The 115,343-nt window shown below is 66.0% G+C and carries 66 protein-coding genes and 5 pseudogenes (2 of these 71 only partly in view); 29 read left to right on the top strand and 42 right to left on the bottom strand.

All coding sequences use genetic code 11. The features are described from left to right. The 5 genes and pseudogenes from FDZ84_RS39235 to FDZ84_RS24190 all read right to left on the bottom strand — a co-directional run. A pseudogene (locus FDZ84_RS39235) lies at window positions 1-12,257 on the bottom strand (type I polyketide synthase); its annotated part reaches 2,482 nt to the left of the window's first position; the annotation flags it as partial. Between the two features lie 80 nt (window positions 12,258-12,337). Further along, window positions 12,338-21,889, bottom strand: a complete 9,552-nt coding sequence (locus FDZ84_RS24205) for a type I polyketide synthase (protein ID WP_371812665.1) — start codon at window positions 21,887-21,889, stop codon at window positions 12,338-12,340. After that, window positions 21,889-28,344: pseudogene (locus FDZ84_RS24200) on the bottom strand (SDR family NAD(P)-dependent oxidoreductase); the annotation flags it as partial. The pseudogene FDZ84_RS24200 and the gene FDZ84_RS24205, both read right to left, overlap by 1 nt. Before the next feature lie 26 nt (window positions 28,345-28,370). Continuing rightward, on the bottom strand, window positions 28,371-41,414 hold the full coding sequence (locus FDZ84_RS24195) for a type I polyketide synthase (RefSeq protein ID WP_168587765.1): 13,044 nt from the start codon (window positions 41,412-41,414) through the stop codon (window positions 28,371-28,373). Between the two features lie 115 nt (window positions 41,415-41,529). Next, entirely contained in the window at window positions 41,530-42,342 is an 813-nt protein-coding gene (locus FDZ84_RS24190) for a cyclopropane-fatty-acyl-phospholipid synthase family protein (RefSeq protein WP_168587764.1), read from the bottom strand. A 467-nt stretch (window positions 42,343-42,809) separates the two neighbouring features. Between FDZ84_RS24190 and FDZ84_RS24185 the strand changes: the two genes are divergently transcribed. Next, a complete protein-coding gene (locus tag FDZ84_RS24185; RefSeq protein ID WP_168587763.1) occupies window positions 42,810-43,982 on the top strand; it encodes a nucleotide disphospho-sugar-binding domain-containing protein in 1,173 nt (390 codons plus the stop codon). A 39-nt stretch (window positions 43,983-44,021) separates the two neighbouring features. Then, window positions 44,022-44,774 carry a TylF/MycF family methyltransferase gene (locus FDZ84_RS24180; RefSeq protein WP_168587762.1) on the top strand — a complete coding sequence of 251 codons (753 nt, stop codon included), beginning with the start codon at window positions 44,022-44,024 and terminating at the stop codon, window positions 44,772-44,774. A gap of 5 nt (window positions 44,775-44,779) precedes the next feature. On the opposite strand, the gene FDZ84_RS24175 is transcribed toward FDZ84_RS24180, so the two are convergent. Next, window positions 44,780-45,967, bottom strand: coding sequence for a class I SAM-dependent methyltransferase (locus FDZ84_RS24175; protein ID WP_168587761.1), 1,188 nt, complete (start codon window positions 45,965-45,967; stop codon window positions 44,780-44,782). Window positions 45,968-46,155: 188 nt separating this feature from the next. Here FDZ84_RS24175 and FDZ84_RS24170 point away from each other — a divergent pair, with 188 nt between their 5' ends. From FDZ84_RS24170 to FDZ84_RS24155, 4 genes are read left to right on the top strand one after another with little or no spacing between them, the layout of a single operon-like run. Further along, complete coding sequence (locus FDZ84_RS24170; RefSeq protein WP_246868384.1) at window positions 46,156-47,724, top strand: FAD-binding oxidoreductase; 1,569 nt, start codon at window positions 46,156-46,158, stop codon at window positions 47,722-47,724. A gap of 13 nt (window positions 47,725-47,737) precedes the next feature. Continuing rightward, on the top strand, window positions 47,738-48,931 hold the full coding sequence (locus FDZ84_RS24165; RefSeq protein WP_168587760.1) for a class I SAM-dependent methyltransferase: 1,194 nt from the start codon (window positions 47,738-47,740) through the stop codon (window positions 48,929-48,931). Next, the gene (locus FDZ84_RS24160) at window positions 48,928-49,827 is read left to right on the top strand and encodes a cyclopropane-fatty-acyl-phospholipid synthase family protein (RefSeq protein WP_168587759.1); all 900 of its coding nucleotides are present in this window, start codon (window positions 48,928-48,930) and stop codon (window positions 49,825-49,827) included. The genes FDZ84_RS24165 and FDZ84_RS24160 overlap by 4 nt, the downstream gene beginning before the upstream one ends. Further along, the gene (locus FDZ84_RS24155) at window positions 49,827-50,984 is read left to right on the top strand and encodes a lipase family protein (RefSeq protein WP_168587758.1); all 1,158 of its coding nucleotides are present in this window, start codon (window positions 49,827-49,829) and stop codon (window positions 50,982-50,984) included. The genes FDZ84_RS24160 and FDZ84_RS24155 overlap by 1 nt, the downstream gene beginning before the upstream one ends. Before the next feature lie 22 nt (window positions 50,985-51,006). On the opposite strand, the gene FDZ84_RS24150 is transcribed toward FDZ84_RS24155, so the two are convergent. From FDZ84_RS24150 to FDZ84_RS24135, 4 genes are all read right to left on the bottom strand, one after another. After that, window positions 51,007-52,017 carry a Gfo/Idh/MocA family protein gene (locus FDZ84_RS24150; protein WP_246868383.1) on the bottom strand — a complete coding sequence of 337 codons (1,011 nt, stop codon included), beginning with the start codon at window positions 52,015-52,017 and terminating at the stop codon, window positions 51,007-51,009. Continuing rightward, window positions 52,014-53,474, bottom strand: a complete 1,461-nt coding sequence (locus tag FDZ84_RS24145) for an NDP-hexose 2,3-dehydratase family protein (RefSeq protein WP_168590308.1) — start codon at window positions 53,472-53,474, stop codon at window positions 52,014-52,016. The genes FDZ84_RS24150 and FDZ84_RS24145 overlap by 4 nt, the downstream gene beginning before the upstream one ends. Window positions 53,475-53,553: 79 nt before the next feature. After that, window positions 53,554-54,216 (bottom strand): thioesterase II family protein, encoded by a 663-nt coding sequence (locus FDZ84_RS24140; protein WP_246868382.1) that lies wholly within the window; start codon window positions 54,214-54,216, stop codon window positions 53,554-53,556. 436 nt (window positions 54,217-54,652) lie between these two features. After that, window positions 54,653-55,942: an activator-dependent family glycosyltransferase gene (locus tag FDZ84_RS24135; protein WP_168587756.1), complete on the bottom strand. Its 1,290-nt coding sequence runs from the start codon at window positions 55,940-55,942 to the stop codon at window positions 54,653-54,655. Window positions 55,943-56,454: 512 nt separating this feature from the next. Here FDZ84_RS24135 and rfbH point away from each other — a divergent pair. Genes rfbH through FDZ84_RS24120 form a run of 3 tightly spaced genes read left to right on the top strand, consistent with a single transcriptional unit; the run spans window position 56,455 to window position 59,693 of the window. Continuing rightward, on the top strand, window positions 56,455-57,753 hold the full coding sequence (gene rfbH, locus FDZ84_RS24130; RefSeq protein ID WP_168587755.1) for a lipopolysaccharide biosynthesis protein RfbH: 1,299 nt from the start codon (window positions 56,455-56,457) through the stop codon (window positions 57,751-57,753). Window positions 57,754-57,783: 30 nt separating this feature from the next. Next, a complete protein-coding gene (locus FDZ84_RS24125; protein WP_168587754.1) occupies window positions 57,784-58,941 on the top strand; it encodes a DegT/DnrJ/EryC1/StrS family aminotransferase in 1,158 nt (385 codons plus the stop codon). Between the two features lie 11 nt (window positions 58,942-58,952). After that, window positions 58,953-59,693: a class I SAM-dependent methyltransferase gene (locus FDZ84_RS24120; RefSeq protein WP_210435079.1), complete on the top strand. Its 741-nt coding sequence runs from the start codon at window positions 58,953-58,955 to the stop codon at window positions 59,691-59,693. Between the two features lie 633 nt (window positions 59,694-60,326). Here the strand turns inward: FDZ84_RS24120 and FDZ84_RS24115 are convergent. The 8 genes from FDZ84_RS24115 to FDZ84_RS24080 form a co-directional block, all read right to left on the bottom strand. Next, a complete protein-coding gene (locus FDZ84_RS24115; RefSeq protein WP_256413770.1) occupies window positions 60,327-61,427 on the bottom strand; it encodes a tyrosine-type recombinase/integrase in 1,101 nt (366 codons plus the stop codon). A 320-nt stretch (window positions 61,428-61,747) separates the two neighbouring features. Beyond that, window positions 61,748-61,885, bottom strand: coding sequence for a hypothetical protein (locus FDZ84_RS24110; RefSeq protein ID WP_168587752.1), 138 nt, complete (start codon window positions 61,883-61,885; stop codon window positions 61,748-61,750). Further along, the gene (locus FDZ84_RS24105) at window positions 61,882-62,178 is read right to left on the bottom strand and encodes a transposase (RefSeq protein ID WP_168587751.1); all 297 of its coding nucleotides are present in this window, start codon (window positions 62,176-62,178) and stop codon (window positions 61,882-61,884) included. Before FDZ84_RS24105 ends, FDZ84_RS24110 begins: the two co-directional genes overlap by 4 nt. 595 nt (window positions 62,179-62,773) lie before the next feature. Further along, window positions 62,774-63,538 carry an SDR family NAD(P)-dependent oxidoreductase gene (locus tag FDZ84_RS24100; protein WP_168587750.1) on the bottom strand — a complete coding sequence of 255 codons (765 nt, stop codon included), beginning with the start codon at window positions 63,536-63,538 and terminating at the stop codon, window positions 62,774-62,776. Between the two features lie 47 nt (window positions 63,539-63,585). Then, window positions 63,586-65,130, bottom strand: coding sequence for an AMP-binding protein (locus FDZ84_RS24095; RefSeq protein WP_168587749.1), 1,545 nt, complete (start codon window positions 65,128-65,130; stop codon window positions 63,586-63,588). Between the two features lie 35 nt (window positions 65,131-65,165). After that, on the bottom strand, window positions 65,166-66,017 hold the full coding sequence (locus FDZ84_RS24090) for an enoyl-CoA hydratase (RefSeq protein WP_168587748.1): 852 nt from the start codon (window positions 66,015-66,017) through the stop codon (window positions 65,166-65,168). Further along, entirely contained in the window at window positions 66,014-67,555 is a 1,542-nt protein-coding gene (locus tag FDZ84_RS24085; protein ID WP_168587747.1) for an AMP-binding protein, read from the bottom strand. The genes FDZ84_RS24090 and FDZ84_RS24085 overlap by 4 nt, the downstream gene beginning before the upstream one ends. 13 nt (window positions 67,556-67,568) lie before the next feature. Continuing rightward, window positions 67,569-68,546 (bottom strand): polysaccharide deacetylase family protein, encoded by a 978-nt coding sequence (locus tag FDZ84_RS24080; protein ID WP_168587746.1) that lies wholly within the window; start codon window positions 68,544-68,546, stop codon window positions 67,569-67,571. Between the two features lie 158 nt (window positions 68,547-68,704). Between FDZ84_RS24080 and FDZ84_RS24075 the strand changes: the two genes are divergently transcribed. The 6 genes from FDZ84_RS24075 to FDZ84_RS24050 all read left to right on the top strand — a co-directional run bounded on the left by FDZ84_RS24075 (window position 68,705) and on the right by FDZ84_RS24050 (window position 74,627). Beyond that, window positions 68,705-69,907, top strand: a complete 1,203-nt coding sequence (locus FDZ84_RS24075) for a CdaR family transcriptional regulator (protein ID WP_168587745.1) — start codon at window positions 68,705-68,707, stop codon at window positions 69,905-69,907. Between the two features lie 192 nt (window positions 69,908-70,099). After that, window positions 70,100-70,975 carry a colicin D domain-containing protein gene (locus tag FDZ84_RS24070; RefSeq protein ID WP_168587744.1) on the top strand — a complete coding sequence of 292 codons (876 nt, stop codon included), beginning with the start codon at window positions 70,100-70,102 and terminating at the stop codon, window positions 70,973-70,975. Between the two features lie 49 nt (window positions 70,976-71,024). After that, window positions 71,025-71,306, top strand: coding sequence for a colicin immunity domain-containing protein (locus FDZ84_RS24065; protein ID WP_168587743.1), 282 nt, complete (start codon window positions 71,025-71,027; stop codon window positions 71,304-71,306). A gap of 245 nt (window positions 71,307-71,551) precedes the next feature. Next, window positions 71,552-71,974 (top strand): hypothetical protein, encoded by a 423-nt coding sequence (locus FDZ84_RS24060; RefSeq protein WP_168587742.1) that lies wholly within the window; start codon window positions 71,552-71,554, stop codon window positions 71,972-71,974. 792 nt (window positions 71,975-72,766) lie between these two features. Beyond that, entirely contained in the window at window positions 72,767-73,849 is a 1,083-nt protein-coding gene (locus tag FDZ84_RS24055; RefSeq protein WP_246869219.1) for a polyprenyl synthetase family protein, read from the top strand. A gap of 49 nt (window positions 73,850-73,898) precedes the next feature. Next, a complete protein-coding gene (locus tag FDZ84_RS24050; protein WP_168587740.1) occupies window positions 73,899-74,627 on the top strand; it encodes an HAD family phosphatase in 729 nt (242 codons plus the stop codon). Between the two features lie 161 nt (window positions 74,628-74,788). Here FDZ84_RS24050 and FDZ84_RS40905 read toward each other — a convergent pair. Next, a pseudogene (locus tag FDZ84_RS40905) lies at window positions 74,789-75,262 on the bottom strand (reverse transcriptase/maturase family protein); the annotation flags it as partial. Between the two features lie 576 nt (window positions 75,263-75,838). Here FDZ84_RS40905 and FDZ84_RS24035 point away from each other — a divergent pair. Further along, complete coding sequence (locus FDZ84_RS24035; RefSeq protein ID WP_371812664.1) at window positions 75,839-77,017, top strand: ISAs1 family transposase; 1,179 nt, start codon at window positions 75,839-75,841, stop codon at window positions 77,015-77,017. A 39-nt stretch (window positions 77,018-77,056) separates the two neighbouring features. Here FDZ84_RS24035 and FDZ84_RS37930 read toward each other — a convergent pair whose 3' ends face one another. Next, a complete protein-coding gene (locus FDZ84_RS37930) occupies window positions 77,057-77,929 on the bottom strand; it encodes a transposase (RefSeq protein WP_371812916.1) in 873 nt (290 codons plus the stop codon). A 249-nt stretch (window positions 77,930-78,178) separates the two neighbouring features. Then, on the bottom strand, window positions 78,179-79,348 hold the full coding sequence (locus FDZ84_RS24025; RefSeq protein WP_168587739.1) for a polyprenyl synthetase family protein: 1,170 nt from the start codon (window positions 79,346-79,348) through the stop codon (window positions 78,179-78,181). 514 nt (window positions 79,349-79,862) lie between these two features. Between FDZ84_RS24025 and crtI the strand changes: the two genes are divergently transcribed. From crtI to FDZ84_RS23990, 7 genes are read left to right on the top strand one after another with little or no spacing between them, the layout of a single operon-like run. Further along, window positions 79,863-81,380, top strand: a complete 1,518-nt coding sequence (gene crtI, locus FDZ84_RS24020; RefSeq protein WP_168587738.1) for a phytoene desaturase family protein — start codon at window positions 79,863-79,865, stop codon at window positions 81,378-81,380. Further along, a complete protein-coding gene (locus FDZ84_RS24015; protein WP_168587737.1) occupies window positions 81,377-82,348 on the top strand; it encodes a phytoene/squalene synthase family protein in 972 nt (323 codons plus the stop codon). Before crtI ends, FDZ84_RS24015 begins: the two co-directional genes overlap by 4 nt. Next, complete coding sequence (locus FDZ84_RS24010; RefSeq protein WP_168587736.1) at window positions 82,348-82,683, top strand: lycopene cyclase domain-containing protein; 336 nt, start codon at window positions 82,348-82,350, stop codon at window positions 82,681-82,683. Before FDZ84_RS24015 ends, FDZ84_RS24010 begins: the two co-directional genes overlap by 1 nt. Further along, complete coding sequence (locus FDZ84_RS24005; protein WP_168587735.1) at window positions 82,680-83,003, top strand: lycopene cyclase domain-containing protein; 324 nt, start codon at window positions 82,680-82,682, stop codon at window positions 83,001-83,003. Before FDZ84_RS24010 ends, FDZ84_RS24005 begins: the two co-directional genes overlap by 4 nt. After that, the gene (locus tag FDZ84_RS24000; protein ID WP_168587734.1) at window positions 83,000-83,737 is read left to right on the top strand and encodes a class I SAM-dependent methyltransferase; all 738 of its coding nucleotides are present in this window, start codon (window positions 83,000-83,002) and stop codon (window positions 83,735-83,737) included. The genes FDZ84_RS24005 and FDZ84_RS24000 overlap by 4 nt, the downstream gene beginning before the upstream one ends. Then, window positions 83,734-85,290, top strand: coding sequence for an FAD-dependent oxidoreductase (locus tag FDZ84_RS23995; protein ID WP_168587733.1), 1,557 nt, complete (start codon window positions 83,734-83,736; stop codon window positions 85,288-85,290). The genes FDZ84_RS24000 and FDZ84_RS23995 overlap by 4 nt, the downstream gene beginning before the upstream one ends. 4 nt (window positions 85,291-85,294) lie before the next feature. After that, a complete protein-coding gene (locus FDZ84_RS23990; RefSeq protein ID WP_168587732.1) occupies window positions 85,295-86,305 on the top strand; it encodes a DUF5914 domain-containing protein in 1,011 nt (336 codons plus the stop codon). A gap of 55 nt (window positions 86,306-86,360) precedes the next feature. Here the strand turns inward: FDZ84_RS23990 and FDZ84_RS39220 are convergent, their stop codons facing one another. Together FDZ84_RS39220 and FDZ84_RS39215 are read right to left on the bottom strand one after the other, a co-directional pair. Further along, a complete protein-coding gene (locus tag FDZ84_RS39220) occupies window positions 86,361-87,191 on the bottom strand; it encodes a phosphotransferase family protein (RefSeq protein ID WP_246868378.1) in 831 nt (276 codons plus the stop codon). Next, window positions 87,188-87,427 carry a phosphotransferase family protein gene (locus FDZ84_RS39215; protein WP_246868377.1) on the bottom strand — a complete coding sequence of 80 codons (240 nt, stop codon included), beginning with the start codon at window positions 87,425-87,427 and terminating at the stop codon, window positions 87,188-87,190. Before FDZ84_RS39215 ends, FDZ84_RS39220 begins: the two co-directional genes overlap by 4 nt. Window positions 87,428-87,489: 62 nt before the next feature. Here FDZ84_RS39215 and FDZ84_RS23980 point away from each other — a divergent pair, with 62 nt between their 5' ends. Together FDZ84_RS23980 and FDZ84_RS23975 are read left to right on the top strand one after the other, a co-directional pair. Continuing rightward, complete coding sequence (locus FDZ84_RS23980; protein ID WP_168587731.1) at window positions 87,490-87,726, top strand: hypothetical protein; 237 nt, start codon at window positions 87,490-87,492, stop codon at window positions 87,724-87,726. Window positions 87,727-87,807: 81 nt separating this feature from the next. Then, the gene (locus FDZ84_RS23975; protein WP_168590306.1) at window positions 87,808-90,114 is read left to right on the top strand and encodes a LuxR C-terminal-related transcriptional regulator; all 2,307 of its coding nucleotides are present in this window, start codon (window positions 87,808-87,810) and stop codon (window positions 90,112-90,114) included. Window positions 90,115-90,205: 91 nt separating this feature from the next. On the opposite strand, the gene FDZ84_RS23970 is transcribed toward FDZ84_RS23975, so the two are convergent. Next, window positions 90,206-90,397: a hypothetical protein gene (locus FDZ84_RS23970; RefSeq protein ID WP_210435076.1), complete on the bottom strand. Its 192-nt coding sequence runs from the start codon at window positions 90,395-90,397 to the stop codon at window positions 90,206-90,208. Window positions 90,398-90,742: 345 nt separating this feature from the next. Between FDZ84_RS23970 and FDZ84_RS23960 the strand changes: the two are divergent. After that, a pseudogene (locus FDZ84_RS23960) lies at window positions 90,743-91,683 on the top strand (IS66 family transposase); the annotation flags it as partial. Between the two features lie 189 nt (window positions 91,684-91,872). On the opposite strand, the gene FDZ84_RS23955 reads toward FDZ84_RS23960, so the two are convergent. From FDZ84_RS23955 to FDZ84_RS23915, 10 genes and pseudogenes are all read right to left on the bottom strand, one after another. Next, the gene (locus tag FDZ84_RS23955; RefSeq protein WP_210435075.1) at window positions 91,873-92,133 is read right to left on the bottom strand and encodes a hypothetical protein; all 261 of its coding nucleotides are present in this window, start codon (window positions 92,131-92,133) and stop codon (window positions 91,873-91,875) included. 417 nt (window positions 92,134-92,550) lie between these two features. Continuing rightward, the gene (locus FDZ84_RS23950; RefSeq protein ID WP_168587728.1) at window positions 92,551-93,132 is read right to left on the bottom strand and encodes an aldehyde dehydrogenase family protein; all 582 of its coding nucleotides are present in this window, start codon (window positions 93,130-93,132) and stop codon (window positions 92,551-92,553) included. After that, window positions 93,129-93,791: an SRPBCC family protein gene (locus FDZ84_RS23945; RefSeq protein ID WP_168587727.1), complete on the bottom strand. Its 663-nt coding sequence runs from the start codon at window positions 93,789-93,791 to the stop codon at window positions 93,129-93,131. The genes FDZ84_RS23950 and FDZ84_RS23945 overlap by 4 nt, the downstream gene beginning before the upstream one ends. Further along, window positions 93,788-96,157, bottom strand: coding sequence for a xanthine dehydrogenase family protein molybdopterin-binding subunit (locus FDZ84_RS23940; protein WP_168587726.1), 2,370 nt, complete (start codon window positions 96,155-96,157; stop codon window positions 93,788-93,790). The genes FDZ84_RS23945 and FDZ84_RS23940 overlap by 4 nt, the downstream gene beginning before the upstream one ends. Next, on the bottom strand, window positions 96,154-96,420 hold the full coding sequence (locus tag FDZ84_RS39210) for a 2Fe-2S iron-sulfur cluster-binding protein (RefSeq protein ID WP_246869218.1): 267 nt from the start codon (window positions 96,418-96,420) through the stop codon (window positions 96,154-96,156). The genes FDZ84_RS23940 and FDZ84_RS39210 overlap by 4 nt, the downstream gene beginning before the upstream one ends. Window positions 96,421-96,465: 45 nt before the next feature. Continuing rightward, window positions 96,466-96,630: pseudogene (locus FDZ84_RS39205) on the bottom strand ((2Fe-2S)-binding protein); the annotation flags it as partial. A gap of 22 nt (window positions 96,631-96,652) precedes the next feature. Continuing rightward, window positions 96,653-98,341, bottom strand: a complete 1,689-nt coding sequence (locus FDZ84_RS23930) for a thiamine pyrophosphate-binding protein (RefSeq protein ID WP_168587724.1) — start codon at window positions 98,339-98,341, stop codon at window positions 96,653-96,655. A 19-nt stretch (window positions 98,342-98,360) separates the two neighbouring features. Then, window positions 98,361-99,242 (bottom strand): carbon-nitrogen hydrolase family protein, encoded by an 882-nt coding sequence (locus FDZ84_RS23925; RefSeq protein ID WP_168587723.1) that lies wholly within the window; start codon window positions 99,240-99,242, stop codon window positions 98,361-98,363. Then, window positions 99,235-100,632: a dihydropyrimidinase gene (gene hydA, locus FDZ84_RS23920; protein ID WP_168587722.1), complete on the bottom strand. Its 1,398-nt coding sequence runs from the start codon at window positions 100,630-100,632 to the stop codon at window positions 99,235-99,237. Before hydA ends, FDZ84_RS23925 begins: the two co-directional genes overlap by 8 nt. Further along, complete coding sequence (locus FDZ84_RS23915) at window positions 100,629-101,654, bottom strand: ABC transporter permease (RefSeq protein ID WP_168587721.1); 1,026 nt, start codon at window positions 101,652-101,654, stop codon at window positions 100,629-100,631. Before FDZ84_RS23915 ends, hydA begins: the two co-directional genes overlap by 4 nt. 182 nt (window positions 101,655-101,836) lie before the next feature. On the opposite strand from FDZ84_RS23915, the gene FDZ84_RS23910 reads away from it, so the two are divergent. Then, window positions 101,837-102,688: a xanthine dehydrogenase family protein subunit M gene (locus tag FDZ84_RS23910; protein ID WP_168587720.1), complete on the top strand. Its 852-nt coding sequence runs from the start codon at window positions 101,837-101,839 to the stop codon at window positions 102,686-102,688. A gap of 457 nt (window positions 102,689-103,145) precedes the next feature. On the opposite strand, the gene FDZ84_RS23905 is transcribed toward FDZ84_RS23910, so the two are convergent. From FDZ84_RS23905 to FDZ84_RS23895, 3 genes are all read right to left on the bottom strand, one after another. After that, a complete protein-coding gene (locus tag FDZ84_RS23905; protein ID WP_256413556.1) occupies window positions 103,146-103,844 on the bottom strand; it encodes a FadR/GntR family transcriptional regulator in 699 nt (232 codons plus the stop codon). Window positions 103,845-103,960: 116 nt separating this feature from the next. Further along, on the bottom strand, window positions 103,961-105,478 hold the full coding sequence (locus tag FDZ84_RS23900; protein ID WP_168587718.1) for a sugar ABC transporter ATP-binding protein: 1,518 nt from the start codon (window positions 105,476-105,478) through the stop codon (window positions 103,961-103,963). 60 nt (window positions 105,479-105,538) lie between these two features. Further along, window positions 105,539-106,570, bottom strand: a complete 1,032-nt coding sequence (locus tag FDZ84_RS23895; RefSeq protein ID WP_168587717.1) for a sugar ABC transporter substrate-binding protein — start codon at window positions 106,568-106,570, stop codon at window positions 105,539-105,541. Between the two features lie 1,000 nt (window positions 106,571-107,570). Here FDZ84_RS23895 and FDZ84_RS23890 point away from each other — a divergent pair. Beyond that, on the top strand, window positions 107,571-109,958 hold the full coding sequence (locus FDZ84_RS23890; RefSeq protein WP_246868376.1) for a LuxR C-terminal-related transcriptional regulator: 2,388 nt from the start codon (window positions 107,571-107,573) through the stop codon (window positions 109,956-109,958). 540 nt (window positions 109,959-110,498) lie between these two features. Here FDZ84_RS23890 and FDZ84_RS23885 read toward each other — a convergent pair. The 3 genes from FDZ84_RS23885 to FDZ84_RS23875 form a co-directional block, all read right to left on the bottom strand. Next, window positions 110,499-111,542: an AAA family ATPase gene (locus tag FDZ84_RS23885; protein ID WP_168587716.1), complete on the bottom strand. Its 1,044-nt coding sequence runs from the start codon at window positions 111,540-111,542 to the stop codon at window positions 110,499-110,501. After that, window positions 111,539-111,928 carry a hypothetical protein gene (locus tag FDZ84_RS23880; RefSeq protein WP_168587715.1) on the bottom strand — a complete coding sequence of 130 codons (390 nt, stop codon included), beginning with the start codon at window positions 111,926-111,928 and terminating at the stop codon, window positions 111,539-111,541. The genes FDZ84_RS23885 and FDZ84_RS23880 overlap by 4 nt, the downstream gene beginning before the upstream one ends. A gap of 610 nt (window positions 111,929-112,538) precedes the next feature. Next, window positions 112,539-112,682, bottom strand: coding sequence for a hypothetical protein (locus FDZ84_RS23875; RefSeq protein WP_371812915.1), 144 nt, complete (start codon window positions 112,680-112,682; stop codon window positions 112,539-112,541). Window positions 112,683-112,872: 190 nt separating this feature from the next. Between FDZ84_RS23875 and FDZ84_RS23870 the strand changes: the two genes are divergently transcribed. Beyond that, window positions 112,873-113,793: a hypothetical protein gene (locus FDZ84_RS23870; protein WP_168587714.1), complete on the top strand. Its 921-nt coding sequence runs from the start codon at window positions 112,873-112,875 to the stop codon at window positions 113,791-113,793. Between the two features lie 81 nt (window positions 113,794-113,874). Here the strand turns inward: FDZ84_RS23870 and FDZ84_RS23865 are convergent, their stop codons facing one another. After that, window positions 113,875-114,861: a DUF1996 domain-containing protein gene (locus FDZ84_RS23865; RefSeq protein ID WP_168587713.1), complete on the bottom strand. Its 987-nt coding sequence runs from the start codon at window positions 114,859-114,861 to the stop codon at window positions 113,875-113,877. A gap of 91 nt (window positions 114,862-114,952) precedes the next feature. Beyond that, window positions 114,953-115,343: the 3' portion of an anti-sigma factor gene (locus FDZ84_RS23860; RefSeq protein ID WP_168587712.1), read on the bottom strand. It continues 314 nt past the right edge of the window; 391 of the gene's 705 nt are visible here — the last part of the coding sequence; its start codon lies beyond the right edge, outside the window; it ends in the stop codon at window positions 114,953-114,955.

Here is a 115,343-nt window from a genome sequence, read left to right as displayed (position 1 = left end):
CGCACCCAGTAGTCGGGTGCGCACATCAGTCCGGTGGTGTCCAGCGCACCGGTCGCGGCGGAGACGATCGGCACCACCGGTTCACCGAACTTAACGCACCCGGCGGTTTCGGCGTACTCGTCCAGAATCGGTTCCATCCGGTGCGAGTGGAAAGCGTGGGAGACCCGCAACCATTTGGTCCGGATCCCTCGGGCGTCGAGTTCGCCGGCGAGCTCGACGAGCACGTCGCGGTCGCCGGAGAGCACTACCGATTCCGGGCCGTTAATCGAAGCGATGCTGACCCGATCGCACATCCCGGCAAGCACCGGTTCGACCGCCGCCTCGCTGTTGGCGACCGCGAGCATTGCGCCGCCGGTGGGCAATGCCTGCATCAAGCGGGCCCGGGCCGCCACCAACCGTGCCGCGTCCGGCAAGGACAACACACCAGCCGCGTGCGCCGCAGCCAACTCGCCGACCGAGTGCCCCAGCACCGCGTCTGGCCGCACGCCCCACGACCTCAGCAATCCCAGGAGGCCGACCTGAACCGCGAAGATCCCCGACTGCGCCCACAACGTCCGGTCGAGCAACTGCTCATCAGCACCGAACAGCACGCCCCGGACGTCCGCGCCCAAGTGTGCACCCAGCTCGTCGCAGGCTTCCTCGAAGGCGTCTGCGAACGCCGGGAAAGCCGCGCACAATGCCTTTCCCATCCCCAGCCACTGACTGCCCTGACCGGAGAATACGAATCCGATGCGGCCACCGGCATTCGCGGAGCCGGTAACCACCCCCGGTGCCGTCCGGCCATCGGCCAGCGCGGCCAGCCTGGACACCAGGGTCTCCCGATCGGCACCCCACACGACGGCACGCTCGTCCAGCGCGGAACGAGTGGTCGCGAGTGAATACCCCACATCCAGCGGAGAAGCGCCGGGCACCCCGTCCAGCCGGCCGTGCAGCGCAGCCGCTTGGGCCTGCAGCGCTGTGCGACTCTTGGCCGACAACATCCACGGGATCACCGCTGGCTGCGCGGTGACCCGCCGATTCGATCGGTCGGTCTCCGCTGGTCCCGACGGCGGTTGTTCGAGGATGAGGTGTGCGTTGGTGCCGCTGATCCCGAACGACGACACCCCCGCTCGACGAGGACGGCCGGTCTCGGGCCAGGGCGTGTTCCCGGTGAGGAGCCGAACGGCCCCGGCAGACCAGTCCACCTGCGGAGTGGGTTTGTCGACGTGCAACGTCGCAGGCAACTCCCCATGCCGCATGGCCTGCACCATCTTGATGACCCCAGCCACACCGGCCGCTGCCTGCGTGTGGCCGATGTTGGACTTGATCGACCCCAACCACAGGGCCCGTTCAGGATCCCGCCCCTGCCCATACGCCGCGATCAGAGCCTGCGCCTCGATCGGATCCCCGAGCCCGGTGCCGGTCCCGTGCGCCTCCACGACATCCACATCGGACGCCGACAGTCCCGCGTTCGCGAGGGCCTGCCGGATCACCCGCTGCTGCGATGGACCATTCGGCGCCGTCAAGCCATTTGACGCACCATCCTGATTCACTGCTGACCCGCGTATCACGGCCAACACCCGGTGACCATTCCGGCGAGCATCCGACATCCGTTCCAGCAGCACCAGGCCGGCACCCTCACCCCATCCAGTGCCGTCTGCGGCAGCGGCAAAGGACTTACACCGGCCATCGGGCGCCAGACCACGCTGTCGAGAGAATTCGAGGAACGCCAGGGGTGTCGACATCACCGTCACACCACCCGCCAACGCCATATCACACTCACCCGAACGCAGCGACTGGCACGCCAAATGCATCGCTACCAACGACGACGAACACGCGGTATCCACCGCCACCGCGGGACCCTCGAGGCCGAACGTGTAGGAAAGCCGGCCGGCCATGACACTCGCGGCGTTTCCGGTCAGGAGGTGACCCGCCGCCTCCGGCGCGGCAGCCACTTTCGCACCGTGGTCCTGTCCATTGGTGCCCGCGAACACACCGGTCCTGCTGCCCCGCAACGACATCGCAGGGATCCCCGCTCGTTCGAAAACCTCCCACGCCACCTCGAGCAACAACCTCTGCTGCGGATCCATTGCCCGCGCCTCGCGTGGGCTGATGCCGAAGAACCCCGCATCGAACCGATCAGCACCGGTCAGGAAGGCACCTTCTCGCACGTAGGTACTGTCTGCCCGATCCGGATCCGGGTCGAACAACGCGTTGCAGTCCCAACCCCGATCGGTGGGGAACGTCGAAACCGCATCACGTCCCGTGGCGATCAGCTGCCACAGCTCCTCGGGCGAGCAGACATCGCCCGGATACCGGCATCCCATCGCGACCACGACAACCGGATCATCCACTGGATCGGCCCCGGCCACGACGGTGGTCCCGGGCCGCGCTCCCACCAGCTCGCCGACCAGCTGTGCTGCCAGAGCGGATGGGCTCGGATAATCGAAGATCAACGTGGCCGGCAGACTCAATCCTGTTGCCTCGCCCAGCCTGTTGCGCAGTTCGACGGCCATCAGCGAATCGAATCCGAGTTCCTGGAAAGCCCGGTCGGGACTCACTGCGTCAGATCCGTTGTGCCCCAGCACAATCGAGGTCTCCGCCAGCACCAGTTCCATCATCGCCCGGCGGCGTTCGGCGGCTGCCATGCCCACGAGCCGCTGCATCGGGCCTGCCGGGTCCGCCGCACCTGTGGTGTTCTCCGCATCCGCCAACGCCTGCTGTGCTTCGGGCAGCTCGTCGAGCAGCGGACGCCGACGGGACACGGCGAACACCGGGGCGAACCTCTCCCATGCCATATCGGCGACGACCAGGGATGTCTCGTCACGATCCAAGGCACCCTGAAGTGCCAGCAACGCCCGATCCGCAGGCATCGGCACCAGGCCGGTCCGGCGCAGCTGTGCACCGCCTTCGCCTGCGGCCATGCCGTCACCGGCCCACGGCCCCCACGCAACCGCGGTCCCTACCAGCCCCCGCGCCCGACGCTGCTGCGCCAACGCATCCAAGTAGGCATTCGCCGCCGCATAAGCACCTTGCCCCCCAGCACCCCACACACCCGATACCGAGGAGAACAGCACGAAGGCATCCAGCTCTACATCGGCGAGCAGCTCATCGAGGTTCGCCGCACCACCCACCTTCGCCGACAGCACCCCAATGAAGTCGGTCAGACGCATCGACGCCACGTCGCCGACTTCAACGACCCCCGCCGCATGCATCACCGCGGTCAGCGGGCAATCATCCGGAATGGTCGCCAACACTTCGGCCAAAGCATCACGATCCGCCACATCGCAGGACCTGATCGACACCCGAGCGCCCAGCGCCTCCAGCTCCGCCTGCAAATCTCCAGCGCCCGGAGCCTCCGCGCCACGACGGCTGGTCAACACCACATGCTCAGCCCCGGCACCCGCCAACCACCGAGCAACATGCGCCCCCAAACCGCCCGTACCACCCGTCACCAACACCGTGCCCCGAGGACGCCACGCAGACCTCACATCCGGCACATCAGCGCGTCCCAACCGCCGCACGAACACACCATCGGGACGCACCGCGATCTCGTCCTCGCCAAGACCTGCCAACACGACCGACAAGCGTTCTTGAGCGTCCTCATCGAGCAAGCCCGGCACGTCGACCAGGCCGCCCCACCAGTCCGGATGTTCCAGACCGACGACGCGGCCCAGTCCCCACACCAGCGCCTGCCCCGGGTTCACCGGCACATCCCCCACCGCCACGCCACCACACGTCGCCAACCACAATGGCGCCGACACATCCGCGGTCCGCAGAGCTCGCAGCAGCACCAGCGAATTCAGCGCACCATTCGGCAAAGCAGCGTTCGGCGAGGACGGCGATTCATCCAGCGCTAGCAAGGACAACACGCCGCTTATTCGTGATCCGACAGGCAACGTGCGGAATCGTTGCGCCAGGGCTTCCTCGTCGTGCCCGGCGAGCTCGAACAAAACCGCCGCGCAACCCCGTTCCTCGAACATTTCGCGGAAACGCTGAACTTGCTGACTCGTAGACCAACCCTCCGGCACGACGACGAGCCACGTCCCCGACAACGACCGGTCTGGCAAGGCTGCCCGCTCATGCCAGGAAATGCGGTACCGCCACTGGTGCACCAGGGATTCGTTGCGGATCCGGCGATGCCAGGAGGAGAGGGCCGGAACCACCGATTCCAGGGATGCCTGCACGTCGTGATCGCCGGTTATATTCAGAGCAGCGCTAAGCGCGCTGACATCTTCCTGCTCGACGAGTTCCCAGAAGTCCGACTGGGGCGCGAAATCGGCGGATTGCCCGACCGGTTCGGATGGCGAGTCAAGCCAGTACCGCTGTCTTTGGAAGGCATACGTGGGCAGCTCGACCTGCTTCGCCCCGGTACCAGCAAAAAACGACCGCCAGTCCACCGCGGCGCCACGCACATGGACCTGCGCCAAGGCCGTCATCACCTTTTGCGCCTCGTCGCAATTGCTGCGCATGAGTGGAACCGCGGCCACCCGTCCGCCCTGATCGGATCCGGCCACACACTCCTGCACCAGCGCCGACAACACCCCGTCCGGACCGACCTCGACGATGCTGCTCACACCGTGAGCCGCGAGAGCAGCAACGCCGTCGGCGAAGCGGACGGGTTCTCGCACCTGACGCACCCAATACTCCGGCGTAGCCATCATGCCGACCTCATCGAGCTCACCCGTCAACGTCGACACAGCCGGCAGCCCTGGCGACCGGTAGTCCACGCTCCGTGCGATTTCGGCGAACTCCTCCAGCATCGGATCCATCCGATGCGAATGAAACGCATGCGAAACCCGCAACCACCTCGAACGGACCCCTTGCCCGTCCAGCCGGCCGGCGATGTCATCGAGCACATCCCGATCACCGGAGAGCACCACCGACTCGGGAGCGTTGACCGCGGCGATCCCCACTCGATCACCGCAGTCGGCCAACAGCGGGCGCAGCTCCTTCTCTCCAGCAGCCGCCGCGAGCATGGCACCGCCAGGTGGCAGGGCCTGCATCAACCGGGCACGGCCTGCCACCAACCGAGCCGCATCCGGCAACGGCAACACTCCAGCCGCAAACGCCGCCGCCAGCTCACCGACCGAATGGCCCAGCACCACACCGGGTCGGACACCCCACGAACCCAACAACTCCCAGAGCCCGACTTGCAACGCAAACAGGCCCGACTGCGCCCACAAAGTCTGATCCAGAAGTTGCGTATCCGAACCGAGTATCACGTCTCGAACCCGTGCTTTCTGCCCGAGATGCGCGTCCAGCTCGCCGCAGGCTTCATCAAACGCGTCGGCGAACACCGGAAACGCCGAGTAGAGTCCGCTTCCCATCCCGGGCCACTGGCCACCTTGACCGGAGAACACGAATCCGACCGGCCCAGCGGCACGAGTGCCTGTTAACACCTCAGCGGCGTCATGACTGGCAGCCAGCGCTTTCAACCCCGACAGCAGCGCTTCACGATCCGCACCCAGCACGACAGCACGGTGGTCCAACGCCGAGCGGGTCACCGCAAGCGAATACCCGACATCTCGTGGGGAAACATCGACGCATTTGTCCAAGGAGGACATCAGTGCAGCTGCCTGGGCGGATAGTGCTTCGGGCGTTTTGCCCGACACCATCCACGGCACCACCGGAACATCGCGGACAGAACTCGAATCCGGCTCTGTTGAGCGATGCGTCTCTCGCGGAGGTTGTTCAAGGATCAGGTGCGCGTTGGTGCCGCTGATACCGAACGATGACACGCCAGCCCGACGAACACGACCGCTGTCGGGCCAGGGCGTGTTCTCCGTGAGGAGTTGGACCGTGCCCGCAGACCAGTCCACCTGCGCGGAGGGCTCGTCCAGGTGCAAAGTGCGCGGCAGCTCCCCCTGCCGGATCGCCATCACCATCTTGATCACGCCAGCCACACCCGCTGCCGCCTGGGTATGACCAATATTTGATTTCACCGACCCCAACCACAACGGCCGACCGGGATCACGATCTCGGCCATACGTCGCGATCAACGCCTGCGCCTCGATCGGATCACCAAGCCGCGTGCCCGTCCCATGCGCCTCCACAGCATCCACATCGGACACGGACAGCCCGGCACTCGTGAGTGCCTGGGTGATCACCCTTTGCTGTGACGGGCCATTTGGCGCAGTCAAACCATTTGATGCGCCGTCCTGGTTCACCGCGCTACCACGAACCACCGCCAGAACCTTGTGCCCGTTGCGCCGGGCATCCGACAACCTCTCCAGCAACACCAGGCCCGCGCCTTCTCCCCATCCGGTGCCATCCGCGGCCGCCGCGAACGACTTGCACCGCCCATCCGGCGCCAGACCCCGTTGGCGGGAGAACTCCACGAATGTCGTCGGCGTGGCCATCACCGTGACGCCACCGGCAAGGGCGAGGTCGCACTCACCAGCCCGCAATGCTTGACCCGCCAGATGCAATGCCACCAACGACGACGAACACGCCGTATCCACCGTCACCGCAGGCCCCTCGAAACCGAACGAATACGCAACCCGACCCGACAGCACACTCCCGGCGTTACCCGTCCCGAGGTGCCCTTCGAAGCCCTCCGGTGCCTTGGTGATGAATCGGGCCCCATAGTCGTGGTACATCAGGCCCGCGAACACACCGGTCCGGCTGCCGCGCAACGAGAACGGATCGATCCCAGCCCGCTCCAGAGTTTCCCAAGCGATCTCCAGCAGCAACCGCTGCTGCGGATCCATCGCCAACGCCTCGCGCGGGCTGACGCCGAACATGTCGGCATCGAACTCCGCCGCATCCCGCAGAAACCCGCCCTCACATACATACGAAGTCCCGAGACGATCGGGATCCGGATCGAACAACCGCGCCAGATCCCAACCACGATCATCAGGGAACCCAGCCACCGCATCCACGCCCCCGGCCACCAACCGCCAAAGCTCCTCCGGCGACGACACCCCACCCGGAAAACGACACCCCATCCCGACAATCGCAACAAGATCCTCTTCGACACTCGCGGCCCTGGTCGTCACCGGCACCGACGTCGTCCCGATCTCGCCTACCAGTTCCTGGTGCAGGAACCGAGCCAACCCCCGCGGCGTCGGATAATCGAACACCACAGTCGCCGGCAACCGCACCCCCAGCACCCCGGCAAGGCGATTGCGCAACTCCACACCAGACAACGAATCAAAACCCAAATCCCGGAAAGCACGGTCGCCCCCGACCTCGACCGCACCCGAATAACCCAGCACAGCCGAAACATGCTCCCGCACCAAACCCAACAGCGCGTCCTCATCCACGGCCTGCGAGTTGGCTGCTCCCCTCGCCACACCGCCACGAGCAGGAACCAACGCGGTCAGCAGCGCTGGCACCGCGTTCAACCGTCCTTTCTCGACAAGCAGCGCCCTGTCCAATCGAGCGGGAACGACGCAAGCCGTGTCCGTCGCAATCGCGGCATCGAACAGGCGGAGCCCATCCTCTGTGGAAAGTTCTGCTATGCCCGTCCGTGACAACCGCTCTACCGACGCCGCGTCCAAAGCACTCGTCATACCGCTGCGTTGCGTCCACAGTCCCCACGCCAACGACACCCCGGGTAGTCCACGCGCCCGGCGATACCGTGCCAATGCATCCAGGAACGTGTTCGCCGCCGCGTAGTTGGCCTGCCCCGCGGCACCCGCAATCCCGGAGAACGACGAGAACAGCACGAAGAACGACAGATCCAGATCGCGGGTCAACTCGTGCAGGTGCCATGCCCCCGCTACCTTCGGGGCGAACACCGTGCCCACATCCGCCGCCGACAACGACCCGATCACTCCATCGGCCAACACCCCAGCGGCATGCACGATCCCCCGCAGCGGGCAGTCGACCGGAATGGCGGCCAGCGCCTGCTCCAGATCCCTCCGGTTACCCACATCGCAAGCCACCACGTCGACCACGGCGCCCGAGCGCGCCAGCTCATCCACCAACTCGGGGACCCCAGGCGCGTTCCAGCCACGCCGGCCTGCCAACACCAAACGCCGAATCCCGTGCTCCTCCACCAGGTGACGGGCAACCACTCCACCCAACGCACCAGTGCCACCGGTGATGAGGACTGTCCCGTCCGTGTCTAGTCGCGGGGAGGAGCCCTCCCCGTGCGCCTTGAGTCGCGCCAACCGAGGCACCAGCGCCACGCCGCGCCGAAGGGCCAGCTGCGGTTCGCCCGCTCGCACGGCGGTCGGCAACGCCTGCCACGACTCGGGTGTGCCGTCCACGTCCACCAGTACGAAGCGACCCGGGTTCTCCGACTGTGCCGAACGCAACAACCCCCACGACGACGCACTCACCAGGTCGGCGACGTCCGCATCCGAGTCGGCTGGCATAGCTGCCCGTGTCACAACCACCAGCCGGGATTCGGCGAGCTGCTCATCGGCAAGCCACAACTGCACGAGAGCCAGCAGCTCGGAGGTCGACTCTTCGGCACGCGACGGCAGTGAGCCACCTTCGACCTCTTCAGCCGAGATTGCTGCGACCAACACCGAATCCGGGACGGCAACGCCCGAGCCCACCGCCGAACGGAGCTCATCCAGGGTCGCGAACCGTCCGGTTGTGCGCACCGATTCCGGCCAACTGGCACCGTCACCGACGATGGCAAGGTCGTCACCGGCGGTTGTGTCCGACAATGCCCTCCGGTGCCACTCCACCTCGAACAGGCAATCACCGATCGCGCCAGAACTCACCTGCTGCCGGGAGATCGGGCGTGTCACCAGCGAATCAACCGAGGCCACAAATCGGCCAGTCGGGTCCACTGCGACTAACGACAGCTCGTCATCCGCGGTCAACGAGATGCGTGCCCGCACCACCGCGGTTTCGGTAGCGCGAAGTTCCACCCCACGCCACGAGAACGGCACCCGCGCTCCGCTCTGGACCACCGACGTCTCGGCCGCGGCGGCATGCAGCACCGCGTCCAGCAACGCGGGGTGAACGCCGAATCGATCCCCCACCTGCATGTCGTCCGGCAACGCGACTTCGGCGAACACCTCCCCGCCTCGTCGCCAGGCACCGCGCAGACATCTAAAGGCCGGTCCGTACGCGAAACCTTGCCCTTCAAGGAATTCGTAGACCTCGTCGGCATCGATTTCAGTCGCATCGTCTGGGGGCCAGGCAGGCAGCTCATGGTTCTCGGCGGCCACGGGTGGCAGCAGCACGCCCGTCGCGTGCTTCCGCCACTCGGATTCGGTCGCATCTCCAGGGCGGGAGTAGAGCGCCATCGACCGGGCTCCGGATTCCCCGGGCGGTCCCACCAGCACCTGAACCTGGACCGCTCCATCATCCGGCAGGATCAGGGGCGATTCCAAAGCCAGTTCTTCCACCCGGCCACAACCGAGGCGCTCGCCGACATGCCACGCCAGCTCGACGATCGCGGTGCCGGGGACGACGATTTCTCCCAGCAACCGGTGATCGGACAACCACGGATGCGAACCCGCTGTCAGCCGACCGGTCAGCACCACACCTTCGCCGTCGGCCAACGCAACCACCGCACCGAGCAACGGATGGTCCGCCTCGGCCAATCCCGCGGCGGTCACGTCACCCGCACCGCCGGTGGATGCCAGCCAGTAGCGCTGCCGCTGGAAGGCGTAGGTGGGCAACTCGACTTGCTTCGCCCCGCTACCGGCGAAAAACGACCGCCAGTCCACCTCACCACCACGGGTGTGGATCTGCGCCAATGCGGCCAGCACGGTTCGGGTCTCGTCGCGGTCCTTGCGCATCAAGGGGATCCCGGCCACTTGCCCGGATTCCGCCACACACTCCTCGACCAACGTCGACAACGCCCCGTCCGGACCGAATTCGACAATCGTGTCGACACCCTGACCGACAAGCGCCTGGACACCATCGGCGAAACGGACGGGCTCACGCACCTGACGGACCCAGTACTCGGGAGTGCCCATCACTCGACCACCGTCCAGCTCACCGGTCAGGGTCGAGATCATTGGCAGTTCGGGTGCGTGATACTCACGGCTTCGGGCGATCTGGGCGAACTCTTCCAGCATCGGGTCCATTTGGGGTGAGTGGAAAGCGTGCGACACCCGCAACCACCGCGTCCGACACCCCTGATCGTGCAACCGACCAGCAACGTCGGCAAGCAGCTCACGGTCACCAGAGAGCACAACCGATCCCGGACCGTTGATCGCCGCGATCTCGACCCGGTCCCGCACCCCATCCAGCAGAGGTTCGACCTGGGCCTCACTCGCGGCCACCGCCAACATGGCACCACCAGAAGGCAACGCCTGCATCAACCGGGCACGACCCGCCACCAACCGCGCTGCCTCCGGCAACGACAACACACCAGCTGCATGCGCCGCAGCCAGCTCACCCACCGAATGCCCCAACACCACATCCGGCCGAACACCCCACGAACCCAGCAGCCTCAGCAAACCAACCTGCAACGCGAACAAACCCGACTGCGCCCACAAGGTCCGATCCAGCAAAGACTCCCCTGAACCGAACACCACATCCCGAACCCGCACCTCCTGGCCCAGGTGTGTATCCAACTCCGTGCAAGCCTCGTCAAACGCATCGGCGAACACCGGAAACACCGAGTAGAGCCCCCGGCCCATCCCCAGCCACTGGCCGCCCTGGCCGGCGAACACAAACCCGACACGGCCACCGTTCCCTGCAGATCCCGAGACCACCTCGGGCACCTCGCGGCCGTCGGCGAATGCCCTCAACCCGGTCAGGAGCGTGTCACGGTCCGAGCCCAACACCACTGCGCGTTCGTCCAGTGCCGCGCGCGTCACACCTAGCGAATACGCCACATCCGCCGGCGACAGCTCCGGCCGGTCCTCGACATGCGAAAGAACCCGTTCGGCCTGGGCCCGCGCCGCCTCCGGTGTTTTACCCGACACCACCCACGGCACCACGGGGATGGCTGCCTCGGGTTCCCGCTCGCCTTCGACCGGCCCGGTCGGTTCGCCCTGCCCGACCGGAGATTGTTCGAGAATGACATGTGCGTTGGTGCCGCTGATCCCGAACGACGACACCCCCACCCGACAAGGGCGACCACTGTCCGGCCAGGGCGTGTTCTCCGTGAGAAGCCGGACCGAACCCGCCGACCAGTCCACCGCCGACGTGGGATCATCCACATGCAACGTCGCGGGCAGCTGCCCGTGCCGCATCGCCAAGACCATCTTGATGACACCGGCAACGCCAGCGGCCGCCTGCGTGTGACCGATGTTGGACTTGACCGACCCCAACCACAACGGCCGATCCTTGTCCCGGCCCTGCCCGTACGTGGCGATCAGGGCCTGTGCCTCGATCGGATCACCAAGCCGCGTGCCCGTCCCATGCGCCTCGACCGCATCCACATCGGACACCGACAACCCTGCATTCGCCAACGCCTGGGTGATCACCCGCTGCTGCGACGGACCATTCGGCGCAGTCAAACCATTCGACGCGCCGTCCTGGTTCACCGCGCTACCACGGACCACCGCCAGAACCTCATGCCCATTTTGCCGGGCATCCGACAACCGCTCCAACAACACCAGACCGGCACCCTCACCCCACCCGGTGCCATCCGCAGCAGCCGCGAACGACTTGCACCGCCCATCCGGAGCCAAACCACGCTGACGGGAGAACTCCACGAACGTCGCCGGCGTGGCCATCACCGTCACACCGCCGGCCAGCGCGAGATCGCATTCGCCGGAACGCAACGACTGACACGCCAAATGCAGGGCCACCAACGACGACGAACACGCCGTATCCACCGTAACCGCAGGACCCTCAAAACCAAACGAATACGCAACCCGTCCCGACGCCACACTCACCATCCGCCCGGTGAGTCCAAAACCGCCAGCGCTTCGGCTCATCTCCCGCAAGGGCGGACCGTACTCCTGGGGCGTGACACCGCCGAAGACACCGGTCTTGCTGCCGCGCAGGGATGTCGGGTCTATCCCCGCCCGTTCGAGGGCCTCCCAGGACAGCTCCAGCAACAGCCGTTGCTGTGGGTCCATCGCCAACGCCTCACGCGGCGAAATCCCGAACATGCCGGGGTCGAAATCGGCCGCATTCGCGAGGAAACCGCCGGCCCGCGTGTACGAGGTTCCCTGGTGGTCCGGGTCAGGATCGTACAACCGTTCGAGGTCCCAACCCCGGTCGGCCGGGAATTCCGAGATGGCGTCGGTGCCAGTGCGCACGAGTTGCCAAAGCGCTTCGGGAGAGTCGACGCCGCCGGGCAGTCGGCAGCTCGCCGAGACGATCGCGATCGGCTCCTGACTCCGGCTCTCGGCTGCGAGCAGGCGCTGCCGGGTCTGATGCAGGTCGGCAGTTACCTTCTTCAGATAGCCGAAGAGCTTTTCTTCACTGGCCATTGTGATTTCCACCCGGTTTCGGCGACTGGACGTTCCGCAGGAGCTGGTCAGGACAGGTCGAGCTCGTTGTCGATGAACTCGAAGATCTCGTCGTGCGTTGCCGAATCGAGTGTGCCCAGGACATCGGCACCGGCCGGTACCTCAGATGCACTGTTCCACTTCGCGTTGAGGGCTCGCAGTCGTGTCGCGATTCGGTCCCGTGCCCGCGCTTCCTCGGTGAACATCGAGAGCTGCTGCTCAATTCGATCGAGCTCGGCAAGGGCGGAGTCCACAGTTGTCTCCGTTGGGAAAAGCCCGGCGCAGAGGTGACGCGACAGCGACTCGGCATTGGGGTAGTCGAAGATCGTGCTGGCGGGCAGCTGGATCCCGGTGGCGGTGTTCAGCCGGTTGCGTAGCTCCACCGCCATCAAGGAGTCGAATCCGAGTTCCTGGAACGGCCGCGACGGCGCCAGGGCCGTGGCATCGTCGCGGCCCAGCACAGCTGCCGTTTCCGCCCGCACCAGATCCAATACCGCATCGTCACGTTCCTTCCGTGACAACCCGGCCAGGCGATGCTTGAGCTCAACGGGTTTGCCTGTGCCCGCTTTTTCGCTGGTGGTTTCCAATGCGGCTCGGGCCTCGTCGATGGTGTCCAGCAGCGGGCGCCGACGTGCCGAGGTGAAGGCTGGGGCGAACCGTGCCCAGTCGACATCGGCCACGACGAGGGAGGTCTCATCGCGGTCCAATGCGCCCTGAAGTGCCAGCAGTGCCGCGCTCGGTTCCATCGACACCAGGCCCATGCGATGCAGCTGTGCGCCGGTTTCTCCCGCGGCCATGCCGTCACCGGCCCAAGGTCCCCACGCAACCGCGGTCCCGGCCAACCCACTCGCCCGACGCTGCTCGGCCAACGCATCCAAGTAGGCGTTCGCAGCCGCATACGCACCCTGTCGCCCGGCACCCCACACACCCGACACCGAAGAGAACAACACAAACGCATCCAACTCCGAGTCGGCCAGCAACTCATCCAGATTCGCCGCACCCCGCACCTTCGCCGACAACACCTCTGCAAAGTCCGCCAAGGCCATCTCCACCACGCCGCCCGCCTCGCCGACCCCAGCGGCGTGCATCACCGCAGTCAGCGGACACTCCCCGCCGATCCCTGCCAACACTCCAGCCACGGCGTCACGATCAGCCACATCGCAGGGCACAATCGACACCCGAGCACCCAGCGCCTCCAGCTCCGCTCGCAATTCCCCAGCGCCCGGAGCCTCCTCGCCACGACGGCTGGTCAACACCACATGCTCAGCCCCGGCACCCGCCAACCACCGAGCAACATGCGCCCCCAAACCGCCCGTACCACCCGTCACCAACACCGTCCCCCGAGGACGCCACACCGACCCGGCACCCGACGTACCGGCGCGTTCCAACCGCCGCACGAACACACCACCACGACGAATGGCAACTTGATCCTCGCCACCATCCGCCAACACACCCACCAACCGCGCACCCAATCGGTCGTCCCAATCCGACGGCAGGTCGATCAAGCCACCCCAGAACTCCGGGTGCTCCAGGCCCGCAACACGCAGCAGCCCCCAAATCAAGGCCTGCTCAGGAGACACACTTACGTCTTCCAACGAGACGCCGCCGCGCGTCACCGCCCACAAAGGCGCCTCGAGCTCGGCATTGCGCAAGGCCCACACCAGCTGCACAGTCAACGCGAGACCCCTTGTCAAGCAGGAGAATTCTCCAACAACCGAGTCATCGAGCCCCAACAGCGACAGCACGCCACCGAGTCGACTGACATCCGTCAGCGCATTGGCCAGCCGCTGTGCGACGTCCTCGCGGTGCAGGTCCTCTTCGGACAGGTCGATCCGGACGACCTCGGCGCCACCTTCGACCAGTGAACTCGTCAAAGCCGTGGCCAAGCCGTCATCCGCATCGCCGGGCACGACCAACAGCCAGGTACCGGAAATCTTCGGGGCCGGTGCTTCCCGGGAGGAATGCCAATTGATTCGGTACCGGCAGGAATCGACGAGCGAACGGTTGCGGAGTCCGCTTCGCCAGGATGACAGCGTCGGCAGTACATCGCTCAAAGATGCGCATGTGTCGTCGTCCGCCCCAAGCTCCAGTGCGGAGACCAATGCTTCCAGATCGCCTTGTTCAACCGCGGTCCAGAACTGTTCAGCCACCTCGCCGATGTCTGCGCGGTCGCGTGCTGTCCGCGCACTGGATTCGATCCAGTAGTGCCGTCGTTGGAAGGCATACGTGGGCAACTCGACCTGCCTGGCCCCGGTGCCGGCGAAAAACGCCTGCCAGTCCAACTCACCGCCACGGGTGTGAAGATGCGCCAGGGCTGTCATCACCGAACGGGTCTCGTCCCGCTCCCTGCGAATCAATGGTATTGACGAAATCCGCCCGACCCGATCAAACCCGGTGGCACACTCCTGAACCAGTGCGGACAGCGCTCCGTCCGGGCCGAGCTCAACAACCGTGTCTACGCCCTGCGCTGCCAGGGCCTGGACACCGTCGGCGAAACGGACGGGTTCACGCACCTGACGCACCCAATACCCTGGCGTGCTCATTTCCCCGGCTCTGTCGAGCTCACCCGTCAACGTCGACACAAGCGGTGTCGTTGGCCTACCGAACTCCGCAGACTCCGCAATCTGGGCGAACTCGCCCAACATCGGGTCCATCCGGTGCGAATGAAAAGCATGGGAGACCCGCAACCGTCTCGTCCGGACTCGGAGCTCGTTCAGCCGGCCGGCGATGTCGGCCAGCACATCCCGATCACCCGACAACACCACCGAACCGGGGGCATTGAGCGCGGCGACGTTCACGGATGCCTCCCGACCAGCCAGCAATGGCCGAATCAGGTCTTCACCAGCGGCCACCGCGAGCATCGTGCCGTCAGAGGGCAGGGCTTGCATCAACCGGGCGCGTGCGGCCACCAACCGAGCCGCATCCCGCAACGACAACACTCCAGCCGCAAACGCGGCGGCCAACTCCCCGACCGAATGCCCCATCACCACATCCGGCCGGACGCCCCACGAACCCAGCAGCCCCAAGAGACCGACTTGCAGCGCGAACAGTCCCGACTGCGCCCACAGCGTCTGATCCAGCAGCTGCGCATCGGAACCGAAGACCACATCTCGGACCCGGAGGTCTTCACTCAGATGTGCGTCCAACTCGGCGCAAGCCTCATCAAACGCAGCAGCGAACACCGGAAACTTCGAGTAGAGCTCCCGGCCCATCCCCGACCACTGACCACCCTGCCCGGAGAACACGAACCCGAACCGAGCAGAAGCACGAGTTCCGGTGATCACCCCGGAAGCCTCATGACCGGCGGCCAACGCCACCAGTCCAGCTACCAGCTCATTCCGGTCCGCACCCAGCACGACAGCGCGTTCATCCAGCGTGGCTCGGCCAGAAGCAAGCGAGTAGGCCACATCCAGCGGACGCTGCTCCGGCCGGGACTCAACCTGAGACAAGACTCGTTCAGCCTGTCCCCGCAGGGAATCCGATGTCTGTCCCGACACCAACCAGGGAACAACCGGAATATCCACGGTAGATCCGGATCCTGATTTGTCCGTGGCCGCGGGACTATCTGGCGCATTCGTAGATTGTTCGAGGATCACGTGTGCGTTGGTGCCGCTGATCCCGAACGACGACACTCCTACGCGACGTACCCGATCAGACTCCGGCCAAGCTACCTGTTCGGTAAGGAGCTGGACCGCGCCCGCCGACCAATCCACCTCCGACGTGGGCTCATCTACATGCAACGTGGCGGGCAGCTCCCCGTGCCGCATGGCCATCACCATCTTGATCACACCGGCAACACCCGCCGCCGCCTGCGTATGACCGATGTTCGACTTGACCGACCCCAACCACAACGGCTGATCCCGCTCCCGGTCCTGCCCATACGTTGCGATCAAGGCCTGCGCCTCGATCGGATCACCCAGCCTGGTCCCGGTCCCATGGGCCTCCACGGCGTCCACATCGGACGCCGAAAGGCCCGCATTCGCGAGTGCCTGGTTGATCACCCGCTGCTGCGACGGACCATTCGGCGCCGCCAGTCCGTTCGATGCGCCGTCCTGATTCACCGCAGACCCACGAACCACCGCCAACACCCGATGCCCATTCCGGTGGGCTTCCGACAACCGCTCCAGCAACAACAGGCCCGCGCCTTCGCCCCAGCCGGTGCCGTCCGCGCTCTCCGCGAACGACTTGCACCGGCCATCCGGCGCCAAACCACGCTGACGGGAGAACTCCACGAACATCTCCGGCGTCGACATCACGGTCACACCACCGGCCAACGCCAGATCACACTCACCCGAACGCAACGACTGACACGCCAAATGCAACGCCACCAACGACGACGAACAAGCCGTGTCCACCGTCACCGCAGGACCCTCGAAACCAAACGAGTACGCGACCCGACCCGACAGCACACTGGCGGAGGTACCCGTCACGAGGTAGCCCTCCGCCTCCTCGGGAAACTCCCGCACATCCGTCGCGTACCCGCGGCTTCCAGCACCGATGTACGTGCCGACCCCACTGCCCTTCAAGGACAACGGATCGATTCCGGCCCGTTCGAGGGCTTCCCAGGCGATTTCGAGCACCAACCGCTGCTGTGGGTCCATCGCCAACGCCTCGCGTGGGCTGATGCCGAACAGGCCGGCATCGAACTCACCGGCGTCGTAGAGGAATCCCGCCATCCGCGCATACGTGGTTCCAGGCCTGGAAGCGTCCGGATCGTAGAGGCTTTCCGCATCCCAACCCCGGTCGGAGGGGAACTCGCCGATCACCTCCGCGCCGGAGGCGACCAACCGCCACAGGTCTTCCGGCGAGTGCGCGCCGCCCGGAAACCGGCAGCTCATCGCGACGATCGCGACCGGTTCGTCAGTTGCCGGCTCGCTGGCAGTGGTCACCGCGGCCGAAGCGACATCACCCACCAGCTCCTCGAGCAGGTGAGCGGCCAATGCGGCCGGATTCGGGTAGTCGAAGACAGTTGTGGTCGGCAGGCGCAACCCGGTGGCGGTGGTCAAACGATTGCGCAGGTCCACCGCCATGAGGGAGTCGAACCCGAGCGCGCGGAACGCCCGCTCTGACTGCACCTCCTCGCGACTGCCGTGCCCGAGCACGGCTGCCACCTGGGCGCAGACCAGATCCACCAGTTCGTGGCGTCTTTGGGCTTCCGGCAGCTCCGCGAGATTGCGGGCGAACGGCGAGCCGCCTGGTTCGGCCGGCCCGTTCGCGGAGATCGCCTTTCTCGCCGCGGGCAGTTCGTCCAGCAACCGGGTGGCGCGCGTCGCGGCGAACGTGGGCACGAATCGGTCCCAGTCCACATCAGCGATCGACACGCACGTCTCATCCTGGTCGAGTACTTCCTGCAGAGCCAGGATGGCCGACGCCGCCGGCATCGGACGTATCCCGCGTCGCCGCAGGAGCTCGCCCGCTGGGCCGTCGGCCATGCCGCCGTCGGCCCAGCTGCCCCAGGAGATCGAGGTTGCCGACAGACCGCGTGCTCGGCGTTGTTCGGCGAGGGTGTCCAAGAATGCGTTCGCCGCGCCATAAGCGCCCTGACCGCCACCGCCCCAGACCCCGGCACCCGAGGAGAACAGGACGAACGCATCGAGATCGGTGCTGTCGCACAGCTCGTCCAACACCTGAGCGCCGTGAACCTTGGCCGCGCATATTTCGGCCAAGTCGTTATGTTCGGTATCCGCCAGCGGCAGCAGCCGGCCGACTCCGGCCGCGTGGAACACCGAGGTGACGTCGAACTCGGCCAGCAGTGCGGACATCTCGGCACGATCGGTCACGTCACAAGCCACGACGGACACCTGCGCTCCAAGGGCCCGGAGCCCGGCTTCCAGCTCTGCGGCGCCCGGCGCTTCTTTGCCCCGTCGACTGGTGAGCACGATTCGCTCGGCTCCGCTTTCAGCCAACCACCTCGCCACCTGTGCGCCCACCGCGCCGAGCCCGCCCGTGATCAGCGCGCTACCTCGGGGTCGCCACTTACGTCCAGCGGGCTGATTCGCCGGGGCCGGTACCAGTCGTCGGGCCAGCACGCCCGACTGGCGAATCGCCAGTTGGTCCTCCGCCAAGCCGTTGATGAGCGCTTCGCCCAACCTCGTGAGGACGTCGCCGTCCAGCGATTCCGGGAGGTCGATCAGCCCACCCCAGCGCTCGGGGTGTTCGAGTGCCGCTACTCGCCCCAGACCCCATGCTTGAGCCTGCATCGGGCGCAGCAGCCGATCTGCGGGGTCTGCCTTGACCGCACCACGCGTGATCGTCCACAGAGGAATTCTTAGATCGGCTTCGCCGAGCGCCTTGACCAGGTTCAACAGCAAGGCAATCCCGCTCGGGACGGCCTTGCGTTCGGGGTGGGTTCGCTCGTCCAACGCAGTGAGCGACAGGATTCCCTGCACCGGGTCACCGCCAGCTGCGGCGCGGAGTCCGGTTGCGAGTTCCCCACTGGTCGCCGCCGGTGGCACGTCGAGGCGCAGGGTGCTGATACCTCGCGTGTTCAACGCATCCGTCAACCGTTCGACCAGCGCTTCCTCTATGCCGCCCGCGGGAACGACCAGGAGCCAGGTTTCCCGTGTTCCCCGGATCGGCTGCGGGGTCACCGGTACCCAGTCGACTCGGTACCGCCAACCGTCCACCAAGACCTTTTCTCGTTCCTGACGGTGCCAGACGGACAGGGCCGGAAGTGTTGCGCTCAGCGGTGCGTCGGCGTCGAGATCGAGGGCGTCGGCCACGCCTTTCAGGTCTTGGCGCTCCACGGCTTGCCAGAACCAGTCCGCCGCCGGGTCCGAAAACGCACGAGCCTCCTCGGAGGCAGCTCCCCTGTCCAGCCAGTACCGCCGGCGCTGGAACGGGTAGGTCGGCAGGTCCAGCCGTCGACCCACGCCCCCGAACGCCACGGGCCAGTCCACGGTGGCGCCGCGCACGTACGCCTCGGCCAGCGACTGCAACAACCTCCGGCGGCCGCCCGAGTCACGTCGCAAGGTACCTACGGCGGCCACGGCGGGCTCCGACTCCGCACCGGTTTCCTCGACCGCCATGGTCAGCACCGGATGCGCACTCATTTCTATGAACAGGCCGAATCCCCGCTCAGCGAGGCCCTGCACGGCGTGTTCGAATCGGACCGGCTGCCGGAGGTTCCGGTACCAGTACTCGCCGTCCAGCCCGGCCGGATCCACCCAGTCGCCGATCACCGTCGACCACCACGGCACGTGGCCGTCCCGGTGCCGCACGCCGGCCGCAGCCGCCAGCACCTGGCTCCGAACCACCTCCACGTGTGCCGAATGCGAGGCGTAGTCGACGGGGATACGGCGGGCACGCACGTCCTTTTCGGCGCACTTGGCCAGCAGTTCTTCCACCGCTTCCAGATCGCCGGACACCACGACCGATCGCGGGCCGTTGATCGCCGCGACTTCCAGTCGGCCGCCCGATCCCGCGAACAACGCCGCGGCCTCATCCGCAGAGCAGGCCAGCGACGCCATGCCGCCTCGCCCCGAAAGCGCCTTCAACGCTCTGCTACGCAAGGCGACAAGCCTGGCCGCATCCTCCAGTAGGAGCACCCCGGCCGCGCAGGCCGCGGCGATTTCGCCTTGACTGTGGCCGACGACGGCCGTCGGCCGCACCCCGTAGGAACGCCACACCTCGGCGAGCGACACCATCACCGCGAAGGACGCCGGCTGTAGGACGTCCACCCGGTCCAGCGGTGGGGCGTTCTCCGCTCCGCGCAGCACGTCGACCAACGACCAGTCCACGTACCTCCGCAACGCGGTGGCGCACTCATCCATGTGCCGCGCGAACGTCGGCGAAGCGTCCAGCAAGTCGACTGCCATACCGGCCCATTGCCAACCCTGACCAGGGAAGACGAAGGCGACCTCGCCGTCCAGGACGCTCCCCTGAACGACATCGACTGCTGGTTCACCGCTGGAGACAGCGCCAAGTCCGGAACGCAATGTAGCGCTATCACCACCAAGCACCACCGCTCGATGCTCCCAGGCCGTGCGCGTGGTGGCCAGTGAGAAACCGACGTCGACCGGGTCGGGATCGGTCTGCTCGCACAGCTCGCTCAGCCGTTCGGCCTGGGCTCGCAGCGCCGTCGACGACCGCGCGGACAACGCCCAAGGCACTATCCCAGGTGCTGGGGACAGCGCTGCTTCCTCGTTCTCGGTCACGGCGAGCGGGTCGTGTTCGAGGATGACGTGTGCGTTGGTACCACTTACCCCGAACGACGACACGCCAACCCGGCGCGTACCCGTCCCTGGCCACCGGATGTTCTCGGTGAGGAGCCGGACCGCACCAGCCGACCAGTCCACGTGCGAATTCGGCTCGTCCACGTGCAACGTGCGCGGCAGCTCCCCGTGCCGCATCGCCATGACCATCTTGATCACACCGGCAACACCCGCCGCTGCCTGCGTATGACCGATGTTGGACTTGACCGATCCCAACCACAACGGCCGATCCCCGTCCCGATCCTGTCCATAGGTGGCGATCAGAGCCTGCGCCTCGATCGGATCACCAAGCCGCGTACCCGTCCCATGCGCCTCCACGACGTCCACATCGGACGCCGACAATCCCGCACTCGTGAGCGCCTGCTGAATGACCCGCTCCTGGGCCAGTCCGTTCGGGGCCGTCAAACCGTTCGACGCACCGTCCTGATTCACCGCGCTACCACGAACGACCGCCAGTACCCGATGCCCGTTCCGCCGGGCGTCTGACAGCCGCTCCAGCAACACCAGACCGGCGCCCTCACCCCAACCGGTTCCATCCGCGGCAGCCGCGAACGACTTGCACCGCCCGTCCGGTGCGAGACCACGCTGACGGGAGAACTCCACGAACGTCGCCGGCGTTGCCATCACCGTCACACCACCGGCCACCGCCAGATCGCACTCACCCTGCCGCAACGACTGACACGCCAAATGCAGGGCCACCAACGACGACGAACACGCCGTATCCACCGTCACCGCAGGACCCTCGAACCCGAACGAATACGCAACCCGACCAGAGGCGACGCTCCCCGCATTGCCGGTTCCGAGGTAGCCTTCGACACCTTCCGGGTGGGCGCCGGTGTCATAGCCCTCGTACATCAATCCCGCGAACACCCCGGTGCGGCTCCCCCGCAAGGACCTCGGGTCCATCCCGGCGGATTCGATGGTCTCCCAGGAGATTTCCAGCAGCAGTCGCTGCTGCGGATCCATGGCGAGCGCCTCGCGGGGGCTGATGTCGAAGAACCCCGCGTCGAACTCGCCGGCCTCGTGGAGGAAGCCGCCGTGCCGGGTGTAGCAGGTTCCGGGCTGATCCGGGTCGGGATGGTAGAGCTCGTCTAGGTCCCAACCACGGTCAGCGGGAAATTCACCGATGGCGTCGCCACCAGAGGCGACCAGTTTCCACAGCCCTTCCGGGTCGTGCACCCCGCCCGGGTACCGGCAGCCCATCGCCACGATCGCGATGGGTTCCTGCTCCCCCGACTCCGCCTCGTGAAGCCGCTCGCGCGCCTGGTGCAGATCCACGAGCGCACGCCGCAAGTACTCCCGGAGCTTCTCTTCATTCGACATGTGGCGTTTCCCTCCAGGAAGCTGCGAAGGCACCGGCTGAGGCATCAGGGAAGTTCGAGATCGTTGTCGAGTAGTTGGAAAAGCTCTTCGTCCGTGGCCGCTCTGAGCCGGTCCGGCACGGAGCCGCCGCCGGTTCCGCCGGACACGTCCGCCAGGCTCTGCAAGATCGCCTGCAGCCGGATGGTGATCTGCGCCCGCGTGGCCTCATCCCTGGCCAGCGCGGGCAGGTTCGCCGCCCACCTGTCGAGTTCCTCGAATGTCCCGGCAAGGCGGTCTGCGGAAAGCGCGGTGACGAGGTGTGTGGCGAGCGCATCCGGCGTCGGGTAGTTGAACACCAGGGTCGCGGGCAGTCGCAGCCCGGTTGCCCCGTTGATCCGGTTGCGCAACTCGACCACGGTCAACGAGTCGAAGCCCAGCGCCTTGAACGTGCCGTCCGCGGTGATCTCCTGGGGACCGGCGAATCCGAGCACCGCCGCCACGTGCGTGCGGACGAGGTCCAGCAGAATCCGATGTTGTTCTGCGTCCGGCGAGCGTCCCAACCGTTTCCGGAGGCTCTCGGCATCATCCGCGGTCGCCTTGTTGACGCGATGCGGCCCGACCAAGCCTCGCAGGACGGAAAACTTGATCGCGTCCCCATCGGACGAACGGCTGAATCGCACCGGAGCCACCACGGTATGCGCGCCGCCGCACGCGGCGTCGAACTGGGACAACCCCTCCTCGGTCGAGACCGGCAGCAGCCCAGATCGCGCCAATCGATCCTGCTCGGCTTCGCGCAACGTGCTTGCCATGCCGCGCTCCGCCCAGGGACCCCAGGCCAGCGATCTCGTCGGCAGGCCGCGCGACTGCCGTTGCTGCGCCAATGCGTCGAGGAAGGAGTTGGCCGCCGCGTAGTTACCCTGCCCACCGCTGCCGAGCACGCCCGACACCGACGAGAACAGCACGAGGGCCACGTCCGGCGCGATCAGCTCGTGCAGATTCCGCGCACCATCGACCTTCGGGCGCAGAACCTGGTCCAGCCGTTGCGCTGTGAGCGATTCGGCCACTCCGTCGTCGAGAACACCAGCCGCGTGCACCACGGCGGTCAACGGATGCTCGTCCGGGATGCCGGCAAGCACCTTCCCCAAGGACTCACGATCGGCGACATCGCAAGCCCGCAGGGAAACCTCGGCACCGTGCGCCGTCAGTTGCGCCACGAGCTCAGCCGCGCCACCGGACGCGGGACCGCGTCTGCTGACGAGCACCAGATTGCGTACCCCGTGCTCGATCACGAGGTGCCGGGCGACCGCCGCTCCGATTGCTCCCGTTCCGCCGGTAACCAGAACCGTGCCGGCGGTGTCCCACGCCGGAGGCATGGTGAGCACCAGCTTGCCCACATGCCGCGCTTGGCTCAGGTGTCGTAGCGCCTCGGGCGCCTGCCGAACGTCCCAAGCCGTGACAGGCAGGGGCTCCAGCACGCCTCCCTCGAACAGCTCCACCAGCTCGTGAAGCATCTCGCCGATTCGCTGTGGTCCGGCTTCTACGGTGTCGAAAGCCTGGTACGACACGCCCGGATGCGCATCGGCGACCTCGACGGGGTCACGAACATCCGTCTTCCCCAACTCCAGGAAATGGCCACCACGCGGCAGCATTCGCAGGGACGCATCGGCGAAGTCCCCGGCGAGGGAGTTGAGCACGACGTCGACGCCGCGTCCGCCGGTCGCCGCGAGGAACCGCTTCTCGAAATCGCACGTCCGCGACGAAGCGAGGCGTTCCCGGCTCAGCTCCACGGCTTTCCACTTGTCCTCGCTAGCGGTGGCGTACACCTCTGCGCCGAGGTGCCTGGCGAGTTGGATCGCGGCCATGCCCACCCCACCGGCGGCCGAATGAACCAGCAGCGACTGCCCTGGTCTCAACCCGGCGAGATCAACCAGCGCGTAGTAGGCGGTGAGAAAGACGATCGGCACGGAAGCGGCCTGTGCGAAGCTCCAACCAGCGGGAATCCTCGTCACCATGCGATGGTCGGCGACTGCGAGCGGCCCGAACGCCTTCGGGATCATGCCCATCACCCGGTCGCCGGGTGCCAGGCCGGTGACGCCGGGGCCGGTCTCCACCACGACCCCGGCCCCCTCACCGCCCATCGAAGCCGCACCGGGATACATGCCGAGCGCGATGAGCGCATCCCGGAAGTTCACCCCGGCAGCGCGCATCGCGATCCTGACCTGCCCCTCACCCAGCGGTGCCGTGGCCGTCGCTTCGTCCAGCAATGCCAAGCCATCTAGAGTTCCTGGGTCCGTGGCCTCCAATCGCCACCCCATGCTGTCCGGCACGGGCAGGACGCCATCGCTGCCCAGTCCCGCCAGCCTGGACGCATATGCGCCGCCACGTCGCAGTGCGAGCTGAGGCTCGCCGCAGGCCAGCGCCGCCGGCAGGGCGGGGAGGAGTTGGGCGGGCTCAGCCACATCGACGAGGACGAAGCGATCTGGGTGTTCGGTCTGCGTCGACCGCACCAGTCCCCAGAGCGCGGCCTGCGCCAGATCCGTCACGGGTTCGCCGGGCTCCACCGCCACTGCTCCCTGTGTCACCAGGAGCAATCGGGAATCGTTGAGTCGCTGATCGGCAAGCCAGCCTTGTACCAAGTCGAGTGCATACCGAGTCACCGCCCGGACGTCCGCTGCTCGTCCACCGCCGGGGGGCGTGGGTGCAATGACAACGCCGGGTGATTCGGCGCCAGCATCCAACGCAGCCGTCAACGATCGGAGGTCCGGATACGCCTGCATGTCAGAGGACACTTCTGCGGTGCCGAGAAGCACGCAGGACGGTGGCTGAGCGGATGTAGGCGGTTGAACCGTGTGCCAGCTCAACCGGTACAACCGAGCTCGATGGGCCTGTCGGCGCGCACCGGTCCGCCGGGCCGCAGCCGACCGAAACACGAGCCGGTCCACCGAGATCACCGGTCGACCGGTGCCATCGCACACCAGCAGGGACTTGGCATCGTCACCAGCCGGAACCACGCGGACCCGCAAAGCCGACGAGGCCTTGGCGTGCAGGCGCACTCCTTCCCACTGGAACGGCAACCAGGCGCCGTCCATGTCCCGGGCGGCCGTTGCATGCAGAGCCGCGTCCAGCAATGCCGGATGCACCCCGAAACGGGAATCTTCTGTTCCTGGCAGCACGGCTTCGGCGTACACCTCGTCCCCGTGCCGCCAGGCCGCCTTGAGCCCTTGGAAGATCGGGCCGTACTCCAGGCCGTGCTCAGCGAGGTCCCGATAGAACTCGTCGAGGTCGACCGGCAGCGCACCCGGAGCCGGCCAGTCGGCCAGGTCTCCGGCCACCTCCCCGCCGCCTGGCGCCAACAGGCCCGTGGCGTGCCGTGTCCAGTCATGGTCCGCCGCCCCTTCGGGGCGAGAGTAGAGCACCATCGGCCTGCGTCCGGAATTCTCGGGCGTCCCCACTCGCAGCTGAACCTGGATCGCCCCGCGCTCCGGCAGGACCAGCGGTGCTTCCAGGGTTAGTTCTTCCACCCGTTCACAACCAAGACGCTCCCCCGCATGCAAGGCGATCTCCAGCAACGCGGTGCCCGGGACGATCACTTCGCCCAGCACCCGGTGTTCGGCCAGCCACGGATGGGTCCCCACCGAAATCCTGCCGGTCAGCAGCACCTCATCACCGCCTGCGACCGGCACCACGGCGCCCAGCAGCGGATGCTCCGCCCCGGCCAGACCGGCACCTGTCACATCACCGGAATCCGATGAGTCCAGCCAGTACCGCTGCCGCTGGAAGGCGTAGGTGGGCAGCTCGACTTGCTTCGCCCCCGTACCGGCGAAAAACGACCGCCAGTCGACCTGACCACCACGCACATGGACCTGCGCCAGGGCTGTTGTCACGTTCTGTGCCTCGTCCTGGTTCCTGCGCATCGCCGGAACCGCGGCCATCCTTCTGGCCTGATCGGATGCGACTACACATTCCTGGACCAGCGCCGACAACGCCCCGTCCGGGCCGAGTTCGACGATGGTGCTCACGCCCTGAGCGGCAAGAGCATCAACACCGTCGGCGAAGCGGACGGGCTCCCGCACCTGACGCACCCAGTAATCGGGACCGCTCATCCTGCCGGCGTCATCGAGGTTTCCGGTCAAGGTCGACACGATCGGCAGCTCAGAACGCCGGTAGTCCACGGCTCGTGCGATTTCGGCGAACTCGTCCAGCATCGGATCCATCCGATGTGAATGAAACGCATGCGAAACCCGCAACCACCTCGACCGAACACCCAGCCCGTCCAAGCGACCGGCAATGTCATCGAGCACATCCCGATCGCCGGCGAGCACCACCGACTCCGCAGCGTTGACCGCAGCGATCGCCACCTGATCATCGCGGTCGGCCAACAACGGCCGCAGCTGCTCCTCACCCGCAGCGACCGCCAACATGCCACCGCCAGACGGCAACGCCTGCATCAACCGGGCACGACCCGCCACCAACCGAGCCGCATCCAACAGCGACAACGCACCAGCGGCAAACGTCGCCGCCAACTCACCGACCGAATGCCCCAACACCACACTCGGCCGAACACCCCACGAATCCAACAACTTCAGCAAACCAACCTGCAACGCGAACAAACCCGACTGCGCCCACAACGTCTGATCGAGCAACTGCGCATCGGAACCGAACACCACGTCCCGTACCCGCAGTTCCTGCTCCAGATGCGCATCGAGCTCGGCACAAGCTTCATCAAAGGCATCAGCGAACACCGGAAAGGCTCCATAAAGCCCTCGGCCCATCCCAAGCCACTGACCGCCCTGGCCGGAAAACACAAACCCGATGCGGCCACCAGAACCCACAGATCCCGTAACCACCCCAGAAGCGTCATGACCGGCGGCCAGTGCTTTCAACCCGGACAACAACGTTTCGCGGTCCGGCCCCAGCACTACCGCCCGCTCATCCAGCACCGAACGTGTCATCGCCAGCGAATACCCAATATCCAGCGAGGAGACATCAGATCGATCGTCTAGATAGGACATCAATGTGTCCGCCTGGGCGCCGAGCGCTTCCCGTGTTTTGCCCGACACCATCCACGGAACCACCGGAACATCCACAGTGGATCCGGAATCTGACTCGCCCTTCCCGGCAAGCTCATCTGGTGTATTCGGAGATTGTTCGAGGATGACGTGTGCGTTGGTGCCGCTGATCCCGAACGACGACACCCCCACCCGACGAACACGACCGGTGTCGGGCCACGGCGTGTTCTCCGTAAGGAGTTGGACCGTCCCTGCCGACCAATCCACCTCCGGCGACGGCGCATCCACGTGCAACGTGCGCGGCAGCTGCCCGTTCCGCATCGCCATGACCATCTTGATCACACCGGCAACGCCCGCCGCCGCCTGCGTATGACCGATGTTGGACTTGACCGACCCCAACCACAACGGCCGATCCCTGTCCCGATCACGCCCATACGTGGCGATCAGAGCCTGCGCCTCAATCGGATCACCAAGCCGCGTACCTGTCCCATGCGCCTCCAACGCGTCCACATCGGACACCGACAATCCCGCACTCGCCAACGCCTGGGTGATCACCCGCGCCTGGGAAGAACCGTTCGGTGCGGTCAGCCCATTGGAGGCACCGTCCTGGTTCACCGCGCTACCTCGCACCACTGCCAACACCTGGTGCCCGTTTCGACGAGCGTCCGACAGCCGCTCCAGCAACAACAGTCCGGCACCCTCACCCCACCCAGTACCATCCGCGGCCGCCGCGAACGACTTGCACCGCCCGTCAGCCGCGAGACCACGTTGGCGGGAGAACTCCAGGAACGCCTTCGGCGTCGACATCACCGTTACGCCACCGGCAAGCGCGAGGTCGCACTCACCAGCGCGCAGTGCTTGACCCGCCAGGTGTAACGCCACCAACGACGACGAACACGCCGTATCCACCGTCACCGCTGGACCCTCGAAACCGAACGAATACGCAACCCGACCCGAAAGCATCGCTGCCGCGCCGCCCGTCAGCACATGACCGGCCACCTCACGCGGCGGCTTCCGCAACCACGACGCGTAGTCCTGGCCATTGGTACCGACGAACACGCCAACGCGAGAACCACGTGTCGACCGTTGCTCCAGCCCAGCCCTCTCGAAGACCTCCCACGCGACTTCCAGCAGCAACCGCTGCTGCGGGTCCATCGCCAACGCCTCACGCGGAGAAATCCCGAAGAAGCCCGCGTCGAACTCCGACACGCCCTGAAGGAAACCGCCCGCACAGGCATACGATGTGCCAGGACGATCGGAGTCCGGATCGAACACGCCGGCTAGGTCCCAACCGCGATCCCCCGGGACTTCGGAGATCGCGTCCACACCGCCGGCGGCCAGTTGCCACAGGTCCTCCGGCGAGGAGACCTGACCGGGGTAACGGCAACTCATCGCCACGATCGCGATGGGATCGCCCTTCTCCGCGGCGAATCGATCCCTGCCGCGCCGGAGGCGTTCGTTCTCCTTGAGCGATGCTCGCAGTGCCTCGACAACTTCTTCGTAACTGGTGGTCACCGTGATCTCCCAGGTCTGCGGTCTCAGGACTCGCGTTCGCCCAGCGCTGCTTCGACGAGGTCGGCTACATCCATCGCATCGATCGAGGTCGCGACCGCATCGTCCGGGGAGCTGCCGGAGTCGACTGGGTGTCCGGCAAGTGCGAGAAGGGGATCCACCAAGCCTGCCTCACGCAAGGCCGCGAACGAGATCGACGTCAGTGCCGCTCTGATTCGCGCCTCGTCCTGCTCGGGAATGTCTGCTCCCGCGGACTCGGGAAGAAGCCTCGCCCGCAGCTCCGCAGCCAGTTCCGCAGGCGTGGGATGGCTGAAGATAATTGTCGATGGCAACTGGAGGCCGGTAGCTCGATTGAGCCGAACGCGGAGTTCGACCGCGGCCTGCGAGTCGAATCCGCTGTCCTTGAAAGCTCGTTCCGATGCGACGGCCTCTGGTCCGGAATGTCCCAGTACCAGAGCTGTTTCGTTGCGTACCAGCTCCAGGATCAGCTGTTCCTGTGCCGGCCTCGGTGCCGCGGCCAATCGCTGCCGCCATTTCACCGACGCGTCGGCAAGGACTCCCGCCTCGGACTGAGCATCGGCGAGGAGTTCCTTGACCTCGGCCAGTTCGTTCAGCAGAGGCCGCGGCCTAGCCGCCAGGAATCCCGCGCCGAAACGTGCCCAATCGACGTCGGCCACTACCAGGGAGGTTTCGTCCTGTTCCAGTGCCCGCCGAATTCCGGCGATGGCGTACTGCGGAGCCATTGGGGAAAGGCCGTATCGGCGCAGCTGGTCTCCTGTTTCGCCGGCGGCCATACCCTCGCCGGCCCACGGCCCCCACGCCACCGCAGTCGCGACCAGCCCTCGCGACCGACGCTCTTCCGCCAGCGCATCCAGGTAAGCATTCGCCGCTGCGTAAGCCCCCTGTCCCCCAGCGCCCCAAACTCCTGACACCGACGAAAACAAGACGAACGCGTCCAATTCCACATCGGCCAGCAAGGCATCCAAGTTCGCGGCACCAGCCACCTTTGCGGACAACACGTCATCAAAATCAGCCAAGCTCATTGACGCCGCATCACCAGTCTCGATCACGCCTGCCGTATGCACTACCGCGGTCAATGGGTATTCAGCCGGAAGGGCTTTCAGCACTTCGGCCAGTGCCTCGCGATCGGTCACATCGCATGACGGGATCGACACCCGAGTACCCAGACCCTCCAGTTCCGTCCGCAACTTCTCCGCACTCGGTGCCTGCTCTCCGCGTCGACTCACCATCACCACATGTTCAGCTCCGGCGTCGGCCAACCAGCGAGCAGCGTGCGCCCCCAAACCACCCGTGCCGCCCGTCACCAGTACCGATCCACTAGGGCGCCACGCCTTCTTCACACCAGCTGAGACACCATGGCGTACCAACCGACGTGCGAACACGCCGTCAGAACGGATCGCGACCTCGTCCTCACCAAGACCTGCCAGCACAATCGACAAGCGCGCTTGAGCGTCTTCATCGAACAAGACCGGCAGATCGATCAAGCCGCCCCACCAGTCCGGATGCTCCAACCCCACAACACGCCCCAACCCCCATACCAATGCCTGCTCGGGACGAACCGGTACATCCCCCACCGACACGCCACCACACGTCAGCAACCACAACCGGGCATCCGCACCAGCGGCCGCCAAAGCCCGCACCAACTCCACGGTCAACGCGAAACCCCGTGACACCGTAGAAAACCCCGGAAGGATCGATTCTTCCAAGCACAGCATTGACAACACGCCAACAAGATCCGGCCGATCCGAACACAAGGTCCCTACCCGGTCGCCGAAGGAGATCGGGTCGGAGTCGTCAGCCTCCACCAACACCACCGAGCCGCCGCGTGCCCGCAATGCGGCAACGCAGTTCACCACCTCCGGTTTGCTGGACCAGCCATGGGGGGCGAAGACCAGCCAAGTACCGAAGACGGTTCCTCTTGGCGGGAGTCCAGCTACTTGTCTCCAGTCGATGCGGTAACACTGCTGATCCATAATGGACTCGGTATTGCGTGTTCTCTGCCAGCCGCCCAACACCGGAAGGGCATTTCGCAAGGAATCCACGGCAGCGCCGTCGTCCACGATACCCAATACGTTTGCAAGCGATGTCACATCTTCGTGCTCAACAGCGCTCCAGAACTCCGTTTCAATATGCCGACCCATGTCGTCGGCAGAAGATTCATGCACCGCATTCAGCCAGTACCGCTGCCGCTGGAAGGCATACGTCGGCAACTCGACCCGCTTCGCCCCGGTACCGGCGAAAAACGACCGCCAGTCGACTGGAACACCACGCACGTAGACCTGTGCCAGGGCCGTCATCACGTTCTGCGCTTCGTCCCGGTTCCGGCGCATCGCCGGGACCGCGGCCACTCTTCCGGACTGATCGAATTCGGCTGCACATTCCGGGATCAGCGCTGACAACGCCCCGTCCGGGCCGAGCTCGACAACAGTGGCCACATCGTGCTCAACGAGCGCCTGGACACCATCGGCGAAGCGAACGGGCTCACGCACCTGACGCACCCAATACTCCGGCGTAGCCATCACGCCGACGTCATCGAGCGCACCAGTCAGCGTCGACACGACCGGCAGATCGGAACCCCGGAAGTCCACGGTTCGTGCGATCTCCGCGAACTCGTCCAGCATCGGTTCCATCTGGGGCGAATGGAAAGCATGCGACACCCGCAACCACCGCGTCCGGTACCCTTGATCGTGCAGCTGATCAGCGACTTCGGTGAGTAGTTCGCCGTCACCGGAGAGCACAATCGATTCCGGAGCGTTGATCGCCGCGATCCCGATCCGGTCCCGCACTCCATCCAGCAGAGATTCGACCTGGTTCTCACTTGCAACCACCGCGAGCATGCCGCCGCCCTGCGGCAACGCCTGCATCAACCGGGCACGACCCGCCACCAACCGCGCCGCCTCCGGCAACGACAACACACCCGCCGCGTGCGCCGCCGCCAACTCACCCACCGAATGCCCCAGCACCACATCCGGCCTAACACCCCACGAACCCAGCAGCCTCAGCAAACCAACCTGCAACGCGAACAAACCCGACTGCGCCCACAACGTCCGCTCCAGCAACTGCGCATCCGAACCGAACACCACATCCCGAACCCCCACCTCCTGCCCCAGATGCTCATCCAGCTGGGCGCAAGCTTCATCAAACGCGTCAGCGAATGCCGGAAACACCGAGTGCAACCGGCGGCCCATCCCCGGCCACTGGCCGCCCTGACCGGAAAACACAAATCCAATGCGGCCACCATTTCCCGCGAATCCTGAGACCACTTCGGGCACGTCACGGCCGCTGGCCAGTGCCCTCAACCCGGTCAGGAGCGCGTCACGGTCCGACCCGAGCACTACCGCCCGCTCGTCCAGCGCCGCTCGGCCAGCGGCCAGCGAATACGCCACATCGAGCGAGGAAGCATCGGGGCAATTGTCCAAATCGGACATTAGCGTAGCCGCTTGGGCGGATAGTGCTTCGGGTGTTTTGCCCGACACCACCCATGGCACCACCGGAACATCAACGACAGAACTCGAATCCGGTTCCGCTGACTGACTCGTCTCCTCTGTGGGTTGTTCGAGGATGACGTGTGCGTTGGTGCCGCTGATCCCGAACGACGACACTCCCGCCCGACGGACACGACCGCTGTCGGGCCAGGGTGTGTTCTCCGTGAGAAGTTGGACCGTGCCTGCCGACCAGTCCACCTCCGACGTGGGCTCGTCCACGTGCAATGTGCGCGGAAGTTGCCCGTGCCGCATCGCCATGACCATCTTGATCACACCAGCGACACCCGCCGCTGCCTGTGTGTGACCGATGTTGGACTTCATCGATCCCAGCCACAACGGCCGGCCACGTTCACGATCACGCCCATAGGTGGCGATCAGGGCCTGTGCCTCGATCGGATCACCAAGCCTGGTTCCGGTCCCATGCGCTTCCACGGCATCCACATCGGACACGCCCAAATCCGCATTCGCCAGCGCCTGCTGGATGACCCTTTGCTGCGACGGACCATTCGGTGCCGTCAAACCATTCGACGCACCATCCTGATTCACCGCCGACCCACGAACCACCGCCAACACCCGATGCCCATTCCGCCGGGCATCCGACAACCGCTCCAACAACACCAACCCAGCGCCCTCACCCCAGCCGGTACCGTCCGCGCCCTCCGCGAACGACTTGCACCGCCCATCCGGTGCCAGACCCCGCTGACGGGAGAACTCCACAAACGTCGCCGGCGTGGCCATCACCGTCACACCACCGGCCAACGCCAGATCACACTCACCGGAACGCAGTGACTGACCCGCCAAATGCAGGGCCACCAGCGACGACGAACACGCCGTATCGACCGTCACCGCAGGACCCTCGAAACCGAACGAATACGCGACCCGGCCCGACGCCACACTGCCCGCGCTGCCATTACCGAGATAGCCTTCGAAGCCTTCCGGGGCTCGGCTAGCGAACCGTCCCGCGTAGTCGTGATACATCAGCCCCGCGAACACACCGGTCCGACTCCCGCGCAGCGACCCCGGATCAATCCCGGCCCGTTCGACGGTTTCCCAGGACAGCTCCAGCAGCAACCGTTGCTGCGGGTCCATCGCCAACGCCTCACGCGGAGAAATCCCGAAGAAACCCGCATCGAACTCCGCCGCGTCCCGCAGGAAACCGCCCTCACGCACATACGAAGTCCCGAGATGATCGGGGTCTGGATCGAACAAACGCTCCAGATCCCAGCCGCGATCGTCCGGGAAGTCCGCGACCGCATCCACGCCCCCGGTCACCAAACGCCAAAGCTCCTCCGGTGAGGACACCCCACCCGGATAACGACACCCCATCCCGACTATCGCAATAAGATCGGCTTCGACACTCGCGGTCGCGGTCGTGGTTGTCACTGGCCCTGGCGTCGTCCCGGTCTTGCCTGCGAGTTCCTGGTGCAGGAACCGGGCCAGCGCCCGCGGCGTCGGGTAGTCGAATACGGCGGTTGCCGGTAGCCGCGCCCCCAGCACCCCGGCCAGGCGGTTACGAAGATCGACACCGGATAGAGAGTCGAAGCCCAGATCCCGGAAAGCACGCTCGACACCGACCTCGGCCGCACCCGAATACCCCAGGACCCTCGCGGCGTGCTCCCGCACCACCGTGAGCAAGGCGTCCTCGTCCGCGAGGTCGGTGCCAGCACTCCGCCTGATAGAGGTGATGGCAGGTACCAATGCCGTCAGCATTGCGGGTAGCGTTCCCGATCGCGCCTGCTCAGCCAGGAAGGTCCTGTCCAGCCTCGCCGGAACCACCGCTGCCCGATCCAGCGCCAGCCCGGCATCGAACAGCCGCAACCCATCCTTGGTGGACAACGGCGGGTTGGAACGGGCGATCCTGCTCCGGTCGACATCGCTGAGCCTCTCCGTCATCCCGCTCGGCTGCTCCCACAGGCCCCAGGCCAGCGACACCGCAGGCAAACCCTGTGCCCGCCGGTCATACGCCAACGCGTCCAGGAACGCGTTCGCCGCCGCATAATTTCCCTGACCCGCGGCGCCGGTCACCCCGGACAGCGAGGAGAACAACGCGAAAAACGACAAGTCCATATCCCGAGTCAGCTCATGCAGATACCACGCCCCCGCCGCCTTCGGGCCGAACACCGCCGCCACGTCCTCCGGCGACAACGACTCGATCACCCCGTCAGCCAGCACACCCGCGGCATGCACCACGCCACACAGCGGAAATTCCGCCGGGACCGCCGCCAGCAACCGCTCCAGATCACCACGATCCGCAACATCGCAGGCCACCACATCGACCACCGCACCGAAGCCCTCCAGCTCACCCACCAACTCGGTGATTCCAGGAGCATCCCAGCCACGACGGCCCGCCAACACCACACGGCGAACACCGCGCTCGGCCACCAGGTGGCGGGCCACCAGCCCACCCAACAGACCCGTGCCACCGGAAATCAGCACCGTCCGGTCGGGACCGGCCACCACCGCGGGCACCTCGACCGGCGGCGGAACCGACGCCACACGCGGCGCTCGCACCGCACCCTTGCGCAGGGCCACCTGCGGTTCCCTCGCCCCCAACGCAGTCGGCAGCGCGCGCCACGACTCGGCGGTGCCGTCCACATCGACCAGCACAAACCGGCCCGGGTTCTCCGACTGCGCCGAACGCAACAACCCCCACAACGGCGCATGCGCCAGACCGGACGCACCATCACCCGCACCCGTCGTCACCGCTGCACGCGTCACCACCACCAGACGTGCCCCGGCCAACCGCGGCTCAGCCAACCATGACTGGAGCAGAGCCAGCGTCTCCTGGGTCTCCGCGAGTGCCGCTGCGCCGGCGTCGGGATCCGCCTGTTCTCCGGCGCAATAGACCACGACATCAGGAACCAGCGCACTGGAATCAAGTTGCCCGGCGAGCTCAGCCAGACCCGCACACCGGTCGGCGGAACCTGGTGCGAGCTCGATGAGACCGGCCCTGCCGCAGGCGACATCACCGAGCAAGGCCCAGCGACCCGACACCGTCGACCGCGTCGCCACCGGCTCCCAAGTCACCTCGAACAGCGCGTCACCGACAGCGTCCCGGTACGCCGGCTGTTTCGACGACACCGGCCGCAACCGGAGAGAATCGATCGAGGCGAGCAACCGCCCACCCTCATCCATCACGGCCACCGATATCGCGTCGGGTCGGCTGGTCTGCAGCCGCACCCTGCTGACCGTCCCGCCCGGAACCGAAAGCTCCACGCCGGTGAACGAGAACGGCAGCCACGCGCCGCCCTCCGCCGGGCGGTCGCTGAGCGCGGACGCCTGCAGGGCGGCATCCAGCAACGCCGGGTCGATCAGGAATCCCGACGCCATCGCACCAGCCGCCGCCGGCAGGGCGACCTCGGCAAGAACCTCACCGCCACGACGCCACGCCGCCCGAAGCCCCTGGAACAACGGCCCGTACTCGAACCCGTTCCCAGCCATAGCCACATAAAACTCACCGAGAGCAATCGACTCGGCACCCTCAATCGACCAATCAGCGACCGCCCCACCACCCGTGCCGACAGTGAGCTCGCCCGTGGCGTGCCGCGTCCAACCCCCACCACCGGACACCCCGGCCGGGCGGGAATACAGGGACGTGGATCGCCGACCGTCTTCGTCGGGCGCGTTCACCAGCAGCTGGACTTCGATACCATCGCGTTCGGGCACCACCAGCGGAGCTTCCAGGGTGAGCTCCTCCACCCGGCCACAACCAACACGCGCCCCCGCGTGCAAGGCCATCTCCAGGATGGCGGTGCCGGGGACGACGACCTCGCCCAGCACGCGATGCTCGGCCAGCCACGGATGCGTCCCCACCGACAACCGACCGGTCAGCACCATCCCATCACCGTCGGCCAACACAACCACAGCCCCCAGCAACGGATGCTCCGCACCAGCCAGACCCACACCCCTCACATCACCGGAAACCGATGACTCCAGCCAATACCGCTGCCGCTGGAAGGCATACGTCGGCAACTCGACCCGCTTCGCCCCACTGCCAGCGAAAAACGCCGACCAATCGACCGGAACACCACGCACATGAACCTGTGCCAGGGCGGTTGTCACGTTCTGCGCTTCGTCCCGGTTCCGGCGCATCGCCGGAACCGCGGCCACCCTTCCGACCTGATCGAATTCGGCTGCACATTCCTGGATCAGCGCTGACAACGCCCCGTCCGGGCCGAGCTCGACAACAGTGGCCACATCGTGCTCGACGAGCGCCCGAACCCCTTCGGCGAAGCGAACGGGCTCTCTCACCTGACGCACCCAATACTCTGGCGTAGCCAGCATGCCAGCGTCATCGAGCTCACCCGTCAACGTAGACACGACCGGCAGGTCGCAACGCCGGTAGTTCACCGTTCGTGAGATTTCGGCGAACTCATCCAGCATCGGGTCCATCCGATACGAATGAAACGCATGCGACACCCGCAACCACCGCCACCGAACCCCTTGCTCATCCAGCCCGCCGGCAATGTCCTCAAGCACCTCCCGATCACCGGAGAGCACGACCGATTCCGGAGCGTTGACCGCAGCGATCCCCACACGATCACCCCGATCGGCCAACAACGGCCGCAGCTGCTCCTCACCAGCAGCCACCGCGAGCATGGCACCGCCATCCGGCAACGCCTGCATCAACCGGGCACGACCCGCCACCAACCGCGCCGCCTCCGGCAACGACAACACACCCGCCGCGTGCGCCGCCGCCAACTCACCCACCGAATGCCCCAGCACCACATCCGGCCTAACACCCCACGAACCCAGCAGCCTCAGCAAACCAACCTGCAACGCGAACAAGCCCGACTGCGCCCACAACGTCCGCTCCAGCAACTGCGCATCCGAACCGAACACCACATCCCGAACCCCCACCTCCTGACCCAGATGCGCATCCAGCTGGGCGCAAGCTTCGTCGAACGCGTCGGCGAATGCCGGAAACATCGAGTAGAGCCCTCTTCCCATCCCCAGCCACTGACCACCCTGACCGGAGAACACAAACCCGATGCGGCCAGAGATCACGGATCCCGATACCACCCCGGAGGCCTCGCGACCGGCAGCCGGCGCTTCCAACCCGGACATCAACGCCTCACGGTCCGACCCCAGCACCACCGCCCGCTCATCCAGTGCGGCTCGTTCAGAAGCCAGCGAATATGCCACATCCAGCGCGGAAACATCAGAGTGATCGTCCAGATAGGACAACAACGCTTCGGTTTGAGCATTGAGCGCTTCCGGTGTTTTTCCCGATACCACCCACGGAACCACCGGAACATCCACAGTAGAGTCCGAATCAGGACCGCTGTGCTCCACAAACTCACTCGACGCTGTCGGAGACTGTTCGAGGATGACGTGTGCGTTGGTGCCGCTGATCCCGAACGACGACACCCCCGCCCGACGAGGACGGCCGTTCTCGGGCCACGACATATGCTCAGTGAGAAGCCGAACCACACCGGCCGACCAGTCCACCTGAGAAGTCGGCTCATCCACGTGCAACGTCGCGGGTAACTGCTCGTGCCGCATCGCCATCACCATCTTGATGACGCCGGCTATCCCCGCAGCTGCCTGCGCATGACCGATATTCGACTTCATCGAACCCAACCACAACGGCCGTTCCGGACCCCGTCCCTGCCCGTAAGTAGCGATCAACGCCTGCGCCTCGATCGGATCACCAAGCCGGGTGCCGGTCCCGTGCGCCTCCACTGCGTCCACATCGGACACTGACAACTTCGCGTTGGCGAGTGCCTGGATGATCACCCGCCGCTGCGACGGACCATTCGGCGCAGTCAAACCATTCGACGCACCGTCCTGGTTCACCGCGCTGCCACGAACCACCGCCAAAACCTCATGCCCATTCCGCCGGGCATCCGACAACCGCTCCAGTAGAACCAGGCCGGCACCCTCGGACCAGCCGGTGCCGTCCGCGGCCTCCGCGAACGACTTGCACCGACCGTCGGGTGCCAAACCCCGCTGACGCGAAAACTCCACGAACATCCCCGGCGTGGCCATCACGGTCACACCACCGGCCAACGCCGAATCACACTCACCCGAACGCAACGACTGACACGCCAGATGCAACGCCACCAACGACGATGAACACGCCGTATCCACCGTCACCGCAGGACCCTCAAACCCGAACGAATACGCAACCCGACCCGACGCCACACTCGTGGTGCTGCCAGTGAGCACGTAGCCGGCCGCCTCGTCGGTCGCTTCGTGCAGGCGTGGCCCGTAATCCAGGGAGGTTGCGCCGACGAAGACGCCGGTTTGACTTCCGTGCAGGGTCTGCGGGTTGATCCCGCCTCGTTCGATCGCCTCCCAGGCGATTTCCAGCAGCAATCGCTGCTGCGGATCCATCACCAACGCCTCGCGCGGGGAAATCCCGAAGAACCCGGGATCGAAATCCGTGGCGCCATGCAGGAACCCGCCGGCGCGCACCTGCGAAGTCCCCGCACGCTCCAGGTCCCAGCCTCGGTCTGCCGGGAACTCGGACACGACGTCCCGCCCAGCAGCGACCAACTGCCACAACTCCTCGGGCGAGGACACCCCACCCGGAAACCGGCAGCCCATCCCGATCACGGCGATAGGCTCGTCCGCTTCGGACTCCGGTCGGGGCGAGGTCATGGGGGCCGGCTCGTCCAACAACAACATCCGTACCTGGCGGGCAAGCTGGTACGGCGTCGGACAGTCGAAAACCACGCTCGGCGCGAGACGCAGTCCCGTGGCCGCGTTGAGGCGGTCGCACAGCTCAACCACCGTCGAGGAATCGAAGCCCAGGTCCTTGAACGTCCGATCCGGGTCCACCCCTTTCGGATCGGAGTGGCCGAGGACCGCGGCTGCCTGTGCCCGGATCATCGTGAGGGTCGTCGAGTCCGCGTCCGCCGTCGGCGAAGACCGCAGTTTCTCCCGCAATGCTGTCGACACGTCGCGCTCGGGCGTGGCGACGTCGGGAAGTTTCGTGTCCAGCCAGTAGCGCTGTCGTTGAAAGGCGTACGTCGGCAGGTCGATCCGCTGCGCCCCGGTGCCGGCGAAGACCGCGTGCCAGTCCGCGGCCACTCCGTGGACGTGTGCTTTGGCCAGCGACGTCAGCGCCTGCCGCAGGCCACCTTCGTCACGGCGGAGTGTCCCGAGCGCCACTACCTCCCGACTGGCTCGCGCGGCGATTTCCTGGATGCTCGCAGTCAGCACCGGGTGCGGGCTGATCTCGATGAATGCGTTGTGCCCCCGCGTCAACAGGGCCTCGACCGCCGCTTCGAACAGCACCGGTTGACGAAGGTTGCGGTACCAGTAGTCGGCGTCCACCGGCCGGTCCAGCAGTTCCCCGGTCGTCGTCGAATAGATCGGGATGCTCGCGGTCCTGGGTTCGATCGGCGCCAACAGCGCCAGCAGCTCGTCGCGGACATCCTCGATGTGCGGCGAATGGGAGGCGTATTCAACGGGAATCCGGCGCATCCGGAGCTCCCGGCGCGCGCACTCGGCCAGCAGGTCCGCCATCGCCTCCCGGTCTCCCGACACCAGGGTCGACGCCGGTCCGTTCACCCCAGCCACGCCAATCCGATCGCGCCACGGCAACAGGATTTGTCGCACCTCTTCAACGGGATGCTGAAACGAGGCCATCGCGCCTCTGCCGGCCAGCGCCGTCAGAAGCCTGCTGCGCACCGCCACTACCCTTGCGGCATCGCGGACGGACAGGGCCCCGGCGACGCAGGCCGCCGCGATCTCCCCCTGCGAGTGCCCGACGACCGCCTCCGGACGCACGCCCCACGAACGCCAGAGCTCTGCCAGCGAGACCATGACGGCGAACAGTGCCGGCTGGACGACATCGTCGCGATCAAGCTGCGGAGCGCCGGCCGCGTCACGCAGCACATCCAGCAGAGACCAATCCAGGTGCGGCGCCAATGCCTCCGCGCAGGCGTCAATGGACGCCGCGAAAACCTCGGAGGTTCCGAGCAGCTGCCTACCCATCCCGATCCACTGGCTGCCCTGCCCGGGAAATACGAAGACTGCCGCCCGCTCGCCGAAAGTCGTGCCCGTACACAGCGCGGGCGCGTCGTCGCCGTCAGCGAGGGCCTTCAACCCGGCGAGCAGTTTCGGCTCGTCGTCCGCGACCAGCGCGGCGCGGTGCGGCAGTGCGGATCGAGTGGTCGCCAGTGAGTAGGCGACGTCCAATGGACTTTGACCGGCAGTATTGAGGTGCGTGTGCAAGCGCGCCGCCTGCGCCCGCAATGCGACCGGTGTTCTGGCCGACAAGACCCAAGGCATGGTCGCCTCAGCGGGTCCACTGCGCCTTGGCTCCACCTGGGACGAGTCGGAGAGCACCAGGTGGCAGTTCGTGCCTCCCATTCCGAAGGCACTGACGCCGGCCAGCAGCGGGCCCTCGCTCTCCGGCCACGGCCGCAGATCACGCTGGACGCGTAGATTCAGTTCGTCCAGCGGGATTTCCGGGTTGGGGGCGGTGAAGTGAAGACTCGGCGGCAGTTCTCGGTGCCAGATGCTGAGTGCGGTCTTCAGCAGTCCGGTGACGCCCGCCGCTGCTTCCAGATGGCCGACGTTGGTCTTCGCCGACCCCACACGGAGCTTGTCGCCGGGTCGTCTTGCCGCCCCCAGGACAGCTCCGAGAGCTGCTGCTTCGACGGGGTCCCCGACCCTGGTCGCGCTGCCGTGGAGCTCGACATACTGCACTGCGGCCGGGTCGACACCCGCGTTCCGGTATGCCTGGCGCAGCAACTCCGCCTGGGCGTCTGCCGCCGGAACCGTGAGCCCAGCACCGCCCCCGTCGTTGTTGACCGCGCTGCCGCGGATGAGGCAGTAGATCCGGTCGCCATCGGCGCGAGCCTGATCGGCCTTCTTCAGCACGACGAGGCCGCCGCCCTCGCCACGGACGTAACCGTTGGCCCGAGCATCGAAGGTGAAGCAGCGACCATCCGGGGAGAGCGCACCGAAGTCCAGCAGAGCCCTGTTGCTCTCGGCAGCCAGGTTGAGGTTCACGCCGCCGGCGAGAGCGATCGCGCACTCGCCCCGTCGCAGGCTCTCGCTGGCGAGATGCACGCCGACCAGGGACGAGGACTGACCGGAATCCACCGTCAGGCTTGGCCCGCGCAGCCCGAGCACGTAGGACACGCGGTTGGCGATCAGACTTCGATGGGTGCCGGTGAAACGGTACTGCGCAGCCACTTCCGACGGGATCTTGCGAAGCAGGGCGGCGTAGTCGTCTGAGATCGCCCCCATGAACACACCCGCGGCAGTTCCGCGCAGCTCGCCGGCGGGGACACCGGCGTCTTCGAGAGCCTCCCAGGCGAGCTCCAGAGCCAGCCTCTGCTGGGGGTCCATGGCGGCCGCTTCTCGCGGCGAGATCCCGAAGAACTCGGGATCGAAGCAGTCGACATCAGCCAGGAAGCCGCCCCATTCTGGGCCCTTGGGCGCATCCCGACCGGGCAACGGGTCGCCCCACCGCCCTTCCGGGACGGTGGTGATGGCGTCCGTTCCGGTGCGCAGCAACCGCCAGAAGGAAGCCGGGTCAGGTGCCTGGGGCAGGCGACAGGAGAGGCCGACGACGGCGATCAGGTTCCCGGCTTCGCTCATTCGGTACTGCCCCTCCGATTCCTGGACACACGATCAGCAAGTTCGGCGTCTTCCGGCGCCTCCACCGGCGATTCCCCGACGGAGCGCCTGAATATCATCGAGTTGCGGCACACCTTCAGCCGACCGGCTTCCGCGCCGTCAAAATCGCATAGCCCATGTCGTCGGCGTATTTCTCGTAATCGCAGACCGCGGCGGCCCAGTCGGCGACAGCCGGCCCGTACCTTTCCGCGATCCCGTGCTGGTGCGCGGCGAGCGCTTCGGCGAACTGCGGCATGAAGTACCGGGTCCGCGACGACACGTCCTCACAAGCGAGGATTTCGAAACCCGCTACGCACAGCGATTCCAGAAGTTGCTCAGCCAAGCAGATCCGAAGGCCGGTCGGCCACATGTCCCCGGACACCGGCATCCCGCTGCCCGCTTCTCGTTTGACGACCTCGGTGACTCCGAGGATGCCACCAGGTTTGAGCACTCGAAGGATTTCCCGGATGGCAAGATCCGGTTCGGACATCTCCAACAGCGACTGCATGGCCCAGGCAGCGTCGAAAGCATTGTCCGGGTACGGCAGGGACATGGCATCGACGCACGAGAAGTCCACCCGGTGGCTTAGTCCGCGTTCGCGTGCGCAATCAGCGGCGATGGCCGCTTGCACCTGGCTGACCGTGATGCCGGTGATCCGGATCGCGTTGTCGCGCGCGACGCGCAGCGCTGGTTGTCCGGTACCGCACCCCACATCCAGCAGTCGATTGCCGCCATCGAGCGCGGTCCGCTCGGCGACAAGGTCGGTGAGCCGGTCGGCGGCCTGCTGCCAGAAAGTCCGCCCGTCGTTCTCCCAGTAGCCGTGGTGGATGGCGCAGGGGCCGCCCGCGACCGAATTCAGCAACGGGGTGACCAGGTCATACATCTGCCCGACCTGCTGCGATGTTGGCACGCCACCTGGCAACACCGGTATGCCTGATCCCTGCAACGTTCACCTTCTCGAAATTTTCTTCACCGAGCAGAAACACACAGAGAGAAAAGAAGGCAAACTAGCCGTCAGTTAATTCGTGGTTACCGCCGCATGCGGCGGTAACCACGAATAACCATCCGGCCAGGAGGCGAACAGCCAGCGCAAATTTTCCCCATGAATCCCCTCAGAGCCAACGGTGATCAGCGTATAGGTCGGGCCCACCCTGATCGAGCGAAGATCAAGCATTTCACTCGTACGGGTGAAACCAGGTGTGGCGAGCTAACGATCCTCGATGGGAGCGTGACACTCCTGCGGCGACACACTATTGTTGCCGCCGGAAGACCGTTGGACGTCAACGGCCATCGACATATGCAGCGCCTTTTCCTACTCCTGACCAACAGGAGTAGGGGTTGCTGCGCTAATCGGGGGAAGAGACCGGGGTCCGAAGTATGCGCGTACTCGTCGTTCCCTTGCCCTATCCGACGCATCTCATGGCAATGGTGCCGCTGTGCTGGGCGCTGCGAGCATCCGGACACGAGGTTCTGGTGGCCGCGCCACCGGAGCTGCAGGCGACCGCGCATGGCGCCGGTCTCACCACGGCCGCGATCCGCGGGGACGACAGGACCAGCGACACGGGTGGAACCACGCAGCTGCGCTTTCCCATTCCGGCGTTCGGGCAGCGCGATACCGAGACGGGCCGGCAACTGTGGGAACGGACCGCGTCTAATGTCGTGCAGAGCTCGCTCGATCAGCTCCCCGAATTCCTTCGACTGGCCGAGTCCTGGCGACCGTCAGTGCTGTTGGTCGACGTCTGCGCGCTGATCGGCCGGGTGCTCGGCGGATTGCTCGACCTGCCGGTCGTGCTGCACCGCTGGGGAGTCGACCCCACCGCAGGCCCCTTCAGCGATCGGGCCCACGAGTTGCTCGACCCGGTGTGCCGGCACCACGGGCTGACCGGACTGCCCGCTCCCGAGCTCATCCTCGATCCCTGCCCGCCGAGCCTGCAAGCAAGCGACGCGCCGCGAGGCGTTCCGGTCCAGTACGTGCCGTACAACGGAAGCGGCGCACTCCCGGCCTGGGGCGCGGCGCGCACCTCAGCACGGCGGGTCTGCATCTGCATGGGCCGCATGGTGCTGAACGCCACCGGACCGGCTCCGCTGCTGCGCGCAGTAGCGGCTGCCACCGAGCTGCCCGGCGTCGAGGCTGTGATCGCCGTTTCCCCAGAGCACCGGGCACTTCTCAGCGACCTACCCGACAACGCCCGGATCGCCGAATCGGTCCCGCTCAACCTGTTCCTGCGTACCTGCGAGCTGGTCATCTGCGCGGGCGGCTCGGGAACGGCGTTCACCGCGACCCGACTCGGCATCCCGCAACTCGTGCTTCCCCAGTACTTCGACCAGTTCGACTACGCACGCAACCTCGCCGCTGCCGGGGCGGGCATCTGCTTGCCGGATGAGCAGGCCCAGTCCGACCACGAACAGTTCACCGACTCCATCGCAACAGTGCTCGGCGACACCGGCTTCGCGGCCGCCGCAGTCAAACTCAGCGACGAGATCACCGCCATGCCCCACCCCGCCGAACTGGTGCGGACGCTGGAGAACTCCGCGGCCATCGGTGCCTGACGAACTGCTCACCCGAGAACAGACGGATCCGGAGAACCGATGCCCTCCCAGAACGCGCTGTACCTGGACCTGCTCAAGAAGGTACTCACCAACACGATCTACGGTGATCGGCCGCATCCGAACGTCTGGCAGGACAACACCGACTACAGGCAGGCCGCTCGGGCCAAAGGCACGGACTGGCCGACTGTCGCGCACACGATGATCGGTCTGGAGCGGCTGGACAACCTCCAGCACTGCGTGGAAGCCGCGCTCGCTGATGGTGTTCCCGGGGATTTCGCCGAGACCGGTGTCTGGCGGGGCGGCGCATGCATCTTCATGCGCGCGGTTCTCCAGGCATTCGGAGATACCGTACGTACCGTCTGGGTGGTGGATTCCTTCCAGGGAATGCCGGAAACCTCTGCGCAAGACCACGAATCGGATCAGGCGATGGCGCTGCACGAGTACAACGACGTGCTTGGCGTCCCGCTTGAGACCGTCCGGCAGAACTTCGCCCGCTACGGGCTGCTCGACGAACAGGTCAGGTTCCTCCCTGGCTGGTTCCGGGACACCTTGCCCACCGCCCCCATCCAGGAACTCGCCGTGCTGCGACTCGACGGCGACCTCTACGAATCCACAATGGATTCTTTGCGGAACCTGTACCCGAAGCTCTCGCCGGGCGGATTCGTCATCATCGACGACTACGTCCTGCCGTCCTGCCAGGACGCGGTGAAGGGGTTCCGCGCGGAACTCGGGATCACGGAACCCATCCACGACATCGACGGCACGGGCGCCTACTGGCGCCGCAGCTGGTGAACGACTCAGCTGTCCTCGACGCCGAGCGCTTGCCGGGGCACGAATCCCGGCGCGGCAGGCTCAGCGTTGAGCCCTTTCTCCACGAATACCAGGTTGTGGTAGAAGTGCAGGGCCGCCACGTTCCGTTCCGTGTAGCAGGGCTCGGTCCCGCGCCGCGATTCGCGCTCCTGATAATGCAGGCCGTCGATCAGTTCTTTGAGCATGTCGATCGAGGTGCGCTGGGCCGCCGGTTCCGTATCGCGACCGCCGTAACCGGGCCAGTACGACGTCTGGAGATCCTCGATGACGTACAAACCACCTGGGCGGACGTGCGGAAACAGGGCATGGAAGGATTTCTTGACGTGGTCGTTGACATGACTGCCGTCGTCGATGACGACGTCGAACGGGCCGATCTTCCCCGCCATGTCCGCCAGGAATTCCGAATCGCTCTGGTCACCTCGCAGCTTTCGCACTCGGTGTCCTTCGTTCCCGGCTTTCTCGAAAATGTCCAGGCCGTACACGAGACCTCGCCGGAAATACCGCTGCCACATGCGCAGCGAAGCGCCACCGAGTTCGGGTGCGTGGTAACCACCGATTCCTATTTCCAGCACGCGCACCGGGACATCCTGGAATCGGGAGAAGTGGTGCTCGTAGTGTTCGGTGTACCAGTGCAGGTCCGCCCATTTGTCGGATCCGTAGCGGACCGCCAGCGCACCGAGATCCGAGCACCTGGTGGCGGCTGCGGCCAGCACCGCGTGCACCGCGGTGGACACCTTGTTCCGGAACGCCAGCAGGCGCTGCGCGCCGGCGAGGCCCTGGTCGGGCGAGAACTGCGTCATGCTGTCCGACCAACGGACTTCACGGCTGTTGTGCCGCCTGCCGTCAACCGGGCCGAAGAGCCCTTCGAGCAGATCCACCGCGTCGAACCGGAGAACAGCAGGTGCTTCGGCGACCGCCGCGAGCCGCAGGCCTACGTGATCGAGCTCAACGGTTCTACGGACCAGCTGAGCGCCAGAAGTGATCTCCAGGCCGATTCGCACCGACTCGTCCAACGACAGCGGATCGCAGCGTACGACGAGTTCGTCGACGATGGCGTCGGCCACCGCCTCCAGTCCAGCCACCTGCACTGCTTCCTGGAGATTCTCCGGGCCCGCACCCGCCGCGAGCAGCAAGTGCTCCACCACCGACCAGGGGGCAACTGCGATCTCACCCATGGAAAGTCATCACCTTTTCGGTTCCTGCGCATAGGACACCATGCGCACCGCGATACCGATCCACAAAGTAGAGCCGGCGGAGGCGAACGGCTTTCACGTATGAGCCGAAACACACAGATAATCACCCGGACGCGTGGATGATCTCGGCCGAGGGCGAACAAAGTGGACCAGTCAGCAAAGGAGGGGCGGTGCCCGATTTCCATGACCCAGCAACCATGAATCGTCGAACCCCAGGAACAGAGATCACCGTCGAGCCCAACGATCCTCGTTATCCGGACCTCGTCGTCGGGCACAACCCCCGTTTCACCGGAAAGCCCGAACGCATCCACATCGCCGGCTCCGCCGAAGACGTCGTGCACGCTGTCACCGATGCCGTTCGCACCGGCAGACGGGTAGGGGTGCGCAGCGGCGGGCATTGCTTCGAGAACCTCGTTGCGGACCCGGCGATCCGAGTGCTCGTCGACCTCTCCGAGCTCAACCGCGTGTCCTTCGACACCGCGCGCGGGGCATTCGCGATCGAGGCGGGCGCCGCCCTCGGGCAGGTGTACCGAACCCTGTTCAAGAACTGGGGGGTGACGATCCCGACCGGCGCATGTCCCGGGGTGGGTGCGGGCGGGCACATCCTCGGCGGGGGATACGGCCCGCTGTCGCGCCGATTCGGTTCGGTCGTCGACTACCTTCAAGGAGTCGAGGTCGTCGTGGTCGACCGGGCCGGTGAAGTGCACATCGTCGAGGTCGACCGGAACTCCACGGGTGCCGGTCACGACTTATGGTGGGCGCACACCGGTGGCGGTGGCGGCAACTTCGGTGTCGTCACCAGGTTCTGGCTCCGAGCGGCGGACGTGGTTAGCACCGACCCCGCGGAGCTCCTGCCACGGCCGCCCGCGACGGTGCTGCTCCGATCGTTCCACTGGCCGTGGCGCGAACTGACAGAGCAGTCATTCGCCCTGCTGCTACGGAACTTTGGCACTTGGTACGAGCAGCACAGCGCGCCGGAATCCACGCAACTCGGGTTGTTCAGCACGCTCGTCTGCGCACACCGCCAAGCAGGCTACGTCACGCTGAACATCCACCTGGACGGCACGGATCCGAACGCGGAACGCACCTTGGCCGAACACCTGTCGGCGATCAACGACCAGGTCGGCGTGACTCCAGCCGAAGGGCTGCGGGAAACTCTGCCGTGGTTGCGTTCGACCCAGGTGTCCGGGTCGATCGCCGAAGGCGGCGAACCGGGCGTGCAGCGGACCAAGGTCAAAGCCGCCTACTTGCGCACCGGGCTGTCCGAAACACAACTAGCCACCGTTTACCGGCGGCTGACCGACTCCGGATACGACAACCCTTCAGCGGCGCTGTTGCTGCTCGGTTACGGCGGTAGGGCGAATGCCGTGGCGCCGTCCGCCACAGCGCTCGCTCAGCGCGACTCGGTTCTCAAAGCGCTGTTCGTCACGAACTGGTCGGAGCCCGCCGAGGACGAGCGGCATCTGACCTGGATTCGCGGTTTCTACCGCGAGATGTACGCCGAAACCGGCGGAGTTCCGGTGCCAGGTACCCGTGTCGACGGCTCTTACATCAACTACCCGGACACCGACCTGGCCGATCCATTGTGGAACACCTCCGGAGTTGCCTGGCACGACCTGTACTACAAGGACAACTACCCGCGGCTGCAACGAGCCAAAGCGCGTTGGGACCCGCAGAACATCTTCCAGCACGGCCTGTCGATCAAACCGCCGGAACGGCTTTCACCCGGTCAGCCATGAGGAGTCCGTCACGATGTCCGCAACGCACGAGATCGAAACCGTGGAACGCATCATCCTCGCCGCCGGATCCAGCGCGGCGAGCCTGGCCGAACTGACCACCGAACTCGGATTGGCCAGGATCGCACCCGTGCTGATCGAGGAGATCCTCTTCCGCGCGGAACCGGCCCCCGACATCGAACCGACCGAGGTCGCGGTCCAGATCACCCACGGGGTCGAGACCGTTGACTTCGTCCTGAAGCTACAGTCCGGTGAGCTGATCAAGGCCGAGCAACGACCGGTCGGAGACGTCTCGCTGCGGATCGGTTACGAGCTCACCGATCTCATCGCCGAATTGTTCGGCCCAGGAGCTCCGAGGGCCGTCGGTGCCAGGAGCGCCAACTTCCTCCGAACCACCACATCCGGTTCGATGCCCGGCCCGTCCGAACTGTCCGATGGCTTCCAGGCCATCTCCGCAGTGGTCGCCGGCTGCGGGCACCGACGTCCCGACCTCGACCAGCTCGCCTCCCACTACCGCACGGACAAGTGGGGCGGTCTGCACTGGTTCACCCCGCTGTACGAGCGACATCTCGGCGAGTTCCGTGATCGCCCGGTGCGCATCCTGGAGATCGGTGTCGGTGGCTACAACTTCGACGGTGGCGGCGGCGAGTCCCTGAAAATGTGGAAGCGCTACTTCCACCGCGGCCTCGTGTTCGGGATGGACGTCTTCGACAAGTCCTTCCTCGACCAGCAGCGGCTCTACACGGTCCGCGCCGACCAGAGCAAGCCCGAGGAGCTGGCCGCCGTTGACGACGAGTACGGACCGTTCGACATCATCATCGACGACGGCAGCCATATCAACGGCCACGTGCGCACGTCCCTGGAAACGCTGTTTCCTCGGTTGCGCGGCGGTGGCGTATACGTGATCGAGGATCTGTGGACGACTTATGCTCCCGGATTCGGTGGGCAGGCGCAGGCCCCGGCCGCGCCCGGCACCACGGTCAGCCTGCTCAAGAACCTGTTGGAAGGCGTTCAGCACGAGGAGCAGCCGCATGCGGGTTCGTACGAGCCGAGCTACCTGGAACGCAATGTGGTCGGCCTCCACGTCTACCACAACATCGCGTTCCTGGAGAAAGGCGTCAACGCCGAAGGCGGCGTTCCTGCTTGGGTGCCAAGGAGCCTGGACGACATATTGCACCTGGCCGACGTGAACAGCGCGGAGGACAAGTGAACAGCAAAGGGTCGAACGCACAGGCCTTTCCAACCGCGGATCAGGTGGAGTCCATCTTCGACGCGTTGGCGCAAGGGCGTGCCCTGCACCACGGATACTGGGCGGGCGGATATCGGGAGGATGCCGGGGCCACACCATGGTCGGATGCTGCCGACCACCTGACCGACCTGTTCATCGACAAGGCCGCGCTCCGCCCCGGAGCGCACCTGTTCGACCTGGGCTGCGGCAACGGGCAGCCCGTAGTCCGCGCGGCACGCGCCAAAGGCGTTCGAGTCACCGGAATCACCGTGAACGCCCAGCATCTCGCCGCCGCCACCAGGCTCGCCAATGAGACCGGACTGGCCGGCAGTCTTCGGTTCGACCTAGTCGACGGCGCCCTGCTGCCCTACCCGGACGGTTTCTTTCACGCCGCATGGGCGATGCAGTCCGTGGTGCAGATCGAGGACCAGGCTGCCGCTATCCGCGAGGTCCACCGAGTCCTGGAACCTGGCGGCCGGTTCGTCCTCGGGGACATCATCACTCGTGCTCGACTCCCGGAAGAGTACGCGGCGGTTTGGACGGGCACGACCGGCCATACCTTGAACAGCCTCACCGCGCTGGTAAGCGAAGCCGGCTTCGAGATTCTCGAAGTCACCGACCTGACGGCGCAGACCAGGTGCATGGTCTCCTGGTATGTCGACGAGTTGCTCCGGAAACTCGATGAGCTCGCCGGCGTCGAGCCTGCGGCTGCCGGCACCTACCAGCAACGCTACCTGGGAGACATCGCGGCGAAGCACGGACCGGGACCGGCACAGCTGATCGCCGCGGTCGCGGAATACCGGAAACATCCGGATTACGCCAGCAACGAGGAAAGCATGGGTTTCATGCTCCTGCAGGCTCGAAAGAAGCAGTCCTGATGGCCTCCGAGTACGCCGGCCTGGTCGGCGACGATCTGCGGGCACCCGCGGACGATCCCTTCTACCGACCGCCGACGCCGCTGCCGCCGGGTGCCCCGGGCACGCTCATCAGGGCCCGGCCCGTCACGGCACGGCACAGCACGGGCGAACCCGTCGCAGCCAGGGCCTGGCAAATCCTCTACCGATCCAACTCCGCCCTTGGCAGGCCGAACGCCGTCTCCGGCACCGTTCTGGTGCCGGACATCCCGTGGCCGGGCAAGAATCGCCCTATCATCACTTTCGCAGTGGGCACCCACGGCCTCGGCAGCCAAGTTGCCCCGTCCTACCTGCTCCGATCCGGGACCGAGCCAGAGACCGAGCTGATCGCCGTGGCGCTCGACCGCGGGTGGGCCGTGGTCATCACCGACTACGAGGGTCTCGGTACTCCGGGAACGCACACCTACACCGTCGGCAGGGCGCAGGGACACGCCATGCTCGATGCCGCCCGCGCGGCGCAGCGGCTACCGGGCTCGGGCCTGGGGACCGACTGCCCGGTCGGCATCTGGGGCTATGCGCAGGGTGGGCAAGCCTCGGCCTTCGCCGGCGAACTGCACCCCACCTACGCCCCTGAATTGCCAATCCGCGCCGCGGCCGCAGGTGCGGTGCCGATCGATCTGCTGGACATCATCCACCGAAATGACGGGGTGTTCACCGGGCCGGTGCTGGCCGGGCTGGTCGGGCATGCCGCCGCCTACCCCGATCTGCCATTCGACGAGCTGCTCACCGAAGCCGGTCGTATCGCCGTTGATCAAGTTCGTCAGCTCGGCGCACCCGAACTCGTCACCCGGTTCCTCGGCCGGGAGCTGAGCGATTTCCTCGACACTGCCGACCTTTTCGAGCACCCTCGATGGCGAGCACGACTCGCAGAGAGCATCGCAGGTAGGAGCGGCGGCCCGGTGGTCCCAACGCTCGTCTACCACAGTACGGACGACGAGATCGTTCCGTTCGCGTTCGGCGAGCGACTCCGGGACAACTACCGCGCGGCGGGTACGCCGGTGCGGTGGCATCCGCTCTCCGGGTTGGCTCACTTCCCCGCTGCCCTGGCCAGCTCACGAGTTGTCGTCTCCTGGTTCGACGAGCACTTCTCCGAACCGCCTGCGATCAGCGGTCCGCGATGACGGGTGAGCGGATGCCGGACGGCTACGTGGACCTGCACCGGCGGGCCTGACCGATCGCCTCCACCAGCACGGCCTGCTGGATCATCGATTCGCCCGAATCTGCGGCCACCGCAGTGTCGTCCACGCCTGCCTCTGCTCTGATGTCGCGTGCGAAGGCGGTGACCGCCTTGCAAACCTGATCTTCCGCTGGCAAGGACAACTCGTCGACGACGCCCTTGCGCTCGATTCGGATCACGGCCTGCCACTCGGCGGGCGGAGTGAACGCCCGATCGATGACGATTCGTCCGCGACTCCCCCACAGCTCGTACGCGCTGCGGTAGTGGTGCACGAAACCGTATCCGAGGTGGGCAACGGTGCCACCTTCCGATTGGAGCAGCGCGCTGCCCGACAAGTCGACCCCCGACTCCTGAGCCTCGTGCGAGCTCGCGCCGACAACCGTGAGCGGACCGGAAAGAAAGAGCCGAGCCGCACGGGCGGGATAGACACCGATGTCCAGCAACGCGCCGCCACCGAGTTCGGTGCGATAGCGGATATCCGTGTCGGGAAGCGGCGGAATTCCGAACACGGCGACGAACTCCCGAAGCTCACCGATCTCCCCGGATTGCAGCAGGTCGCGGACCACGTCGTGCCGGCCGTGGTGGAGGAACAGGTAATTCTCCCGCAGCAGCAGGTTCTTCCTCCTGGCCAGCCCGACCAGGCGAGCGGTGTCGGACGCCGTCGTCGTCAGCGGTTTCTCGGCAAGCACGTGTTTGCCTGCCTCAAGTGCCTTGCCGATCCACTCAGCATGCATGCGAGGGGGCAACGGCAGGTAGACTGCATCGATGTCGGCCCGTTCCAGGAGCCGCTGGTAACCCAGCACCGCCTCGCATTCGAACCGTGCTGCGAACCGTTCGGCTTTCGCCGGATCACGGCTCGCCACCGCCACCACCTCTGTTTCGGCCACGTCGCACATCGCGGGCAGCATCCGCCGCCAGGCAAAGGAAGCACACCCGAGCACACCGATGCGCACCGGCTTTCGCATCGAGCCGGTCATCGCCCCAACGCCCACAAGCTATGCAGGGAGGCGACCAAGCTGCGCGCCTGGATGTTCAAGAAGTGGGTGCTCCGGAGCAATTCGCCCAACTGTCCCAAAGTCATCCACCGGAAGTCGCTCGGCGGTCGTGCCGCAAAGTACTCAGGCACCTCGATGATCCGGTACCTGTTCTGCGCCTGGTAGAATCGGCCGCCTTCTTCGGACAGGATCGATTCGTACCGCACGGTTTCGGGATCGGCGGTGAGCACGTCGTCCACGAACGGCGGCCAGTCGTTGCGCGGAGTGCTGTGGTAGTTGGCCAGACTGCACTGGACCGTGGGAGCGATTTCCGCCGTCGAATTGTAACCAGCCTCTACCCGGGCGCGGACCAAACCGTGCAGCACTCCTCCGATCCGCTTGACCAACAGTGCGATCTCACCTGGTTCTCGCGGTTCGATCATCGGCTGAGTCCAGCTGGAGACCTCACGATTGGTCGCGGACACCGACACTGCGATCACCGAGAAGTACTTGCCGTCCTGGTGGGCGATCTCGGTGTCGGTGCGATACCACTTGTCGACCCTGCTTAGCGGAACGCGCGTTGCCCGCAAGCTGTAGCGGGCCTTGGCTTCCTCGAACCAACCGACCGCCTCGGTCATGCTCGCCGAATCGGTGCCGTGCGAGAGCGACCTGGCCACCGCCTGCCGGAAGGGCTCCTCCGAGGCGGCTGGTTCGGGCCCGGTGGCGGAATCGTGGAATGGGATGCAAGACAGCACCGTCCGGGTGTCCATGTTGACGATGTTGTCCTGACGAAGGAGATCCAGCACCTGGCCGAGGGTCAACCAGCAGAAGTCGGGCAGGACTGGCACTTCCTCGTCGACTTCCACCACCATGTTCCGGTTGCGCTTCCGGTAGAACCAGGCCCCCTGTTCAGACTGGAGCACGTCTACCAGCACGCGGCTGCGGCCCCGCCCCAGGAAGTATTCCACATAGGGCGGAACGCTGCCACGATGTGCCTGCGTGTAGTTGCTCCGAGTTGCCTGAACCGTCGGCGAGAGCTGCAGGACGTTGACGTTGCCGGGTTCCATCTTGGCTGACATGAGGCAGTGCAGCACGCCGTCGATCTCCTTGACGAGAATGCCGAGGATGCCTACTTCAGCCTGGTTGATGATCGGTTGGTGCCAGCTGGGTGCCGCGCCATAGTTGGTCTCGACCTGCAGGCCTTCTACCGTGAAAAACCTGCCGTCAGCATGAACCAGGTTCTCAGTGCCGGCATCGAATTTCCATTTCGACAGGCGGTCGAACGGGATACGATCGGTCTCGAAGCTGTTCTCGTCCAGCCGATCGGCCAGCCAGCAGTGGAACTGCGTGGTCGGAAGCCCGCCATTGCAAGCGCTCAGCGCAGAGTCGACGAACCGCCGCGTGTTGTTGCTGCCGAGCGGCGCAGCAGCACTTGCCTCAGCTTCGGCAGAACTGCTCATGGCCAATCCCTCACTGCCGTGACGATGTGCACGCCGACTCCCAGGGGCATCGCGGTCTGGTCCAGCGGCCTGGCGAGGATCATCGAAGCGATCCGCCCGTAATGACCGCGAGCACCTCGTCCTGGCGTTCGGTCATGAAGAAATGCCCGCCGGAGAAGACACGGACGTCGGCCTCAGCCTCGGTGTGCTCTCGCCAGGCTTCCACCTCATCCAGGGTGACCTTCGGGTCGGCATCTCCCACCAGCACGGTGATCGGGCAACCCACCTTCGCCCCGGGCGCACATCCGTAGGTCTCGACCGCACGGTAGTCGCTGCGGACTGCTGGCAGGACCACGCGCAGTAGTTCCTCGTCACCGAGCACCCACGAGGCGGTCCCGCTCAGTTTGCGCAGTTCCGCCACGAGTCCTTCGCCATTGCGCTGATGCACCCGCTCGTCCCGGTACCAAGACGGCGCGCGACGACCCGAGACGAACAGCTGAATTGGTTCGACGTCCAACCGACGCGCCACCTCGAAAGCAACCAATGCGCCCATGCTGTGGCCGAAAAACGCCGGCGGCTCGCACGTCCACGGCTGCAGCACCGCGGCGATCCGGTCCGCGAGCTCGCCGATGTCGTCGATGCAGGGCTCCGCAAGCCGGACCTGACAGCCCGGGTACTGCACTGCCGGCACATCGAACCGCGGCGCGAGCGCTCGGGACAGCGGGAAGTAGAAGCTGGCCGAACCACCTGCGTGCGGTAGCACGACCAAACGTGTTCCATCCCCGGGTGCCGGGTGGAAGCGGCGGATCCAATTCTCGCAGATGGTTGCCAAGTCGGTCACAATTCTCCCTCGGACGACGGCCGAACTGGCGTGAACACCCACCCGCCCTGGTAGCGCACCGACTTTCAGAATCATCGATCGGTGTTCTCGACACCAGCGGAAGCAGGAAGTGAGTGGCATGGCAATGCAAGCGGTCAGGGCAGCCGCTGCGGACGCGGCATGACGTACCTTTCCAACTTGTAGTGCGCTGTTGCTTAGCGGGCGCCACGATCTTCGTCGGAAATCGGTTGGAGCGCAAACCTCTGGGGAGATCAACACTCCAATGGGCGATTCCGGACCAGAATCCGACTCAGGGACTTGGTCGGCGTCGATCTTGCCGGCCATCGGCTGCTCACGGATGGCCGGCAGACTTCCCAGTTCAGCGGTCCTTACGTTCGACAGCCAGCTTTTCCAGACGTGGCACGATGTCGTGCGGGCTGGGATTTTCCTCGATCTCACGGCGGATCAGCGCCGCGTTGGCAGCGAACGACGGTTCGTCGAGCAGGCGGGCAAGCTGACGTCGCACGTCGTCTTCCGTAAACGTCGCGCGGTCGAGAACCAGACCCGCTCCCCGATCGGCGAGGAGCTCCGCCCTACGAGATTCGTCCCAAAAGGTCCCGGGGAGAATCAGCTGCGGTACGCCGTTGACCGTGGCGGTTTCCTGCGTCGTCGTGGAACCATGGTGGATGATCGCTGAACACGACTCCAGCAGTTCGTTGAGCGGTACGTAATCGTGGACCCGGACGTTCGCGGGCAACTCCCCCATCGCCCGTACTTCATCGGCGGACAGCGTGGCGATAACCTCGACGTCGAGCCCGGCCGCGCCGCGCAACAACGTTTCCACCATTGCCTGTTCCTGGGCTTCTCCCTCCCACTGCTCGGCCACCCTGCTCTGCTGCCGCTTGGTCAGCCCGCGGGTGACGCAGACACGCCGCCTGGTCGATGGTTCGCGCAACCACGCCGGCACCACCGCCGCACCGTTGTACGGCACGAAGCGCATCGGGATGTAGTCCAAGTCCACCGGCAGTCGCATCCACGGCGAAATTGGATCTATGGTCGCCTGCCCTGTCACTACCTCCTCGTCGAATGTGGCACCGAACTTGGCAAGCTTCCCGCCGAGCCATTCCCCGAGCGGGTCGACGCGCTGCTCAGACGGCTTCGATTCCTGATGTTCGAGGAAACCGGACCGCAGCCACCCCGACACATCCAGCGAGATAAGCATCCGCACGTGTCGTGCGCCGAGCGCTTGCGCCACAACGGGACCCGAACAGACCATCGCGTCCCATACGACGAGATCGGGCTGCCATTTCTCGGCGAACCCCATGAGGTCGTCCAGGGATCGGTCATCCACGAGGTGGAGCTGTTCTACGGCGTCCATGTCTCGGCCGGAGTTGATTGACAGCAGCTGGTCGAAGAGTTCCGGAAGCCGTCCCTTCTCGTCGAACGCGACGCCACTGTCGAGAACGAGTTCGTTTCTGGCTGCCAAGGCGATGAGGTCGAGCTCGTCGCCAACGGGTACCGCGGTGAGCCCGGCTCCGGTGACCATCGACACCATATTGGGGCAGATAGCGACGCGGACCTCGTGCCCCGCCGCACGCAACGCCCACGCCAACGGCACCAGGTTGAAGAAGTGCGAACTCGCCGGCAGAGGCGTGAACAGAACACGCATGGACTCTCCGATCAAAATTGAACACCGGGAACGTACCAAGAATCACAGAACTCTTCGATATCCCGGGTACGCGGGATGTTTGTAATCTACATCTTAGGCCGTCCAGGTGAAGGTAGCGATCTTGGCGAGCGCCGGCAGGGCAGGTCCCGCTATCCTCGGGTCCATCGAGGCGGGTCCGCCAGATCGATCGAGGAGTTCCGAGTCAATGAACGCTTCTCTGTCCACATTGGCTTTTCACGTCCCTCCGGTGGCGGTGTGGCGTCCCGGGGCCGGCAGATCATCGACCAGCCTGAGATAGCAATCCTCGGTGTCCGCATCATGGAGTTCTACGGGGGTTCCGCACTTCCTGATGCGGGTCAAGACCGAGCCAGGCAACGCAACCGCGTGCAGCTCTCCTGAACACCAAGGCGCGAAGCCTGGTCGCCTGCATGCACAACCAGAACGCCCAGAGCGCTGGGGAAAGGGCGCGCGGAGTGACTTCGTGTGACGACACTTGTGTTACCACCACTGAGATGGCGCCGAAGGACCGGGTATTGGCAGCCGTGCGCGATTACCACCGTGAGCAGGAATCGCCGGCCTTCGTAGCCGGATCGACGCCTATCCGACCGTCGGGCGCCGTACTTGACGAGGACGACCGAATGGCACTTGTGGAAGCCGCGCTTGAGCTCCGGATCGCCGCAGGCGGGAACGCTCGGCGATTCGAGACCGAGTTCGCCCGCTTCTTCGGCCTCCGCAAGGCTCACCTCGTCAACTCCGGTTCGTCGGCCAATCTGCTGGCGCTGAGCTCGCTGACATCCCCCAAGCTCGGCGACGCGCGACTGCGGCCCGGCGACGAGGTGATCACTGCGGCGGTCGGCTTCCCTACGACCATCAACCCCGCGGTCCAAAACGGACTCGTCCCGGTATTCGTCGACGTGGAACTCGGCACCTACAACGCGACGCCGGACCGCATCAAAGCCGCGGTCACGGAACGTACGCGAGCCATCATGTTGGCGCACACGTTGGGCAACCCCTTCCCTGCTGACGAAATCGCAGAGATCGCAAAAGAACACGAGCTGTTCCTCATCGAAGACAACTGCGATGCGGTGGGATCCACCTACCGGGGACAGCTGACCGGAACCTTCGGCGACCTGACGACGGTCAGCTTCTACCCTGCCCATCACATCACCAGCGGCGAGGGCGGCTGCGTCTTGACCGGCAGTCTGGAGTTGGCTCGCATCATCGAGTCGCTGCGTGACTGGGGGCGGGATTGCTGGTGCGAGCCCGGCGTGGACAACACCTGCCGCAAGAGGTTCGATTACCAGCTCGGTACTCTCCCAGCCGGCTACGACCACAAGTACACGTTCTCCCACGTCGGTTACAACCTCAAGACCACCGACCTGCAGGCCGCACTTGCGCTGAGCCAGCTGGGCAAGATTTCTGCATTCGGGTCGGCCCGGCGCCATAACTGGCGACGGTTGCGCGAAGGGCTGTCCGGGTTGCCGGGCCTGCTGTTGCCGGTAGCCACCCCACACAGCGACCCGAGCTGGTTCGGGTTTGCGATCACTGTCAGTGCAGACGCTGGGTTCACCCGTGCCGCCCTGGTGAACTTCCTGGAATCCCGCAACATCGGCACCCGACTGCTGTTCGGCGGTAACATCACTCGGCATCCGGCCTTCCAGCATGTGCGGTACCGGATTGCCGACGCGCTCACCAACAGCGACATCGTCACCGACCGAACCTTCTGGGTCGGTGTCTACCCCGGCATAACCGACCAGATGATCGACTACGTCGTCGAATCAATCGCTGAATTCGTGGCTAAGAATTCCTAGCATGGCGGCATCTCGGAGGATTCCAGCAACGTGATCAACCTGCATCAGCCGACCCTCGGCGCCGAAGAACTCGACGCGATCGCGGAGGTGTTCGCCAGCAACTGGATCGGGCTCGGGCCGCGCACCCGGACGTTCGAGGCCGACTTCGCCCACCACCTGGGCGTGGATCCCGACCAGATCGTTTTCGTCAACTCGGGGACCGCCGCGCTGTTCCTTACGGTGCAGGTGCTCGAACTCGGCCCAGGCGACGACGTGGTACTTCCCTCGATAAGCTTTGTAGCGGCCGCCAACGCCGTCGTGTCCGCCGGTGCCCGCCCGGTGTTCTGCGACGTCGACCCCCGGACGTTGAACCCCACTCTGGAGGATGTGGCGAAGGCCATAACGCCAACGACCAAGGCCGTGTTGTTGCTCCACTATGGAGGTTCGCCGGGCGAAGTAACCGAGATCGCCGATTTCTGCCGCGAAAAGGGCCTCGCGCTCATCGAGGATACCGCCTGCGCGGTGGCATCGTCCGTGCACGGCACCGCCTGCGGAACCTTTGGGGACCTGGCCACTTGGAGTTTCGATGCGATGAAGATCCTGGTTACCGGGGATGGGGGCATGTTCTACGCGGCGGACCCCGAGCTGGCGCACCGTGCAAGACGACTCGCCTACCACGGTCTTGAGCAGATGACCGGATTCGATTCGGCCAAGTCTTCCAATCGCTGGTGGGATATTTTCGTCGAAGACATCGGCCACCGGCTGATCGGGAACGACATGACGGCAGCGCTTGGCAGCGTGCAACTGCGCAAACTGCCAGATTTCGTCAGCAGGCGCAGGGAAATCGCTACGCAGTACGACCGGTTGCTTTCCGATGTGCCGGGTGTCCACCTGCCGCCGACGCTACCGGATGGGCACGTCTCGTCACACTACTTCTACTGGGTCCAGCTGGCTCCGGAGATCCGCGACCAGGTAGCGCAACAAATGCTGGAACGCGGCATCTACACGAGCTTCCGCTACCCGCCCCTGCACAAGGTCCCCATCTACCGCGCGGACTGCAAGCTGCCTTCTGCGGAGCACGCCTGCCGCAGAACACTCCTGCTACCACTGCACCCGAGCCTTGACGACGCCGAGGTGCGCACGGTGGCTGACGAGTTCCGCAAGGCCGTGGATCAACACATCAGCTGGAGATCACCACTCGGAAAGTGAGGATGTCGCGCGTGAGCGGCACATTCGAAGAAATCTCCTCGGTATACAGTCCAGACCATGCCGACATCTACGACGCGATCCACTCCGCGCGTGGCCGGGACTGGGCAACCGAGGCCGAGGAAATAAGCCAGCTCGTACGCACCAGGCTGCCCGAAGCACAGTCCCTACTCGACATCGCCTGTGGGACCGGGGCGCACCTAGAGCGGTTCCGTGCCGAATACGCGAAGGTCGCGGGGCTTGAACTGTCCGATGCGATGCGGGAGATCGCGATCAGACGAGTCCCTGAGGTACCGATTCACACTGGTGACATCCGCGATTTCGACCTCGGCGAGCCATTCGACGTCGTCACCTGCTTGTGCTTTACCGCGGCTTACATGCGAACCGTTGACGAACTGCGACGCGTGACGCGAAACATGGCCCGGCACCTGGCCCCTGGCGGAGTCGCGGTCATCGAACCCTGGTGGTTTCCCGACAAGTTTATCGACGGGTTCGTCACCGGAGCCGTCGCTCACCACGGCGAGCGGGTGATCAGCCGGCTATCGCACTCGGTCCTGGAGGGCCGTACGAGCCGAATGACCGTTCGCTACACAGTCGCCGAACCCGCCGGGATCCGGGATTTCACAGAGTTCGAAATCCTCTCCCTGTTCACTGAGGACGAGTACACCGCCGCGCTCGAGGACGCAGGAATCCGCGCGGAATACCTTCCTGGAGGGCCGAACGGCCGAGGCCTGTTCGTCGGAACCCGCAACTGAGCCCGGAACAAAGACGCAAGGCCCTGGCTGGGCAGGCCCCAGAACTCACTCGATCGGTTAGCCGACGTGACCCCGGGATCAACGGGAGCGTGTTCGCCAGGGGCATCAGTGCGATTCGTGGATCAATCGGATTCGTGTTCGGCTGGTGCTGCGGAACCGGACGTGGTGGAACGGAATCGGGCGCGGGCTTCGGCGACCGTTGCCGGGTCGAGCCCACGGTGGGTCTCGTCGGCGCGCCGCCAAAGTGCAACCGCTTCCGTACTGCGCCCACCGGACGCCGCCACGTTACCCAGACCGGTGTAGGCGCGAGCTTTCTCGTAGGACATGGCGCTCAAACCAGCCCGATCAGCGGCACGCTGATAGGACGCTGCAGCCACTGCGTTGTCACCGGCTTCGAAGCCAGACCCAGCCGAGGCAGTTCAGCGCACGCACCGCATCGGCTTCGAACCCGAGCGCCTCGGGCCTCCGCAAGTGCCTGCTCGGCGGCTTCTGTGGTTTCCGGAAACTGCCGGAGCGCGGCGCGGGCCAACGCAATTCCCGCCTCGTGATCGCCATGTTGCGAACGTTGCCAACTTGTTCGTAATGCCCGAGTAGCACGCTCAGATTCTCCACCGGGGCGACGTGTGACGGCGGTCAGTGAAAAAGGTTCTGTCCCTGGTTGCTATTGACATGGCCACCGATTCGGTCGTGTACCTGGGGAAAGGCGGGAAGTTCCGGCGCGTTCGGTTCGGGCCAAAGACAGCTCGGGCGGTGAGTCGGTACCTGCGCGCCCGGGCGAAGCACCGCGGAGCGGAGTCGCCGAGCCTCTGGTTGGCCGAATGCGGCGGTCAGGCACTTCAGGCGAACGGGATAAAGATCATGCTCAAGAGGCGCGGAAAACGGGCCGGGGTGGCCGGCGTTCATGCCCACCGATGGCGCCACAACTACCCACTGATGGGCGTAGGTGTGACGCCACTGGTGCGCATGCAGACCCGCCAGCCCCGCGGCCTTCCCCAGTCGCTTGAGCCGGATCTTGACGCCATTGGCGTTCAGCGGCCGTCCCCCACGATCGGCCAACCACAACTCCGGTAGTTCAGCGCCCTTACGCTTGGCGCGTGCGCGCACATACCGGCTCAGCGCCCGGGCGGTCCTGGCCCCGATCCGCACCCGCCGTACCTTGGCTCCCTTGCCGTGGAAGACGACAGACTCCGTCTTGAGATCGACATCCTCCAGCGCCAGTCCGGCGACCTCCGACAGCCTGGCCCCGGTGTTGCAGAACAGCCGGATGATCGCTTCATCACGCAAGCTCAGGAAACCCTTGCCTTTGCACCCTTCGAGCAGGTGTGTCGTCACCTCATCGTCGATCACCGGCACCAGCTTGGTCGGGGCCTTGGGCAACCGGACCCGTTCCAGCGGTGAGCGATCGATCTCCGCTTCGTCGAGCATCAGCCACTTGAAGAACTGCTGCAGGGCCTTGTGCTTGTTGACCGCCGTGGCGGCCGAGCGCGTCTCGATCATCCAGGACTGGAACGCCTCGATGTGGGCCTTAGTGACCTCCGCGGGGTCCTCCGCCGCCGCGCTCGCCTCGGGGTCCGGCGAGTACTCGCCGAGGTAACGCGTCAACTGTGCGGCGGCCAGCATGTAGTTGTAGCGGGTGGTCTCCGGGTGGTTGCCCGACCGCAGGCTGCGGTCCCAGTCCCGCAGGTAGCCGGTCCAGGTCGTCGAGAGGCCGCCAGTGAGCCGTTCAAGATCCAAAAGCGGGATGTCCAAGCTCCGAAGTCAAGGGGTCGATAAGCGGCATGCTTGACTCCGAAGAACGAACCATGATCACAAAAAGAGGGTCTTCACAGGCTCTGACCTGCGAAGACCCTCTTCACCGTCGGGCTGACAGGATTTGAACCTGCGACCCCTTGACCCCCAGTCAGGTCCTAAAAGGACACTTACCTACGAAAACCGAGAAAACCGCAGTACAAAACACGTCGGTCCAACATCGACTATGTGCTTGCCTAAAACCTGTCCGCGCTGGTCAGAGCCCATATGGCGGATCTTCCACTGATTGCTCTCGCTACTGGCGATCACCAAGTCAGGATGCCCGGTGATGCGCCGTGCTGCTTATTATAAAAGCCCGAGCGGGCCACCTCGAGTACGCGACATAACCGCTTGACGCCGTAGACGGCACGGTGGGCGGAGATGAACGGGTAGCGGTGAGTCATCGATCCATCTCCTGCGCGAAATAGGCGGCTGCCTTACGCAGGATCTCCTTCTCGGTCTCCAACTCCGCGACCCGCTTCCGCAAGCGGGCCAGCTCAGCATCCTTATCGGCAGCCTCTGCCTCCGCGCCGTCGCCGACCTCGGCCTGCTGCTTGGCCGCACGCACCCAATTCCGCAACGTCTCATGACTCAAGCCCAGCTCGCGGGCGACCTGGTTGATCGGACGACCGGTGGAGAACACCAGCTCCACCGCATCACGCTTGAACTCGTCGCTGTACTTCGATGGCCGTCCCAACCGGGACACTCCTTCCCCTGGACCTCAAGATCCAGTATCAGAGTGTCCACACCCACGGGGGAAGCCCACAACATTCAGGGACGGCAGGAGCCCGCCCACGCGCTGGACGGACTGGCCGAGGTGACCAGCTCGGCCACGTGCCCAACACTGTGTTGTCCCGCTTGCCCAGCTGCACCTGTGGTCAAGGTGACCATGCCGGATTTAGTTCTCGGCTTTGACAGTCACTCCGCCTGGCTCCGGGCCGCCTGTCTCCCGCTTCGCGCCCGGCTTGGACCGCCTGCAAGGCGAACTGGATCAACCACCCCGCCGCGAATGTTGATCACAGCGCTTATGCGAAGCGTCGCACACGCAACTATCCACGGTGGCCCCAATGGGCATGGGTTTGGGCATGAACGGTCGCCGATCATGCCCACGGAGCACCATGCGAGCGAGATCACACGCCCAATGACCAGGCGATACACCAGAGCCACAGCGTGAAGCCGACTCAAAATCCGTACAGTGCGCGTTCGAATCGCACCGGGGGCACTTTGTTGACCAGGCGAAACAGCCGGGCATACGGAACCGGCTGGATTCGTGCGCTGCCTGGGGATCACGGTCACTTCGGTGGCATTCGTAGGGCGCCGTCGAGGCGGATTACCTCGCCGTTGATCATCTGGTTGTCGATGATGTGTGCGGCGAGCGAGGCGAACTCTTCCGGTGTGCCGAGCCGGGGCGGATGGGGTACGCGCTGTTCGAGGGTTTTCCGTGCTTTGTCGGGAAGGCCGAGCATGAGGGGTGTGGCGAAGATGCCCGGGGCGATGGTGTTCACGCGGATCCCGTGTTCGGCCAGGTCACGCGCGGCGCTGAGCGTCAGCGCGGCGATACCGCCTTTGCTGGCGGCATAAGCGGCTTGGCCGATCTGGCCGTCGTAGGCGGAGATCGAGGAGGTCATGATCACGACGCCTCGGTCGCCGTCGACCGGTTCGTTCGCGGACATCCGCGCGGCGGCGAGTCTGAGCACGTTGACCGTGCCGACGAGGTTGATGTCCAGCACCTGTTTGAACTCGTCGAGCGAGAGCGGGCCGCCGCTTCCCAGGATCCGCCCCGGTGTCGCGATCCCGGCGCACGTGATGACCACCCGCAGCCCGCCGAATTCCTCAGCGGCATCGAGTGCACGTGACACTCCCGCTTCTTCTCGAACATCGGCGGGCACGAAAACCGCGCGTTCTCCGAGGGCGTCAGCTAGCGACTGACCTGAGGAGCAGGGCAGGTCGGCGATGACGACCGAAGCGCCTTCGCGGTACAGGCGCCGCACGGTCGCTTCGCCGAGACCAGAAGCACCTCCAGTCACCACAGCCGCCGTTGTCGGATCAATGCGCATGTTTCTCCTGGAATCGCGTGGGTTTCGGAAGCTGGCGAGTGCGTTCGTCAGTCAGCGTGAAGCTCGCGCAGTTTGAACCGCTGCACCTTCCCGCTGGGTGTCTTGGGGAGCGCGTCCACGAACCGGATCAGTCGGGGGTAGGCATGGGCCGAGTAACGCTCGCGCACGTGCGCCTGAAGCTCCCGAACGAGGTCGTCTCCGGGCTCGGCACCTTCGAGGAGAACGGCATAGGCCACCACGATTTCGCCGCGCACACCGTCCGGGTCCTTCTGCCCCACCACGGCGACGTCGGCGACAGCGGGGTGGGTGATCAGCACGCTCTCCACGTCGAACGGTCCAATCCGGTATCCGGCGGCCAGGATGACGTCGTCGTCCCGTGCGGTGAAGAAGAAGTAGCCGTCCTCATCGACACGTCCGGTGTCGCCGGTGAGGTACCAGGCGCCGTCCCCGGTGAAGCGCTCGTCGGTGCGCTCGGGCTCTCCCCGGTACCCGGTGAACCAGAACAGCGGACTCTTGGTCGACACCGCGATCCGTCCGTCGACGACGTCGGCGACGATGCCCGGCAGCTGCTGTCCCATCGACGCGTCCTTGAGCGGACGTGCCACGTTCTCGTGCGCGCAGTTGCCGATGACCATGCCCAGTTCGGTCTGCCCGTAGTGGTCGCGGATCTCGACATCGAGGGTCTCGCGCGCCCACCGCACGATGTCAGGTGTCAGTGGCTCTCCCGCCGAACACGCACGCCGCAGCCGCACGCCCTCGACGAGGCCGCTGCGGCCGATGGCCCGGTACATGGTGGGTGCACCGGCGAAGTTGGTCACCGCCTGCCGTCGCAGGACCTCCGTGGTGAGCTCGGGGGTGAATCCGGCGTCCACCAGCAGGTTGCGCCGGGCCGCGGCCAGTGGTGTGACGATGCCGTAGTAGAGGCCGTAGGCCCACCCGGGGTCGGCCGCGTTCCAGTGCACGTCGTCCGCCGTGACGTCCATGGCGAAGTGCATGTACGACCGGAACCCGGCTATCGCCCGTACCGGCACCGCAACGCCCTTCGGCCGCCCCGTCGTGCCGCTGGTGTAGAGCTGCAGGAATGTGCCGTCGCCGCCAACCGTCTCCCGCCCGGTGTGGGGTTCACGGTCGGCAGCGGCCCGCTCCAACTGGACGACGTCGAGTGCCGTGATCCCGGGAATCGGGTCGACCTTGGCACGCTGCGCGGGGTCGGTGATCACGAGCTCGGCGCCGGCCGCCTCGACGCGCAGCTGGACGGCTCCGGTGGCGAACGCGGTGAACAGCGGCACGTGGACCGCACCGAGGCGCCAGATCGCCACGAGCGTGACGATGAGTTCCGGTCGTTTTCCCATGAGCACCGGCACTCTGCTGCCGCGCCGCAATTCGTGGTCGGCGAGCACGGTGGCGAGTCGGCGGGAACGCTCGGCGAGCTCACCGAAGGTCAGGTCGTACGTCCGCAGGTCGGCGTCGACGAAGGTGAAGGCGACCGCATTCGGGTCGTGCCGGTCGCACAGCAGCCACGCGACGTCGGCGTCCCGTGCGTCGTACTCGGCGAGCCAACCTTCGATGGTTGGACGGGTGTCGCTGGTCAACGCTGCCTCCCGCGGGCTGGTTCGGGATGGATTCGTCACGGCGCACGCTCCGGCGACTGGCGGGACAGCGCCCGGATCGTGTCGACACCACCGGGGTCGATGATGTCGCCGTGGCGGGAGAGGTTGTTGGCGTGCCCGGCGATGTGCAGGGCGAACGCCGAGTCCAGCGCCACGTCCTGGCCTTGGGCGGCGAGGCTGTTGTTGACGCTGGACTTCGCCAGCCGCAGCGCGTACTCGGGCATGCGTGCGATCCGCCGTGCGAGGTCGAGGGTGAAGTCCGCGAGGTCGTCGTCGGGGACCACGTGGTTGACCATGCCCAGCCGATGTGCGTCCGCAGCAGTCACAGGAGCGCCGGTGAACAGCATTTCCTTGGCCTTGCGCGCGCCCACCTCCCACACGTGGGTGAAGTACTCCGCACCGTTGAGCCCGAATGCCGCTACCGGATCGGAGAAGGTCGCCGATTCGCCGGCCACGATCAGGTCCATCGGCCACAACAGCATCAGCGCTCCGGCGATGCAACGCCCGTGGGCCTGGGCGATCGTGGGTTTGGGCAGATCGCGCCACCGGCGGCACATTCCCAGATAGGCCTCGCATTCGAACGCGTGCCTGCCCTCGACCCCGTCGGCGTCGAAAGCGCCCTCGAGGGTGGCCACGGACGGCCCGGGAATCCTCGAGTCGCGTTCGTCGAGATCATGTCCGGCGGAGAAGTCGGGGCCCGCACCAGCCAGGATGATCACCCGGACTGTGCGGTCCCGGACCGCGATCGCCAGCGCCTCGTCGAGGTCGTAGAGCATCTGGGGGTTCTGCGCATTGCGACGCTCGGGCCGGTTCAGCACCACCCGCGCGATACCGGTCTCCGGGCTCTCAAGAAGCACGGACGAACTCATGCAACCCCCTCGTCCCCGTTGTGCCCCGCCGCCTCGAGGTACTGCTGCTTGAGACGGCACTTGAACAGTTTTCCGGTGTCCTCGCGCGGCAGCTCGTCGGCGAGCACCACTTCCCGCGGCACCTTGTAGCGCGCCAGGCGGGAGCCGACGTGGGTCCGGATCTCGGCCGGGTGGAGGATCGCGCCGGGGATCGGCTGGATGTGGGCGGCGAGCACCTCTCCCAGGTCGGGGTCGGGGATGCCGAACACGGCCACATCGGCGACCCCCTCAAGGTCGAGCAGGCACGCCTCGACCTCGGCGGGGTAAATGTTCACCCCGCCCGAGATGACCATGTCGTTGAGCCGGTCGCTGAGGTAGAGATAGCCCTCGTCGTCGAGGTGGCCGATGTCGCCGAGGGTGAGGTATCCGTCCCTTTCCATCCGACGGCGTTTGGGCTCGTCATCGATGTAGGTGAAGTCCGGCCAGCCAGTGAAGCAGCGCCCGTAGACGATGCCGTCCTCGCCCACCGGCTTGTCAGTTCCGTCCTCGCCGAGGATGCGCACATCGGCATCAAGGATCGGGCGCCCGACGGTGCCCGGACGGCTCAGGGCCTCCGCCGTGTCGCAGGCGGTGAAGGCACCCACCTCGGCGCCGCCGTAGTACTCGTGCACGATCGGACCCAACCAGCCGATCATGGCTTCCTTGACGTGCCGCGGGCACGGCGCGGCCGCGTGCACGATGGCCTTCAGCGAGGAGAGGTCGTAGGAACGCCGCACCTGCTCGGGCAGCTGCAGCAGCCGGTTGAACATCGTAGGAACCATCTGCACGCTGTTGACGCGGTGCTCCTGCACCAGCCGCAGGAACTCCTCGGCGTCGAAGCGAGGCATGATGTGCAAGTTCATGCCCAGCGCGACGGCGAAGGTGGCGTGCACGTTCGGAGCGGAGTGGTAGAGCGGCGCCGGGATGAGGGTCGTCTCGGCTGGAGCCAGGTGCCACAGCTTCGCGATGTTGGCCAGCAACGTCGGGCGGTCGGCCACCGCGACCGGGTCGCGGAGCACTCCCTTGGCCCGCCCGGTGGTGCCGGACGTGTAGATCACGCTCATCGGGGCGGCAGGTGAGGGTTCGGTGCGGGGTTCGTGGTCGTCGATGCGCTGCGACAGCGTCGGCCACCTTCCGGTGGACGGCTGTTCGGCCAGCCCGTAGGCGCACCGCACCCCGCGCGGTATCTCCGCCTCGATGATCGGCAGCCCGGGTGCGCTGGACTCCACGGCCGGCAGCAGGTCGGTGTGGACCACCGCGAGCCGGGAGCGGCTGTCGGCCAGCGCGTGTGCGAGGTCGTCCCCCGTCCAGTGCCAGTTGATCGGAACCGGGGCAGCCCCGACGAGCCCGACCGCGAGCGTCACCTCCACGAACGCGATGTCATTGCGCATGACAACGGCGACGCGGTCGCCCGGACCGATCCCGTCGGCGTTGAGGGCCGATGCCAGCCGCGCAGCACGAGTGCGCAGCGTCTCCAGCGACTGAGAAGTTCCGCCTGAGTGGATTCGCGGTTCGCTCATGCCAGGTCCCTTCTCAGTGGAAGTCGGCCGGAACCGGAGTGAAGGACACCCGGCGCGTCCACTCCTGGATCGCCCGGCCAAGAACCTCGTCGTAACTCATGCCCTCGATGGGAGCCGCCTTCTCCACCTCGGCGAGCACCGCCGGCGGAACATCCGGGATGGACACGCCCGCGTGCTCGGCCCACTTCTGCGTCGAGTTGCGGAACTGGCGGGTGGTCACCGGCGAACCGATCACGTTGGCAGGGTCGGCCATCGCCCGTTCCGAGGTGACGAACACGACGCCTTCCTCGGTGAGCCGACCGAGGATCCGCTCGATGGTCGCACCGGCGACCGTCGTGCCGTGGATCAGCATGATGTGCGCCGGTGACCGGCCGAGCGCGGCAGTAGCCGCGGCTGCTTGGTTTTTAATCTGCTCGATCGCGGTGTCGACCAAGGTGTCCTCGATCCAGCGCTGCGCCGCCCGGTCCGTGAGCCGCAGGGCGCGGTCATAGGCGACCATGAACTGGGCGTCGTAGAACCAGAGCGTGACCGGGGAGGACAGGAACCCGTTTTGGCTCAGGTGAGTCTGGACCTGGCTCGTCTTGGTCGCGCTGTCGCCCTCCATGGCGAAGGCGTAGCGGAAGTAGCGCGACGGCGATGCCTCTATCCACCTGCTCAACAGCCGCTCGCTGGTCTCGATGTCGCGGAGGTAGGTGTCGACGTCCAGCCAGTTGAGGCTGATGTGCTGGTGCGTGTGGTTGCCGACGTAGTGCCCGGCGGCGCACCAGTCATCGAGGATGTCGAGCACGCGCGGATCTTCCTCCGTCGGCGCAGTGCTGTTGAAGGCGTAAACGCCGGGAACCCCGTAGGCTTCAAAAGCCTTCATCATCTTCTTCGACACGGTGTGCGGACCATGCCCTTCGGGAAACGGGATCCCGGTCCACTGGAATTGGTCGTCCACGGTGACCGCGACTTCGAGGCCTGAAAGCAGACCGCCAGAAGATTTCGACATCGGACACTCCTTTGGGTTCGAGCGAAACTCGTGCCATCGTTGCGACAGACTCAAGCAGTGCCAATGCCCATTGCTGATACACCGTTGTGTGGCGGGATCACATACGGAACGGAACGACCGGGGTGGACGGCTCTCCCGGTGTCCTCCATAGTGTCGAAATGCTGGATGCGAAGGTGGGCGGCAACCCGCTACCGTTGGAACCGTTCGTGAACTGGCTCGACCAGCACGGACGCCTGAAATTCTCCGTGCTCGCCGATCAGCTCCACGCCGAGATTCCCGAGCTCGGAGCGGCCGATCCGGACACGCTGGAGGCGTTGCGCGCGGCCATCGTCTCGCACCTGCCGGGCATGCGCGCCACCCTCATGGGTTCGAACCCGGACCCGCATCTTCCGAAACCGGCGCAGGATTTCGCGTACCTGATGGCTCGCTCGAACATTCCCCTGTCGGCCGTCCTTCGTTCCTACGAGCTGGGCCACGCCGCCATTTGGAACGAATTCACCAGCCATCTTCGCAAAAAGCAGTCGTGGACCGTTGCGCGTCGCGCCGAGGCGCTCGAGTCGGGTTCCATCCGCATGTTCGAGTACATGCAGTCCATGACCGGCGAGACGATCACCACCTACAACCGGGCTCGCGACAGCCTCATGCGGGCCACGAATTCGCGGCGCAACGAGATCGTCCGCGCCGTGCTGTCGGGCAACGGGGGCGTGCGCGAGCTGAGAGAGCTCTTCGGTTATCACATCGATGAGGTGCACATCGGGTACGTGGCCTGGAGCGTCGACCCCATGAAACACGAGGAGGTATCCGAACTCGCACGACGGGAGCTCCTCGGGTTCGCTCGGCAACACCTCTCCGTGACGACCGATTCCTCGGTCATCCACGGCTGGTTCACCCCGTGCAAGAACTCGACCTTCGACGACCTGGCCGCGGTTTCGCTGCCCAGGACCATCCGGCTGACTCTCGGAACCCCGCGCCGCGGAATCCGCGGGTTCCACCACACCCACCAGGAAGCCCTGTCGTGCGTCGACCTGACAGCGCTCCACACTCCCGCACCGACCCGGTTCCCCGACGTCGCGGTCACCGTGCTCGCCACGCAGGACAAGGAGATGGCCGCGCGGTTCGTCGATGACCACCTCGGGGCACTGCGCAGCCACGAAGACGGCGAACGTCTGATCAAGACGCTGCGGCACTACATGGACGCACACGCGAGCCCGACCCGGTGCGGTCAGCGCCTCGGCATCCATCCCAACACCGTGACCCAACGCATTCAGCGCGCGGAGACGATCCTCGGCCGCCACCTCGACCCCGCCAGTCTGGCGCTACGCCTGGCCCTGGACCTCGAGCGCACGATGGAGTTGGAGTAAACGACGGCCCTTGCGCTACGCGGTCGACAGCACCCGTGGCAGACCCTATGAGACTCCACCCGCGAGCGCCGTGGAGTCGGTGACGTCCTTCCCTTCCGGCTCAATCTGATGGTTGCGTGATGAAAGCCGCGCCTCTAATGTTTCTTTTTTGACTGGGTCAACCCCTACTACCCCAACGGCCACGTCGACAACATGCACGACGTCGCCGCCGCGTTCGCCGCAGCACGCGACAGCCTCAACGACATAGCCAACGACCTACACGCCCGATTGCAGTCGCTGGTCAGCAACAACATCGCCGAAGACCTCGACGCGCTGGAGTCGTTCTGGCAGAAGGTCGCCGCCGGCGACGACACACTCATCTCCGCACTTCCCGCTACCTGTGATGCGCTGGCGAACAGTTGCAGCGACTACGCCATCTCGGTCGAACGCACCCGCAACACCATCGGCGACATCGTTGAGGAAACAAGCCTGGAGCTCGCCGCCGTCACCGGCATCGCGTTTGTCGCTTCCCTGCTGACCACACCGGTCGGGGGTTTTGCGGTGGAAGGCGGTGCCGGGGCCGCGGTCCTGGACGCCGCGGGTGTACGAATGGCCGCAGTCGCCACAGAGTTCGTGATCAGCCTCAGCGGCGCGGTCACGACCGTGGCCGCCGTCGAAGCCAACGCCACCCTGGCCATGACCATCAACAACACCCCCGACCCCAACGTCACCCAGACCGAAACCACCCAGGTCGGCGAACGGGTCGGCACCAGTAAGACCACCGCACCGGAACTCAAGATCGACCGCAAACAGATCGAGAAGAAATACGACCGACACGCACCCGACTTCGGCGTCGACAAACCACGCAGCAAAGAAGCCTTCGATGAGTTCGAGAAAGCTATCCGCGACTTCACCCAACGCCCCGACCTCGAGCGCATGTCCGGCATCTACCGCGGAGACCCGGTGTTCTTCCAAGTGGACAAGAACACAGGACTGTTCGTCATGCAAAAACCCACCGGCGAGTTCCTCAGCGGCTGGCGACTCAACCCCGACCAGCTCACCAACGTCCTGACCAGAGGAAAGCTATGATGCCGCCAACACCGTGCGCCCACCAATGCGACCAGCCAGGAGCGAGAGCATGAGCAACGACGTCGCCGACTACGTTGGGCTCATCCGCGCCTTCACATCGGGCAAGATCTCAGCGCGCCGGTTCGAGGAACAGTACATGGCGATGTTCAAAGCAGCGACCCGCCACTTCCCCGAGCCCATCTACGAGATCCTCAACGACCTGTTCCTCGACTGCGACGAATACGTCGCCGACCCCGACCTCCGCGACGAAGACGACCTCGACGACCAGCAACTCCACGAACGCGCGACCCAAGCCCTGACCAAACTGGAAACCGGCCCCACCACGAACTGAAGCCGATGCCGACCGGCCCTTGAGCATGAAACGGGTTAGAGCCAGCTCCGGTCGGACCAGCAGCTCCGCTCGTCCATGTCTCGCAGTCCACCACGATGCGCTAGTAGGGAACAACGGGCCTCCAGCCAGGAACTGGGAACAGTGTGTTGGTCGGTGCGGCCGGTCAGTCGTGCAACCCTTCGAGTCCGTTGTGCCGTTTCCGCGACGACTGCCTGCCCCAACGGAATCTCATTGTTGAGCAGTGGATGCGCGAGCTCTCCTCCGAGCCGGACAGGCCCCTGCAGGTGCTCGACGGTGTCAATGCCAAATGGCTGGGATCCGCCGCCGACCTACGCATCGGGCTCGATCTTGGCGCCGATCCCGGGTACTGGAACCTGGTGTCCTTCCTTCCCGCCGAGCATTACCGTGCGCTGATGACAGCCGCCGGATTCACGACCACGACACCGCCCTCACTCCACGGCCGCGACGTGGATCCGCTGCTGCAGCAGTGGCGAAGAATGTCTCGCCCTACCCAGATCGACGAACAGCAGCGCGTAGCGCTCGGGCTGTGTCTAGACGTCGTCGAGCTGGATCCCCTGGGGGCACCGCTGGGGCCTTACCCGCCAGCCGGACTTTCGCCGCTCCTTCTTCGTGGCGGTCCACGAGGACGACCCCGACCACACCCCTGAACGGCGGCACGAACCCGCGTTGATCGGTGCGTTCACCGACTTGTGGGATCTCTATCTGTGACGCAGCCGCGACCAACTCCACACCGAGGGCGGGACGGTCCTTACCTCTCCGGAACTCGCTGCCGGCTTCGCCACCGCCGACCTATTACCGACCAGACCCTGATAGAGGTCAAGACCGCAACACAACCCGAAACACTGTTGTGCAGATCCACCAGGGCATCGAGTGGAGACCCGGGCATCTGGTCCCCGTGGCCGAGCCGGACGACGTCAACACCGACGGGCCAATCCGGATCGGCTACGCCCGTTGCAGCAGTGCCACGCAGGAACTGCAGAGCCGCTCGACGCGCTCGCCCGGGCCCAGTGCACGCGGGTGTTCTCGGAGAAAATCAGCACCCGGATCAAGATCCGGCCCGAGTTCGAAAAAAGCCCTCGCCCTCGTCCACGAGATCAAGCAGGCCGCCCCGCGTCTCCGCTGACCAGCGGAAGCACGCGCGCGATAAGGCTTCCCGTCAGCGCGGTGCGCAGCTCGGACATGGTTTCCCGCCTGCCGCGAAGCGGGTCTCACACCGTCGCCAATACGCATCCGGTGCGATATGCGGCGGTCCCCGAATACGCCAGAAACCCGCCCATCCGCGTGTCCGCTGGGTAGGGGGGATTTGTCGGGGAAGCTGGACGACGGCGCGCTGGTGACCGACTGCGGTGAGGGCTCCGTGGTCGAGATAGATATGATCTTTCCACGACACTCAGTCGATCGACCGGCGTGCCGGTCAGCCCCGATGCTCGTTGCCGAGCGTGCCCAAGCGAGTCATAGGAGAAACAGTGTCGAGGCCCGTTCTGATTACTCCTGACCTCGTCGAGTTTGGATCGCGGCTGACTGTCGAGCTCGAAGAGGAGTATCGCCGCGTTCTGCTTCCGTACGGTTTTACCGACCACGCGGGCGAGCTGGCTGCGGGCAGGCTTGTGCGGTCTCGTCTGGCTGCGGTCGCGGCTGGGGAAATCTCGGAACGCCTGATTCGGCGTTGTGTCGCGCTTGAACTGCTGCACACCTCGACACTGATCCACGACGACATCCTGGACAAGGGGACCGTTCGTCGTGGCGTGCCCACGCTCTGGAAGTCGGTGGGCATCGAGCAGGCGTTGCTCATCGGCAACATCGTCTCCGCAAGGGCACTGGCGATTGTCCAGGCCGACTGCGCCGAGCTAGCGAGCACGTTCCTCCAGACATTCCACAGAGTCAACGTGGCGCAACTACGAGAGTTGCGCCAGCGCGGCACGATCAAGGACAGGGCGACCCACGAGGCCATCAACATCGGCAAGACCTCGGCGATGCTAGAGCTCGGGCTCGTCGTGGGGTGCATGTCCAGTCCGCTATGGCCGGTGGATCTCACCCACCTACGTAATGCCATCCGCGAGTTCGGTGTTGGCTTCCAGTTCTCCGACGACGTCGAGGACATCCAAGCCTGGCGGGGAGAATCCGAGAAGGAGAGATCCAAGAAGGCCGACTGCGACATCGAGTTGGGCAACTACACCCTGCCCGTCACCCTCCTCGTTGAGTCAGCGACCACGGACCACAGGCCGGGTGACCCGCTAACCGTGCAGACGCTGCAGGCGTGGGGGCAGGACGACTGGGAGCCGAGTCTAAAGACCACACTGCGCATCGCCTCCGAGCATCTCCAGCGAACCGAATGGCACCTGAACCAGGAGCTCGGGTCCAACGGCGGCGCGGAGTTGTCGCACCGCCTCGCGATCTGGATCCGAGGGATGATCGAATCGTGGCAGCGGAAGGGCCTGGACACGATGCTGAACGACCTGCCGCAGCAGGCGGCAATGAATCCGAGCGCCCTCACCATGGTTGGCCCATCGGATGCACGGTAGGCGCGTTGGCAACGATTTCCCCGGCGCGGGACAGTTTGCGGTTCTCGATATGGACGGGACGTTGTTTCCCGGGATCCTCGGCATGGAGTTCGTCGCCGGTCTAGCGGCGCGAGACCTGTCCGATCCTCAGCACATCAAGGAAATCAAGCTCGCGGCGCGACGCTACGAAGACGGGGAACTCGATCTAGCCTCGGCCACGGCGATCGTGTACGAGCGTTATGCCGCGTCTCTGAAAGGGCAGGCACAACACCAGGTCCAGGAGGTCGCCCAGGAATGCTGGGCCGAGGTGAGCGGGCAGTTGTTTTCCTTCAGCCGTCGGCTCGTTGAGGACTTAGCGGAATTGGGGATCCCCAGCATGCTGATTTCAGGCAGCCCGGATGAGGTCATCCAGGCCGCGGCACGGGACCTGCGCATCCCCTACGCCCGTGGGGCGATCGCCAGCACTCACGCGGGCCGCTACACCGGTGAGCTCGCCAGCGCCCCTGGCGTACGCGGTGGAAAATCTGCCGTCCTCGCCGAGCTGACGTGCAGTACTGGCGTCGCGCCCAAGTGTGTATTGGCCCTCGGCAACTCCATCAACGACGCCGAAGTGTTTCGTCGGTCCGCCCTCAGCGTGGCCTTCGAACCCGACGGCGAGCTCATGGCCCTGGCCGAGGCCAACGGCTGGCTCATCGCCGACCGGACCAGCTTGCCCACCATGCTCAGGAAGGTCCTGGCAAGCCTGGCCGAATATCGGGGACCTCTCGAATCCTCAGGGACGGATGTGCACTCGCCCTGACACACCGGACCCCCGCAGTTCAACCGAGACCGCTGGGCCAGCACTCTCGAAAATGCTGTGAGGCGCGGCGCGCCCCGGCAAGCCGTAGCCGAGCCTGGCCTAAGCCAGGCCCGGCCCCCTCGGGTGTATTCCGGGATAAGAACCGTCTCTACGAAGGTGTCCAGCCGGTGCAGATAAATGTTGGACAGGACAGGTGAAGCGCATCCACCCTGCGGCGCGCCGCTGAGTGTCGCGTTCCAGGTCCAGTCCTCCAGGTATCCGGCTTGCAACATGTTACGCAGCAGCCTCAGGAACCGGTTGTCATGGATCTTCTCCGCCAGGATCGAGAGCATGACCTGATGATCAAGGCTTCCGAAACAATCGGCGATGTCTCCCTCAACGAACCAAGTCGTCCCGGTCCAGGTGTTGGCCACCTCCCGCAGCGCGGTATGACAGCCTCTACCAGGCCGGAACCCGCAGGGCGTGTGCAAGGTTGATCTGAGGGCTGCGGCGGGTTTCTGTCCAGGTGGGACGCGAGACGAGGGCGCGGTTTCCGGTGGGAGATCATCGGGTTGTCCAAGCCGTGACGGTCTATCCAGGAGCCGCGCTCTTGTGTTCTTGGCTTCCCAGGTTCGGGTTGTGCTTGACCGGCCCACCCTCACAGTCGAGTCCTCACGGGGTCGTGTGGATGGACTCTGGCGGGCTCTGGAGGCGGTGGGCGGGGAATCCTGTATGGGTTGCCGTTGCTGCCGGCCCTGGCGGTGCTGGCGGTGACCGCCGGTGCGAAGACGTTCATCGAGTCCGCCTCGGCGGAGAGAACCCGCAAGTTCCATTGAAATCGAACCTTCGATTTCAATGGAACTTGCGGACCGTCGGCGTGTCGCACCCCGACACGCCGATGCCTGTGGACAACCTCCGCAATTTCAATGGAAATCGTGGGCGGGTTCGGACGTGCCAGGGCCCGCAGCCTGAAAGGTCCTTGTTCTGGACGGAAACCTGCGAACCGATCTGCTCGGGGGGCCCGGCAGGGCATCCGAATATGGCGCTGGCCCGAACGGCAAAGTCGCCGGTATCGAAACGGTCCACCACCTGGCCAACCTGCCCCCCAGGGCCCCGGCAAAGTCTTGATGTGATGGGTTGACCTGCGGTAACGGCGTGTCGTGAGCGCGGGCACGGCGATCGCAGGGTGATGATCGAAGTCGCCAAACACCGATCGTCAGGAAGTCGTCGCCGTGCCCGCGTTCTCATCATCTCCTGCCCGTCAAACCCCGGTCGAGTCAGGCCCTGCCCAGCCCGCATCCGTCACGGACGCCGGATCGCCGGTCCTCCAGGGATTGCTGGAGGTGTTGACGGACGTGGTCGATCCACGCAAGCGCCGGGGTGTGCGGCACCGCCTGGCGGTGGTGCTGGCCATTGCGCTGGCGGCCACGCTGGCCGGGGCACGCTCGTTCACGGCGATCGCCGAGTGGGCCACCGATGCACCAGCGGGTGCGCTGGTCCGGCTGGGCGTTGGTCGCCGGCCGCCGTCGGAATCGACGATCCGTCGTGTACTGCAACGACTTCCCGGGGATGTGTTCGACGAGAAGATCAGTGCGTGGATGTGGCTGCGTACCAGCACGATCAGCGGGCGGCGGATCATCGCGTTCGACGGGAAAACGGTCAAGGGAGCCAAGGACACCGCCGGGAAGCTGGTGCATCTGCTCTCCGGGCTGTGCCAGCGCAGCAAAGCCGTGCTCGCCCAGGTCGCCGTCGGCGCCAAGACCAACGAAATCCCTGTACTGGCCACGCTTCTGGGCACTCTCGACATCACCAATGCGGTCATCACCGCCGACGCCATGCACTGCCAGCGCGACACCGCCCAGATCATCCGCGATCGCGGCGGCCACTACATCCTCACAGTGAAATCCAACCAGCCCACCTTAAGGAAACGAGTGAAATCACTGCCCTGGAAAGACATTCCCTCCCTGTCAGTGACTCGCGAACGCGGCCACGGCCGCCAGGACACCCGCACCCTGAAAGCGACCGAACTCATCACGGGCATCGGATTCCCCGGCGCCGCTCAGGTCCTGCGACTCACCCGGACCCGCACCAACCGCAAGACCGGAAAACGCACCCGCGAAACCGTCTACGCCATCACCAGTCTCACCGTCACCGACGCCGGACCCGACCAGATCGCCACATGGTTGCGCGGACATTGGTCGATCGAAAACGGGCTGCACTGGGTCCGCGACGTCACCTACGACGAAGACCGCAGCCAGATCCGCACCGGCCACGCACCCCAGGTGATGGCCAGCCTCCGCAACACCGCCATCAGCCTGCTCCGACTCGCCGGCCACACCAACATCGCCGCCGCCTGCCGACATCACGCCCGCGATTTCAACCGGCCCATCGAACTGCTCCTGACATGCTGAAACCCGACTTTGCCGGGACCCTGACCGGCCCCCACCTCCCTACCCGATTACCTGAACCGGACAGGTCAACCTTGCACACGCCCTGCCGGAACCCGTGTGGGCGGTCGGAGAACGTCGGCTCACAATACGCCTCCAACAGCAGACGCACCACCTCCCCGACGAGCTTGTCCGATCGGGCACGAAGCAGTAGTGGAAGGCCAACTCGCCGGTGCGCAGGTGTTTGCGGATGAGGAGGTAGTGCCGGGGTGAGGCGGTGGCGATCCAGGCCCATGCGTACCACCGGTCGCCTTTGGAGCCCTTGCCGGCCGAGCGAATCTCCCACTGTCGCTTGCGTTTCAGTAGTGTCTTCACAGCCGCGGCGGCCGAGAGCACCGTTCTGCTGGGCAGGGTGATCCGGAAGTTCTTCTGGACCCGCAGTACGTACGCCTGCTTGTCGGTCTCGAAGTGCTCCCGCAACTCGGTGCAGCTTCCGTACACCTCGTCCCCGCAATAGAAATCGGGCCGGATCCCGTCAGCGGCCACCGTCGTGCAGATGTCGATGGCCAGCTGACCTTTCGTGCGGAACTTCAGATCCCCAGGCAACGCCGAGCGCAGCGACTGCACCGGGTCGGTGATGTGCTCTTCGGGAATCCACTGCCGGAACCCGATCAACGCATGCCCGACACCTTCGCGCACATAGGACAGGTGCACCGTGTTGAGCCCGTTCTCCACCCGGCCCGCACAGCCCATATGCTGGCGTTTGACCCCCGCGGTGGCTTCACCTTTCTTCTGCTGCCCGGTCTCATCCAGCGCCCCGATCAACAACTTCCCGCGCCGGCGCCCGGCCTTGCGGGCCGCCTCTTCCAGCCCGGACACCGCGAACCGCCGAACCTCGGCCATCGCCGCGCCCTCGTCCCACACCGCCCGGTTCAGCAGCCGCTGCGTGCGGTTCGGCGTCTACTTACGGGCCTGCACGAACGGCTCGGCCCGCCGAAAACACCAGCGCAGCCGTTCCGACAACTCACCCAACTTCCGCCCAGCCAACCGAGCATCTACCCTAACAGCCGCAGCCGCCTGCGACCCTGTTGTCTTCACAAACACATGATCAACAGGCGGCTGCCCCACGCCGACACAGCCACACATTCCCACGGGTCACAACCCGAATGGCCATTGCCGTACTAGCTAGGTCGTTCGCTCAAAGCACCGAAAGGCCATGTCAGCCAAAAGACCTCGACAGAGCCCGCCCAGGTCCGGGCATTGGCCGACGAGTCGGACCGCTTCCTCGACGCGACTTCGCATGAGGTTCTCGACGACGTCGACGGCGCCGGTGGCCGCCAACAGGATCTGCCAGCTTTCGATGTCATCCTCGTCGGATGCGTCCGCTTGCGACAGGCGGTCCATCTCGCCGCGTGCTGTCGGCGTGGCGAGCTCGTAGGCGAGGGCGACGACGCTGGTGGCCTTGTGCGTCCGCAGATCGTGCGCGCTCGGCTTCCCGGTCGCGGACGCCTCTCCGAAGGTGCCGAGGAGGTCGTCGCGGAGTTGGAAGGCCTGCCCCACCAGGTCGCCGTACCCGCCCAGAACCTCCAGCAGCGGCGGTGAGCAACCGGCGAGCGCAGCACCGAGTTCGAGTGGCCGACGTACCGAGTAGTTTCCTGACTTCCGGGACATCACGTCCAGCACGTGGCGGAAGCAAGGTTTCCGTCGAGCGTCATTGAGGAGATCGACGAACTGGCCCACGGCGAGTTCGCTGCGCATCGCGTCGTAGTACGGCCAGCCACGGGCCAGCGCCGCGGCGCTCATCCCGCTCTCGCGCAGCATTTGCTCCGCCCACACCAGGAACAGGTTGCCGAGCAGCGTGGCAGCAGACCTGCCGAACCGGCTCGACGACCCCGGCACGCCCCGGCTTCGGTGCCACTGTTCGAGCTGGACGTGCGCTGCAGGGCGCCCGCGCCGCAGGGCGGAATCGTCCATGACGTCGTCTTGTAGCAGTGCGGCGGCGTGCAGGAGCTCAGCACTACCCGCAGCGCGGAACGCGTGTTCGCCCGCTTTCGCTCCGCATCGCCACCCGAGGTAGGTCAAGGTGGACCGCAGGTACTTCCCGCTCGCGGCGTACTCTCCGAGGAGATCGCTGAGGAAGTCGTCACCTTCCACACCGCGCACGTGGTTTGCCCACTGCGCGTGGACGAAGTCGAGCACGAGTTCCCGGGTCCGAGCACGTACGTTGGTCGACCAGCTCTCCAGGTCCGAGCGTTCACCGTCGCCGAGCGGAGAAGAACCGGGAGGGGCTCCGCGATCAGTGCGACCGCGCTCGCCCTCGCCGACAGCCGGTCCTTCCGGCCGAAGGTGTTGCATCCGGCCCCCTCATGTCGGTGCTGCAGCGCGGTTCGCGGCACGTGATCGCGCCGTGCCGACCGTTGGCCGGCGGCCCCCCACCCCCCATCAAGACGTCCTGGCAGAAGGCCGGACGGACGGCCTGCACTGGCCGGGACGTCTCGGCGGAAGGGTCTCCCGTCGGCGCTGATCCCGCCACTCCAGTGCGGGTGGGGATTGCGCAGTGCTCCAGGACGAAGCCAGACGTGATGTCGGCTCGCTACGCTTGGCGCGGACGACGGGCAGCTCGTCCCCAGCACCCGATTCGCCTCGTGTCGCGTTCCTCCGACGCGCCGCTTGCGCTCCGCCACGCTGTGCCGTGGCCTGCTCATCGACACGACCGCCGCGCGTGACCCGGTGTGTGGACGTCCAGTCGACCGACCGTGGGAAGCCGTGGGGATCTCTCGCAGGCCCGGTGTGCGGGCGGATGCAAATCCTGTCGCGGTGCTTCAAGGTGGGTGAAGGACGCACGCAGCCGGGGGAAGGGGGGCCGGGAATGCGGGTGGTGGGGGGCCCTACGGATCGAATCGTGGTGGTGGGCGCCGGGCTGGCCGGGCTGGCTTCCGCGCTGCACCTGGCAGGTCGCGGGCGCGAGGTCACCGTCGTCGAGCGGAACGCGACTCCCGGCGGTCGCGCGGGGCGGCTCGACCTCGGTGGGTATCGGCTCGACACCGGCCCGACCGTGCTCACCATGCCCGATGTCGTCGCCGACACCCTGGCGGCGGTCGGGGAGGCGCTCGCCGACCGGCTGGACCTTCACCCGGTGCATCCTGCCTACCGGGCGCAGTTCGCCGACGGCAGCCGTCTCGACGTGCACAGCGACCCTGAGGCGATGACTGGTGCGGTGCGCGAGTTCGCCGGTCCAGCGGATGCCGAGGGGTATCGCCGCCTGAGGTCGTGGTTGACGAAGCTGTACCGGCTCGAATTCGATCGGTTCGTCGCCGCCAACACCGACTCCCCGTTCTCGCTGCTGACGCCATCGCTGGCCCGGCTGGCCGCGATGGGCGCGTTCGGCCGCCTCGAGCGGGCGATCGGCCGGTTCCTCCGTGACGAGCGGCTGCGGCGGGTGTTCTCGTTCCAGTCGCTGTACGTCGGCCTGTCCCCGCAGCATGCGCTTGCCGCGTACGCGGTGATCTCCTACATGGACACGGTCGCGGGCGTGTCGTTCCCGCGGGGTGGTATGCGGGCGTTGCCGGACGCGCTCGCCGCCGCCGCCTGCGCCGCCGGAGTCCGCTTCCACTACCGGAGCACCGTCGTTGCCCTGGAGAAGTCCGGCAGCCGCGTGCGCGCGGTGCGCACCGCCGACGGGCGGCGCTTTCCCGCGGACGCGGTCGTGCTGACCACCGAGCTGCCGCTGGCCTACAGACTCCTCGGACGTACCCCGCGTCGACCGTTGCGCCTGCGAGCCGCCCCGTCCGCAGTCGTGCTGCACGTCGGTGCTCGGCAGCAGTGGCCGGACACCGCGCATCACACGATCCTCTTCGGCGAGAAGTGGCGTGCCACGCTTCGCGAGCTGATCTGGGACGGGAGCCTCATGAGCGACCCCTCACTGCTGGTGACTCGGCCGACCGCCACCGATCCCGCCCTCGCACCCGAGGGCCGCGACCTGGTCTACATCCTCGCCCCGGCGCCGAACTCGGAGCGCGGGCGCATCGACTGGGATCGGGTGACTAGCCCGTACGTCGAGGAACTGCTCGCGCACGTGAGCACGCGCCTGCTGCCCGGAGTGGACGCGGCCGTCGAGGTAAGTCATGCCGTTACCCCCGCCGACTGGGAGCGCGCCGGAATGGTCGGCGGGACGCCGTTCGCCCTCGCACACACCGCGGCGCAGACCGGTCCCTTCCGGCCGCGGAACCTTCCGCGAGGGGTAGAGAACGCGGTGCTGGCGGGTGGCAGCACGGTGCCGGGTGTCGGCGTACCGACCACGCTGATCTCCGGCCGGCTGGCGGCGGATCGGATCACGGGTACCGCGCGCCCCGCTCGGACCGTCCTCGGACCGGCAGCGACGCGATGACCGGCTGCCTGGACGCTGCCGGGATCATCGACTCGCGACTGCGGGCGGCGTACCTTCTCTGCCGCCGGATCAACGCCCAGCACGGCAAGACCTACTACCTCGCCACCCGGCTGCTCGCACCCGCCCAGCGCCCGGCGGTGCACGCGCTCTACGGCTTCGCCCGCTGGGCCGACGACATCGTCGACGCCGCCCCGGCCGACGCGCGCCCCGAGGACTTGGCCGCGCGTCTCGACGCCGTGTCGCGGGAGCTGTTCGCCGGGCTGGACAGCGGGCGCAGCGACGACCCGGTCCTCGCCGCGGTCGTGGACGCCGCGCGGCGCCACGGCATCCGCCGGAGCCTGTTCGCGGACTTCATGCGGTCGATGCGTATGGATCTCACAGTTTCCGACTACCCCGACCGGCGGGCTCTCGACGTCTACGTCCGCGGCTCGGCGGAAGCGATCGGCCTGCAGATGCTGCCGGTGCTGGGCACCGTGTGCGACGAGGAGGACGCCGCTCCCCACGCGGCCGCGCTGGGCAAGGCCTTCCAGCTCACCAACTTCCTGCGCGACGTCGCCGAGGACCTCGACCGCGGACGCGTCTATCTGCCTGCCGACGAGCTCGCCGCGTTCGGCGTGGACCGCGACCTGCTGGCCTGGTGCCGGCAGCACCGGCGCACCGATCCGCGGGTCCGGGCCGCCCTAGCGGACCAGCACGCGGCAACCAGGACAATCTACCGCTTTGCCCGCAACGGGATAGCGCTGCTGCACCCGATTTCCCGGCCCTGCATCGGCACCGCTCTGGTGTTGTACTCGGAAATACTGGACAGGATCGAGGAAGCCGATTTCGCAGTGTTCGCGCAGCGGGCCAGGGTGGGCCGCCTCCGCCGCGCGCGGCTCGCGACCGCCGGCCTGGTGCGGGCGCTGCGGGTGCGCAGGCGAGTGCGGGGTGGTGACCACCTCACCGCCGCGACGCGGAGGTGGGCGTGATGGAGCGGTTCGAGTACCTGCTCGTTCTCGCCGGTTGCCTGGCGGTCACCGCTCCGCTGGAGCTCTTCGGCGCGCGTGTCTACCGTCGGCCCGCCCGGCTGGCGCGGGCGGTGCTGCCGGTCGCCCTGGTGTTCCTGGTCTGGGACGCCATCGCCATCGCGGCGCAGGTCTGGAGCTACAACCCGAAGCACGTGACCGGTGTTCGGCTGCCGTTTGCGATCCCGTTGGAAGAGTTGTTGTTCTTCCTGGTGATCCCGTTGTGCGGGCTGCTGACCTACGGCTGCGTGCAGGCCATGCTCCGCCGTCGACGCCCGACGAAGGAGGTGGGTTCATGACTAGCTTGGGCTACACGGTCCCGGCCGTGCTCGCTGCCGTCGCGGTGTGCTGGTGGGAGCTCGCAGTCCTGCGCACTGGTTTGTTTGGCAAATCCGCTTACTGGATCTCGATGGCGATCGTGATGGGCTTCCAGGCCCCGGTAGACGGCTGGCTGACCAAGCTCTCGGCACCCATCGTGCTGTACGCACCGGAGCACATCAGCGGGCTCCGGTTGCCCTGGGACATACCGGTGGAGGACTTCCTGTTCGGATTCGCCCTCGTCACCGCCGCCTTGCTGCTGTGGGAACGGCAAGCCCGACGAGCCGGGGAGTCGGTATGAGAGTCGGGCGGACCGGGCTGGCTCGAAGTGCCGTGCCGGCGGCCTTCGACACGGGTGCTGCCGCCTACGACCGGCTCGTCGGCGCCAACCCGGGCTACCACGCCCATCTGCGGCTGTCGGCGCGGAGGATGCGCATCCCGGACAGCGGTCGGGGCCTGCGGCTGCTGGACGTCGGCTGCGGCACCGGCGCCTCCACCGCGGCGTTGCTGGTGGCAGCGCCGCATGCGGAGATCGTCGGGATCGACGCCTCGCCGGAGATGCTCGCCCAGGCCCGGGCGAAGTCCTGGCCCGCCTCGGTCCACTTCGTCCGAACCCCGGTCGAAAACCTGGCTGCCGCAGGGGTTTCCGGCCCGTTCGACGGGATCTTCGCCGCATACCTGATCCGAAACCTTGCCGACCCGGACCAGCAGTTGCGCATCCTGCGGGCGTTGCTGCGCCCCGGTGCGACCTTCGCCGCGCACGAGTACTCGGTCCGCGACTCGGTGGTGGCCACCGCCGTCTGGCACGCGGTGTGCTGGTCGATCATCATCCCCGCCGGGTCCCTGCTGACGGGTAACAGCGCGCTCCACCGCCACCTCTGGCGGAGCGTCACGAGCTTCGACGGTGCGGCGAGATTCCGCCAGCGCCTGGCCGAGGCCGGGTTCACCGGCGTGCACAGCGAAACGATGACCGGATGGCAGCGCGGTGTGGTGCACACCTTCCTGGCGACGAACCCGGGGCGGGAGGACGAATGAAGGGAACCGGGCCGCGCGATCCGCGTGCGGTCAGGCACCTCGCGCCGCGGGGCGCCGCGCACGCCGGCGTGCTCCCCCGGCGTCCCCGCGCCGTCGTGGCGGGCGCCGGGATCGCGGGCCTGGCCGCGGCCACCGGGCTCGCCGAACGCGGTGTCGACGTCACCGTGGTCGAACGCGAGGACTACCTCGGCGGCCGAGTCGGCGCCTGGAGCGAACGCGCTGCGGACGGCACTCCCCTATCGATGAGCCGGGGTTTCCACGCCTTCTTCCGCCAGTACTACAACCTTCGCGCACTCCTGCAGCGCGCCGATCCGGCGCTGACGCGGCTTCGCTCGGTGGAGGACTACCCGCTCCTGGACGCCCACGGCGGCCGCGACACCTTCCGCGGGCTGCCGCGCACCCCACCGTGGAACGCGCTGTTCTTCGCGCTGCGCAGCCCGACCTTCCGGTTGCGGGACCTGCTGGTGCTCGACCCGCATGCGGCCGCTCCGCTCGCTGCGGTGTCCGTGCCGGAAATCTACGAACAGCTCGACCACACCGACGCCGAGACGCTGTTGCGGCGCATCAACTTCCCGCCTTCGGCGCGGCACCTGGCGTTCGAGGTCTTCTCCCGGAGCTTCTTCGCCCCACCACGGGAGATGTCCGCCGCTGAGCTCGCCGCGATGTTCCACCTCTACTTCCTCGGATCGGCCGAGGGCCTGCTGTTCGACGTCCCTGACGCGGCGTTCGACACCGCGCTTTGGAAGCCGCTGCGAGCCTTCCTGGGGGAGCGGCGCGTGCGGTTCCGCGCCGGTGTCGAGGTCACCGGCATCGACCGCGCAGATCCCCGGTTCCGCGTGCGCACCGAAGAAGGTGAGGCGCTGCCTGCTGACGGCGTGGTGCTGGCCCTGGACGTCGCGGGCCTGCGCTCGGTCGTCGCCGCATCGCCGGATCTGCGGGATCCGGCGTGGCGCAAACAAGTGCTGGGATTGCGCACCGCACCGCCGTTCCTGGTGCACCGGCTGTGGCTGGACCGTCCCGTCGCGCCGGAACGGCCCGCGTTCCTCGCGACGAGCGGCCGGCCACCGCTCGACAACATCAGCGTGCTGAACCGGTACGAGCGCGAAGCCCGCGCGTGGGCCGATTACTGTGGGGGCGCGGTCGTGGAACTGCACGCCTACGCCGCGGAGTCCGGCCCCGGCGACGAAGCGGCCCGAGCCCGGGCACTGCGCATCCGCCTCCTCGATCGCCTGCACGAGATCTACCCGGAAACGGCCGGCGCGCGGATCGTCGCGGAACTGTCGCAGTGGCGCCAGGACTGCCCCCTGTTCGGCCTCGGCGACTTCTCCCGGCGTCCCCGCGTCCGGACGCCGTTCGACGGGTTGGTCCTCGCCGGTGACGCAATCCGCATCGATCTGCCGGTCGCCCTGATGGAACGAGCTGCGGCCACCGGATGGCACGCCGCCAACGGACTGCTCGCCCTGTGGGGCCTCGCCGGGCACGAACTCACGAGCGTGCCGACGCGCGGCCGGCTCGCTCCGCTGCGCGCATGGGCCGCTCGAGGAAGGCGATGAGGTGATGAGGACCGAGAACTGGCTGCGCCGATGCTGGCCGCGCACCTGGCCGCTGCAGGCGATTACCCGCACGCCGTGGGCGCGGCAGGAGCCGACGTACCGCGACGCCCGCCCGGAGCTGATCACCGCCGCGCTCAAGCGCGCGGAGGCACGGCCTTCCGGCAACTGGTTCGCCTTCGCCGGCAGCCGGGACATCCGCCTCGACCGGCCGCACGGCTTCAGCGTGGCCGGGGTCGAGCTGGTGGCGTGGCGGAACGAGACGGGCAAGCTCCTCGTCGGGCCCGGTGCCTGCCCGCACCTGGGCGCCCCCTTGGCCTTGGCGCGCGTGTCCGGCGGCGACCTGCTCTGCCGGTGGCACGGCCTGCGCCTCGCGGAGACGAGCGACTGCGGCTGGCGGGTCCTGCCCAGTCACGACGACGGCGTCCTGGCGTGGGTGCGGCTGGACCGGGTCGGCGGCGAGGAGCCCTCTGCCGCTCCCCTCCTGCCGGAACGCCCCGCGCTCGCCACGAGCGTCCACTCGGTCGCCAACCTCGTCGGGACGTGCGAGCCCGGTGACGTCATCGCGAATCGGCTCGATCCCTGGCACGGCGCCTGGTTCCACCCCTATTCGTTCACCCGCCTCCGCGTCCTGCACGCTCCTCGGGAGTCCGATGTGGATGAGACCGACGACCGTTTCGTCGTCGCGGTGACCTTTCTCGTGGCGCCGGGGCTGGGCGTACCCGTGTGCGCGGAGTTCACCTGCCCCGAGCCGCGGACCGTCGTCATGCGGATCATCGACGGGGAGGGCGTGGGCAGCGTCGTCGAAACCCACGCTACCCCACTGGGCTTCAGAGACGACGGGAGCCCGCGGACGGCGGTCGTCGAAGCCGTCATCGCACACTCGCAGCGACCTGGATTCGGCGTTGCCAGGGCGGCCGCGCCTGTCCTCCGGCCGTTCATGCGCCGTGCAGCCGCGCGACTGTGGCGGGATGATCTCGCCTACGCAGAGCGCCGCTACCAGCTGCGCTCGGAATAGACCGTGGCCGAGCCCACCGCACTAAATCGTCTCAGTTCCCCGGCCGCTTCACGATCTAGTGGTGCGCGGATATCTCGTGCTTCGCGCAGAAGACATTATTGTGCGGAGGCGCTCTTGTGCTGTTCCGGTCGTTCGGTTTTCGTCGCGGCCGCCTTGAACGGTGCGGCGCGTGCCGCGCGGTAGCGGGCGCCGAGGTGGGATTCGTAGCGATGCGGTCGACGATTGTCGAGATCGAGGCCGCGTGGCACCGCCTGTCCTGCGGCGAGGCGCCCGGGCCCCAGGGCGTGTGCAAGGTTGATCTGAGGGTTGCGGCGGGTTTCTGTCCAGGTGGGACGTGAGACGAGGGCGCGGTTTCCGGTGGGAGATCATCGGGTTGTCCAAGCCGTAACGGTCTATCCAGGAGCCGCGCTCTTGTGTTCTTGGCTTCCCTGATTCGGGTTGTGCTTGACCGGCCCACCGTCACAGTCGAGTCCTTGCGGGGTCGTGTGGACGGTCTCTGGCGGGCTCTGGAGGCGGTGGGCGGAGAATCTCCTGTATGGGTTGCCGTACGACCCTGGCGGTGCTGCGGCAGCGCACGGGTCCGAGAGGCGTCCATCTGCTTGCCCCATCGGCGTACGTGCCGGGCGAGGAAGCCGTCGGGCCGCCCGAACTCGGCCAGGCCGACGGTGGGGGACTGGACCTCGTGCAGCGCGGCCAGCACTTCCACGAGCTGCTCCGAGAGGGCGCGCACGCGCCCCGCTCCAAGGGGAGCCAGCTCCCTGGCCCATCGGTAGGGCGTGCCCTCCACTCTCTCCATCACGTAGAACGGCGCGCCGAGCACGGCGTCGTCCGGGCAGATGGCGTAGGTGATCGGGACGGGCACCGGCGTGCCGCGAAGCGCCGTCATGACGGTGTACTCCCGGCCACGTCGTGGGCCGTCGCCAGTACTTCGCCGAGTGGCGGGCGATGGATGACCCACGACGTGGTGCCGTCGGTCAGCTCGTAGGTCAGGTTCGACTTGCCGCCCGAGACGAGCCGGGCCGTGAGTTCCGCGTCGGCCGCGACACCAGGCACCTGCTCCCTGAACCACGGCGTCAGTGCGGTGAAGTCCAGTCCGGGCAGGCCCGGCGAGGTCGCGCTCATCGCCCGCTCCGGGCTGAGGCGCGGGCGGGCATCGTCGCATCGACGGCGCCTTCGGCGCCGTAGTGATCTCCGGAGAGGTCGGACTGAGGAAGGCGGACGCCTCGATCTACGACCTGGCCCTGCACGGTCTCGCCGTCGCCCCGGCGGCCACGACCTTCGTCGACGCGGACCCACGACGGGCGATGTCGCTGCAGGGCTGGGGCCGAGATCAGACCGGATGGACAGTGCGACGCATCCGCGGTCAGCCTTCTGGCCAGCACGAAGCCGCACGAGCGGACCGCGACGTGGTGGTAGCATGACTCAGAGTTATGAGGACTACCGACTCTCGTGCGGATCGTCTTCCGCATGAGGTGACGAGTTTCGTCGGGCGGCGCGCAGCGATGGCCGAGGTGAGGCGCGCGCTGTCGGAGTCGCGGCTGGTGACTTTGACCGGCGTCGGTGGCGTCGGCAAGTCACGGTTGGCGTTGCATCTGGGGCACCAGTTGCGGCGGGCGTTCCGGGACGGTGTCTGGCTGGTCGAGTTGGCCAGCCTGCAAGACCCTTCGCTGGTGCCGCAGGCGGTAGCCGCCGCGCTGGGGCTGCGCGATCAGTCGGCCCACGCATGTGAGGCCGGTTTGGTCGATTATTTGTCGGCCAAGCAGTTGCTGGTGGTGCTCGACAACTGTGAGCATGTGCTGTCCGCCTGTAGCACATTGATGAGCACGCTGCTGGCCGCTGCTCCGGCGTTTCGGGTGCTGGCGACCAGCCGAGAACCGCTGAACATCAGCGGCGAGTCCGTCTGGCAGGTCCAGCCGTTGTCACTGCCGGCGATGGACATGTCGACGCCACCGGGGCTGCTGTTGGAGAGGCCCTCTTGCCAGTTCGAGGCGCTGGCGTTGTTCGAGGATCGGGTGGCGTCAGCGGCGCCGGGATTCACCGTGAACGCCGAGAACAAGGAACTGGTGGCTCGGCTTTGCCATCGACTGGACGGCGTTCCGCTGGCCATCGAGCTAGCCGCTGTTCGGCTTCGGGTGCTGTCGCTCGAAGAGGTCCTGGGACGGTTGGATGACCGGTTCCGGTTGTTGACCGCCGGTCACCGCTCGTCGCTGCCCCGACAACAGTCCCTGCGCGCCGCGGTGGAGTGGAGTTTCGATCTGTGCACCGAGCAGGAGCGCGTCCTGTGGGCGCGCTGTTCGGTGTTCGCCGCGGACTTCGACCTGGATGCGGTCGAGCACGTCTGCGCTGGGGATGAGCTGAGCGAGCAGGACGTGCTGATTGCTTTGGCCGGGCTGGTGGACAAATCCGTTCTCACCCACAGCGAGAAGGGCGGTGTCGGGAGCTATCGGATGTTGGAGACGATCCGCCAGTACGGCCGAGAGCGGCTCGCCGAGGCCGGCGCGGAGGCGACGCTGCACCACCGGCATCGGGACTACTTCCTTGGCATGGCGGAACGGGCGGACTCGGAGTCCTGCGGGCCACGGCAGTCTTACTGGGGTGAGCAGTTGCGCGCCAAGCACCCCGATTTCTGGGCGGCGTTGAGCTACTGCCTGACGACTCCGGGCGAGGCTTGGACGGGGGTGCGTCTATGCACGGCGCTGTGGTTCTACTGGATTGGGGATGGCTTCGTCCAGGACGGCCGCTACTGGTTGGACCGGGCGCTGGCCCTGGACACCGAGCCGAGCCGTGAGCGCGCCCGCGCACTGTGGCTCAACGGGTGGATCGCGCACTTTCAAGGTGACTACTCGGGCAGCGTTGCGATGTATACCCAATGCCGTGAGCTGGCGGAGCGGCTTGGCGACGAGAACATGGCGACGCTCGCGATCCAGTTCCTCGGTGACTCGGAGATGTGGGAGAAGAATCTGCACGGTGGGACTGCGCTGCTGGACGAAGCGCTGGCCCGCCACCGCGCGGCGCAACAGTGGACCGCCCCAGCGTTGATCATATTCCCCTTGCGCGCTCAGGTCGCCGGTCTGCAGGGCGACACAGAACTCATGATGGCGCTGCTGGACGAATGCCGGGCCATTGTTGCTTCCCTCGGTGAGAGCTGGGCGCTGTCGTGGTGTGAGTGGAACGTCGGGGTGGGCTGGTGGGCGGCGGGCAACCCGAAAAACGCCGCCGTGCACCTGCGGGCGGCCCTGCGCCGGAAGACGCAGCTCAACGACCAGATGGGCATTCCGTGTTGCGTCGAGGTGCTGTCCTGGGTCGCTTCGGCGGACAAGGACTGGAAACAGGCGGCCATGCTCTGCGGGGCCGTGGACGTGATGTGGGAACGGATTGGCCGGCCGCTGTTCGGCTCCCCGACGCTGTTGGAATGGAAGCAGCAGGTTGCGGACCGGGTTCGGGACGCGCTCGGCGATCAGGCGTTCCAGGCCGCACAGCAGGAGGGAGCGCGGCTGACCCAGCGAGCGGTCATCGCCTGCGCGCTCGGTGAGAAGAAGCAGCCGGACACCGCCACGGCAGCGCGGCACCGCGCGGATCACGTGCTGACCAGGCGGGAACGGCAGGTCGCCGCCCTGGTCACCCAAGGCATGTCCAACAAGGAGATCGCGGTCGAGCTGGTGATCGCCCAGCGCACCGTCGACTCGCACGTCGAGCACATCCTCGCCAAGCTGGGCTTCCACTCGCGTGCCCAGATCGCTACCTGGATCATCGAAGCGCGTGGGGAAACGTCCGGGGAAAGAGCACGAACCCTTCGGAACAGCGATTGAACCTGGCGTCCTTCCCGCGGTCAATCTTGTGTCGTCGGCAGGTCGAGGAAGGCGCGCAGCGTCGCGGGTGGCGCGGGATCACGGCGCCATCTCATGCCCGGGCACCAGGCGGAAACCGGACGCCCGGAAACGCGGCGTCGACGAAGAACGAGTCGCTGTGGCAAACCCCGCAGGCGTCGACGGCAATCCGCGCGTGCCCGGGACCCGGACGCGGTATCTCGCGCTCGACTATCTCAAACGGCCCGCCGGCGGTGGCAACCTGCGCGACGCGATAGGTGCTCATCTGGATCTTTCCCGGATACTGCCACGGACGTTTCCCAGGGCCACCAGCAGAACAGCTGCTTACCCATCGTGCACGACGACCAGAGCGGATAAGTCGCTGCGGTGGCTGCGCGCATGTCAGCAAACCGACCGCCACCGATGTGCCCCGCGAGATCACACCCGAGACCACCACGGACGGCACGGACGGCACGGACGGCACGGACGGCACGGACGGCGAGTGTCGAGGCGAGCCCGGTGTGGCTTGTAAACCGGGTGAGGGCACGCAATCCGCCGTTGCCGGTGGGTCGGTGAGGGCGCCGATCGGGGTGTGGCGCTGGTGTTACGTCAGGGTTCTCCGGTGCGGATCGGGCCGTATGTCACCGCGTTGGCCGCTTTGCTGACGTGTGGGCATCATCTGCCGGTCACCCGCGCCACCGCGCTGCTGGAAGCGATGGCCGGGATCGGGATGTCGACCGGGTTCACCGCCGGGGTCCGCGGGCACGCCGCCGCCCTTCTGGAGACCGTGTTCCTGCCCCGTATGCGGGCCTTGTTACGCACCTCCCCGGTGTTGCACGCCGATGAGACCACCGGTCGTGCCGCCGGGGCGCTGTCGTATATGCATGTCGCGTGCACCTGACCCTGATGCACGTCGGTGGACGTAGCTCCGATGACATCGACGCCGGTGGGGTACTACCCGAGTTCACCGGCATCCTCATGCGCGATGGCTACTCCGGTTACGCGCACCTGCCCGCGATCCATGCCTGGTGCGCGGCCCACTTGCTCAGAGACTTACGGGCGCTGTCCGACGCCGACCCCGACAGTCAACTATGGGCGCTGGCCATGGCCGACACACTGCTCGAGGCCAACCAAGCCGCGCACCACGCCCGCGCCGCCGGCCCCGCCGGCCAACTCGAATCCGCTGTCCTGAAACGGATCCGCAACCACTACCGCGGCGCGATCGCCAAAGGCAGCACCGACAACACCGGCCAGCGCGGAGCCCTCGCCACCGAAGCCCGTACCCTCCTGCGGCGATTCACCCGCTACGAGGACATGATCCTCCGCTTCGCGACAGATCTTTCCGTGCCGTTCACGAACAACGTCGCGGAGCGATCGGTTCGGCCCGTCAAAGTGCAACAACGCACCTCAGGCGGCGCCTGGCGCACTCTGCGAGGACTCACCGACTTCGCCGTCGTGCACTCCTGCCTCGACACCGCCACCAAATGGGGTCACGACAAACTCACCGTCCTGCAACAACTCTTCACCACCGGCGCCTGGCTCCCACCAGCCCTCACCCCAGCCCTCGAGTAGCGCAGCTCGCTGATAACCCTCAACCACCACATCCAGCATGATCAACTGCACCTGAATAGGTACCGCCGGAGGCGCCGTCACGCAGGTCGGACGCGGGCCGAGCAGTTGAAAGTAACGCGACACCGTCGGGGACGCGGCACAAACGCTCCATCAAGGGTTCGATCCCCCCGGCGTCGACCAGCCAGTCGTTCACGAACGTCCCGCTGCCCGCACCGCTGCGACCACACCAGCGACGATCAGGGCCAGCAAGAGGACTACGAGCAGTACCGGGCCCAGAAGCAGTGCGAGGGCAACGACGAGGACAAGGATGAGCTTGGTCTTGAAGCTCAAGACTGCCGCTTTGATGGCTCCCCACAGTGGGTTCTTTCCCTTGAGTGCCGCGGAAATTCCTTCCAACGCAGCCTTGATGCCCGGCGAGGCGTTTGCGATGGCGTCGGCGAGTTTGTTCATCCAGTGATGGAACTTGTGCGACGCGCTCGCAGAAATCCCGGCAATCAGGGCATGAAGAACTCGCCAACCCGTTCGTTTCAGCCAATATACGGCAGCTTTGAGCAGCGGTTTCGACGGGACATGGTTACTTCCGGAACCGCTACCAGTCGTTTCCGTCGGCTTGCGGTTACCCTGACTGGTCTTGGTTCCGAGACCGTCATGCGGCGCCAGATCAATGCACTACCCAAGCCTGACTCCATCAAACCATCCCGACTCCGCAGTTGGGGAACACATGCCACACTCATGGCTTGTGAGTCCCTCACAGGCACCGGTTAGGCGCCCGACATCCCGACGATGAGTTCTCCCCGAGGCCCTCTGCGGGTGGCATCCAACGTGTGATCCCCAAGCTGGCGCAACACTTCTTGGTTGGGCCCACGATCACTGGGAAGCGCGCAGTGCTTTGGTCAACGGGCCGGGTCCGGTCGTCCGTTTCAGTGGGTGCGGGCGCTGTGGGCGGCGCCCAGGCGCAGCAGCAGGTCGGAGTCGAGGTGCTCGAGTTCGACGACCGCCAGCACCGGCGCGAAGACCCACAACGACGCACTCGGCGCCTTTAGACTGTGCGTCGACCCGCGTGCTCGCGTTGATCGTGCAGCTGCCCTTGAGCAGGTGCGGTGCCCCGCAGGCGAATTCGACGACCTCCTGGCCCCGGGCGACCTCACCCATCGCATCGCTGAGGACCTTGCCATGTTCGCGCGTAATGATCTCCGCGAGCTGTCCCTTGCGCTCGTTGAGCAGCTCGCGGAAGGCGAACAGGACCGAGGTCCGCCTCGCGAGCGACGTGTCTCGCCAAGCCGGGAAGGCCGCCGCAGCCGATGCGACCGCGTCGTCAACGTCGGCGCCATCGGCGAGGCGCAGCTGACCGGTGGAGGTTCCACTCGCCGGGTTCAGGATCGGCATCCCCCTCGTGCCATGACCTTCGAACAGCGCTCCGTCGATCCAGTGCATCGCGGTCAGGCTCATCCATCGATCCTTTCGCGGGTACGGGCGGCGAACCGCTCGACGTTGAACAGCAACTTGCTGCAGGTCTTGAGCAGCCAGCTCACGACCACCCCCTTGAGGAGGGCGCCGACAGCAAGTTCGGTACTGCCAGGTGATGAGGAGGGCACAGCAGCAACGGACCTCGCCGCCGGTGCCTGCGCGTCGACCCCGGTGGATGGTCCCTGTTCAGAGCACAGGACTCGGCTCTCGATCTTCCGGGCTGCCTGGCCGACCAGCTGGTTGCTGACCTGTTGGAGCACTCCACGGCCCATCGTGGCGACTCGGCCGACGATCGCGAGGTCGGTGCGGATGGTGACGCGCGACTGCCGCTCGACTTCGACCACCGACATCTCCATCGTGGCCGCTACCGTGCCGGCTGCTCCTTGTTCTTCGCCTTCGGCACGGATTGTGGCGACCCGCTTGTCTCTGTCAACGGCTGTGATGTAGCCGCTTCCCCGGTAGCGCACCGTCACGGGACCGACCTTGACCTTGAGGCTCCCCTCGAACGTCGACTCGTCGACGACCTCGTCGATGGTGACGCCGGGGACGCAGGTGACGACGCTCGGCGCATCGAGCAGGAAGTCGAAGACGGTATCCGGTGGCGCGGCGATGTCGAACTCGTGCATGAGCTCCACGGTCACGATTCCTTCTGTTGAGTGGTCGTTGTCGCGATGAGGTGCCGCATCCGTTCCGGGGTCATCGGCATTCGGGTCACGGACACCCCGAGGGGTTCGAGTGCGTCTTCGATCGCTTCGGCGATCGCAGCTGCGACCGGGATGATTCCCGCCTCTCCCGTGCCCTTGATACCCAGCGGGTTCCACGGCGACGGAGTCTGCATCTCGTCCAGGACGAGGGGCGGCAGGTCGTCGATGGTGGGCAGCCGGAAGTTGAGGAAGCTGGTCGTGGTGGGCTGGCCGGCGGCGTCGAAGGCGAGGAGCTCCAGGAGCGCGCCACCGATGCCTTGGACGAGCCCGCCCAGGATCTGGCCGTCGACGACGAGCGGGTTGAGCACCCGGCCACAGTCGTGGACGACGACGTAGTTGAGCAGGGTCGTCTTGCCAGTGGCGATGTCGACTTCCACCTCGGCGACGTGGGCGCCGAAGCCGAACACCCACTGCCGGTTGCAGAAGTATTCAGTAGCTGCCAGGGCGATCGGCGGCGCGCTGCCACCGGTCCACGGCGTTGATGTCGCAGGTACGGCCGGGTACCGGATCGGGTTGACTCCAGTGGCGAGGTCTGCCAGAGAGATGCGCGCGCCGGTCCCTGTGACCTGGACGAATCCGTCGTCGATGGACAGGTCTTCGGCGGAGCACTCAAAGAACTCTGCTGCGGTGGCGAGGATCTGCCGGCGCAGGTTCGTGGCCGCCGCGGCCACGGCGTTGCCGGCCATCACGGCGGCGCGACTGCCGAAAGTTCCGTGGCCCACTGCGCCAGCGCCGCCTGATGTCGCCCGAACGACAACGCTGGCGGGATCGCAGCTGAGGACGTCCGAGGCCAACTGGGCGAACGTGGTCGCGTGTCCCTGTCCCTGGGAGGGTACGGACACGTCGACGACGATCCGGCCGTTCGGGTTGAGCGCGGCGGTGCAGCCTTCGTACGGGCCGACGCCGGTACCCTCGACATAGGTTGCCGACCCGATTCCGGTGAATCGTCCCTCGCTTCGGTGCTGCTTCTGCCGGGCGCGGAAAGCGGTCAGGTCGGCGTGGCTCATCGCGAGCTGGAAGCCTTCGGCGTACCGGCCGCTGTCGTAGATCGCGCGACTCCCGTCGTGCAGGTCGAGGCCGGTATCGTAGGGGAACGCGTCATCCGGGATGAAATTGCGGCGACGGACTTCGCTGGGCTCGAGGCCCAGTGACTTCGCCATGGCGCTGATGAGCCGCTCCATCACGAACACGCCCTGTGGGCGGCCGGCGCCGCGGTACGGGCTGACGGGCGGCTTGTTGGTGTAGACGACCTGACCGGTGAACTCATAGTTCGGAACGTGGTACTGGCCGGGCAGGTGCGTTCCGGTGACGGCTGGCACCGCGATCCCGTAGGGGATGTAGGCGCCGGTGTCATGGACGAACGCGGTTCGTACCGCCAGTAGCTTGCCGTCGTCGTCATAGCCCACCGTGGCCCGGTGAACCTGACCGCGTTCCTGATTGGCGCTGATGAAGTGCTCGTACCTGTCCTCGGTCCAGGCCACGGTTGCCTCGAGGCGCATGGCCGCGAGCGGGACGAGCACCTCCTCGGGGTAGAACAGCATGATCTTGGTGCCGAAGCCGCCGCCGACGTCCGGTGCGACAACCTCCAGTTGGTCGAGCGGGAGGTCGAGGATCCGGCTAAGCCCTTGCCGGATGGCCACGTGTGACTGGGTCGAGTCGGACACGTGCAGGCGGCGGGTACGCCGGTCCCACTTGGCGTGCACCCCCCGGCCTTCCATGGGCATGCCGCCGCTGCGCTCGATCTCCAGGTCGACGGTGAGCTTGTGCGGCGCGGAGGCCAGCGCGGTGTCAACGTCGCCTCGAGACTGGTGGACCACGGCCGCAACGTTGTCAGCGATGTCGTCGTGAACCATTCCACGGTCGGCGTCTGTGAACTCGACCACGGCGGGGAGTGGCTCGTAGTGGATCTCTACGAGTTCGGCCGCATCCTCGGCCCGATACCGGCTCTCGGCGATGACCATGACGATTGCCTCGCCGACGTACCGCACTCGGTCCACAGCCAGGGGCAGTTGCGTCCGCGGCGCGATGAGGTCCGGGTGTGGGCCGAGCAATGGCAACGGGCCGTTGAGCTCACCGAGATCGTGCCCGGTCCACACGGCGTGGACGCCGCTGAGCCGCCTGGCCTGCTCGACGTCGATCGAGGTGATTCGGGCGTTGGCGTGCACCGATCGGACGAAGTAGGCGTGCAGGGTCCCGGGCATGGTCAGGTCGTCGACGTAGGTTCCTAGACCGCGCAGCAGGCGTTCATCCTCGACCCGCTCCATCGGCTTGCCGGTCCCTTTACCTGCGGTTGTTCCCGTCATGGCGTGTTCTCCGCATCGGACTCGGCGAAGATCTCTTCGACGACGCGCTTGATACCCCGGTATCCGGTACACCGGCAGATGTGTCCCCGCACGCTGTCCAGTGCGTCCGCCCGGCATGGGGCAGGACGGTTCTGTTCGGCGGTCAGCGACATGAGGATCCCCGGCGTGCAGAACCCGCACTGGAGAGCGTGGTGCTTCCGGAACGCCACCTGGATGTCGTTCAGGTCCTGCCCGGGCGGTACCAAGTCCTCGACGGTTCGCACTGACCGGCCTGACATCTGCACCGCGAGAGTGAGACACGAACGAACTGCCTCACCGTCGACGAGGACAGTGCACGCGCCGCAAACGCCGTGCTCGCAGCCGACATGAGTACCCGTGAGCCCAAGCTCATGCCGAAGGTAGTCCGAGAGGAGGGTTCGCGGCTCCACGTTCGACTCGCGTGTGAGTCCGTTGACCTCGACGGTGATTCTCATTCCGCTGCCCACCCTTTCCCACTCACGCGCCCGGCATCGGCATGCGCGCAGCGTACGAGGTCACGGGTGCGATCGCCTCGGGGTCGATCCGTGCATCGATCAGCGTCGGAGCGCGGCTCGCGTCCGCCTCCCTCAGCGCGTGCGCAAGCTCGGCGGGCGTCCGCACGGTGACGCCGCGGGCACCGAGGGCGGATGCCGCATCGGAGTAACTCACGTCACCGAAGTCGTTGATCTCGGGGATGATGTTGCCCTCGACATACTTCTGCAGGTGGTACTCGAAGGCCAGGGTGCCGTTGTTCATGACCACGATCGTGGCCGGGATGCCCACGCGAGCGGCCGTCTCTAGCTCGGTGAGGTTGTAGCCGGCGCCTCCGTCTCCGGTGATGCACACGACCCGCCGATCCGGTGCGGCGAGTTGCGCGCCGAGGGCGCCCGGGATGGCCCAGCCGAGCGAGCCGGCGGCACGGAGGAAGGTCGCGCCCGTCGTCCGCTGCGGGTAGAGCACGCCTGCCCATGCGGCCATGTAGCCGGTGTCCGCGACGACGACGTCCGTGCCGTCCAGCGCGGCCGCGATCGTCGAGACGACCTCGCGGGGGTGCATGTGCTCGGTGCTGGTGTTGGTGGTGTTCAGGGAGCACGCTCGCCACGTGGCGACGGCGTCGGCACACTGGGCCACCCATGCGTGGTCGCGAAGGGCCGTGGCGCGTTCTGCGTGGGCGGCGAGCGCCTCGACCAGGGCGGCGACGGTGGCCTTCACATCGCCGAGCACGTTGAGATCGGCCGCCGGGTCGAGGGAGCCGGTGGCGGTATCGACGCGGATCAGACGGACGTCCTCGAACAGGGTGAAGGAGTCGCTGGTCACCGATCCGGTGCGGCTGCCCAGAACCAGCACCTGGTCTGCCTCCTGAGCGATCCGGTTGGAGATCGGTGCCGCATACCGGCCGACGACGCCGGCGCTGAGCCGGTGACTGTCGGCGATGGTGCCCTTACCGCCGATCGAGGTCACAACCGGGGCCTGGAGGAGATCGGCCAGCTCGGCGATCTCGTGGCTGACTCCAGAGACGCGTGCGCCGGACCCGGCAAGGATCACCAGGCGGCGGGAGGAGGCCAGCGCGTCAACCATTGAGTTGATCACGTCCGCGGACGGAAGCGGCCGATACATCGGGGCGGTCAGCCGGGTCGTCGGCGCCGCGGTGGCGGCCTCCGGCCCAGTCGTCTCACCAATCACGTCCCGGGGCACGTCGAGGTGCGTCGGGCCGGGCGCGCAGACCGCCTCGTGCATCGCGCGCAGGAGCATGCGCCGGACATGGTCGCCCTGGCGGGCCTCGCCTGCCCAGTGGGTCACGGGCTGGTGGAGCGCGAGCTGGTCGAGCAGCTGGTACTCGTGACGGTCGCGGGTGGCGGCTGGCACGGAGCTCGTGAGGGAAACGACGGGACTCATGGCCCAGTACGCGTCGGCCAAGGCTGCGGCGACGTTCGCGGATCCGGGGCCGTGCTGGCCGTAGACGAAGGTCGGCCGACCGGTGATGCGCGCGTAGCCGTCGGCCATGTATACGGCGCCCTGCTCGCTACGGCAGGGGATCATCCGGATCCCGCGTTGCTGAAACGCGGTCCACAAGGCGGGGTCGCCACCGGTGAGCATGAAAAAGGTGTCAATCCCCTGGTCCGCGAGGATCTGACCGATAATGTCGGCGACTCGGGTGTTGGTCATGTTCGCTGTGCCTCCTCGTTCAGCTCGTCGGGCGGTACGTGTAGAGGTCCGGTCGTTGTGCGCCGCGCATGCCCATGGCGCGGGCCGTGGTTGCGACCGCGGTCCCCGCGAAGGTCCCGGTCGCCGTGCTCGCCGATCCAGTGCCGGCGATCTGGATGATGCGTCCGTCAGGCCCGATGACCATGGACTGGCCGAGGTAGCTGACGTCGCTCATGCCGAGGGCTTCACGTCCGTGCCGGTTGGCGACTGCCACGAGGACACTCTGCTGGAGCGCCATGGCTTGCATCTCGGCTGCGAATATCGGTTTCGTCCCCTCGGGCGATGCGGTGGGGACGGCGACGATATCGACCGAGTTCGCCGTGAGCGTCGCCCACGCGCCGGGGAAATGCCGGTCGTAGCAGATGAGCACGCCGATGCGGGCGAAGTCGAGGTCCCAGGTCAGCAGCTCGGGCCCGGCGTGGAAATGGTCGTCCTCGACGAACGTCGACCCGTAGCCACGCACGTTGCACAGGTGTGTCTTGTCGTAGACGGCGCGGAAGTTGCCGGTGGTGATGCCTTTGCCTTCGACCAGGCCGCCTTGCCGGTCGAGCACGACCGCCGCGTTGCGGAGGCGCCGACCATCGGTGAAGCACACCCCAACGACCATGTTGCTTGCCAAGCGCCTGGCCAGGACCTGGTAAGGGTCGAGGACCTGCTCCAGCGGTAACGCCTGCCGCCCCGGCACGTACCGTGGGTCGACGCCGGCCAGGGGAAAGTACGGCGTGTTCGCCATCTCGGGGAAGACGAGCAGGTCGTGCCGCCTGAGGGTGCGCCCGAGGTCGAGAACGGCCGACGGTTCGATGCCACCCGCGGGGGTTTGAACGACGCCCACGGTGGTGTCGTTGGCGAGCGTCTCAGACATCGTAGTTGTTGGTGTCCCGGCGGATGTACTTGCCGCGTCCCGGGCTGTGCAGGGCGTTGCCGCGCTCGGCGACCAGGTCGCCGCGTGAGAAGACCAGTCGCGGCCAGCCGTGGCACTCATACCCCTCGTACGGATCGTAGTCGGCATTGGAGTGCATCTCGCCGACGGTGAGCCGGCGGACGTCCGCGGGGTCGATCACCGCGATGTCGGCGTCTGCACCCGGCGCGATCACCCCCTTTGCGGGATGCATGCCAAAAAGCTTGGCCGGGTTGGTGGAGGTGAGCGCCACGAATTGGCAGGCGTCGAGTTTGCCCTTTTGCACTCCCTCGGAGAACAGCATCGGTACGCTGGTCTGAAGGTTCGAGACGCCGGCGGGGATCCGCCAGAACGGCGCTTCGGCAAGTTTCTGCTCGGCCTTCCAAGGAGCGTGGTCGGTCGCATAGGTCTGGATCTCGCCAGCCTGGAGACCCTCCCACAGCGCCTCGGAATCGGTGTTGGATCGGATGGGCGGGAGGCAGACGTACTTGTTGCCCTCCTTGTTCGGCAGTTCGTAGACGCTCTGCTCCAGGAACAGGTACACCGGACGCGTCTCGACAAAGATCTGGTCGAACTTCTTGCGGGCATCGCGGACGGCCTCGAGTGCTCCTGCGGTGCTCAGGTGCACGAAGTACACGGGCGCTTCGAGGAGCGCCGCGTACTCTGCAATCTTGCGAGTGGCGATCGCCTCCGCCTGAGGCGGCCTCGCCTGGGGCAGGAACTCGACTCCGAGGTCACCGCGCTGTTCGAACGTGCGGGTGAGGAAGTCGATGAGTGCGCCGTCCTCGGCGTGGACGTTGACGATCATGCCGGCGTCGCGGGCCGCCCGGAGTACCTCGAGGATGCCGGCGTCGGGCAGCTGAAACCCGGAGACTGCACCGAACACCTTGACGCTGGTCACACCGGCCTTGACGACCTGGGGGAACTCGGCGACGGCCTTCTCGGCGTTGTCCGTGACGACGACGTGGAGGCCGTAGTCGATGTTCGCGGTCGTCTTCGCCAGCTCGAGGTCGCGCTCGATAGCGGTCATCAGCGTTTCGCCTTCCTCCTGGAAGGCGTAGTTGACGATGGTGGTGATGCCACCCGCGGCTGCGGCACGGGTGCCGGAGTCGTAGTCGTCGGCGTTGTGCGAGCCGACGTAGCCCACCCAGTGGTGGAAGTGAGTGTGGACGTCGATGGCGCCCGGAACCACGAGACAACCCGTGGCGTCGACTTCGTCGGCACCAGAGCCGTCGACGATGCCGACCTGGACGACCTTGCCCCCGCGGACGGCGACATCGCCGACGGCCATCTCGTCGGCGTTGACGACAGTGCCGCCGCGAATGACGAGGTCGTGCTGCTGGTGCGTGGTCATGCTGGCTTGCCTCCGATGGTCAGTTTCGACAGCCGCTCGAGCAGGGCGGCGATGAGGATGAGTGAGCCGATGGCGACCTGTTGCCAGAACGCGGTGATGTCCATGAGGACCAGGCCGTTCTGGATGGTCGCGATGAGCAGCGCTCCGACGACGGAGCCACCGATGCTGCCGATTCCTCCGTTGAGGGAGGTGCCGCCGATGACGACTGCCGCAATGGCTGCCATCAGGTCCTGGGTACCGACGGTGCCCGAGCCGGAGTCGAGTCGCGCAGCGATGATGAGGCCGGCCAGACCGGCGAGCGCGCCACTGAGGACCAGCACTCGGACCTTGACACTGGAGATGCTGACGCCGGAAAGGCGTGCTGCCTCGCGGTTGCCGCCGACGGCGTAGACGTCGAGGCCGAAGGTGGTCTTGCGGAGCGTGACCGCCAGGCCGAGCGCCACGACGCCGGCGATGACAACCGGGACCGGAATGCTGAGGACCTTTCCAGTGCCGAGGTAGCCGAACTGGCTACCGAGGCCGAACACCGAGGTGCCGTTGGTCAACAGGTTGGCCGCACCACTGGCAACGCTCAGCATGGCGAGTGATGCGACGAATGAGGGAACCGAGAACCTCGTGGCGACGATGCCGTTCACGAGTCCGGTCGCAGCGCCGACGGCGATGCCGCCGACGATGGCCAGCGGCCACGGAATGCCGTAGGCCACGATCATGACCGCAGCCGCCGAACCCGTCAGCGCTTCGACCGAGCCGACCGAGAGGTCGATCTCGCCTGCGATCAGAGCAACGGTCAGACCACAGGCCAGGATCGTCAGCGTCGACGCCGCGAGCAGGACGTTGAGGACGTTCCCGACGGTGGCGAAGTCTGGCGCGATGGCCGACAAGACGCAGCAGACCGCGATCAACGCCATGGAGGTTCCGGCAATCGGCGACGCGACGACGCGTAACCAGACGGGGCGGCGCTTCTGAGCGGGTGCCGAGGTCGATTCGACTGACTGCGTCGGTGGCAGTTGGGTAGCGCTCACCAGCTCCTCCTTACTGGGGTGTGCACGTCCGGGTGGGGCCTGCATAGGACCACGGCAAGGTTCCCTTCGTCAAGAAATTGGCCTTACCGATTCTTGGCTTTGTGATCAAATTACGGCCAGATTCGCAAAGAATGGGCCCAAAATCGTGACACTGGTCAGTCCAACGAGTACCGTCATGGGGCATGAAACCGTCGCCGTTCCTGTATCGCGCACCGACCACCCTCAAGCTGGCGCTCGATGATCTTGCGGAGTGCGCAGAAGAAGGCGGCAAGGTGCTCGCGGGGGGTCAGAGCCTCATCCCGATGTTGAATTACCGCCTCGTTCGTCCGCCGGTGTTGGTGGACATCGGCAACGTCGCAGAGCTGTCCGAGCGGACTGTCAACGACCAGAGTTTCAGCCTGGGGGCAACGACCACGACTGGCTGGATCGCACGCTCACCCGCGGTGCGCGACGCCTGGCCGTTGCTGTCCGCAGCAGCGAGCTGGGTGGGCCACGTCCAGATCCGTTCGCGGGGCACGATCGGCGGCAGCGTGGTGCACGCAGACCCGTCCGCGGAAATAGCGGCGGCGATGGTCCTGGCGGACGCCCGGATCACGCTGAGGTCCGTTCGCGGTGGCCGTGTCGAGAATGCCGGCGACTTCTTCATCGGCTATCTAAGTACGGCCATCGAGGAGGACGAGATCCTCACCCGGCTGGACTTCGAGGTTCCTAACGCCGGCGGCCGATGGGGCTTTGAGGAGTTCGCGCCCCGACACGGCGACTTCGCAGAGGCAGGGGCGGCGTTGACTCTGCCGGCCGAGGGCGCTCAGGAACGCGGGCGCGCAGTTGCTTTCGGCGTGGCGGATCGGCCGTTCCGGCTGCCCAGCCTCGAGACGCTCCTCACCGCGTCCACCGAACGGGTGGCGCGAGGGGTGTTCGATGAGGCGGTTGGCAACGACTTCGACGCGATCGGCACCGTCACCTCCGAGAAGAGGGCAATGGGCGGCCACATGGTGGCGCGTGCGTTAGGCGCTGCCGGGGTCGTCGTCGACTGATGCCGGTCGACAGCGAAGAATACGCCCCGCGCCGACGGCAGGCTGCGACCACATCAGCGGTGTAGAACTTCGAATCCGCCCACACGATCCGCATCCCGGCACATCCGGCTTGGTCGGCGGCGGCCAAGGACTCGGCGACGAACCGGGCTTCGCCACGCACATCGGCCGCTTTGCCCTCGCTCAGCCACACCGCGGCGATGACCAACTCACCAAGCCGGGCCCGTTCCGCCAGCCGCACCACCGGCACCAGCCCGGCATCCGCGACCAGATTCGGATCATCAAACACCGCGCCCAGCCGCGCCGGACTATGAGAAGATGCCCTCTCACTAGGACGGATGGATCAGTAAGATCAATCGTCCCAGCTCAAGAGGGCATCTCGCCTTCTCACCACCGAACCGTTACCCAAAACCACCGGTGGATCGAACCCAAATGCGGCCGGATCAACCTGATCGGCTCTTCAGTGCGCTTCGCCGGCCGAGGCCGGGCGCTCGGTGCCGGAACTACGGACCTGATCTTCGACCCGGGCGAGGTGGAGAAGCATCGCCGCCTTGGCGCGTTCCGGATCGCCCTCGCGGATTGCCTTCCCAATGGCGCGGTGCTCGATCTGCGACTGCTCGCGATTGACCGTGTTCGCCGCGGTCACCTCGAGGACCGTGAACTCTAGGTCGCGAATGCCTCTGATGATGCTGAGGAGCAGTGGGTTCCCGGTCTGCCGGACGATCCATTCATGGAAGGCCAGGTCGTTCTCCGGGAACGTGTCCTCATCGGGCTCGTCGAGGGCCTTGAGCAGCTCGTCCATCTCGACCAGACTGTCTTCCTTGACCGTGCTGGCTGCCTCCGCGGCCGCCGCTGGCTCGAGGAACCGCCTGACCTGGAAGAGGTCGAGGTACGACCCGTGCACCAGCCGGAACGCGTAGGTCAGCGGAGCGAGCAGGAGCTCCGGGGTCAGATCCGTGACGTAGGTTCCAGCGCCGCGACGGGACTCGACGATGTTCACGGCTTCGAGGCTCCGCAGGGCTTCACGCACCAGCGGGCGGGAGACCCCGAGACGGATCGCGAGCTCCCGTTCGGCGGGGAGGGCGGCTCCGGGAAGCAGTTCGCCCGCCACGATCATCGACACGACATGATCACGAACATCGTGTAGTGGGCCTGCCATAGGCCGGAGCATACCGAGGCGTGGACGCGGTGATGCGGCGGGCGGCCGACGACCGCTCGTGGCAACAAACCGTGGAGTTGCCGGGTAGCCATCCCCGCCCAGATCACCGCCATCACTCATCTGGCACCGGCCAGGGGCCGTGTCGCGTGACCCATGATTTCCCGCTCAGTCGTTTGACCGGGGATCTCCTTTGCTATCGCGCCGGCACGGAACACGCACACCCGGTCGCTCAACCCGCAGACCTCCTGCATGTCCGAGCTCACCAAGAGCACCGCAACGCCCTGAGAGGCGATTTCGCGCAGAAGTTGGTAGATCTGTGCCCGGCTCCCTACGTCGACGCCCGCGGTGGGCTCTATAAGCACCAGCACGCGGGGGGACAACGAGACTGCTTTGGCGAGGACGATCTTCTGCTGGTTCCCCCCGCTCAGGGAACCAGCAGAAAGTTCCGGGCGTCGCGGGTCGACCGTGAACCGATCGATCGCCCGCACCGCGTTGGCCTTCGTCCGGCGGCGCGACATCCACCGCAGCCGGCGTCCGGTGCGGGAGGCAATCTGTGCCCGGCTCGAGTAGGTCAGCGCCAGGTTCTCGGCGATGCTCAGGCCGGCGATCAGCGCTTCTGAGCGGTCAGCCGGAACTAGTGCAATGCCGTGCCGCATCCCATCGAGTGCGGTGCGAGGCAAGGCGGTGGATCCATCTACGGACACCGCGCCCGCTTCTGCCCGACGGCTGCCGCACAGGGCTTCCGCTACAGGAACCATTCCGGCATCCACTAGACCAGTGAGGCCGACAACCTCACCGCCGTTGACGATGAAGCTGACGGGCGGCTGCCCCGTGACTCTCAGACCCTCGACCTGGAGAACGGGCACCTCGGTCGGGCTGGCCACACGGGGCGGGTACAACTGCTGGACGGGCCGATCCAGCATTGCCTCGATCATGGCGTCGACGCTCAACTCGTCCTTTGCCATCTCGCGAACGATCCGGCCGTCCCGAAGGATGGTCGCACGGTCGCAGAGCGCGGTGATCTCGTCGAGACGGTGGCTGATATAGACCAGCCCGACGCCGTCGCCGCGGAGCCGATCGAGCTTCTCGAACAGGTTGTCCCGATCAGCAGGAGTCAGTGCTGCAGTCGGCTCATCCAGTACGAGAACCTTGGCCTCGGCAGTCAGCGCCCGCGCGATCTGGACTAGCTGCGCCTGCGGCAAGGAGAGCTGCGAGATCTTCGTGAACGGATCGACACGAAGTCCCACCGATGCCACAGCCTGCTCGACAACCTGAGCGGCCTCGCGCCTGCTGAGGAAGCCGAAGTGCCTGGCGCGTTCGCCGGCTTCGGTTCGTCCCAGCAGGAAGTTGTCGACGATGCTCAGACCTCGCACCAGGGCCAGGTGCTGATGGATGGCGTGGATGCCCAGGCGCTCGGCATGGAGCGGCGACTGGAACGAAACCGGCTCGCCGTCGATCAGAACTTTCCCGTGGTCCGGGGAGTGAACCCCCGTCAGGATCTTCACGAGCGTCGACTTGCCAGCGCCATTCTCACCCAGCAGCGCGTGGACCTCTCCGGAGGCGACCGTGAGGTCGGCATCCCGCAGCGCGTAGACACCGCCGTAGCTCTTGGCGACCTGTTGGGCCGCCAGCACTGTCCGGCTCACTGACGTCGGTTCGGTAGCATGGATCATCACGAAACTCCCGTCGCGTAGTCAGCAGCGGCCGGCCACAGCGTCATTCACGCGCTTGGCAAGGGCATCGTCGACATTGAACGGTTTTCCGTTGACGTCGACCGACTTGGCGCCGCCCGAGATCTCTTTGACCTGGTCGGTGGTGAGCAGGGTGATCGGTGGCTCGACCTTCTCCGGGACGCCTTGCCCGTCGAGGCGGGCGACGACCGAGTTGATGAACTCCGAACCGACGTGGTCCAGAAAGAGGATCCCGCTGGCGACGAACGTGCCTTGGTAGGTGGCCCGGAGGCCGATGCAGGTCCCGTTGTAGCCGATGACGGGTACCATTCCCTTCAGATTGCGGGTCTCGAGCGCCGAGATCGCACCGAACGCCATCTCGTCGTTGTCGGCGAACACCGCGTCTATGTCGGGGTGGGCGGTCAGGATGTCCGTCATCACGCGCAGAGCTTTGTCGCGTGCCCAGTCTGCCGGCTGGCGGGCGACGACAGTCGCCCCCGGGTTGGCTGCAGCCAGCCCCTGCTCGAACCCATTCGCGCGCTCGATGCCGGGCGTGTCAGCAGGGGCACCCTCGAGAACGGCGACTTTCGCCGCACCGCTTAGGTGGTGGCCGAGCCAGGTGCCCGCAACCTTGCCGCCTTCCGTCTCGTCTCCGATGATGGAGGTCACGACCAAGCCACGGTTTTGCGCGCCCTCGATCTCCGACTGCAGGATGAAAACCGGGATACCTGCGGCCTTCGCCTGCGTCAGGATCGGCATGATCTGCTGTTTGTCCCACGGTTCGATGCCAAGTGCCTTAACGCCTCGGCCGATCATCGCCTGCAGCTTGGTGACCATGTCCTGCATGTCCCGGCTGTCTTGAGAGAGCAGCTCAATGTTTCCTTTTGCGGCTGCCGCGGCCTCGGCTGCCTCCGACATGTCCTTGATGGCCGGGTTGTCCCAAGCCTGGGTCACCAGCCCAACCTTGATCTTGTGGCCGCTGTCCGTCCCCGGCCCCGCACATCCGGCCAGAAGCAGGACAGCCGCTGCCCCACACGCGATGAGCACCTTGCGCACCACTTTCACCTCCGGTTCCGAAGACCGCACAGCGGTCTCGCCTCCTCGCTAGGGGACGAAGTATGGACGACCGAGGTCAGAGCGGTCAACAGACTTGTCATACCAATTATTGTCGAAATGGCGCATCGCCCCACCAATCTGGCCAGTAGCAGCTAATTTTGCGTAGATCGTCCGCCGACGCATCAAAACTGGTAATACCGATTGTGGGGCAGCGCGGTCGATACGCAGAGCTACGACACAGCGTTCAAGCTCGACTCGATGGAGCCTGGAGCGGTCGGCACCCGGACGCGGCCGAAGATGCAGTCATCGCGCATGTAACGACGCGCCAATCTGTTCAGATGCTGGAGATCGCGGACAAACTGGCCTCGGTGGCGTCGGCCCTGATCGGGCTCATCGGGCTGGCCATGACCCGGAAGCTGCTGTCCGTCCCAGCTCTGCTCTTGGGCCGCGATACAGCCAAGGGTCTTCCCGTCACCCCAGCAACCCTGTTCGCCTGGCACCGCAAGCTCATCGCCACCAGACGGGATTGCAGCGCCCAACGCAGCCGAGCCGGCGCCCGCCCACCAAGGCCGCCCTCAAAAAGCTCGTCGTCCGCCTGGCCCGGGAGAACCCGCGGGGGGCCACAGGAGAGTCCAAGGCGAACTGGTTCCCTCCTGGACGGGCAGTCTTTCTCCTCCCCCACGCCACCTCCTGCCCGCTGTTGTTGAGGGTGCGGTGGTACCGCTTGATCCACCCGTGCGCAGGATGACGGCCGCGGGGATCTCCCGCCGCCACACCGGCGCCTGGTCGCCGTGAACAGCCTGAAGCAGGGCGAATCCGTCGACACCGACCTGCACTGCCATCGCAGCGCGTTTGTCCCCGACGCAGCGTGGACGACCCAGCAAGCTCGCAATCTTCTGATGGGTCTCGACGACCAGGCAGCGAATTTCAGATGCGGAATGACGCACGCGCTGCTCGGCTTTTGGTGGACCAAGGATTCGAGTACTGGGATAGTGTAGAGGTGCAGTATATCGACTTGATATGTTGCTTTACCGAACGGACTGAATCGATTACGGTGGTTCCCGTACCCATCTGGAGCGCTGCACGCCCTCCGATAGAACTCACGAGCTTCGTGGGACGTTGGCGGGAGTTGGCCGACGTCAAGAAATTCCTGAGCTCGTCACGGTTGGTGACCATCACAGGCGTCGGCGGCGTGGGCAAGACCCGGTTGGCGTTGCGGTCGGCCGCATTGCTGAGGCGGTCGTTCCCGGGCGGTGTCTGGATCATCGAGCTTGCCGACCTCAACGACCCGCGACTCGTCGCCGACACCGTAGCCGCCACATTGGGCCTGCAACAGCAGTCCGGGGTGACGCCGTTGGAGCACCTTCCCGAACATCTTCGCGACCGCCCGCTGCTGCTTCTGCTGGACAACTGCGAGCACGTTCTCGATGGGTGCGCGCAACTCGCGCATTCGCTGCTCAAACAGTGCCCGCTGATGCGGATCCTGACCACCAGTCGCCAACCCTTGGGCATTGCCGGCGAGACCGTCATGGAGTTGGCTCCGTTCTCGGTTCCCCCGGAGAGAGTTGGAACTCCGGAACTGGAGAATCTCCTTCAGTACTCGGCGGTCGCACTACTCCAGGAGCGAGCTCAAGCCGCGAATCCGGCTTTCACCGTCACCGCGGACAACGCGCACGTCGTCATGCGTTTGTGCCGACAACTGGACGGCATTCCGTTGGCGATCGAACTTGCGGCAGTCGCTCTTCGGTTCATGTCAGCCGAGACGATCACGGTCCGGCTCGATCGTCGTTTTCGATTGCTGACCGGCGGAACCCGGACGGCGCCGACCCGCCAGCAGACCCTGCAGGACATGGTCGACTGGAGCTACCGGCTGTGCTCCGCCGCCGAACAAGTGCTGTGGGCACGGCTGTCCGTGTGCGGTTCAGGGTTCGCCCTGGAGGCAGCCGAAGCAATCGGTTCAGGCGACGGCATCCGGACCGACGAGGTGCTTAATCAGATCAGGGGCTTGATCGACAAGTCGATCGTGACCACGGAACGGCATCCGGACAAGACCCGTTATCGGCTACTGGAGACGCTCCGCGAATACGGCCGGGACCGCCTCGTCGAACGCGGTGAGACCACCACGGTCCGTCGCAAACACCTTCACTACTACCGGAACCTCGTCGCCCAGGCCGAGGCGGAATGGTTCAGCGCCGGACGCACGACGGTCTTCGCCCGGTTGCGAGCCGAGCACGCAAACCTGCGCGAAGCGTTGGAATTCTCCGCTTCCGAGCCCGGCGAAGCGCAAGCAGGTCTGCTGATCGCATCCTCCCTCCGATTTTTCTGGCTCAGCAGCGGCTTCGTCTACGAGGGACGTCGATGGCTGGAGCGCCTCCTGACGCTCACCGCGGAACGAGATACCGTTCGTGTCAAAGCGCTTTACGTCAACGGGTACTTGAATTTAGCACTCAACGACGCGACATCCGGGACAGCCCTCCTCGATCAGGCAAGAGCGTTGGCCGCGGAGCTGGGCGACCAATCGGGGGCGGCCTACGTCGCGCAGATCTCGGGGCTCACCGCTCTGTACAACGAAGATCCTGCGCGGGCGGCCGCGCTCTTCGAGGACGCTCTCGCCGGGCATCGGCTGATCGGCGATCACGCTGCCGTCGCCTACGACCAGATCGAGCTCGCATTGGCCCTCGCCTTCCTCGGCGATCATGAGCGCGCCGCGGCCCTGTTCCGCGAATGCCCGGCCCTGGAGGAGAACTATGGCGAACAGTGGATGCGGTCGCTTGCCCTGTGGGCGCAGGGAATAGCCGGACTGCTTGCGGGCGATTATCAACAAGCCACAGCCGCAGAACTGGAAAGTCTGCGCCTGAAGCTGGACTTCCACGAGCACTTCCGGACCGCGTTGTGTATCGAAATACTGGCCTGCATAGCCAGCGCGGACGGTGACGCGGCACGGGCCGCGACCTTGTTCGGCGTGTCCCACAAGATCAAGCAGAACATCGATGCGTCACTCGCCGGTCACAAACACATCGCGCGCCTACACGACCATTACGAAGCAGTAGCGCGCAGCTCACTCGGCGAAGATACGTTCCAGGAAGCCTTTGAGCTCGCCACACTGCTCGACTTCGACGAGGCCATCGCATGGATAACCCGCGATCCGAGCAAAGCCGGGAGCCCGACAAGCTCCGCGACCGAAGAATCGCCCACCCCGATGCTTACTCCACGCGAGCGAGAAGTCGCAGCGCTGGTCGCACAGGGCAAGACCAACAAAGAAATCGCTGCCACAATGTCGATTTCCCGCCGCACCGCTGATTCCCACGTCGACCACATCCTGACCAAGCTCGGCTTCACCAGGCGGACGCAAATTGCCGCCTGGATCACCAAACAGGAACCCCACTGACGCCGCCGCTTTTTCGAGAGGAACACCCGTCCATGCGCACCCTGATCGAGAACGCCGCGGGCGGGCAGGCCCATGCCCGCCCGTTGCTACATACGCGGGTCCTTAATGGACTCATCAACGAGTACCGGAACGTGGCTTGACGTGCAGCGATGACTTTTCGAGCGGTACAGGTTCGGGTAGGCTAACGACGCGTTGCACAAGCACTTGCGCTTGAGCTGACCGCTATGACCTTGTCAAAGGTCCACTTGAACCCAGCTTTGGAAGTTGCCTCCCCGCTTGGGAGATTGGCACGCAGGGGCCTGCGCGTTGTCAAAGTTCCCAGGTGTACTGGGATACAAGAACTTTCGGCATCAACTGCAATCGGGATCCGGCTGGTACTTGATCGCAGACGCAGCTATCGTCCGTCGCATGAACACCTGCATTGCGCAGGTACGCCACGAAAATGTGCTCGATTCCCTGCGGGGTTCGAAAAGTTGGCCGTGTCCTCCGAACTGCGGTAACGGTGCGCTCGGCAACAGGGCACGATCGCGGGCCATGTCACTACGCCTGCTGTATCTGATCTTGGTGCGGATTGTGGGCTGGCGCCTGGTTGAGCAGCTCCGAGACGCTTTGCTCGGATTCTCCGACCAGCTCGAACCTGCCGACCGAGGTGAGTTGCCCGTCGTCAGCCTCAACGGAGGCAGGCGTGATCACGTACCGCAAAGACGGGGTTCCCATCGGCGCGATGTTGGACTTGATCAACGACATCACGCAGGAGGCGTCCTCGGATTCCGGGTCACGAACGAACCCGATAGCCGACCGGACGACCTGGCCATACTCAGCTGACCCCGAGATCAGCAGCAACGGGTCAGCGCCGGCCGACTTGCGGAAGTGGGCAATGCCGATGATGGCGAGCTCACGGTCCTGAGCGAGCGCGGAAAGCGGTTCAAGCAGCGACCGCACGACGCCCTGTTTCATGAGATCCGAGCCGGTCATCGCCGACAGCAGCGCATCGATCACGATCACACGAGTCCCCGTCGCCTCCACCGCGTCACGCAACGACGGAACATCCACCGCCAGCGACAACGTTCCCACGGCGATGTCGTTACCTATCCGGGTTTCGGTATGCACCGCCAACACCCGGTCCATGTCGGCGCCCGCAGCGAGCAGCCGCGGCGCCAGCGTGTACTCCCATGAATCCTCGGTGGCGACATACATCACCGGGCAGGGTTGCCCCTCCAATTCTCCAGGCAACCCGCCGCGGGTGACTTGCACGGACAGCCACGCCGCTCCCTGCGATTTGCCCACGCCGGCGTGACCGACGAACGGGGTGGTCTCCCCCAGCGGAACCCGGTCCGCCCACAACCACGTCCGCCGTTTGACCGCGATCCCACTGGCCTTTCTCCAGGCCACGCGACGCGACGGTTCAGCGGGACGCTTGCTGTCGATGCTGACACCGTCTGCCACCTCGCGGTCCTGCTGTCCCCGTCGCTGTCGCTGCGCCAGTGCCTCGTCCACGGTCTCGCCACCGGCATACACCACGCCGTCAGCAGGGTCGTGCCAGGCGTCAGCATCCGGATTCCCCTCCCCGTAACGAATGCTCATGAACCGCAGCCTGGGGCGATCGGCATCCCTGTATCCCAGTCCACCGGACCACCGAAATACGCACCACGACGCCGACGGGCATCCTCGGCTAGCGCGCCGAGCTGCGCCCGTCGACGCCGCAGCTCGGCGTACGTCAGAGCACCAGCGCCCGTCCACTTCACGGCGCCGCTGATCGCATGAGAAGCGTCGGCCGCCTGGCACCGCCGGTTCCATTCGACCCAGCCCAGGATCAGATCGCGCACATACGGCGACTCAGCGAGCAACCCCAACACAGGCACCTCGCAGTACAACTCCTGACCGAACTCGCGCCACCGCGCAGCATCCACCAAAAGCCGGTCATACAACCACCGTGGAACGGCAACCCGCTCGTCGATCTTCGACATCATGCGCTCCTCCCCGGAAAGTCCAGGAACTTCACTGATGGGACACCTCAACCCGAATTCGCCCGCCCATAGCGATTCACAGTCGCCCAATGCGCGCCCAAGCCAAGCTCCCAGCCGATCACGTCAAGTCGGGGTGTCGCATCGGAGCATCCGAGCCGGCAAGGAATTCATCGATCGCGTGGACCGAGATGATCTACGCCTTACCGGTATTCCGCGCACGCAGCCTCCCGTCAGCGATCAACTTCCTCACCTGCCACGGCGAGAGCGACAGCATCGTCGCAGCGACCCGCACCGTCACAGCAGCGCGATCCACTTCACCTGGATTCTGAATGACCCGAACCATGATTCATCACCAAACCAAGTCGACATACATCACGGTAAGTCCTGCCATGTATCCACAACTAGTCGACGAGGGCCCGTGATGAAAGGGGTTCCGTGTGTCCACAGTGATCCATCGTGTGTCGCACCTAACGACACAATCAGACACAAATCGATCGTCCGCCCACAACGCCGCGCTCCGACACCTCCGCGCCACGGCGGAATTCGCGCGCGTCGTTGCACTCGCCCGATACCCGCACGCACCACTGAGCCAGCGCAGCCACCGCGTCGAACCTCAAGCACCTGGCCGTTGAACTTCAATGAGGTGACCGTGAGCGCCTCGCACGGCGTCGGCCAGCAACTCGACCGTGCCCCACGCTGGGGTGGCGGCGATCGCGCCGTCGGGGCCGTCGAGGCGGATCACGGCGTGGAAGTGGATGATGCCGCGCCGCTGGAACTCGGCGACCTTGGCGTAGGACAGCCGGGCTTCGTAACGCCTTACTTCATCGAGTCAACGGCGGGCGTCCGAAAAATTTCAGCGATCTCTTGAACCGGTGCGGATCGGGGCACGTGTGTCCGCCGTACGTGGCTGCAGATTGGCTGGAGCCCGGGATTTGAGGGGAGAACCCATGCTGTCCAAGCGAGCCAAGTACGTTGCCGTACTCGTCGTCGCCGGAGCGGTGTCGTTGACCGCGTGCGGGTTGCCGACCGTCGCGGCGGGTCCGGTGCCTGCCGCGCCGAGTGCGCCGGTCCCCGGGACCGGAAGCGCCGGCCTGTCCTTCCTGGCGGGGACCGCCAAGGCGCACAATGCGCCGGCGAGGACCGGGGACTGGGCAACCGGGTCCGACGGCACGGCCAACACCGCGGACCAGGATGTTGCGCGAAAGTGGGTGCAGTTGAAGGCTTCCCGGGCAGGTGCTCTGGACCCGGTAGTGGTCAACGGTGCCGGACTGACGTTGTACCGGTTCGACAAGGACACGGCCAAGCCCTCGAAGTCGAACTGCAACGGGGATTGCGCGAAGACCTGGCCGCCGTTGACCGTGGTTGCGGGCGGCAAGATCTTCCTGGCCGGCGTTCCGAAGTCCCAGGTGGGCACCGTCAAACGGGACGACGGCAGCCTCCAGGTGACCATCGGTGGCTGGCCGGTCTACCGCTTCGCCAAAGACACCAAGCCGGGTGACGCCAAGGGCCAAGGTGTGGGCGGAACGTGGTTCGGGATCACTCCGAACGGCCAGAAAGCCGGGGCCGAAACCGGTGACGGCAGCGGCGATGCGCAGGACGGCAGCACGCAGCCGACCGAATCCGCCGACAACGCGGTGCTCTTCGACGACCCGAATTTCAGCGACGACGGTGCTTCGCAGGGCGTGGCCGGACCGGGCTGCAAGAACGTCGCGCGGCCCGACGTGACGTCGTCGATTTCGGCGTCCGGGGCCTTGAAGCTGTGGTCCGGGCCGAACTGCACCGGCAAGTCGTTGGTCGTCAACGGTGATGTCGCCGATCTCGGCGAGGTCGGATTCGACAATGCCGTGGAGTCGGTGTTCTTCGGCTGACCTGACACTGGTCGTGAGTGCGTTGCCGGGCGAAGCCCTGGCAACACACTCACGACCAGTGTCACTTCGGAGGTTTCGTCCTCAGCCGATGCGCCCGCTGTTCACGGCGGCCACGACGTGTGCCATCTGCTCATCGGTCATCACGTTGATGAAGTCGCTGTGATCCGTGATCGGGCTGCGCAGCTGATCCGGGAAGGTGTCGATGGCGTACTCCGCGTCGCTGGGCACGTCGTAGCCGACTTCGATGCGCAACTGCGGGACGGCGAACGAATTCGTCGGGCATACCCCGTTTCCCGCCGGGAACACCAGGTGATCGCGATGGTTCGGGCTGTCGTTCCTCCTGCCATCCCAACAATTCGGAAAGTCGAAGACCCGGACCACTCGATGCCCGTCCGGGCACCTCGGATAGCGGTTCGTCCGCCGGTCGAGCATTCCGGAACAGGTCCAGTGCACTCGGGCGGCGTTGTCCAAGCCGGTGGTGAGCGCCTTCGCGTCGCCGGTAACGGCCCGCAGGAACCGGGGCATCGGGATCACCTTGCTGGCCGGATTGCCGCGGAAACTTATCAGTACTGAGGCGGGTTGGAGAATCGTGCCGCGGTTGTGCGGCATGTCGGCGGAACCCGGCTCGTCGCCGTTGAGCAGGCGAAGCACCGGCCAGTAGTAGGTGGACCTGTCACCGTTCACGCAAGTGGTTCCGGCTGCAGCGAGGCTCTGGTCGGTAGCGAACGCATCCGTTGCCAGGTTGCCCACGTAATCGTGTATGTGATGCGCTCCGCCGGACACGGCAGGTGCTGCGACGACGTTGTCCGCGTTGCGGTGGGCGTTGTCGTTGCGGCCGCAGTCAACCGTCAACACGCCGGTCGAGGCGTCCGGGCCGAACCGGTTTTGCGGACCCATCGGGGGAACATCTGCGATGTCGACGAAATCGCCGGTCACCGGCCCCGGATCGCCATGAACACCGTGCCCGTCGACGTACCCGACGCCCAACGCCGCGACGAGCCCGACCGGCAGCAGAACCGCGGCCAGCCGCCACGCCCGGCGCCCAGACTGTCTTCGGCTTGTGGACACCGAGTCATCATCCCACTCCCGGGCCGCAGCCTGATCAAGCCCCGCCCCGGATGTTCCGGGACGGGGCTTGACGTCGGAATACGTCGCCTGGTCAGACCGGCGTGGAGACGAATCTGGTGCCCTCGAAGTTCTCCACCTCGACGGCCGCCACATCGTCCGGCGCCACCAGCGCCGAACCATCCAGCGCGCTGCCTTCGTTCGCGCCCTTCTCGGACACCAGCCAGCTACCAGCGATCTCCCGGCTACCGTCCTTGCCCACGACGACCAAGCGGCACCGTTCGCCCGCCGGTATCCCGTTGACCGCGGCGTTCAACCGCACCCAACCGGCTGCAGGCGCGACCGTCACCGTCAGCCTCGCCCCACTGGCGGGGTCGACGGCCGTGGCGGCCTTCGTTCCGGCGGGCGGCACGGACGCGATCGGCGGCTGCGCGACGACCAGCGGCGGTGCGCTGTCACCCGCTCGGCCGATCAACACGCCGCCG

Source organism: Saccharopolyspora sp. ASAGF58 (genome assembly GCF_012277335.1).
In the GTDB taxonomy this organism is placed as follows: domain Bacteria; phylum Actinomycetota; class Actinomycetes; order Mycobacteriales; family Pseudonocardiaceae; genus Saccharopolyspora; species Saccharopolyspora hattusasensis.
Note: the sequence above shows the minus strand (reverse complement) of the source record. Positions and strands in the feature narration are given on the sequence as shown.

What these genes read in the sequence shown, in the direction of transcription:
- FDZ84_RS24205 (WP_371812665.1), bottom strand. Translation starts at nt 21,889, where the DNA reads ATGCCTCAGCCGGTGCCTTCGCAGCTTCCTGGAGGGAAACGCCACATG.
- FDZ84_RS24195 (WP_168587765.1), bottom strand. Translation starts at nt 41,414, where the DNA reads ATGAGCGAAGCCGGGAACCTGATCGCCGTCGTCGGCCTCTCCTGTCGC.
- FDZ84_RS24185 (WP_168587763.1), top strand. Translation starts at nt 42,810, where the DNA reads ATGCGCGTACTCGTCGTTCCCTTGCCCTATCCGACGCATCTCATGGCA.
- FDZ84_RS24180 (WP_168587762.1), top strand. Translation starts at nt 44,022, where the DNA reads ATGCCCTCCCAGAACGCGCTGTACCTGGACCTGCTCAAGAAGGTACTC.
- FDZ84_RS24175 (WP_168587761.1), bottom strand. Translation starts at nt 45,967, where the DNA reads ATGGGTGAGATCGCAGTTGCCCCCTGGTCGGTGGTGGAGCACTTGCTG.
- FDZ84_RS24165 (WP_168587760.1), top strand. Translation starts at nt 47,738, where the DNA reads ATGTCCGCAACGCACGAGATCGAAACCGTGGAACGCATCATCCTCGCC.
- FDZ84_RS24155 (WP_168587758.1), top strand. Translation starts at nt 49,827, where the DNA reads ATGGCCTCCGAGTACGCCGGCCTGGTCGGCGACGATCTGCGGGCACCC.
- FDZ84_RS24150 (WP_246868383.1), bottom strand. Translation starts at nt 52,017, where the DNA reads ATGACCGGCTCGATGCGAAAGCCGGTGCGCATCGGTGTGCTCGGGTGT.
- FDZ84_RS24145 (WP_168590308.1), bottom strand. Translation starts at nt 53,474, where the DNA reads ATGAGCAGTTCTGCCGAAGCTGAGGCAAGTGCTGCTGCGCCGCTCGGC.
- FDZ84_RS24135 (WP_168587756.1), bottom strand. Translation starts at nt 55,942, where the DNA reads ATGCGTGTTCTGTTCACGCCTCTGCCGGCGAGTTCGCACTTCTTCAAC.
- rfbH (WP_168587755.1), top strand. Translation starts at nt 56,455, where the DNA reads ATGGCGCCGAAGGACCGGGTATTGGCAGCCGTGCGCGATTACCACCGT.
- FDZ84_RS24110 (WP_168587752.1), bottom strand. Translation starts at nt 61,885, where the DNA reads ATGACTCACCGCTACCCGTTCATCTCCGCCCACCGTGCCGTCTACGGC.
- FDZ84_RS24100 (WP_168587750.1), bottom strand. Translation starts at nt 63,538, where the DNA reads ATGCGCATTGATCCGACAACGGCGGCTGTGGTGACTGGAGGTGCTTCT.
- FDZ84_RS24090 (WP_168587748.1), bottom strand. Translation starts at nt 66,017, where the DNA reads ATGAGTTCGTCCGTGCTTCTTGAGAGCCCGGAGACCGGTATCGCGCGG.
- FDZ84_RS24085 (WP_168587747.1), bottom strand. Translation starts at nt 67,555, where the DNA reads ATGAGCGAACCGCGAATCCACTCAGGCGGAACTTCTCAGTCGCTGGAG.
- FDZ84_RS24080 (WP_168587746.1), bottom strand. Translation starts at nt 68,546, where the DNA reads ATGTCGAAATCTTCTGGCGGTCTGCTTTCAGGCCTCGAAGTCGCGGTC.
- FDZ84_RS24075 (WP_168587745.1), top strand. Translation starts at nt 68,705, where the DNA reads ATGCTGGATGCGAAGGTGGGCGGCAACCCGCTACCGTTGGAACCGTTC.
- FDZ84_RS24070 (WP_168587744.1), top strand. Translation starts at nt 70,100, where the DNA reads ATGCACGACGTCGCCGCCGCGTTCGCCGCAGCACGCGACAGCCTCAAC.
- FDZ84_RS24065 (WP_168587743.1), top strand. Translation starts at nt 71,025, where the DNA reads ATGAGCAACGACGTCGCCGACTACGTTGGGCTCATCCGCGCCTTCACA.
- FDZ84_RS24060 (WP_168587742.1), top strand. Translation starts at nt 71,552, where the DNA reads ATGCGCGAGCTCTCCTCCGAGCCGGACAGGCCCCTGCAGGTGCTCGAC.
- FDZ84_RS24050 (WP_168587740.1), top strand. Translation starts at nt 73,899, where the DNA reads ATGGACGGGACGTTGTTTCCCGGGATCCTCGGCATGGAGTTCGTCGCC.
- FDZ84_RS24025 (WP_168587739.1), bottom strand. Translation starts at nt 79,348, where the DNA reads ATGCAACACCTTCGGCCGGAAGGACCGGCTGTCGGCGAGGGCGAGCGC.
- crtI (WP_168587738.1), top strand. Translation starts at nt 79,863, where the DNA reads ATGCGGGTGGTGGGGGGCCCTACGGATCGAATCGTGGTGGTGGGCGCC.
- FDZ84_RS24015 (WP_168587737.1), top strand. Translation starts at nt 81,377, where the DNA reads ATGACCGGCTGCCTGGACGCTGCCGGGATCATCGACTCGCGACTGCGG.
- FDZ84_RS24010 (WP_168587736.1), top strand. Translation starts at nt 82,348, where the DNA reads ATGGAGCGGTTCGAGTACCTGCTCGTTCTCGCCGGTTGCCTGGCGGTC.
- FDZ84_RS24005 (WP_168587735.1), top strand. Translation starts at nt 82,680, where the DNA reads ATGACTAGCTTGGGCTACACGGTCCCGGCCGTGCTCGCTGCCGTCGCG.
- FDZ84_RS24000 (WP_168587734.1), top strand. Translation starts at nt 83,000, where the DNA reads ATGAGAGTCGGGCGGACCGGGCTGGCTCGAAGTGCCGTGCCGGCGGCC.
- FDZ84_RS23995 (WP_168587733.1), top strand. Translation starts at nt 83,734, where the DNA reads ATGAAGGGAACCGGGCCGCGCGATCCGCGTGCGGTCAGGCACCTCGCG.
- FDZ84_RS23990 (WP_168587732.1), top strand. Translation starts at nt 85,295, where the DNA reads ATGAGGACCGAGAACTGGCTGCGCCGATGCTGGCCGCGCACCTGGCCG.
- FDZ84_RS39220 (WP_246868378.1), bottom strand. Translation starts at nt 87,191, where the DNA reads ATGACGGCGCTTCGCGGCACGCCGGTGCCCGTCCCGATCACCTACGCC.
- FDZ84_RS39215 (WP_246868377.1), bottom strand. Translation starts at nt 87,427, where the DNA reads ATGAGCGCGACCTCGCCGGGCCTGCCCGGACTGGACTTCACCGCACTG.
- FDZ84_RS23975 (WP_168590306.1), top strand. Translation starts at nt 87,808, where the DNA reads ATGGCCGAGGTGAGGCGCGCGCTGTCGGAGTCGCGGCTGGTGACTTTG.
- FDZ84_RS23970 (WP_210435076.1), bottom strand. Translation starts at nt 90,397, where the DNA reads ATGAGCACCTATCGCGTCGCGCAGGTTGCCACCGCCGGCGGGCCGTTT.
- FDZ84_RS23955 (WP_210435075.1), bottom strand. Translation starts at nt 92,133, where the DNA reads ATGAACAAACTCGCCGACGCCATCGCAAACGCCTCGCCGGGCATCAAG.
- FDZ84_RS23950 (WP_168587728.1), bottom strand. Translation starts at nt 93,132, where the DNA reads ATGAGCCTGACCGCGATGCACTGGATCGACGGAGCGCTGTTCGAAGGT.
- FDZ84_RS23940 (WP_168587726.1), bottom strand. Translation starts at nt 96,157, where the DNA reads ATGACGGGAACAACCGCAGGTAAAGGGACCGGCAAGCCGATGGAGCGG.
- FDZ84_RS23930 (WP_168587724.1), bottom strand. Translation starts at nt 98,341, where the DNA reads ATGACCAACACCCGAGTCGCCGACATTATCGGTCAGATCCTCGCGGAC.
- FDZ84_RS23925 (WP_168587723.1), bottom strand. Translation starts at nt 99,242, where the DNA reads ATGTCTGAGACGCTCGCCAACGACACCACCGTGGGCGTCGTTCAAACC.
- hydA (WP_168587722.1), bottom strand. Translation starts at nt 100,632, where the DNA reads ATGACCACGCACCAGCAGCACGACCTCGTCATTCGCGGCGGCACTGTC.
- FDZ84_RS23910 (WP_168587720.1), top strand. Translation starts at nt 101,837, where the DNA reads ATGAAACCGTCGCCGTTCCTGTATCGCGCACCGACCACCCTCAAGCTG.
- FDZ84_RS23905 (WP_256413556.1), bottom strand. Translation starts at nt 103,844, where the DNA reads ATGGCAGGCCCACTACACGATGTTCGTGATCATGTCGTGTCGATGATC.
- FDZ84_RS23885 (WP_168587716.1), bottom strand. Translation starts at nt 111,542, where the DNA reads ATGAGCATTCGTTACGGGGAGGGGAATCCGGATGCTGACGCCTGGCAC.
- FDZ84_RS23880 (WP_168587715.1), bottom strand. Translation starts at nt 111,928, where the DNA reads ATGATGTCGAAGATCGACGAGCGGGTTGCCGTTCCACGGTGGTTGTAT.
- FDZ84_RS23870 (WP_168587714.1), top strand. Translation starts at nt 112,873, where the DNA reads ATGCTGTCCAAGCGAGCCAAGTACGTTGCCGTACTCGTCGTCGCCGGA.